Here is a 113,207-nt window from a genome sequence, read left to right on the forward strand (position 1 = left end):
TATCCTTGTTGTCGTGACGCCGCATTTCAATGTGCTGGCCACAATGGGATTTCTCGATCCGTTTCGCGCGGCGAACTATCTGGAGGGGCAGGTGCGTTTCCGTTGGCAGATCGCGTCCGAGGCGGGTGGTCCTTGTATGGCCAGCAATGGCATTGAGGTGACGACACGAGCCTTGCCAGAAGACCGGGCCGACTTGGTGGTCGTCTCCAGCAGTTGGACACCTGAACGCCACAGCACGCCTGCCTTGCAATCCGCTTTGCGGCGCTGGGCGCGACAGGGGGCCACTTTGGCGGGACTCGATACAGGGGCTTTCATTCTTGCCGAGGCAGGATTGCTCACCAATAAGCGCGCCACGGTTCACTACGAACATATTGATGCCTTTGGCGAGACTCATCCGGAGTGTGAGGTCAGCGAAGAGCTCTTTGTCTTTGACGGCAATCGTCTCACCTGTGCCGGTGGGAGCGCATCGACGGATTTTGCCCTTAACATTCTGCGCGGGTTGGAGGGTGATGCGCTTGCCAACGATGCGGCACGCTACATCCTGCATCAAAGCGTACGCCCTATGGGCAGCCCACAAAATGCGGCACCGGTCGAACCATTGGGAAACACGGCGCCCGGGTCGGTCCGGCGGGCGATTTCCATCATGGAAAAGAACCTGGAGACGCCGCTTTCGATTGCCGAGGTCTGCCAACAGGCGCGCATTTCGCACCGACAACTGGACCGGTTGTTTCGCGACTATGTGAAAAAGACGCCGCAGCTGTATTACCGTGATATTCGCCTTGATCGTGCGCGTGGATTGGTCACACAAACCGAGATGCCTTTGTCTGAAGTGGCCGTTGCCTCTGGCTTTGCCAATCAAGTCCATTTCAGCCGGGCCTACAAAGCGCGATTCGGGCTGCCGCCGCTCAAAGATCGGATTGAAGGTCGGGTTCCGTTTGAGTTTCGCGCCTGGCCGATGCATCGCAAGGCATGACAAACGGGTGTTATGGCGAATAAAGTTAAATTTCAGACGAGCAAGATGGCATAAGTTGATGTTGTTAAGGTTCAGAATACCCGAGCGCAAAAAGGGAGATTGCTATGACCGAACGGCCCAATCAGTCAGAATTCGAAGCCATTTCCCGGGGCTATTCCGCTGATGCGTCAAAATCGCTGTCACTGCGCGCTGAAGCCTATGTCGAGCCGCGCTGGTACGACATTGATCAAAGGGCCGTGTTTGCCAAGACCTGGCAATGGGTGTGTCACGTTGAGAAACTGCGCAACCCCGGATCCTATTTGACCACTCAGATTGCAGGCCATCCCATTGCAATTGTCCGCGACCGCGAGGGCGCATTGCGTGCCTTTTACAATGTTTGCAAGCACCGTGCGCATGAGCTTTTGTCAGGCGAAGGCGAGACGACGCGCATCATGTGCCCGTACCATGCCTGGGTCTATAAACTTGACGGTCAACTCGTGCGCGCACCCGAGACCGAAGGTCTTAAGGACTTCGATATGGGGCAGATCTGTCTCGATCAGGTACAGGTCGAAGAATTCTGCGGGTTTGTGTTCGTTAACCTTGATCCTAAGGCCGCATCTCTGAGTGAGCAGTCGGGCGACCTGGAAACGGAAATACGCCACTGGGCTCCGGATATCGAGCAACTGACCTTTGGCCGTCGCCTAACCTATGACATCAAGTCCAACTGGAAGAACGTCGTCGACAATTTTCTCGAATGCTACCACTGCCCGACAGCACACAAGGATTTCTGCGATCTGGTCGACATGGACACCTACAAGGTCACGACGCATGGAATTTATTCCTCGCATATGGCCGATGCGGGCAAAGGGTCAAACACGGCTTATGACGTCTCAAACGCTACGGTGCGCACCCATGCTGTCTGGTGGCTTTGGCCGACAACTTGCCTGATGCGCTATCCGGGGCGGTCGTCGATGATCGTTCTCAACATCATTCCTGTTGGACCTGACCGAACGTTGGAAACCTATGATTTCTTCCTTGAGACACCTGACCCGGATCCGATGGAGCTTGATGCGATGCGCTATCTTGACGAGGTGCTTCAGGTCGAGGACATCAATCTGGTCGAAAGCGTGCAGCGCGGGATGAACACACCCGCCTTCACCCAAGGACGCATTGTCAATGATCCGTCAGGCTCGGGCAAATCCGAGCATGCGGTGCACCACTTCCATGGGTTGGTTTTGGACGCTTACGAACGAGCCGTAGGATGAGCGCCGATGTGCCAAACATCGTTGTCATTATGGCCGATCAACTGGCCCCGCACTTTACCGGGGCGTACGGACATCCCATAGCCAAGACACCGCACCTAGATGCTTTGGCTGCGCGCGGGGTGCGGTTTGATGCGGCCTATTGCAACTCGCCTCTCTGCGCGCCCTCGCGCTTTGCTTTCATGTCTGGCCAACTTATCAGCCGGATTGCCGCCTATGACAACGCGTCCGAGTTTCGCGCCTCTGTTCCGACTTTTGCACATTACATGCGGATGCTGGGCTATCGAACCTGCCTGAGTGGCAAGATGCACTTTGTTGGCCCGGATCAGATGCATGGCTTTCAGGACCGGGTCACGACCGACATATACCCGGCTGATTTTGCCTGGACGCCGGATTGGGAAGCTGCCGATGAGCGGATCGATAAGTGGTATCACAATATGCAGACGGTCAAGGAAAGCGGACCGGCGGTGGCCACGTTCCAGACCGACTATGACGATGAGGTCGGTTTTGCCGCGCGTCGTTGGTTGATTGACCGAGGACGGGATCGCGCGGCAGGGGATGCAGCACCATTTCTATTGGTGGCGAGTTTCATTCACCCACATGATCCATATGTGGCGAAACCGGAATGGTGGAACCTTTATTCCGACGATCAAATTGACATGCCCGAGGTCGGTTTACCGCCGGAGGCGCAAGATCCCTTCTCCAAACGGATCATGGACGGCATCGAAGCCAGCTACGTGCCCCTAACCGACGAAGAAGTGCGCCGTGCGCGCCGTGCCTATCTTGCCAATGTCAGCTACTTCGACAGCAAAATCGGTGAGATCGTCAAAACGCTCGATGAGATGGGTGAAACCGAGAACACCATAGTCATTGTCACGGCGGATCACGGTGACATGCTCGGCGCGCGTGGGTTGTGGTACAAGATGAATTTCTTTGAACATTCCGCACGCGTCCCGCTGGTCATGGCCGGACCGGGCGTTGCGCAGGGCGTTGTGTCAAACGCCTGTTCACTGGTTGATATGTTGCCGACATTCGTAGACTTGGGCGGTGGCGATACCGGTATCTTTGGGGAACCGGTTGATGGCCGCAGCCTGGTTCCGCTTATGCGCGGCGAAACGGATACCGCAGATGAAGCCATCGGCGAGTATTGCGCGGAAATGACGCCTGCGCCGGTGTTCATGATCCGCCGAGGTCGATTCAAATTCATACACTGCGATGTTGATCCGCCGCAGCTCTATGATCTGGAAAATGACCCCTCAGAGCTGGTCAATCTGGCCAATGACGCCGCCTATACCGAACAGGCAGCAGCGTTTGCTTCAGAAGTCACCGCGCGTTGGGACAGCGAGAAGCTAAAAACCGACATTGTCTCCACGCAACGCACACGGCGCGCGTTGCATGCGGCGATGGAGGCTGGTGCATCGGAAACCTGGGACTACAACCCGCCACGTGATGCAAGCCAGGAATATGTGCGTAACCACATGGACTGGACGGTTGCCGCGTCCCGCTACAGGTTCCCGCCACTTGGAAAGGAAGAAGGATGATCTTGAAGGGTAAAGTGGCCGTTGTCACGGGTGGTCGTGGGGGCATAGGGCGCGCAATCTGTGACCGGTTCGAGCGTGAAGGCGCGACGGTCTATGCTGCAGACCTAAATGCGTCTGGATCGTTTGGAAAACCTGAGGACAGTGCTCGTTTTCTCAAGCTGGACGTGACCAGCGAAGATAATGTTCGCACTGTCATGGACCATGTTGGCACTGAACACCAACGTTTGGACATTCTGGTCAATGCCGCCGGAATTGAGATCGAGAAGACGATTGAAGAGACCAGTTTAGAGGAGTGGAACCAGTCCTTTGCAGTGAATGTGACGGGTACATTTCTGACTTCGAAGTATGCGCTGCCCCTCATGCGGAAAGCAGCGCAAGGGGCGACTAGCGCCAGCATTATCAACTTTGGTTCTTATGACGGGTTTATCGCCGACCCTGGTCTGGCGGCCTATTGCGCCACGAAAGGAGCCGTTCACGCACTCACCCGTGCGATGGCCTGTGACCATGGCCCAGAAGGTATCCGAGTAAACGCTATCTGCCCCGGCTATGTCGATACGCCGATGTTGCAGAGCTTTTTCACCGGGGAAGGTTCAGGCGGTGGCGGCCAGAGCATTGATCAATTGCAAAAGGCTGTGCGCGATGTGCATCCCATGCGCACTTATGGCACGCCCGAGGACATCGCCAATCTGGTAAACTGGTTGGCCAGCGACGAAGCGCGCTATGCCTCGGGGCAGCTTTGGGTGCTGGATGGCGGGTTGTCGGCCCAAGTGCAGCAGATGCGGTTGTGAGCGTCTTGCGAAAAGTGAAACACAGGTGAGTGTGATGCGACTGGCAAAGAAGAAGGCACTTATCACTGGTGGACGGCAAGGGATTGGCCGTGGCATCGTTGATGCTTTTTTGGCGGAAGGGGCGCAGGTCTGGACCTGCGGTCGCAGCGCACGGCCAGAAGACTTGCCAGACGCGGTGGGTTGGATGCAGGCAGACGTGTCCCAGGTTGAAGCTGTCGAGACCTTGGCCGAAGGCTTAGACACACTTGATGTGCTGGTGAACAACGCAGGTGTTCAAGTTGAAAAAACAGTTGTCGACAGCACAGACAAAGATTGGGACACGGTTGTAGGCGCGAATTGCTGTGGTGTGTTCAACATGTGTCGTGCGCTGATCCCCAAGATGAATACAGGCGGTGCCATCATTAATATCGGGTCCATTTCGGGCCACGTCGCCGATCCCGGCATGGCGCTCTACAATGCGTCCAAGGCTTTTGTGCATGGTTTGACGCGGTCCATTGCGGTGGATCATGGGCCACGAATTCGGTGCAATGCAATTTGCCCCGGTTGGATCAACACCGGCATGCTGGAGGCGGGGTTTGATCTGGCGCGTGATCCTGCCGCTGCGCGCAAAGATGCTCTGTTGCGCCATCCTGTCGGACGCTTTGGACATCCCGAAGACATCGCGGCCATGGCGGTTTGGCTTGCATCTGATGATGCCTCATTTGCGACAGGTCAGATGTTCACCGTGGATGGCGGCATGACAGCAGCCTCGCCTCTCAATCCGGGAATGTTCTAATGGCCAATTTTGAAAAAACCGCCTGCCTTGGGGCTGGTGTGATAGGTGCAAGCTGGACTGCGCTCTTTTTGGCGTCCGGGCGATCCGTAGCGGTTTACGATCCGGCACCGGACGCGGAAAAACTGGTGCGGGACTACATCACACGCGCCTGGCCTGTCATGGAGGCGCTTGGGTTAACTGAACGGGGTGATCCTGAGGCTGTCACGTTTCATTTGGATGCGAGCGAAGCTGCTAAGAGTGCTGATTTCATTCAGGAAAGTGTACCTGAACGCATAGCAATCAAGCATGGGCTTTTTGCCGAGATTGAACCACATCTCAAAGTGGACGCGGTTCTTGCCAGCTCGGCCTCTGGCCTGACGCTTGGGCAGATGCAGGCTGGTTCGAAGAACCCGTCGCGTATGATTTTGGGTCATCCGTTCAATCCGCCGCACTTGATTCCATTGGTGGAAATCATGGGAAATGAACACACCGCAGAAGGCGTGATAGAGGCGGCGGAAGCATTCTACGCGGATGTGGGAAAAACGACGATCCGAGTACAAAAAGAAGTGCCGGGCCATGTCGCCAATCGTCTTCAGGCGGCCGTCTGGCGAGAGGCGATCCATCTGGTGCAATCCGGTGTGGCCAGTGTTGCCGACGTGGACAAGGCAATGAGCGCGGGGCCAGGTTTGCGCTGGGCGGCGATGGGGCCAACGATGCTCTTTAACCTTGGCGCTGGGCCGGGTGGGCTCGCTGCTTTTTGCGATCACTTCAGTGATACGTTCAATGGCTGGTGGGATGATTTAGGCGCACCGGTGCTTGATGATCCGACGGCGGATATGTTGGTCGAGGGTGTTGCTGAGGCCGCAGATGGTCGTTCCGTGCAAGAGTTGTCAGCAGAGCGTGACCGTATGATCCTGGCCATGCAACAAGCCCTGCGTGCAAAACCCTGAGTTAAGCCAAGTGATCAACCACCTGTAAATGCTGGGCCAGCCTGTCGACCTCGGTCAGGAACCGGGTCACCAGTTTCGGATCGTGTGGCGCGGGGCTTACACCAGCAGGTATTTCGCGATTCATTACCGCTTCGACGGCCATGGAGACCGGAACGGAAACCAATCGCGCCATAGCCGTGCTGCGCTCATCCCCCCATGCGTCCATGACAAAGGTCTTGTGCCATACCGACGTGCCTTCGCGTTCGGCTTTGACGTCGACGCAAAGAACCACGCGATCCGGCTCACCTTCGCCATATGCATTTTCGCGCCAGAACTGATCCGACATTTCCTTGAGCCGGGCTTCACCCGCATCGCCCTTCAAGGTCTCAATTTCCGCAAAGACATCTGCCCATGCATCGGCCCAACCGTTGAGACGCAAGGTGCCGCGCACGAATTCCTTTACACGCCAGGATGGTTCAAAGCGGTAATCCTCCATGAACGGAAGGGAGTCGCGGTTGGGATACACTTCAAAAGTTTCAGGTGTCGGCAAAGGTGCTTCGTAAGACGTGATTGCGTCCCAGGGTCGTGCGACGTTGAGTTCAGTGTAGTTCCGAATGGATTTCGACGGAGACCGTAGCGCTTTGAGGACGCCCAAAGGCGACCAACTGAACTTGTAACGAAAGGCATTCGTGATCTTTGGAATGCCGCCGCAATAGGAGAGAAAAGACAGGTCATTGACTGCGCTGAAGGCAGGTGAGGCGATGTAGTCGGCAATAAGATGGTGCGCCATCAGGTGGTCGATGCCCGGGTCAAGACCAATTTCGTTGACCACGGCCACGCCGCGTATGACCGCTTTGGCATGCAGTTCACGCATCTCTGGTGCGATGTAAGACGAAGACACGAAATGCGCGCCCTTGTTGATGCACATCTCTGCGAGTGGCACATGCCAATCGCCAGGAAGCATCGAGACAACGATATCACCTTCGATCACATCTCCTGAGAGAGTGTCGAAATCAAACGCATGGACGCGGTCTGTTAGATCGCCAACTGCGGTCAATGCCTTGTCGGTTGTTCTGTTCCAGACCACAACATCATGACCGGCCTCGATAAGTCGCCGCAGTCCTGGAATGGCCGAAAGACCTGTGCCGCACCAATGTATTGTCATGTTTCAGACCCCTCCAACATGCGTTTGAAACTCTGCCTCCGCCCGCGCCCAGACGCCTTTCTCCAGATTGTCGAGGCTTTGCAGCGTTGGCAACAGTTGTAAGGCGTAGTCGATGGACGACTCCAACGGCAAAAGCGACGGCAGATTGTCGATGGCCATGACATCCAGTGGCGGGTTTTCATGCACGCGCACGACCGGTTCGGACCAGCTTGTCGCGGCATCATAGATCGGCACGGGATTGTAGTCGCTGTCAGGGTCGCAGGCCACATCACCGATCACGGAAAGCTTTCGGTCAACGGTCAGGGCGGTCTTGGGTACAAAAACCGGTGTGCCCGGGCGCGCGAAGATACAGTTGAGGAAAAGATCATGGTTCAGGATTTCGGGGAAAGGCCCGCCATGAGCTGTTTCCGCCATATCCCAGCGTGTCGTCGGGACATTCATCGCTTCACACAGATCCGCCGCCCCAGTTCCAACGCGCCCCAAGGCGCCAATCACGATAGAAGTGGGACGTGGCGCACCTGTTGCATCAAGCTGTGCTTTGAGCTCTTCAAGCAAAGCCGTCTTGTCGCGATAAGCTTCAACCGCGGCGCACTTTTGCCTATGTTGCTGCGCGGCCCAGGCCAAGAGGCTCACAGCGGCCCCTGCATACCCGGCCCAATAGCCAAATGCCGCGACACGTCGCCCGGCGTCGTCCACCAGGTATTCAAGATCGTAGAGTGTGCCGCCGCCAGCTTTGAAGCGCTTCAATAGTCTTTGGCCCGAGAATTGACCCTTGAACGCATGACCGAACATGATGTGTCTGTGCCGTAGGGGCGTTGCGTCGTCGGGAAGCTCCTTCAGCCCGAAAACAATTGCATCTGATGGCGCATCCGGCCAGCTGAACTCAGGAACAATAGTGCACCCTTGGTCACGGTAACCATCGATCGGGATCACGCGGCTGCGACTCTCTTCAACACTCACTTGCATGCCTTGAGCCAAAAGTGCCGCCGCCCCCTCGGGCGTTAACCCAACGCGATCCTCATTTTCGCGGCTTTCCGCTCTGACCCAGAGATGTGTCATGTTCGCTCCTGTCGCAGCACGTATGTTGGTTTTCTAGACGTATGTGCGGGCATGGGCACGTTCGGGGGTATCCAGATGAGGTGTGGCATTGAACCCGCCGACCATCAGTGTCTCATGCACAAAATGCAATCGATGCAGAGAGGCGTTTGTGACCTGCAGCATGATCTTTGCCATGCCTTTCTTGTCGAGATTCAGAGCGTGGCGCATGGCCACGCCAATTACGCCACCAGACGTTACCAAAAGCGTCCTCCCGGCGGCATTGCACATCTCATCAATGAGATGCGTGATCCGGGACGCAAAGCTGTCAAACCTCTCAGGCACGTCGGACAACTGATCGCTCATCCACAAGTCCATCAAGAGCGGCAGATGCGTGGCGAAATCGGCCGTCGACTGCGGAGTTGGCACACCATGTTCGGTCAGGGCCGCATCGGCCAGCGCGAAGTAACTCAACTCATTCAGTCTCGTATCTTGGCTGGGTCTGTCGTAGCCCATTGCGCGAGCTGTCTCGACTTGCCGGCTTAGGGTTCCGGTCAAAACTCTGTCGAACCGTGGATTGGTTTCACGCAGATGATCGCCGAGCCATTTTGCCTGTTCCCGGCCCAGATCAGACAAGCGATCATAGCTTTCTTCGTCGGTCGCAGTGCTGTTGGCCTGACCGTGCCGTACTAAGATGATTTCAGCCACCGCAGTGTGCCCTCGTTACTATCTTTGCGACACAGTAGCCTTAGTGGCCGCTAGGGTGAAGATGTGGTCGCTCTGGTATCAACTCCAATGTACATCCCCAAGAAATATATAGCCTGCCCCATAAATTGTTTTGATCAGTTTTGGGTTTTTTGGGTCTTCATTCAGCTTGGTTCGAAGGCGCGAAATCCGGACGTCCATGGCCCTGTCAAAGCTCTCTCCCGCTGCACCGCCCAAAGTCTCTTGCATGGATTGCCGGGAAATGAGGCGCTTGGGACGCTCCAGAAAGAGTCGCAGGACCTCACCTTCGGCATGCGAAAACGGTGTTTCGATGCCAGCTTCATTGCAAAGGACGTAACGATCGAAATGCGCGATCCAGCCATTGAACGTTGCTGTGTCTCCCTTGTTTTCTGTTGGAGCATCCCGCCGCAGGTGCGCTCTGATACGTGCAACCACCTCAGATGGGTCAAACGGTTTGATGATATAATCATCTGCTCCAAGCTCTAGCCCAGTGACCCTGTCGCGCACTTCGGCACGCCCGGAAATGATGATCACCCGTGCACCTTGTTCTAGGGCCAACTGGTGTACCACTGTTAGCCCGTCCTTGTCAGGCAACGAAAGGTCAACCAGACATACATCTGGTGAGGTTTTCGCCAGTGCTGCTTCAAATTCAGTGGCGCGAGCGAACGACATGGTCCGAAACCCTGCATCTTCCAAAGCACTGGCCAGTATGGTGCGAATGGCCGGTTCGTCATCGAGAATCGAGATCAGCGGAGCATCTGCAACTTGGGTCATGCACAGACCCCGGACTTGAGAAACTCTTCCAAGGCGCTTGCGTGAAACGGTTTGCGCATAACCGGTGCGATTTGCCGCGCCGCCCGGTGTAGCGGATCACCTTTCGGTAGTGATGTGATTAGAAACACAGGCCGTGTGTCGCCAGACAAAGCTTTGATCAGGTCAAGCCCGGTTTCTTCTCCTTCCAGAGAAATATCTGACAGGATTGCAGTGATCTCTGGCATGTTTTGGGCCAGAGTAATAGCCTCAGGCACGTTCGATGCCTCAATCACGTTGTGCCCCGCATCACGCAGCATATCGCGTATTGAGTCGCGCAAATCGGGGCTGTCTTCAACAAGTAGCACTAGTCCCGGCGCGTCGATCCTATCGGTGGCTCGGAAGGGCAGACGCAATGTAACAGAACCGCCTGCAGTATGATTGGCCAAGATAACGCGCCCGCCCGCCAGTTTTGTCATGTCGTAAACCATCGTCAGGCCAAGCCCCGAGCCTTCGCCGCCTTTGGTTGTGAAAAATGGATCGAACGCATGCGCCAACGCCTTTTCCGAAAACCCAGCGCCTGTATCTTGCATGATAAAGTCGATCCAAGTGTCTTGTATTGTCTCAATGCGAAGCGTGATATTGCCCGTATCGCCACAGGCGTCACGCGCGTTTATTGCCAGGTTGAGCAGAGAATCCTGCAACATGCCGGGATCGAGCAGACAGGTTCTTTGGCCCACAGCGTTTATCGTCTCAAATACCACGTCTTCGGGCAATGTGGATATCACCAAGGTGCTCAGGTCGCTGAGGAAACCAGGGATATCTATGGCCTGTGGTGTATAGTCCCTGGGCCCGGTCATATCTGCGATACGATTCAACAAGCTTCCCCCGCGCCGCGCCGCATTGATTGTGGCTGCGATCAACTCTGCACCATCCTCAGGTAGAGCCATGATTTGTAGGCGTGACTGCATTCCCAGAATGATGGTCAGCAAGTTGGAAAAGTCATGCGCCAGGCCGGACGTAAGCTGCGCGGCCATTTCACGCCGTCGCGTTTGTTGCAAGGCTGCGCGCGTTTGCGCCTCCTCGGTTATGTCCATCGACAAAATATACACCCCTCCCGTTGCCCGATCAGGCGTGAGTGCCACACGAATTCGGCGCGAGCTTTCCTCGTGAGTGAATTCAAAGACGCCAGGCGCGCCATCAAACGCATTCTTCAAATGCGGCTCTAGAATAGCAAAGGGTTGCTCTCCGAGTGCCGTTTTGGGGGTCAGGCCTACAGGGTTGGCTTGCGTTCCGGGCATGATCACACTCAGTCGACGGTTGGAGTAAGTGTAGCGCCAGTCTGGACCGATATGCGCGATATGTGCGGGAACCATTTCCGTGGTCAGCCGCATGCGCGCTTCTGCTTCGGTGATTTGGCGTTTGGCCTCCTCCAGAGCTGTGATAGTTGCCTCAAGTTTACGGTTTGCGGAAGTGAGGTCCTGTGAGTAGCTGACAAGTTGATCTGACAGTTCTTCTGATCGCGTGCTGAGCAGTTCTTCTTGTCGGCGGGTTTTTGTTATGTCTGTATAGACCGTGACCCATCCTCCTTCTGGCAGAGGGGAACCTTCCACCGAGATGATCCGCCCACTGGCGCGCGTACGTTCCATGTAATGTGGCTCAAACGCGCGTGCGATCTCCACTCTGTCCGCAACGAAGTGGTCGACATCACCGACATCGCCGTAGTCGCCGCGTTCGGCCAGATATCGGATCGTGTCGGCAAACTGTGCGCCAGGTGTGACCAGAGCCATGGGCAGATCGAACATTTCCTGAAAGCGGCGGTTGCATACCGCAAGATGCAGATCGCGATCATAAATCGTGAGTGCTTGCTGGATCAGATTGAGACCAGCGATGGTCATCTGTGTTTTGTCAGTTTGGCTCATGGTTCTGCTTTGGCAGCCCATTCCAGCGCTGCTTCTAGCCGGTCATCACCCCAAAAAAGCTCATCGCCCACGGTAAAGCTTGGTGCGCCGAAAATGCCGTGACGCATGGCCTCTTCGGTGGTTTCACGCAGGCGATGCTTGTTGGGAACCTCTTGCGCCCGTTCAATTATGTCCGTGGGAAGTTTTGCGGCTTCTAAACAAGCGGCGATCACCTCCGGCTCCTCGATGTTCTGTCCTTCATCGAATTGCATTAAGTAAACGTTTTGGCAAAACGTAACGCCTTGTGGTTCTTCAAGTGCAATCTGTGCCACGCGCGCCGCCAACAGACTGTTTTGTGGGAAGGGACTGGGATGTCGAAACCGCAAGCCGCAGCGTTCTGCACGCCGCTCCATATCGCGCAGCATGTGTTTTCCCTTGGCGGGATAAACAACGAAAGGCGATGTGTCCCAGCCTTGCGATTTGAAAATCGGCCCAAGCAGAAAAGGTCGCCAACTCACTTTGACATCCGTTGCTGCAGCCAGGTCAGGCAGTCTCATCACACTGAGATAGGAATAGGTCGAGGCAAATTCGAACCAGAAATTCAGCTTGGCTTTTGTCATGTTTCTGCACTCCTGCTCCTTAAATTCCGAATACTGGCGGCGCGATGTCAAGGGGCGCTTGGAGCTTGTTACAATTCGTAGGAATTTGGAAAACTTCAGGAAAAAGTTGACGTCGACTGTCAGGCGCGCACTCTAGGAAGTGTTAAGAATCGTCCAATGAATGACGATCCGTTCGCATAGCGGACAACGGGAGGAAAAGAATTGGCAAAGTCGTCAATGGCGGCGGAGGGGCTTCAGTCCATTCCGGCGCTTCTTCATCGGAATGCTACCCAGTTTGGGGCAAAACCGGCTTACCGCGAAAAAGAATACGGTATCTGGCAAACCTGGAGCTGGGCTGAGACCGAGAAAGAGATTGAAGCGCTTGCTCTGGGATTGCTGAACCTTGGCGTCAACGAGGGCGACTTCATTGCTATCGCGGGACGCAATCGGCCTTACTTTTATTGGTCTATGGTCGCAGCGCAATGCGTAGGTGCTGTGCCGGTTCCTGTATATCAGGACGCAGCCGCCGAAGAGATGGCCTATGTCCTGGATCATTGCGGGGCACGCTTTGCCATTGTTGAAGACCAGGAGCAGGTCGACAAGATCATCGAGATACAAGACCGCCTGCATCAATTCGAGCATATGATCTATGTCGACCCACGCGGTTTGCGAAAGTACGACCATCACAAACTTCATGAATTCAGCCATGTGCAGCAACAAGGTCGCGCTGCACGAGACGAGTTTTCGGGAGATTTGTCAGAAAGGCGCGCCAAACTTGATTACGACAGCACCTGCGTCATGCTGTACACGTCCGGGACGACGGGGAAACCCAAAGGTGTGGTGCTTTCAAACCGCAACATCATCGAGGCATCAAAATCCTCCTCTGAGTTCGACAAACTAACCGGCACCGAAGAGGTGCTGGCCTATCTGCCCATGGCGTGGGTTGGGGATTTCATTTTTTCCATCGGTCAGGCTTATTGGTGCGGGTTCTGCGTGAACTGCCCCGAAAGTACAGACACGATGCATGTTGACCTGCGAGAAATCGGACCGACCTACTATTTTGCTCCACCGCGCGTTTTCGAGACACAGCTCACAAATGTGATGATCCGCATGGAAGATGCCGGGCGGTTCAAACGATGGCTTTTTGAAAAGTTCATGGACCATGCCCGCAAGGTAGGCCCGGCCATTCTCGATGGTGGATCGGTCAGCGGTTGGGATCGCCTAAAATACAAACTTGGGAATCTGATGATCTATGGCCCGCTGAAAGACACGCTTGGGTTCGGGCGTGTGCGTGTCGGATATACGGCTGGTGAAGCGATTGGTCCTGAGATTTTTGAGTTTTACCGTGCGCTGGGCATTAATTTGAAACAGCTCTACGGCCAAACCGAGGCCAGCGTTTTCATCACTCTTCAACCTGATGGCGAAGTGCGCAACGACACGGTTGGCATTGCGGCACCGGGTGTCGAGCTGCGTATCGCGGACAACGGTGAGGTGTTCTATCGCAGCGCAGGCGTGTTTGAGGAATATTACAAAAACCCCGAAAGCACCGCGTCGACCAAGGATGCCGAGGGTTGGGTTGCGACAGGGGATGCCGGCTTTATCGACGAAAGCTCTGGGCACCTTCGAATTATCGACCGTGCTAAGGATGTGGGCAAAATGGCCGACGGTCAGATGTTCGCTCCCAAATATGTTGAAAACAAACTGAAATTCTATCCCAACATTCTGGAGGCTGTGGTTTTTGGCAATCAAAGGGATGAATGCACAGCGTTTATCAACATTGACTTGAACGCCGTGGGCAATTGGGCAGAGCGCAACAATATTGGGTACGCCTCCTATCAGGAACTGGCTGGTCATCCGCAGGTTCTTGAGACGATCAAGAGCCATGTCGAAGAGGTCAATCGGTCGCTCGCCGAAGACCCGATGCTGGCGCATTGTCAGGTGCATCGTTTCATCGTTTTGCACAAGGAACTGGATGCGGATGACGGTGAAATGACCCGCACGCGCAAGGTGCGCCGCGGCGTGATCTCGGAGAAATTCGAAGACCTTTTGGGTGCGCTTTATGACGGTTCGGACGACATTTTCACGACCACAGAGGTGACCTACGAGGATGGGCGGAAAGGCTCGATCAGCGCTACGCTGAGCATTGTTTCGGCAAGGGTCGAAGCCGTGAGTGCACCAGATAAAGTAGCAGCGGAATAGGATGGGTTGACGATGCTTGACGCAACCGAAGGCTACACCACAGAAGACGGTCGCAAGATTGGTGGGGTGGTGATGGAGATGAAGAATATCACGCTGCGCTTTGGCGGGGTGGTGGCGATCAAGGATATTTCTTTTGATATTCGCGAAGGCGAAATTCGCGCCATCATCGGGCCGAACGGTGCTGGGAAGTCCTCAATGCTCAATGTCATCTCGGGGTTTTACAATCCGCAGGAAGGCGAGGTCTGGTATCAGGGGCAAAAGCGCCCGCCGATGAAGCCCTTTGAAGTGGCGCAGCAGGGCATCGCCCGCACGTTTCAGAACATTGCGTTGTTTGAAGGTATGACTGTGCTGGACAACGTTATGACGGGCCGTATCCGTCAGATGAAGTCCGGACTGTTTGCGCAGGCATTCTGGAAGGGAAAGGCCGAGCAGGAAGAGACGGAAAATCGTGAATTTGTCGAGAAAATCATCGATTTTCTAGAAATTCAGCATATCCGCAAAACTCCTGTTGGGCGGCTTCCATATGGTCTCAAGAAACGCGTGGAACTGGCTCGTGCGCTCGCGGCTGAGCCATCCATTTTGCTTCTGGATGAACCCATGGCGGGCATGAATGTCGAAGAGAAGGAAGACATGTCTCGGTTCGTGCTGGATGTGAATGATGAGTTTGGAACAACCATTGTTCTGATCGAGCATGACATGGGCGTTGTTATGGACCTGTCTGACCGGGTTGTGGTCATGGATTACGGCAAAAAAATTGGCGACGGCACACCCGATGAGGTGCGTAGTAACCAGGCGGTGATTGATGCCTATCTGGGGGTCGCGCATGACTGATTTGGCACGTCGGTATCACGTCGGTATCACGTCGGTATTGCGTCGGTGCGCGCTGGCCTTTTCCTGTGCTTTTCCCGTGGCTGCCCAGGCCGATGCCTGGGATGAGTTCGTAGACCGCTGTTTGGACCCTTACGAACACCTCGCCTTTGAAATCGTGACAGGGCTTGAACCGCAACCTATTGACCAGATGCACGAGGCGCGTCGCGTCTACGGGCCTACGGATGGTGGATATCTTCTGGTGCTGGACGCGGCCCCCTCACTCGGCGAGCGTGCGTGCGCGGTTGAATTTGCCGGCAAGGAAGAGTCCCAAGCGGCTCATGACTGGATGGTGGAACAGCTTGCTTCGGGGAGATACGCGCCCGGCGAAGACGGTTGGCTTGTCAGTCAGGACTGGATTGAACCGCGCCTGATGGTGCGGACAGAAACGGGCGCGGCCCGAACGTACTATGCCGTGGTGGAGACTGACCTTGAAAGCTGAGATCAAAACAAGACCGGAGATAATGACCCATGCCTGATCAGCTCATCTTCGGAATGGAAGTTTTCCTTAACGGGTTAATGGCGGGGGTACTCTATGCTCTTGTCGCTCTTGGATTTGTCCTCATCTACAAAGCGTCGGGCATATTCAACTACGCTCAGGGGATCATGGCGCTGTTTGCGGCCATGACGTTGGTTGGAATTATGGAAGGCTTGGTGCCTTTTGCACATCTGATCAACACCATCTTTGGAACCAACATTCATCACTTCGGCTGGCACGTTCCGGCCCTTGCTGCGATTTTGCTCACTGTTCTGGTCATGGTCGGGTTTGCCTGGGTGGTCAACGTCGTGATCTTCAAGCACCTGGTGAACCAGGAACCCATCATTTTGTTCATGGCGACGATCGGTCTGGCTTATTTTATGGACGGGTTTGCGCTCATCATGTGGTTCTCTGACATTAAGGCGCTGGATGTCGGGCTTCCGCAAGGGATCAATGCCGCGATTGACGAAGCGACGTTCCAAATCTTCGACTACGGGTTTTTTATCGACAACCTCGATATCGTTGCGACGTTGGTCGCTGCGGTTCTCGTGTTCTCACTGATCGTATTTGCACAGCGCTCCAAGCAAGGTCGGGCCATGCGCGCGGTGGCTGATGACCATCAGGCGGCGCTTTCGGTTGGGATCAGCCTGAACTTCATCTGGGTGATGGTCTGGTCGCTGGCGGGGTTTGTCGCGCTGGTCGCCGGAATGATGTGGGGCACAAAGTCGGGCGTACAATTTTCGTTGTCACTGATTGCCTTGAAGGCTCTTCCGGTTTTGATGCTGGGAGGGTTCACATCGATACCGGGTGCAATCGTCGGCGGATTGATCATTGGTGTGGGTGAGCAACTTTTCGAATTTGCGATTGGCCAGCCATATCTGGGCGGTGCAACACAGAATTGGTTTGCCTATGTCTTGGCGCTTATCTTTCTGTGTTTCCGACCCCAGGGCCTTTTTGGCGAAAAGATCATCGAGAGGGTGTGATCATGCAAAAAGTCATTGCCATAGCAAATGTGATCGCCTGGTCAGGGTTTTGGGCCTTTGGGTATCTCGCTTTTACTGCCGGCGTGGACAATACCGGCCAGATGGTCACCGCCGCAGTTCTTGCTGCAATGGGCGGGGGAGTTGGGATGCTTGCCTATTTCTGGCTCATTCGCCATTCGGAAAACGTGGGCTATGCACGGGTGCCCAATCGCGCGGTCAAACGCGAACACGATGACCTGACTGAGGAGGGCATCTCATGATTTACCGTGAGTCCGGTGACTTTTCGACAACCTATAGTCAAGATAGTCAGACCTTTCCGATCAAATTTGACCGCTACCGGTACTACGTGCTTTTGGTCCTGGCCTTTGCGGTCGTGCCCTTTGTGATCAATGACTACTGGGTAAATGCCGTCTTCCTGCCTTTCCTGATTTATTCGATTGCGGCCATCGGGCTGAATATTCTGGTGGGGTATTGTGGCCAGGTCAGTCTTGGCACAGGCGGGTTTATGGCTGTGGGGGCCTATGCCTGTTACAAGCTGATGACGGCCTTTCCGGATGTGAATATCTTTTTCCACATCATTCTGTCGGGCGGGATCACGGCCTTTGTCTGCGTGTTGTTCGGGTTGCCGAGCTTACGGATCAAAGGATTTTACCTGGCGGTTGCCACCTTGGCTGCACAGTTCTTTCTGGTCTGGATGTTCAACCGGATTGGCTGGTTCTACAATTACTCGGCCTCAGGACAGATCAATGCACCGGAGCGAACAGTTTTTGGGGTGCCGGTGACGGGAGCCGAAACCGCGCCTTGGGCGGCGTATTTGTTCTGTTTGGTGTTCACCGTGGTTTGCGCACTCGTTGCTCGGAACATGACGCGGGGCATGCAAGGGCGGCAATGGATGGCCATTCGTGACATGGACATCGCCGCCGAAATCATTGGTGTGAACCCGCTCAGAGCCAAATTGTCGGCCTTTGCAGTGTCCGGGTTTTTTGTCGGTCTGTCCGGTGCCTTGTTTTTCGCGGTCTACCTTGGCGCCGTGGAAGTGGGCGAGGTGTTTGGCATCAGCAAATCGTTCCTTGTCCTCTTTATGGTGATCATCGGTGGGCTGGGGTCGATCTTTGGCAGTTTTGCCGGAGCGGCTTTCCTTGTGCTGTTGCCTGTCTTTTTGAAGAACGTTCTGGTCGGCGGCCTGGGGTGGCCCACCGATTTGGTCGAGCACATGCAATTCATGATCGTCGGGGCGATGATCATTATCTTCCTGATCCTCGAGCCGCATGGGCTGGCGCAGCTTTGGCGCGTGGCGAAAGAGAAACTGAGACTATGGCCTTTCCCGCATTAGGGCAGGGCCTGTGCGGGGCTTTACCCGCACTAAGAGTTGGGCGCGTGAGTGCTCATGAAAAAGACATCGGATAAACCAAGGGAGGATATAAACCGATGAAACAGAAACTACTGACCGCGATTGCGGCGACCATGATGGCGGCAAGCCCGGCGCTTGCCGATCTTGTCATCGTCGACACGAGCTATCGTACCGGGCCTTACGCTGCGAACGGCATTCCGTTCTCGGATGGGTATCAGGACTACTTCACGCTTCTCAATGAACGCGATGGTGGCATTGGTGGCGAGGCTGTGCGTGTTGTGGAATGCGAAACAGGCTACAACACAGAGAAAGGTGTTGAATGCTATGAGGCAACCAAGGGTGAAGGCGCGCTGGTGTACCAGCCTCTTTCAACCGGCATCACCTATCAGCTAATCCCCAAAGCGACGGCTGATGGCATCCCGCTTCACACCATGGGCTATGGACGGACGTCGGCTAAGAACGGCGAAGTCTTCAAGTATGTCTTCAACTATCCTGCGAATTACTGGGATGGCGCGTCGCTGGCGATCACGCATCTGGTTGAGCAAAACGGTGGAAGCTTGGACGGCAAGAAAGTTGCGTTGGTCTACCACAACTCCGCCTATGGCAAGGAGCCGATCCGGACGTTGGAAGGTCTGGCCGAAAAGCATGGCTATGAGTTGATGCTGTTGCCGGTCGATCACCCCGGGCAGGAGCAGAAGTCGCAATGGCTGCAAGTGCGTCAGCAAAAGCCTGACTATGTGCTGATGTGGGGCTGGGGCGTTATGAACCAGGTGGCCATTCAAGAAGCGGTCAACATCCGTTTCCCAATGGAGAATTTCATTGGTATCTGGTGGTCCGGCTCTGAGAATGACGTGAAAGCGGCTGGTGAAAAGGCCAACGGCTACAAGGCCCTGACCTTCCACAATCTGGGCTCCGACTATCCGATTTATGCGGATATCCAGAAGTATGTCGTAGATGCAGGTAACGCTGCCGGTGCAGGAGATCAGGTTGGCACGGTGCTTTACAACCGGGGTATGTATGCTGCGATGTTGGCTGCTGAGGCGATCAAAACAGCACAAGAAATGCACGGCACAGCCGACATCACAAGCCAGCAGATGCGCGATGGCATGGAGAATCTGGAAATCACCGAAGCCAAGATGGCGGGTCTGGGCCTGCCGAACTTTGGTCCGGAATTCAAGGTCAGTTGTCAGAACCACGGTGGCAACGGCTTTGGTGCCGTGTCGCAGTGGGACGCAGCTGCGGGTGAGTTCAAGCTGATCACTGAGTACTACCAGTCTGATCAGGATGTGATTCAGCCTCTTGTGGCCGAGGACTCTGCGGCGTTTGCTGCTGAGAACGGCATCGAAGCGGGCTGCTGATGTGATCTTTCTTCCGGCCGCGGCGTTGCGTGGCGGCCGGGAGAATTTGGGTATTTTTGACAAGAAAGAAGCAGAGGCGCAGAGCCCTTTGCAGGAGATGACGGCCCATGCTGGACGCGGTGAAGACGCAAGAAACGCTTTTGGAAGTCAACAATATCGAGGTGATCTACAACCACGTGATCCTCGTTTTGAAGGGTGTGAGCCTGAATGTGCCAAAGGGCGGGATTACGGCCCTTTTGGGCGGTAACGGTGCGGGCAAGACAACCACGCTCAAGGCTATTTCCAATTTGTTGAAATCCGAGCGTGGGGAGGTGACCAAGGGGACGATCACCTATCGCGGTGAGCGCGTGCAGGATCTTTTGCCATCTGATCTTGTGAAGATGGGTGTCATTCAGGTCATGGAAGGGCGACATTGCTTTGAGCATTTGACGGTGGAAGAAAACCTTCTGACCGGGGCCTATACACGCGGCTCAAGTCGGGGCGAGATCGATGCTGATCTGGAGAAGGTCTATACGTATTTCCCGCGTCTGAAAGAGCGACGTAAAAGCCAGGCGGGCTATACGTCCGGCGGGGAACAGCAGATGTGCGCCATTGGACGCGCGTTGATGTCGCGGCCCGAGACGATCCTTTTGGATGAACCCAGCATGGGGCTTGCGCCGCAGCTGGTGGAAGAGATTTTCAACATTGTGAAGTCGCTCAATGAGAAGGAGGGCGCGACGTTCCTTCTGGCCGAGCAGAACACAAACGTGGCGCTGCGCTTTGCGCAATATGGCTACATTCTTGAGAGTGGCCGTGTGGTTATGGACGGTCCCGCCAAGGAGCTACGGGAGAACCCGGATGTGAAGGAGTTCTACCTTGGTATGTCGGATGAGGGGCGCAAGTCGTTCCGCGATGTGCGCAGCTATCGACGCCGTAAGAGATGGCTGAGCTAATGTCAGAGGCGCGTGTTGCCTGTAGAACTCCGGCGGAAGGCCGGGATGGCGTGACGAATATTCCAACATGGAAGTTCGAAATATTGCGTAGTGCGATTTTGGATGTTCTGCGTGAGGGCGAAATAGCCTTCAAGGACCTTAAGAATTTGGCTGGTGCGAAGTTGAACAAAGATGAGCTTGAGCGTCTTGGATCGCTCGGCTGGCATGTGACGACGGTTAAGCTGGAGCTAGAAGTGCGCGGCGAAGTGGAACGCGTGCCGGATCGGATGCCACAAGTCATCCGGTTGGGCAGGGCTGCGTGATGCTAACTGCTTGTCAGTTTCGCCCGCATTTCTTCGATGAGGTCCAGCGCCTCTTCGCGGGTGTTGCGGATGTTGGGGCGAAAGCCTGCGGTTTCGGCGCGCATGCGGATGTCTTCTTCGGTTTCCGATCCGGCAGCGTACCGAACAGATCCCAGAGACCCGGCTTTGTTCAAGCGCTTGCCGCGCAAGGCGTATTGCACCCAGGCGGCCGGCAGGATCTGACAGCCGTTGAGGTTCACCAGGAAAAACCAACGCTTGTCGCTCTCAATGATGCGCTCTTCGATATAGTCGTAAAAGTCATCCACATCGCGGCTGTGGTGAAACGTGAAATGGGAAAAATCCACGTGCATGATGGTCGTCTCGTCGTCAAAGGAAATCCGGCGGACAAAATCGGACATTACGTAATTCGCGTCATGGACGATCTTGGCACGGCGTTTGCTGGGAAGGCTGGCCAATCGGTTAAGGGCCGCGTCGCGGTCACTGAAGAGATTGGGGTCAAACGCCTCTGTGTTGGCGGCGCGAATGATTTGTTGTCGCGTCTCATCGGACGCGTCAAAGCGTACAGAGCCCATGGAATGCGCCAGATTGAGTGCACGACCGCGACGGGAATAGGACGTCCAGGCGGCAGGGTCGATACGTGTCCCGTTGAGATTGACCATGAAGAACCACAATTCTTCACCCGTTTCAGCAATGCGGGCCTCCAGCCGGTCGTAAAAAGCGTTCACAACTGCGCTGCTGTCAAAATGGAAGTTGGAGAAGTCCGCCTCCATCACCTGAATATCGTCGTGAAAGACGATCCGGTTATTCATGTCCTTGGTGTCGATGCGGGTGGCTGTTTCAATGTCCGTCATAGTGCAGTCGCTTTCGAAAACTTTGATAGATCAGAAATGTATACAAATGTATGCAATACGTGCCTGAGCCAGCAAACTTTAGCAATCGGGCAAGCTGTCGCGGGTCCAGCGCGCGCGAGGTTTAAACATGTCTGAGTATTTCGACGAATTGGAAATCCGTAAACCCGAGGCGCGAGCGTCGGCCATTGCCCGCGCATTGCCGGAACAAATTCAACGGGCACAAGGCCTTGCGGGCTATGGCGAGACGTTGAGTGAGATGGATGCACGTGCGGTCACCTCGGTTGAGGCGTTGGCGCAGCTTCCTGTGTTGCGGAAATCGCAGTTGTCGCAGGCGCAGGCGGCGGTGCGGCCCTTTGGCGGCCTGACGCCGCAGAAGCCGACAGAGTTCGCGCATATCTTTCAGAGTCCGGGACCGATCTATGAGCCGGGCAGTGTTAGCCAGGATTGGTGGCGCATGGGGCGGTTCCTACATGCGTGCGGCATAGGCCGTGGTGATGTTGTACAAAACTGTTTTGGGTATCACCTCACCCCGGCAGGCATGATTTTTGAAAATGGCGCGCGGGCCGTCGGCGCGGCTATATTGCCTGCGGGCACCGGGCAGACTGAGCTTCAGGCGCAGGCGGCGCATGATGTGGGTGTCACGGCCTATACAGGTACACCAGACTACCTCAAGGCGATCCTGGATAAAGCGGATGAACTGGGGCTGAGCTTGCAAATCAGCAAAGCAGCCGTTGGTGGTGGCGCGCTTTTCCCTTCACTGAGGCAGGAATACGCAGATCGCGGTATTGCCTGTCTGCAATGCTATGCGACTGCCGATCTGGGCAACATTGCATATGAGAGTGCAGCGCAAGAGGGGCTCATTGTAGACGAAGGGGTGATTGTAGAAATTGTCACGCCTGGTACCGGCGATCCGGTTGCGCCGGGAGAGGTTGGAGAGGTTGTGGTCACAACGCTTAATCCGGATTATCCGCTTATTCGCTTTGCTACAGGAGATTTGAGTGCCGTGATGGACGGCGAGAGTCCTTGTGGTCGCACCAATGTGCGGATCAAGGGGTGGATGGGGCGTGCGGATCAAACCACCAAGATCAAGGGTATGTTTGTGCGCCCTGAGCAGGTCGCAGCGCTGGTCTCTCGGCATGATGCAATCGCCCGGGCGCGGGTGGTTGCCAGCCGTGAAGGTGAGGCGGATGTGATGACTGTCAAGATCGAGGCCGATGGAGCGCCGCCTGAGAGTTTTGCCGGTGCGGTTGTGGACACCCTCAAGCTCAAGGGGCGGATTGAGGTTGTGCCCCGCGGAAGTCTACCTAACGATGGCAAGGTGATTGAGGATTTGCGCCGCTACGAGTGATGCTGGTCAGCGGCTATACTTAATAAATGGTGTGAGGGTCCCGATCCGGTCGTATAGTTTTCGGGCTTGCGAATTGAAATCCTGAGTTAACCAATAGACTGAGGGGCAGCCACGCGCGTCGGCGGCGGCATAAACGGCTTCGATCAATTTGCGACCGACACCTTTGCTGCGCTGGTCCGGGTCTGCATAAAGATCTTGCAGGTAACAGACGTCTTCCAAACGCCAGTTATGGGGGTGATAGATGAAATGCACGAGGCCTACGGGTTTGCCGTTTTCCACGGCTAGGAAAGCATTTTGAGCCGGATGATCTTCGGACAACAAGCGCTCAAAAGTAGTGTTGTAGACCTCTTCTTCGACACTTGCTTCGTAGAACTCAAGATAAGCTGTCCAGAGACAGCGCCAGTCCGCTTTGTCGGTTTGCGTGAGAGGGCGGATGTTGATGCTCATTTTCTGGGTCCTTTGAAGGATCATCATTCAATGGAAAATGCCCTCAATACGCCCCTTTTTCCAGCATCAATCCGCCGAAGCAGTTGCATAAAGCGCGCGCACGGGCCATGTCTCAGTCAGAAGGCGTAGTCCTTTGAGGAGAGCAAAAAATGAAACAGCATTTTGCAGCAGCGCTGTCGGCCGCGTTTGTATTGGGTGGCGCAAGCTTTGTTTTTGCACAAGAGGCAGAAACAGATGGCACAGAAACCGCAGGAGCCGAAATTACCACGACAAGCAGTTCCGAAGGTTTGACGCTGTCGCAAATTGAGCCTGCCGAAGGGCTTACCAACGAGACCATAGATGATGAAAAGGTGGATTCCTTTATTCAGGCGGTTTCGATGATCGGTCAGGTCAGTGCGCACTACAGCCGCCTTGCTCAAGAGACCGAGGACGAGGAAAGACGCGAGTTTCTTCTCGAGAACGCGAACAAGGACATTGTCAAAGCAATCAATGCTGCGCCAAATATAACACCGGCAGAGTTTGTTGCCATTGATCAGGCGTCCCAGCAAGACAACCTTCTAAATGAGCGCATCCTGGCGCGCATCAAGGAACTACAGGCCGAAAACAAGCCAAAAGAAAGACTGCAATTCTCGGTCCCGCAGTCTGAACAGGCTCAGTGACCCTGTTATTCAGCGGCGACGGCCTTGGGGTCGGCGAGCGCTACGATATCCATCATGATTGTGTTGAGTTCAAAATCCTTGGGCGTGTAGACGCGTGCGACGCCCATTTCGAGCAGGCGCTGAGCGTCTTCGTCCGGGATGATGCCGCCGACGATCAAAGGGACATCGCCCAATCCTGATGCACGCATCCGGTCCAACAGGTCTTGGACCAACGGCATGTGCGAGCCTGACAGGATCGACAGACCCACAACATGCGCCTGATCTTCGATGGCCGCAGCCACGATTTCCTCGGGCGTCAGGCGAATGCCTTCATAGGAGATGTCCATGCCGCAATCGCGTGCGCGGAAGGCGATTTGCTCGGCACCGTTGGAGTGGCCGTCCAATCCCGGCTTGCCCATCAGGAATTTCAGGCGGCGTCCCAAACGGTCACTAACAGCGTTTACCGCATCTCGAATGTCATCCAGCCCTTCGGTCTTGTTCGACGGGCTACCAGACACGCCGGTGGGGCCGCGATACTGACCATGAGTCTGACGCATTTGCTCTGCCCATTCACCAGTGGTCACCCCTGCCTTGGCGGCTTTAATGGAAGCAGGCATGACATTGGCACCGGACTGCGATGCCTCCCGCAGCTCTGCCAGAGCTTCTTTTACGGCATTTGCATCACGATCTGAACGCCAAGCGCTCAAACGCGCAATCTGTTCGGCCTCAACGGCAGGATCGACTACCATGATGCCACCATCTTCGGTTTGAAGCGGGCTTGGTTCGGTGGTGGTCCACTGGTTCACACCCACGACAGTAGTTTCGCCGGCTTCGATCCGTCCAAGCCGGTCGGCGTTGCTATCCACCAAACGGGATTTCATATACTCAATCGCGCCGATCGCGCCCCCCATGCTGCCCAGCGTTTCAAGCTCGTGGCGTGCACCGTCTTTTAGTTCTTCCACCTTTCGATCCACAGCAGGGTTGCCGTCGAACAGGTCGTCAAATTCCAGAAGATCGGTTTCATAGGCGAGGATCTGTTGCATGCGCATCGACCATTGCTGATCCCACGGGCGTGGCAGGCCTAGGGCTTCGTTCCAGGCAGGAAGCTGTACGGCGCGCGCACGGGCCTTCTTGGAGAGTGTCACGGCTAGCATCTCAATCAGGATGCGATAAACGTTGTTTTCTGGCTGCTGCTCGGTCAGGCCAAGCGAGTTGACCTGAACCCCATAACGGAAGCGGCGGAATTTTGGGTTGTCAACGCCGTAGCGTGTTTCAAGAATTTCGTACCAAAGGTCGACGAAGGCGCGCATCTTGCACATCTCTGTGACAAAGCGGATTCCTGCGTTCACAAAAAACGAAATGCGTCCTGCCAGTGCCGGGAAATCTTCGGCCGGGACGCGTGGTTTCAACTCATCCAGCACAGCCTGCGCGGTGGCCAGCGCAAAAGCCAGCTCTTGTTCCGGTGTCGCGCCTGCCTCTTGCAGATGGTAGGAACACACGTTCATCGGGTTCCATTTCGGGATGTTTGTGTAGCAGTACTCGGCCACATCCCCGATCATTTTGAGCGAGGGTTTTGGCGGGCAGATATATGTGCCGCGCGACAGGTATTCTTTGATCAGGTCGTTTTGCACGGTGCCTTGTAGCTTCGAGACATCAGCACCTTGTTCTTCGGCCACGGCCACGTAGAGCGCCAGAAGCCAGGGTGCTGTGGCGTTGATGGTCATGGAGGTGTTCATCTGCTCAAGCGGGATGTCTTCAAAAAGCGTACGCATATCGCCCAGATGGCAGACGGGTACGCCCACCTTGCCCACTTCCCCACGCGCAAGAACATGGTCGCTGTCATAGCCAGTTTGTGTGGGCAGATCGAACGCCACTGACAGACCGGTCTGACCTTTCGCGAGGTTGCCGCGATAAAGCGCGTTCGAGGCCTTGGCCGTGGAATGACCCGCGTAGGTTCGGATCAACCAGGGACGATCTTTCTGCATCTGCGACATAGAGGGCCTCGTGAATCAAATTGCGTAATTTTGTTACAACAGCGGCAATTTATTCGGAATTATGTGACGCTGTCAATTCGCTGCGTTGCGGCATTACATATGGCTTTGTCCTGCATGTGGGGACAGTGAGTGATTCATGCCAGTCGGCTCTGGAAAGCCCATTTTCGCAGGTGGTTTTGCATTGAGGGTGTGACGCAAGGCTGTCAATGTCGACGCAATGACGACAGTAGTAGAGCTTCCTCTTTGGCTTTTGATCCTGATCCTGCTTTTTGCGGCGGTCACCTTTGCGTCCCATTTTCTCTTCCCATCCGTGCGATGGTTTTTCCGACGACGGATGCAAAAGGCGGTGGCCAAACTCAATACGCGACTGGAACGCCCGATTGAACCGTTCAAGCTGGCGCGGCGTTACGACATGATCCAGCGTTTGATTTATGACCCTGAAGTCAGCGTGGCGATTGCCGAATATGCGCGTAAGAACAACGTGCCGGAAAACGTCGCATTCGAGAAAGCGCGCAGGTATGCGCGAGAGATTGTGCCCAGCTTTTCTGCCACCGCCTATTTCAGTGTGGCCATTCGTGCGGCCAAGGCACTGAGCCTCGCGCTCTATCGCGTGCGGATGGGGCGGTTTCACGACAAGGAACTTGGCAATATTGATCGCGATGCCACTGTGATCTTTGTGATGAACCATCGGTCCAACATGGATTACGTGCTGGTCACTTGGCTGGCCGCCGAGCGTTCCGCTCTCAGCTATGCCGTGGGCGAGTGGGCGCGGGTCTGGCCGCTCAGCCGGCTGATCAAGGCGATGGGCGCCTATTTCATTCGTCGCAAGTCACGCGACTCGCTCTATCGTCGCGTGTTGTCTCGCTATGTTGGTTTGGCCACTGATGGTGGCGTGACACAGGCGGTGTTCCCCGAAGGTGGGCTTAGTCTGGACGGGGCGCTGGCGGAACCCAAGCTTGGTATTTTGAAGTATATCATTGAAGAGCGCTCTGATTTTGAGCGTGACGTGGTGTTTGTTCCTGTGGCGGTCAACTATGATCGGGTGTTTGAAGACAAGATCCTTGTCGAGGCTGGACAGGCGGGGCATCGGCGGTTCGGGGCCAAGATTAGTGTGGTGGCGGGCTTTATCCTTAAACAATTCTGGCTCTGGATCACGCGGCGATATCACCGTCACGGTTACGCCGCAGCTAGCTTCGGTGCACCCGTAAGCTTGTCGGAGTTTCAAAAGAAACACCCCGACGCGCCGGTAGAAGCGCTGGGCGAGGTGTTGATGCAGCGGATTGGTGAGGAAGTGCCCGTGCTGCCGGTGCCGCTGATTGCTTATGCTTTGACGACTGCCGATGGGCCGATGACCCGGGACGCGCTTTGTGCGCGTACAATAGAGTTAACCGAACAGCTCTCACAGGCGCATGTTCATGTGCCGCGTGACGACCTGGACTATGCGGTCGAGGTTGGCACACGAAATCTATTGAAGCGCAACCTGATCAAAGATGGGCCGGATGGCTACATGGTCGTTGAGGCAAAACGCGCGATTTTGTCTTACTATGCAAATTCGATCACACAGTTGTTTCGCTAGTGCAGCACCGTTCGTCCAGATTTTCTGCAATTGCAGGGTTATAAAGTTTCAAAAACCACATTCTAAGCATTGCATTGTTGCGCGACGGGCGATATTTCTCCTTTGATCACCGCGATTCTGCATTGCGGCAATTATTTTGCTAGGGAGGCCAATTATGGCTTTGGATACGGACACCGGCATCGCGCCTTACGAGGCGCCGGAAAAAGACCTTTACGAATTGGGCGAGCTGCCCCCGCTGGGCTACGTGCCCAAGCAGATGTACGCCTGGGCTATTCGCCGTGAGCGCCATGGGGAGCCGGACAAGTCCTTCAAAGTCGAAGTGGTTGATGTCCCCAAGCTTGAAAGCCACGAAGTGCTGGTTCTCGTGATGGCAGCTGGCGTGAACTACAACGGTGTGTGGGCTGGTCTTGGGGAACCCATCAGTCCGTTTGACGGCCACGGGGCCGACTATCACATTGCAGGCTCGGATGCCTCTGGCGTGGTCTGGGCCGTTGGTGACCGCGTTAAGAACTGGAAAGTGGGCGATGAGGTTGTGATTCATTGCAATCAGGACGATGGCAGTGACACGCATTGTAACGGCGGCGACCCGATGTTCAGCCCGACCCAGCGGATCTGGGGTTATGAGACGCCAGATGGCTCGTTCGCACAGTTTACCAACGTGCAAGCGCAACAGTTGATGCGTCGTCCCAAGCACCTGAGCTGGGAAGAAAGCGCGTGCTATACGCTCACGCTGGCGACGGCCTATCGCATGATCTTTGGTCATCATCCGCATGAGCTCAAACCAGGCCAGAACGTGTTGGTATGGGGTGCGTCTGGCGGTTTGGGGTCTTTTGCGATCCAGTTGGCGAACACTGTAGGTGCCAACGCAATCGGTGTGATTTCGGACGAGGACAAGCGCGAGTTTGTCATGAGCTTGGGCGCCAAGGGTGTGATTAACCGCAAGGACTTCAACTGTTGGGGTCAATTACCCAAGGTGAATTCGCCGGAATACAAAGAGTGGTTCACAGAGGCGCGCAAGTTCGGCAAAGCGATCTGGGACATTACCGGCAAGGGCAACAATGTCGACATGGTGTTTGAACACCCCGGCGAAGCGACGTTCCCGATTTCCACGCTGGTGTGCAAAAAGGGCGGCATGGTCGTCATTTGTGCAGGCACCACCGGATTTAATTGCACGTTCGATGTGCGCTACATGTGGATGCATCAGAAGCGATTGCAAGGTTCTCACTTTGCGCATCTGGCGCAAGCCTCTGCAGCGAACCAGCTGGTGATTGAGCGCCGGATTGATCCATGCATGTCCGAAGTGTTCCCGTGGGAAGAAATTCCCGACGCGCATATGAAGATGATGCGCAATGAGCACAAGCCCGGAAACATGGCGGTGTTGGTGCAAGCGCCGCGCACCGGGTTGCGGACTGTGGAAGAAGTGCTTGAGGCGGGTAAATCTTAAGCACCACTGCCTAAAGTTTTATCGAATCAGCCCGCGATGTTGTGTAACGTCGCGGGCTTTTGTTAACGAATTTCGCTGAAAATCAGCGAAACTAAGCGATTTCTTCACCAAACTCGCTATTTCTGGGGAAGGAAAATTCGTGAGTTCGCCTAAAAAAGTGAACATGCTAAGGTTGATTAACCTTTCATTAACCACCGTTAAGGGATGTTTAAGATGCAGAATGAATGGATTCTCGACGTATTAACTGATTTGAGGACCTTCGCGCATCAGAATGGCTTAACCACTCTGGCCGAACATCTTGATGATACGCGTCTGGTCGCGGCGTCGTCTTTGACGTCGACAGGGGAAGGGTTAACGGGGAATGAATGCAGAACCGCCCAGGCGGCTGGACACGATACTAGAGGAGCTGGAACGCGCCTCTGAACCATCGCATCTGCAGGTGATCAGCGAACACCTGCGCGATCTCTTTCGCATCGACCATCTGGTTTATCACTGGGTGAGTGCCGCGGGTGATCAATATGGCTGTGGCACATATGATCCTGCGTGGGTCGAAAGGTATCTTGAAAAGGAATATCTACGCGTCGATCCGGTGATAAAGGGGTGTTACCAGAGGTTTCATCCCGTTGACTGGAAGCGGCTGGATTGGTCAGGCAAACACACCCAGGCGTTTTTGAAAGAAGCGTTGGAGTATGGCCTTGGCAATCAGGGGTATTCTGTGCCGTTGCGCGGCCCAAACGGGCAGTTTGCGCTCTTCACGGTGAACCATCGCTGTGACGACGAAACATGGGATGATTTCACCGAAAAGCATCGCCGGGAGCTGATCCTCTGTGCGAATTACTTTAACCAAAAAGCGCTGGAATTCGAGCCGGATCGCGCGCCGGCGCCAGCGCGACAGTTAAGCCCGCGTGAGGTTGAGGCGCTGACGCTTCTGGCGTTGGGGTATGGTCGTGCTCAAGTGGCCGATACCATGTCGATCTCAGAACACACCTTGCGCGTCTACATCGAGTCGGCTCGTTTCAAACTGGGTGCTACCAACACGGTGCACGCGATTGCCCGGGCGATCAGCCAGGGTTTGATCGTGATTTGATCCACGTTTGTGTCTGCGCAACGCACGGTGGTTGCGTAAGCTGTTAAGTCCTTCTTTCCAAAGCTTGGTTCAACCAACATGGGAGGACCAACATGCTGCGCTACATATACGCCGATGAATTGCATCGGTTTCCGAGACTTCGAGAAGGAATGTTTCGGGACAGGGCCGATCAGTTCAAGTCTCGCCTCGGCTGGGAGGTCGAAGTGGATGCAAACGGGTATGAGCATGACCATTACGACACGCTCAATCCGCTTTATGTGATTTGGGAAGGGTCAGATGGACGGCATGGCGGATCAATGCGCTTTTTGCCTACCACTGGCCAGACAATGATCAACGATCACTTTCAGCATCTCCTGGGCGGTGGCACCATCGAAAGCCCGCTGATCTGGGAATGCACGCGGTTTTGTCTTGCGCGGGGTGCCGAAAGCCGTGTCGCCGCGGCGCTCATGCTGGGAGGCGGAGAGTTGATGCGCCACTTTGGAGTGCGCCATTTTGCGGGGGTTTTCGATGCACGGATGGTGCGGATTTACCGGGTGATCGGATCGTCACCAGAGATACTTGGCAGTGACGGCGAGGGGCGCGACCAAATCAGCGTTGGACTTTGGGAGTTTACCGAAGATGCGCGCGCTCAGGTGGCCAAGCGAGCCAACGTGACGTCAGAGCTATCTGAACTTTGGTTCAGGCGCAGTTTTGGTGATGCTGAAATCGCCTTTGCGCAATCTGCTTGAAGCGGCTTTCGCTGGCACCTGGACAGAGGCGGTTGTAGGGTCGGCGCATGTCGACCCTTGCCCCCGTATTCTCTGATGACCAGGCTGAAGCGCATGATCGCATTTCAGAGGTTCTGCGCGAGGTGGGCGTGGATCTGGACGATGCGATCCTGACCCCACCACGAGAGGGAAAATCCTCGGTTATGGCGGTTGTGGGCAAGGCGGGGTCTGGCAAGACCTTGTTGCTTGCCGAGCTCTATCGCGCGCTGGAAGAGGCGGGGGTTGATGTTGTTTCAGGAGATTGGGAAGGGCGTCGGCGCAAGGACCGTCGCACATTGGCGATACTGGCTCCAACCAACAAAGCCGCCAGCGTGTTGCGCATGCGTGGTGTTCCCGCCACGACCATTCATCGCATCCTCTATACGCCGGTTTACGACCCGGAGTATGAACGCATCGCCGCCTGGCTTTCCGGGCAAGGAGAGCGGCCCGAGATCGAAGGCTTGACCGACGAGGCGTTGGATCGCGCGCATACGTTTTTCCAAAGCCACAAGTCCATACCCGGTGCGCTGGCGGCGGCTGGGCTGCGCGGGTCGGACTTCATCACCGGATGGAAGCGGCGCGAAGATCCTCTTGATATTGGGTTTATTGATGAGGCCTCGATGCTGGATGACAAGCAGTTCGAGGACCTCAAGGACATCTTTCCAACCCTATTGCTTTTTGGGGACCCCGCGCAGCTTGCGCCAGTGAATCAATCCGGTGCGATGGTTTTTGACGGGTTGCCTGCTCCGGCTACGCTGAGCCTGAGCCGGGTGCACAGGCAGGATGCGGACAATCCGATCTTGGATTTGGCGCATGCCTTGTCTGATTCTGAAGTTGGGTTCGAAGAGTTTGAGCGTCTGGTTGAGACGACAGCCGGCAAAGATGATCGCGTCGTCTGGGCGAACAGGGTAGAGGTGGACCTCATGGCCCGCAGTCCGGTGTTGGTCTGGCGTAATGCGACGCGCATTCGTCTGATCAATGCATTTCGGTCGGTACATGGTGCGCCGGAGACCGAGCTTCTGGAAGGTGAGCCGCTAATTTGTGACGGGATTGAACTGCCGCTCAAACACCGTAAGAAGCGGCTCGATCTTGAAGCGCGCGGTCTGATCAAAGGGGCGCAGGTGATCTATCTTGGACCGGGGCGCAAACCGGGTTTTTCCCGTTTGCATGTGATGGGAGCCGAGGATCCGCGCGTGTCTGCCGCGTCAATTGTGAAGATTGAAAAACCCGACGAAGAGGAACCGTTCATCCCATTTGCAGCGCGTATGGGGGCCACTTTTTTGCACGGCGCGGCAGTGACCATTCACAAGGCGCAAGGCAGTCAGTGGCCCGATGTACAGGTTTTTGCGCCTGACCTGTATGCGGCTGCGCGTATGGGCAGGACTGAAGCCGGTCAGCCGCTTTGGAAGCGGTTGGCCTATGTGGCGATCACGCGGGCCGAGGAACGGCTGCATTGGGTGGTGCGCAACCGAATTGCCAAGCCTACAGGCAGTTTGCGTGTGGATGATTTGAAAGCAGCGCCCGTGCCGTTGGAATTGGAGGTCGAGACATGAAGAGCATTCTGATCACCGGGGCCAGCTCCGGCATTGGGCGCGCAACAGCAGAAGAATTTCTTAAGGCAGGATGGCGTGTGGGATGTGTGGCGCGGCGCGCGGAGAAGCTGGATGAGATCACGTCATCCCATAAGGCGGCTATCGCTCTGCCTGCGGATGTGACCGATATGGCTGCAATGCAGGATGTTTTCACGACTTTTGTCGCCTCGGTTGGTCGGATTGATGCCGTGTTCAACAACGCCGGGATGTTTGGTCCTTCCACCTCTCCGGATGAGGTGAGCCTTGATGCCTTTGATCAAGTCATCAATGTCAATGTGCGGGGCATGTTCATCACCGCCAAACTCGCCTTTGCACAGATGCGTGCGCAGGATCCCCAAGGCGGGCGGATTATCAATAACGGTTCGCTCTCGGCCCACAACCCGCGTCCCGGCTCTATTTGCTACACAACCTCGAAGCACGCTGTGACTGGTATGACGCGATCCATTTCTCTTGATGGGCGGCCCTTCAACATCGCCTGTGGGCAAATCGACATTGGCAATGCACGTACCGAGTTGGTCGAAGATCTGAATGCCCGTATTCTGGCCGAAAACCCCGATGCGACGCTGATGCCGATGATGGATGTGGGTGATGCCGCGCGGTCTGTTTTGCACATGGCCAGCCTGCCTTTGGAGGCCAATGTGCAATTCATGACGGTTCTGGCCACCACCATGCCCTATATCGGACGCGGCTGAATTCGCTTGATTTACCCCAAGTTTGCAGCAAGGCTGATGCTATGACCGTTCAGACACCCGTTCCTTTTTCGAGCTTCAAGGGACCAGAGCAGGTTGCCTTTCACAGAACAGAGCTTTCCGTGATCCTGTCCGTCTATGGGCGCATGGTGGCCGCTGGCGAATGGCGCGACTATGGGATTTCCTCGCTCAAGGACGTAGCGATCTTCTCAGTCTTCCGCCGCACGGCGGAACATCCTTTGTACCGGATTGAAAAACGGCCAAAGCTGCGTGGGCGGCAAGGTCAGTACGCCGTCATCGGTATGGATGGGCAGATCCTGAAACGCGGATCTGATTTGCGGACCGTGCTGCGTGTGCTTGAGCGCAAGCTTATCCGAGCCATCGACTAAAGCGAGAATGACATGACGACGCTGCCCGATTTTCGGCTTGAGACGCATTTTGCCAAATGGGAGTTCAAGGCGCGCTACCACATGACCGCCTCGGATGCAGAAAGCATGTCGCTGGATACGTTGTTGGAGATGGCCACGCCTGAAGACCGAGACGCGTTTGAGACAATGTGGCTTGGCTATACCGAAACCTTTGGTGCACCTGAACTGCGCGATGAGATTGCCGGGACATATGTTGGGCAAAACTCTGAAAACATTTTGTGCTTTGCTGGCGCCAGCGAAGGCATTTTTGCCGCCAACACAGTGCTTTTGGATCGTGACAGCCATGCAATTGTGGTCACGCCGAACTACCAGTCGCATGAAACCCTGCCAATTGCGATTTGCGAGGCCACGGGAGTACCACTTGACCCCGAAGATGGCTGGTCCTTGGACATTGACCGCATTGCGGCAGCTATTCGGCCTAATACGCGTTTGGTGACGATCAATTTCCCGCACAATCCAACAGGCACAATCCTGCCTTTGGATCGCTACGAGGCGCTGATCGCGCTGTGTCGCAAGCACGGCATCTACATTCTGCATGACGAGATTTTCAATGGGTTAGGACCCAGCGATGCGATGCATCTTCCGTTCATCGCGGATGTTTATGAGCGTGGTCTGTCGCTCGGGGTGATGTCGAAATCCTATGGGCTCCCTGGATTGCGCATTGGGTGGATTGCCAGTCAGGACAAAGATGTGCTGTCCCGGATGGAGCGGCTCAAGCATTACCTGTCGATCTGCAATTCCGGGCCGAGTGAGCAATTGGCGCGTATTGCCTTGAAAAACCGAGATCAGATTTTGGCGCGCAACTGCGCCATCGTGGACGAAAACCTGCCAAAATGGGAGGCGTTCTTTGCGCGGTTTCCGAACTTGTTTGAATGGCAGCGGCCCGACGGCTCTTGCATGGCCTTTCCACGCTACAGGGGCGCAGAGGGTGTAGAGGCGTTTGCGCGATCATTGGTGGAAGAGGCGGGTGTCCTGCTTTTGCCAAGCACGATCTACAGCTCGGAGCTTGGACCGACCCCGACCGACCGTTTTCGCCTTGGCTTTGGCCGCAGCGGCCTGGACGAAGGGCTGGCGGCGATGGAAGCGCATATCATGGCGAATACAAAAAACTGATACGACAGGGCGCTTGCCATGCCGGAAAAGAGCCACATGACGTGGGATGCGATCATCCTGGGCGCTGGGGGTGCCGGACTTTTGGCCGCCGCGACGGCTGGTCAGGCGGGGGCACGCGTTTTGCTGTTGGACCACGCCGACAAGGCTGGCAAGAAAATCCTGATTTCAGGCGGCGGGCGGTGCAACTTCACTAACACAGGGTGTGAGGCCAGTTGTTTTCTTTCCGAAAATCCCCATTTCGCGAAATCTGCGCTGAGCCGGTATACCCAATGGGATTTTCTGGCGCTGATCGAAAGCTATGGCATTGCCTGGCACGAGAAAACCTTGGGACAACTTTTTTGTGATGGCTCCGCGCGGCAAGTTGTTGCGATGTTGCTGGAGGAATGCGCGAAAGGGAAGGTTGATGTGCGCCTGTCCACGCAGATCAGTGAGATTGCCCATCACGATGGTCTTTTTCATGTTGCAGGCGAACGCGGACGTAACTTGGTGATTGCCACCGGTGGTCCTTCTATTCCCAAGATGGGGGCGACCGGCATCGCCTATGACATTGCCCGACAATTTGGCGTGCCAGTAGTCACGCCGCGACCGGCATTGGTGCCGCTTACTTTGGGTGAGACAGACCGGTATTTTAAAGACATCTCAGGTGTGGCAGTGCCCGCCATTGCGTCGGTAGAAGGCGCGCAGTTCGAAGAGGCGGCACTGTTCACACATCGTGGTTTATCTGGTCCATCGATTTTGCAAATATCCTCCTATTGGTCACCGGGCCAGCCTATCTGGCTCAACCTGTTGCCGGATGCGCATGCAGTGTTGAAAGAGGCCAAGGCGCAAATGCCAAAGGCGCACATGAAAGCAGCATTGGCAGAGCACGTGCCAAAGCGGCTGGCCGAAGCGTTACATAACCTCCTTGGGATCACCAAAGAGCTTGCTAATGTTCCGGATGCTGCCCTTGAGGCGGCAGCCAACAGGTTAACACATCTGCAGTTTCATCCGACCGGAACAGAAGGCTATGCCAAAGCCGAGGTGACAGCAGGCGGCATTGATACTGGTGCCTTGTCTTCAAAAACCATGGAAGTCAAAGCTGTGCCGGGACTTTTTGCCATTGGTGAGGCTATAGATGTCACCGGGTGGCTCGGAGGGTACAATTTCCAATGGGCGTGGTCGTCGGCAGTTGCTGCAGGCACTGAAATTGGGGATCGGGCCACCCGTGCTTGAGCCAAGTAAAAGAGCCGTGGGTTTTAAACCACGGCTCTCTCTGGGTTCTGAATGTTCGCGTTATTGGTCGTCGCCGAGCGCTGAAAGGCCCTTGAGGATGTCTATGGCGTAGGCCAGCTGATAGTCTTCTTCGCGCAGTTTGGCGACTTCTTCGGCCTTCGCACGCTCTTCTTCAATCTGACGAATTTCGTCTTCGCTCAGGCTGTCATTGCCCAGGCTACCGCGCAGGTCCGCCTCAGAGCGTGAACGGCGGTTTGTGTCCTCTTCCTCGTCTTCATTCGCACGGGAGCGAGGCTGTTCAACAACAATGTCCGGGCTGACGCCCAAAGCCTGAATGGATCGACCCGACGGAGTGTAGTAGCGCGCCGTGGTCAGGCGCATCGCGCCGTCACCACGCAGGGGCATCACTGTCTGAACCGAACCTTTACCAAAACTCTTGGTGCCGACGACCACCGCGCGGCGATGATCCTGCAGTGCACCGGCGACAATCTCGGATGCACTGGCGGAGCCGCCATTGATCAGCACCACGATTGGTTTGCCTTCTGCGAGATCGCCGGGTGTTGCGTTGAACCGTTCACCATCCTCTGGATTGCGGCCCCGCGTGCTGACGATTTCACCTTTTTCAAGAAAGGCGTCCGAGACTTGGATCGCCTGTGTCAGCAAACCGCCAGGGTTATTGCGCAGATCCAGTACAATGCCGGCGACGCTCTCTTCGCCCCCGGCTTCTTCGATCTGTTCGGCCAAGCCACTTTCAAGGTTCTTGTAGGTCTGATCATTAAATGTCGTCACCCGCAGAACCACGGTGTCCCGTTCGGTGCGTGCACGAACCGCCGTTAGCTTGATCGTGTCGCGGATGATCGAGACGTCGAAAGGCTCAGTTTCACCTTCACGCACGACGGTAATAACGATCTCGCTGCCCACGGGACCACGCATGAGCTCGACCGCCTCGTTCAGGTTCAGTCCCAGAACGCTTTCGCCGTCTACATGCGTGATGAAGTCACCGGACTCGATACCGGCGCTTTCTGCCGGGGTGCCGTCAATAGGCGAGACCACTTTGACAAAGCCCTCTTCCAAGGTCACCTCGATGCCAAGTCCGCCAAACTCGCCCCGTGTTTGCACACGCATATCGGCGGCGTCATCTGGGCTGAGGTAACTGGAGTGCGGATCAAGCGATGTGAGCATGCCGTTGATGGCTGCTTCGATAAGGTCGCTTTCCTCTACTTCCTCGACATATTGAGCACGGATGCGTTCGAAAATATCACCGAAAAGGTCAAGCTGTTCATAGACATTTGATGTTTTCGCAGCTTCCTGAGCCAGAAGCGGCGCGGCCACCTGGGTTGTCACAACGCCTCCGGTGAGGGTACCAACAGCCGCAGCCAATAGGAATTTCTTCATCGGGTTTCTATCCTTCATCAGTCAGGAACCACGTCTCTGGGTCGACGGGTGTGTTGTCTTCTCGTATCTCAATATAGAGGGTTTGACTTCGTTCGGCACCCGCGTCTTTGCCATTTTCGATCAACAGAGCGTCAGATTCTGTATCCTCACCCCCCATAAGACCCACGGGGCTGCCTCCGGGCAAAACCTCGCCTGCTGCTCCATAGACCACATCGAGACCCGCAAACACCAGCAGAATTCCCGCCTCAGGCTCAAGGATGACGACATTTCCGTAGTCCAGCAACGGGCCTCTATAGCGCAACGTAGCGGGCGCAGGCAGCGTGACAAGCGCACCGGGGCGGGTTGCGACGACAATTCCAGGGCGCGAAATACCTGCAGCATCTCGTTCATTGGCTCTGCGCAGCACACGTCCATCCACCGGAAGCGCAAGTTCCCCCTTGCGGTCGGAGATCGTTGGCAAAGACCCTGGCACTTCATTCACAGCGGTCCCGGCAAGCCCGCTTGCAAAACCTTCAAGGGTTTCAGATGACGCCAGAAGCAGAGCAGTTTTGACAGGATCTTCCGCGAAACGGCGCGGCAAATCAGTACGGTCAGCGACCGCTTTGCTGAGTTCAGATCTTGCCGTTTGTGCGCCTTGCAATCCTTCTCGCAAAGTCTCGACAGCGCTTTCCTGGAGCTGGCGGAGGACGGTGACTTCCTCCAAGCGCTCACGAAGCTCTTTCGCCCGCAGATCCAGGGCCGGGGCAACATCCGAGAGGATCATCCCAGACCGTGCTGTGCCCACAGGACCGGACGGGTGCAAAAGGACCACCGGACCCCGCGTCTGCCCAATGCTTTGCAGCACGCCCAGCAACTGGCCGATTTCAGCATCCCGCGATTGCAATTCACGGGACAAGGTTTCTTCGCGGATACTCGCCCGCCGCAAGCCTTCGCGCATCGCCTGCAACCCGTCTTCATAGGCGTGAATTGTTTCCGTCAGTGCCTTGACCCGATTGCGCGCGTTCTCAGCGTCGTTCAACATAGATGACGCACGGCCAAGACGTTGTGCCGCTTCTCGCGCAGCCTCGGCAGGATCTGTCTCGGCCCAGACCAAAGTCGCACTTAAGAGCGCAGCGCCGAGACCTGCAATCAGTCCGCGCATATCAAAAGGCTCTCACCAGTCATTTCGGGTGGTTTCGGCAACTGCATCAGTTCCAGCACACTAGGTGCAAGATCCGCCAGGCGCCCACCATCCCGCAGCTTTACACCATCTGGTCCGCCGACCAGGATCACCGGCACCAGGTTTGTGGTATGTGCCGTATGCGGCTCACCTGTGACCGGGTCGACCATGGTCTCACAATTCCCGTGGTCGGCCGTAATGATCATCGCGCCCCCTGTCTGCTCGAGCGTCCGAAGAACTTGCGCTATCCCTTGATCAACAGCTTCACAAGCTTTCATAGCTGCCTCAAGATCACCCGTATGGCCGACCATATCAGGGTTAGCGTAGTTCACCACAATCAGATCGTATTGCGCATTGATGGCTTCGATCAGGTGCCGTGTCACGTCCGCCGCCGACATCTCGGGTTGCAAATCATAAGTGGCAACTTTGGGTGACGGGGCGACATAACGATCCTCGCCCTTTTCTGGCGCTTCGCGACCACCGGCCAGAAAGAACGTCACATGGGGGTATTTCTCAGTTTCTGCTGTATGAAACTGAGTTCTGCCATGCTGCGCCACCCATGAACTTAGCGTGTTAACTGGCTGCTCATCGGGAAAGATGCAGTCCATATATGCGCTATGTTTGCGTGAATACTCTGTAAAACCGCTAATCGCTGCAAACTTCGGGCGCGGTCCTGTGGAAAAATGTGAAAACTCTGGATCGGCGAAGGCCGCCAGGATTTCGCGGGCTCGGTCAGCGCGGAAATTGAGGCACAGTATGCCATCGCCGTCGGTCATGCCCTCATAGTCCCCCAGCACGCGGGGTTTGATGAACTCATCCGTGCGTCCCTTGGCATAGGCATTGTCAATGGCATCTGAGGCTGTTTGCGCCGTGTATCCCTGCCCCAAGGCCAGCGCCTCATAAGCAAGTTGCACACGGTCCCATCGATTGTCCCGGTCCATGGCGTAGTAGCGTCCTGAAACGGTGGCAACCCGAGCGCCCATCGGCAAGGCGGCGCGCAAGGCTTCGAGATAGATCTTGGCAGAGATAGGCGCCACATCCCGCCCATCGGTAAAGGCATGCAATGCGACTGGGATGCCATGTTTGGTCAACGCGTTGGCCGTGGCAATCATATGACCGATATGCGAATGCACGCCCCCATCGGAAAGCACGCCCAAAACATGCGCCGTGCCGCCAGAGGTCTTGAGCTTGTCAATAAAACGCAGGATGCCCGGCAGTTCGCCAAAAGTGCCGGTCTCAATCGCGCGGTCGATGCGGCGCAGGTCCATTTCAATCACGCGACCGGCACCGATATTCAGGTGCCCCACTTCGGAATTGCCCATTTGCCCATCAGGTAGGCCCACATCATGCCCATGCGTGCGGAGCGTGGCATTGGGACACGTCGCGAACAAACGATCCATGGTTGGTGTGTTTGCCAAGACCGGCGCGTTGGCCTCACGTTCTTCGCGCAGGCCCCAGCCATCAAGAATACACAAGATAACGGGTTTGGGTGTGCTCATCGTTACTCCTGCCACTTGGCCTGCGTTCTAGCCGGTCTTTTGCAGTACGTGAACCGGTTTTCTTGACGCTAACTCCACAGCCTTCGGTAAGGCTGTTTTCAAGACAATGAAAGGAAGGTTTTCAGTTTCTTTCTTGTCACAAATACCCATGTCAGACGCGGTGGTACGGTGCACCAGAGAGGATTGAGGCCGCGCGGTAGAGTTGTTCGCTAAGCATCACGCGGGCCAGCATATGCGGCCAGACCATTTTGCCAAAAGACAGTGCGAAATCTGCTGTCTGACGCAAAGCAGGGTCGATCCCGTCAGCACCGCCAATGACAAAAGCTACATCTGCGTGTCCGTCGTCGCGCCAATTGGCGAGAGTGTCGGCAAATTGAGGAGATGTCATGAGTTTGCCGCGTTCATCCAGCACGGCCAGCTGAACTCGGTCCGGAAACGTCCGGCGCAGTAGATCCGCCTCGGCCTTCATGCCGCCGCCTTTTTTGTCTTCCACTTCGTGTAGAATGACCGGGCCTAGTCCGAGAGGTCGCCCGGTTCTTTCAAACCGGGTAATATATTCATCCAATAAATCGCGTTGGGGGCCTTGCCGCATGCGGCCCACCGCACAGATGTGAATGCGCATTCAGCTTTCGACAGCGGCTGTCTTGTCACCGGGCAGCCACATCTTCTCAAGCTGATAGAACTCCCGCACTTCGGGTCGGAAGATGTGAACAATGACATCGCCAGTGTCAATCAATACCCAGTCGCCGGCATCTTTGCCCTCAATTTTGGTCAGAACACCGAGCTCCGTTTTCAGACGATCGGCCAGCTTTTCAGCAATAGACGTGACCTGCCGCGTAGACCGACCCGTACACACAATCATGAAATCGCCGATGGCAGATTTTCCTCGCAGATCAATCTGCACGATGTCTTCGGCCTTGTCTTCACTGAGAGACGTCAAGATGCGCGCCAGCTGCGTTTCGCTGTCTGCGACTGTTTTGGGCGCCGTCACAGCCGCGCCCGACCCTGCGGTGTTTGCCGCATCAACTGTAAGAGACAGGACATTGTCCTCCTTCTTTGCACACCGATCCGCCCCGGTGCCGGGCATAAGGCAAACGTAGCAATGCAAAAGTGACATTTCAATGAAAGGATCAAGGCATCTGGCGAGATGTGATCATGCAGAGACAGGCGGTGTATCTTCGTCGCCCAACAAACGAACTTCGCGCTGCGGGAAGGGAATAGAGATATCGTGTTCCTGAAACGCGTCCCAAAGCGCCAGATAGACATTGCCGCGAATATTGGTGAGACCACCTGTCGGGTCACTGATCCAGAAGCGCAGTATGTAATCAACGCTGCTGTCGCCGAACCCCACGATATGACAGACAGGCGCTTTGAAGCTTAGGACACGGTCCACGCCTTTGGCTGCCTCGATTGCGATCCGGCGCACCTCGTGGGGATCACATCCATAGGACGTTCCAAAGTAGATATCGAGCCGGACGTAGTCATTGGAGTGAGACCAGTTCACCACCTGACCCGTGATCAAGTCCTCGTTGGGGATGAGGTATTCGCGGCCATCTCGGGTGACAACACTGACATAGCGGGCACCCAGGGAATTGATCCAGCCAAAGGTTTCTCCAAGGCTGATCACGTCGCCGGGTTTGATGGATTTGTCGAGCAGGATGATCACACCCGAGACAAGGTTTGAGACGACCTTCTGAAGCCCGAAACCCAGACCTACACCAATCGCACCTGAGAGCACGGCAAGCCCGGTCAGATCCACACCAACGGCCTTCAGGCCGATGAAGAAGGCCGCTCCGTAAAGCAGGACTTGCAGAAACTTGACCGCGAGCACCTGCATCGAGGGCGAGATGTCTTTGTTGTTCTTGATGCGTGATGCAGACGTGGTCGAAATGAACCGAGCGAGGAACATCAGTGTAGCAATGACCACAAGGGCCTGAAGCACCAACCAGACCGACAAACGCACACCGCCAAGCTCTAGCGCGGCACTGTCCAGAAGGGTGCGCACTTCGTCGGACAGATCAAGGATCACGACTGTGGCCCATGCCCAGCCGAGATAGCGGACGACGCCTCGTACGAACGCGTTGCTGATCAGGCGCGTCAGGATCGCGATGACAAGCCAAGCGCTGGCCAGACCGGCGATGATGCTGAGGATATAACTTCGACTTGGCCAGGTGACTTCTTGCATGATCCACACGACCGGCCAGATCAAAATGACGAAGAAAATCAACGTCAAGCGCCGATGAAGTAAAACGAGAAAGCGCATGCGCCATTTGGGCCAGCCTTCGCGCGTGCGCATCCAGTCGTGCAGTCGCGGACCGAACAGTTTTGTCAGGCAATAGGCCAGAACCAATAGCCCTAGGGCGATACCAATCTGATAAGCATTCCAGGGACGCAACAGGCCATAGACGAAGTCGACACCCTGAGACCATAGGTCAAGTGCAACTTCCTTGGCCTCTTCAGTGCCCGCCGTTTCAACAACAGCGCCAGTGACTTCTGCGGGCGAGGCAACCTCGGCTTGAGAAGATGTTTCTTCTTCCATGATGTCACTGTGACATGCTGTTCGGAAGCCGACAAGGTGGGGCTGGACAGATGTGGGCAAAGCGATAGGGTGCGCACGTCAATCTCAATAAGGCACACCGCACATGACCACGGCCCTGATCACGCATGGCAGCAGTTTGTCGCATGTCACACCGGATGGACATCCTGAGCGTGTTGCACGGCTGGAGCATCTTTTGCCTGCGATGGAAGCCAAGGACTTGTTGCGAGTGGATGCGCCGGAGGCGACCGATGAGGATTTAAGGCTATGCCACCCGCAAGACTACATTGACCGGATAAAAAGCGCAGGGCCTGCTCAAGGGTTTAACCAACTCGACGCCGATACCTGGATGTCACCCGGTTCTGTCAGTGCCGCGCTTCATGCAGCCGGTGGCGCGGTAAGGGCTGTAGATATGGTTCTGTCTGGTGATGCGACAAATGCCTTTGTCGCTATGCGCCCGCCGGGCCATCATGCCGAAACCGAAACGCCAATGGGTTTTTGTTTTTTCGGAAACGTTGCGATTGCCGCCAAACATGCCTTGGAACGCCATGGTCTGTCACGCGTGGCAGTTGTTGATTTTGATGTCCATCACGGCAATGGCACGCAGGATCTTTTGCGATCCGAAGCGCGCACGCTTTTTGTCTCCTCCCATCAAATGCCACTCTGGCCTGGGTCTGGAGCTGCGAGCGAGACCGGCGATCACAATAACATTCTGAACATTCCGCTTGCCCCGGGTACTGGTGGGTCAGGATTTCGGCAAGCCTATGAAGGGGCTGTATTTCCCGCACTGGATGACTTCAAGCCGGAGTTGTTGATCATCTCGGCGGGTTTCGATGCGCACGCAGATGATCCATTGGCCAATCTGAATTTTCTGGAAGAAGATTTTGCCTGGGTCACGCGCAGGCTCTGTCAGATTGCAAATACCCATGCCGAGAGCCGCGTCGTATCCTGTCTGGAAGGGGGTACGACCTTCGCGCGCTATCGGCCAGCGCAGCGGTTCATGTCGATGAGTTGATTGCGGCAGGTGCGTAGGCGCGGGGGTTATTCCGCCGCATATCGTGTGCGCTCAGCGCTTTCTTGTAACAGCCAGCGTATCACGACATCGCTTTCCGCACGACGCCGCTCGTCCCGCTTTTGCAACAAGTAGTATCCCGACTGCGTGCGCACATGCTCGGTTCTCAGGGGTCTCACCAAACTACCTGCGCGCAAATGATGATCCACCAGATGGCCCCAGCCAAGGGCAATGCCCAACCCATCAATCGCAGCCTGTATGGCCAAAGGATAGGTGTTTACATATGTCGAATGCCTCACACTGTCAGGGTCTGCGCCCTTGCTGGACAACCAGGTCTGCCAGTTAAGCCATTCGGTGTGGTTATTGCTCACCTCAATCAGCGCGTGACTGGTCAGTTCGTCAACTGATTTGATGTTAATATGGTTGTCGAGATAGCCAGGTGCGCAGACCGGATAAACCGTTTCGCCAAACAGAAGCTTTGCGTCATATCCAGGCCACTCCCCATCGCCGCGCAAAATCGCAAGATCGACGTCTTCAGAAAGGCATTCCGAATCGAGATCTGAGGCCAGAAGACTTATGGTCACGTTACGATTGGCTTGCCGGAACTTGCGCAGGCGGGGCATTAACCAGAGGGATGCAACAGAGTTCGTCGCCGCCATGCGCACGGTACTGCGACCCCGTTCACTCAGCATGCCTGCCGACACACGTTCCAGCGTTTTGAGTGCGGGCGTGATTCCATTCAGTAGTTTGCGACCCTGTTCGGTGAGCGTGACGGATCTGTGTCCTCGCACAAACAATGCACATTTATAGTGTTGTTCCAAAAGGCGAATCTTACGGCTGACAGCGGTTTCGCTGACGTTGAGCTGCTTGGCGGCTGCGGCAAAGCTCTCAAGTTCGGCCGCCACTTCGAAGGCCAATAAATAGTCTAGTCGTGGCAAGGCAGCCCGATTTTTGAGCATCCAGTTTGATTCCTAATCTCCCGCAGTAAAAGTCTATGCTTGTATCGAGATTTTGCCAAACATTTTGTTGGGCAAGGCGCGCGGAATTTATATTCAGAAATTGCTGCATCGTTTGCCATACTCAGCCTTGTTGAAAGAGATGCTCCGCCCGCAAAGAGGCGCGCAGACACCAAACCAACTGGGAGTTAACATGAAAACGAAGTTTATTATGTCCGCGGCCGCGATGGCCCTGGCTTCTGCAACCGCGAGTTTCGCGGCAGACGACAGCGCGGATCCAATCGTCATTCCAATCCACAATTGGTCGAGCCAGATTGTGATGAGCCACGCCGTGGGACAGATTTTTGAATCCATGGGCAATAACGTGGAATTCGTCACAACCGACAGCCAGGCTGTCTATGAATCGGTTCGCCTTGGTGACGTGACGCTGGAACTGGAAGTCTGGGAAGGCGCCTTTGGGCAGTCTTTCCGCACAGCCCTTGAAAAAGGTGGCCTGCATGACGCGGGTGATCACGATGCGGTGACGCGCGAAGACTGGTGGTATCCGATGTGGACGAAGGATGCATGCCCGGGCCTGCCAAGCTGGGAAGCCCTGAACGAGTGCGCCGCTCTCTTCGCCACGGCGGAAACCGGCGACAAGGGCCGCTATCTTGACGGGCCAGTGGACTGGCTCAAGCACGGCAAAGAACGCGTGGAAGCGCTTGGCATGGACTTTGTTGTGGTGAACGCGGGTTCTGCGGCGGCACTCTGGGCTGAAATCGCAGCGGCTGAGGCTGACAAGCGTCCCGTGGTTGTCTTCAACTGGACGCCAAACTTTGCCGAAGCCGTCTGGCCGGGTGAATTTGTCGAATTTCCTGCATGGGAAGACGGCTGTGACACGGATCCTTCCAAAGGTCCAAACCCGGATGCGCTTTTTGATTGCGGCAACCCAGCGGATGGGTACCTCAAGAAAGCTGCTTGGGACGGCATGAAAGACAAGTGGCCAAATGCCTACGAAGTGCTGACCAAGATTTCGTTCACCAACGCTCAGATCGCCGAAATGGCGCGTCTGGTTGACATCGAAGAGATGGAGCCAGAAGAGGCTGCTGAAGAATGGTTGGGCGCAAACGAAGACGTCTGGAAAGGCTGGCTGCCAGAAGGCGCAAGCTGATCTAGCTGACTGAGTATCACCCCTGTCTGGTCTTCGGATCTGGCAGGGGTCTTTTGTCTAGGGGCCAAGATACCCGCTGGCCCAATTGAAATTTAACACAAGAGACCAACCGCCCAATGACCGATGCCCCTGTCATTTCCTGTCGTAATGCGTGGAAACTGTTTGGCCCGAACCCCAAGCAATACCTCGCCCAAATGTCGCCTGGGCGCAGCTATGAGGATATCCGGGCGGACGGCTATATTGCTGGCGTCAAGGATGTGACGGTGGATGTGGGCCGGGGTGAGATGCTTGTCATTATGGGCCTTTCCGGATCGGGCAAATCCACTCTGGTGCGCTGCCTGTCGCGTCTGCATGACATCACGGGCGGCACGATTGAGGTCGAAGGGCAGGACATCATGGCCCTGCCTGAGAAAGAGTTGATTGAACTCCGGCGCTCGAAAATGGGCATGGTGTTTCAGTCATTCGGTTTGCTGCCGCACCGGACGGTTCTTGAAAACATAGCGTTTCCTTTGGAAATGCGCGGCCAAGACAGACACACGCGTCGCGAACGGGCTCTGGAGGTCATCAACCTTGTGGGTCTGGAGGGCCGTGAAGACTATTTCCCTCGGGAACTCTCAGGCGGCCAGCAACAGCGTGTCGGCATTGCCCGAAGTCTTGCGATTGAACCCGACATCTGGTTCCTGGACGAGCCGTTTTCGGCACTTGACCCGCTTATTCGTCGCGAGATGCAGGACGAATTCCTGCGTCTTCAGGAGATGCTGGGAAAGACCATTGTCTTTATCACCCATGACTTTGATGAGGCCCTGCGCCTGGCCGACCGGATTGCGATCATGAAGGACGGCGCAGTTGAGCAGTGTGATACGCCTGACAAGATCGTTCTCGACCCGCAAACGCCGTATGTTCGCAAGTTTACAGAGGAGATCGAAAAGGCGCGCGTGGTGCACGCGAATGTTTTGGCCGGGCCGGTAAATGGCGCGGAGATCATTGGAGAGCCCGTCCCCGGCCACCACACGATCCAGCAACTGGCCCGTCAGTTGGTGAATGATCAAAGAGATCAACTTCCAGTGGCGGACAAAGATGGCAAGATCACGGGGATCATGCCACGCCAAAAGGCACTGGATCTCCTCTTGGGGGATGCGTCTGATGGCTGACATCGCCACAAGCTCCGATCCTACGGCAACCGCGCAACGTGGCACTGGCCTGCGCGCGATGCTTGAGGATCAGACAGTGGCGCGTCGCGTGTTCTGGGGGCTTCTTGGTGTCGCGGCACTTCTCACGGTTTTGCGGCCATGGCTGCCTGACGGGATGGTGCGAATACCCGAGGTACTCTTGCTGCCGTGGCGGGATTGGATTGATGCGGCGTTTCAACTCATCGCGTTTGACCTTGGGTTTATCCACGTCACCCGGTTCCTGAGCGGCATTCTGGAATTTGTTCTCGATGCAGTGGCCAACATTCTCTATGGCCGCGCCCGCTGGCCGCGGTTTGAAGCAGTACCATGGACGGTTGTTGCATCTGGCGCTGCCATTCTGGGTTATGCGTTGGGTGGTTGGCGCCTGGCGCTGCTCGCGGGCGGAACATTTGTCTGGGCCGCCCTGATTGGTCAGTGGAAATGGACCATGGAAACCATGAGCGTGATCGTGGTCGCGGCGCCGCTTGGGTTTGTCATTGGCGGTCTGGTTGGTATCTGGTGCTGGAAGTCCAAACGCGTGGAAGACACCGTGAAACCCCTGCTACTTGTGATGCAGGTGATGCCGTTCTTCTCGTATCTTCTGCCCGCCGTCATCTTCTTCAAAGTTGGACCAACAGCAGCGACCGTGGCTACGGTTGCCTATTCTTTGCCACCGATGATCCTCATGACCACATTGGGTCTCAAGAAAGTGTCCCCTGAAGTTGTTGAAGCCGGGAAAATGGCCGGTTGTTCACGCTGGCAGATGCTTCGCTATGTTTACCTGCCTTCCGCGCGCACAGAGATCCTTGTAGGCCTCAATCAGGTCATCATGCTCTGCCTTGCAATGGTTGTTCTGACTGCGGCTATCGGGATGCCAGGCCTTGGAGCCAAGCTTCTGGAAGCGATGGGGTCGTTCAAGCTGGGCCGGTCTTTTGAGATCGGTGTGACCATCGTTCTTTTGGCGGTGGTTCTGGACCGTCTGTCGAAGGCCTGGGTGGTCAAACAGCCTGAGCATTATGAAAAAGGCACGCCTTGGTGGCAGCGAAACTTCCTGCCATTGTTGGGCGTTGCAGCCTTTGTTCTGTTCCTCGTTTTGTCGCGCATGGCTTCTGGCATGGATCCTGTGCCATTGGTGGTGTCCCCGATGTCAGAATTCAACCTGCCAACCTGGATTGCCGGTGTCGCAGACGAAGTTCATCGCAAGGAATCTCTGTCCCAAGGACGAGAATTCGACCAATCGATCAAGGCATTCCTGGCTCTGGATTGGCTCCAGGCAATCACCTACGCCATTCGCTTTGTCGTGAACAACTATTTCCTTGTCCCGACGGAGAAGGCGCTACTCTTTTTGCCGACGCTGTCTGTCATCCTTGCTGTCACCGCCATTGCCTATCGTCTCGGCGGCGTGACGCCGGGCATCTTGGCTTTTGTCTTCTTTTGCATTGTCGCTCAGCTGGGGTATTGGGACCGTGCCATGCTCACACTGCACTCCGTGTTCATGGCGACGTTCATCGCGCTCGCCTTTGGTGTGCCGATGGCGATTTTTGCGGTGCGCAAGGAGAAGCGTGCCAGGTTCATGATCCTGCTTTGTGACACGTTCCAGACGTTTCCGTCTTACGTCTACCTGCTTCCCGCGGTCATGCTCTTTGGCATCTCGCCTGTGACTGTGATCATCTCGATCCTGATTTACACAATGGTCCCCGTTGTCAGGTACACGGTTGAAGGCTTGCGCAACGTGCCGCCGGAACTTACCGAAGCGGCGGATATGTCCGGTGCGACGCGCTGGCAGAAGCTGACCAAGGTGCAGTTGCCGCTGGCGATGCCGACCATAGCGGTGGGTCTCAACCAAGCACTCGTCTTTGCCTTCTTCATGGTGATCATCGCCGAATTCATCGGCACGCGAGACTTGGGACAAGAGATGCGCCGGACGCTCGCGGGCACCAATCTGGGGTGGAACTTCGTCCTTGGCTTCTCGGTGGTGTTCATGGCGTTGACCTTTGACATCGCGATCAACGCCTGGGCCGAGAAACGGCGCAAAATTCTGGGGCTCGCCTGATGCAAGGTCCCGCCACATATCCGGAGGTGCGGCGATGAACGTGACCCCGATTTTTGAAACGCCATATGAGCGCGCAGGGATTATCACACCTGGTTTGCCAATACTGCCGCATGGCACTGAACGGCATCCGATCCCCGGCGGCGGATCGCGCGCTGTACCGATTTACAAGGGCGATGAGATCAGTGTGCTTGATTTCGAAGGCCTGCAGCCCGGAGAGTTGGTGTTTTTCACGCCGGATGGCAAGTCAGACCCTGGTCGCCTTGGGGCATCAAGCCATGGAAGACCGGATGGTGTGATTTCTGTTTTGGACAATGGCTCGCCCTCCGGTGCGAAAGTGGCTGGCGCGCTAGACAAAGCTGGCTTCAGATTGGGCGACGCGCAATGCGTCCGTATCTTCCCGGAGGGATCAAAGCCGGGTGATATGGCGACGTTTTTTGCCGAGTGCGATGGCCTTTTGATTGTGGCTGCGCCTGGCAGTCCGATGAACCCGGCGGAGCAAACACCAGCGACGGATCTCATCCTTTACATTCGCCGCGCCAATCCGAGCCATGCTAAGGGAGGGCATACTCCCCCTGATCCGTTGGCTAACCCGTTGGTAGATATCAACATTCAGCCCGGCAACGCAAAAAGCTATGAGGTCAAGAAAGGCCAGTTCATTCAGGTTCTTGACGTGCAGGGCCGTGAGTGCTCGGATTTTCAGGCGTTCTCGCTGCGGAGCCTTGACGCCGGACTCGAGCGCGAAATCGACCCAACCACCACCCGCACATTGATGGGGTCGCTCTATCCGCAACCGGGCATCTTCTCGAAATACTGGAACGTCGATCAGGAACCGTTGGTCGAGATCGTACAAGACACCTGTGGGCGCCATGATACGTTCGGCCTTGCCTGCACGGCGCGGTACTACGAGGAATTGGGATATCCCGGGCATATCAACTGCTCGGACAATATGAACAAAGACCTCCAGCAATACGGCATCCGTCCACGCGGCGGCTGGCCTGCAATCAACTTCTTCTTCAACACGATGCTGGATGAGACCAATGCACTTGGAATGGATGATCCATGGTCTCGCCCCGGGGATTACGTGCTGATGCGCGCCCTCACTGACCTGATCTGTATTTCCTCAGCCTGTCCCTGCGATGTGGACGAAGCTAACGGCTGGAACCCGACAGATATTCAGGTTCGCACCTATCCTGAGACCAATTCTTTCAGCCGCTCGATCGGCTATCGCAAATCACCGGAGGCCCACTTGGAACACACCAAAGAAACCGGGTTCCATAACTGCTTTGCCCGGCACACACGGGATTTCGTGGAATACAACGGCTATTGGCTGCCCAATTCTTTCCCATCGCACGGGTCTGTCGGCGAATACTGGGCCTGTCGCGAAAAAGCCGCGATCATGGATCTTTCGCCTTTGCGCAAGTACGAGGTCACCGGGCCGGATGCTGAAGAGTTGATGCAGTATTGCGTGACGCGCAACGTAAAGAAACTCGCCGTCGGTCAACTGACCTATACAGCAATCTGCTACGAGCATGGTGGCATGATTGATGATGGCACACTCTTCCGCATGGGTGAAAACGCCTATCGCTGGATTGGTGGCAATGACACATCTGGGCTTTGGATCCGTGAGCAAGCCGAAAAATTGGGGCTCAACGCCTGGGTTCGCAATTCGACAGATCAGCTTCACAATGTTGCCGTGCAAGGCCCACTCAGCCGGGACATCCTGAAAGAGGTGCTTTGGACTGCGCCGGCCAACCCAACGGTGGAGGAGCTGGGCATGTTCCGCTTCACACCCGCGCGGCTTGGGGATTTTGATGGAACTGCCGTCGTGCTGGGGCGCGCGGGCTATTCCGGGGAACTGGGCTACGAGGTCTTCTGCCATCCCAAGGATGCAGAAGAGGTGTTTGATGCCATCTGGAAGGCTGGAGAGCCGATGGGCCTGGCACCCTTGGGCCTTGCCGCGCTCGATATGATCCGCATTGAGGCGGGTCTTATCTTTGCTGGATCTGAGTTTGACGATCAAACCGATCCTTTCGAGGCGGGCATAGGCTTTACCGTCCCTCTCAAGTCCAAGAATGACGACTTCATCGGCCGTGCTGCGTTGGAAGAGCGCAAGGCACATCCGCACCGCAAACTGGTTGGGTTGGAACTGGATGGTGGACTTGTGGCAAGCCCCGGTGATTGTGTTCGCGTTGGCAAGGCGCAAGTGGGCGAAGTCACATCCGCTGTGAAATCCCCAATACTGGGGAAGAACATCGCATTGGCGAGAGTCTCTGTCACCCACGCTGAACTTGGAACTGAGATCGAAGTTGGGCAGCTTGATGGATTGCAAAAACGTCTCAAAGCGAAAGTTGTGGCTTATCCGCATTTCGATCCAACGAAAGAGCGGGTGAAGGGAAACTACGGATAAAATCCACTCTATGTGGTCCTGATGCCTGTCCAATGGACAGTTTGGACCGAACGTCACCTGCTCTTTGAATGCGGTAATCTCACATTTTTGTAGAAGCGGTTTCGCTTTGTTTTTAACACGCCTAACGTCCAGCCAAGTTTGACTTGGTAGGACATTTCGCACGATGCCGTCTCTCTTTACGCCTTTCACCTTACGTGATGTCACATTCAAAAACCGCATAGCTGTTTCTCCGATGAGCCAATACCGCGCCAAGGGTGGCCTCGCCAATGACTGGCATATGGTGCATCTTGGCCGGTTCGCTTTGGGTGGAGCGGCGCTTGTCTATGCTGAAGCCACGGCGGTGAGCCAGGAAGGGCGGCGCACGCATGGGGATTTGGGTCTTTGGACAGATGAACAGGCCGAGGCTCTCGCACCGGTCGCAAGGTTTATTGAAGCAGAGGGCGCGGTCGCGGGGTTCAACTGGCGCATGCTGGTCGAAAAGCATCTGAGCGACGACCATGGCATGGGGAAACCCCCGTAAATGCGGAAGATGAAGTCGAGCGAGGCGAAGCACCATGGCAAGCATTGGGCGCATCCTCTATACCATACGCTGACGGATGGAGAGCTCCGAAAGAAATGACGGAGAGTGATATTCAAGACGCAATAAACGCGTTTGGCCAGGCTGCAAGACGCGCGCGCGAAGCAGGGTTTCGAATGATTGAGGTTTATGCTGCGCATGGGTTTCTTATTCATCAGTTCCTGTCCCCCATAGCCAATCAGCGGAATGATAGATGGGGCGGTTCACCGGAAAACAGACGCCGTTTTGCAATTGAGGTCGCTCGGGCTATCCGTCTGGAATGGAACGATAAATATCCCCTAGCCTTTAGACTCTCTGCAACAGACTACTTGGACGGTGGTGTTGAGTTGGAAGATACTATTGAAACGGCAAAGGCTCTTAAGGCCGAAGGCGTTGACATGATTGATTGTTCGACTGGTGGTATTGGCGGAAAAACCAGACCTAAGCGTATGGTAATTGAGCAAGGCTTTCAGGTTCCGTATGCTGATACCGTGCGCTCTGAAGCAAAAGTGGCGAGCATGGCTGTTGGGTTTTTATGGGATGTTGATTTTTGCGACGCGATCATTCGTGAGGAGCGCGCAGATATGATCGCTCTGGCACGTGAGCTTCTTGATGATCCCAATTGGCCCTTGCACGCGGCGGCCAGGCTTGATGCCGATGAAGGTCATGCGATGTGGCCCGTCGAAGCGGGCTGGTGGTTGATGCGGCGGGACCGGCTACTGCAAAAATTAGGGCTCCGCTAGCGGCATCCATCGCTGGACAGAAAGACATACTGGTTGTTCTGATGCCCGAATTGACCTTCTGTTAACGCGTCAGCATGTTGTGGTGTTGCATGCCTTGCGCCACGTTGACCATCGTGGCTTACCGACCTTGCACCGACGCAATACCGACGTGATACCGACACGATACCGACGTATAAATACCGGAAAAATAAGGATGTTAACCTTTTCATCTCTTAGCTGAAGCGTTTGGGCTTTAACCTGAGAGATCAGTGAAAGACGTAACGCGTTACGCAAATCTGCCCTGACAAAACCAGCCCGATGACAACATACCGCCATGCGCATAGTAGAGCCAAAACCGCTCTCCCCGCTTGGTGATGACATGCCAATAGTCCCTGACGCCGCTGCGCCAATCCGGTTCATCGAGCCACCATTCCGGCGCAATCCGCTCTGGCCCTCGCGCCTCAGCCAATTCATGTAAGCGACCTCGCCAGCGAAATTGATCTTGCATATGTGGTGTATCCGCCGCTGTCACAGGCTCAGGTCTCCAAAGCTGCAAAGGACGTGGAGATGGAGGAGCAGGCCAGCTATCCGCTGGCTTGGACCACGCTGCAGCAAGGGTTTGTGAAGTTTTTTCTGGGATATGGCTACTGGCTGTATGATAGCGCGTTACCGCGTCCAGACCAATACGTGCGCCCACGCGCCCGATCAGGTCATCAATGCGTGTATCGGTATCCATACGCTTGCGTACACTATTGGAAGCCTCCAAATGCCCTGACGCGGTACGATGATGCAAGGTTTCTGTCTGTATGGCTTCTAGCCGCAGCATATCGATGCCAAATCCCGCATCCAGATTATCCAGCTTCATCGTTAAAAGGGGGCGGATTCGGTCTGGCTCATGTGACGCTCGCGCCAGCCCGGCTTCAACCCAATCCATCGTACCATCTGCGCGCCAAGCTTGAAGCCGCACAAGCCGGGCGCCCTGGCCCTTCATTTGAAGAAGCTGGCATAGGCGAGGCAGGAGTCGTCCTATTCCACTCTCTAAATCATTCTTTAAACCAATAGGTTCTGGCAATGTCATCCGCACGGCAAAGCGTGGTGGCGGCGCGCGGGGCGAGACAGGTTCGGGGGTGAGTCCAATAGCCTGATCAAGCTTCAGAATGAGCCGTGGGCCAAACCTTCGAACCAAAGGTGCGCGCGGTTGCGAAAGCAGATCTCCAATCCGGCGCAGACCCAGTTGATTGAGCTCCGTGACTTGCTCTGCATCTAGCCGCAGCGCAGCGACGGGAAGGTTGGACAGCGCCGTGCGAATCTGCCCCGGTTGGGCAATCTGCAGATTTTTACTATACGTAAGCGTATTTTTTTCTAACAACACTGCACCGCCTCTCTCCCAATGCCGACGTTTGGCGGCACGTGATCGGGTGGCGCGGGCTTCTTGATCAATCGCATCTCCGTTACGTGTCTTGTCAGGTGATGCGCCGCTATAGCGGGCCAGAGCCCAGGCCGCACCGACCGACCCGGCCAATCCACAGCGTGCAGTCAGCCCAAGGTCGGCGGCTGCTTCTGTCATTTGAGTCAACAACGCGTCTTCACCACCAAAAAGATGCGCGCACCCGGTGATGTCCAGAACTAGGGCATCTGGCCGCTCTTGCGCCACCCACGGACTGAACTGACCCGCCCAACGTGCCAGAGCGTCCAGAAACCAGGCTTCGGCCTGTGGGTTCTGCAGTCGGGTTATAAGCGTACCACATATGGCATGGGCATCGCGTAAAGGTTGATCCACATGCAATCCAGCAGTGCTTGCGGCGTCACTTAAAGAACTCAACACCTGCATCTGCCCGGTTTCACGCACCACGGCGAAGGGCGCATCATGCCCAATCGCCATGCGTCGCAGCAGGCGTTCTGCTCCCAGTCGGGGAAACCAGACAGACAGAATTCGCCGTTCAGGCATGATGGCAGCAGCCTCGGATCGACCTTGTATGTTCATCTTTTGTTCTAGCCTAAAAGGCTCAAACACCAGAGTCGAGTCTTCAGGTGTCGCGCACAACAAAGACCGAAACAGGCGCGTGCGTTGCCAACCTTCCACCGTGAGAGTCGATGAAGTATTCCACCCATCCGGGTTGATGCGTTGCCATAACAACAAGATCCGCCTCAAAATCAGAGATTGCCTCAAGAAGCTTGCGGTCCACCTCCACACTGGGATCCGGGACACCATAGACGTGACTGTTTATTTTTACACCGTGCTCCGCTGCCTGTTCTGCTGCAAACTCCCCCAGAAGCTGAGCATACTTGACTGAAGAATGAGACATCTTTGCCTGCAATCCGCCTGTTACACTGACCAGGGTAAGTTGTGCCGAATAAAGCTTTGCTTGGTCCGACGCGACAGAGATGGCTTTTAGAACGCTGTCCTTCTCGTCCAGGTCCACGGGCACCAAAATATGCTTGAACATGAAGAATCCCTCCTGCGCAAAGTCTAAGTGGTTCAAAAATGTAGCGCGTTGTTTCAGATCAATGCAGTTGACCTTGCCATCAATGCCCGGCTTAAACGACATACGATGCCTGATCCGCTAGATACCGTTTTTGCTGCTTTGGCTGATCCCACCCGCCGCGCGATCCTGATCATGTTGCTGGAGGATGATATGGCCGTCACGGATGTCGCAGAGCCATTTGAGATGTCACTGGCAGCCGTGTCAAAGCACTTGGCAATCTTGACCAGAGCTGGATTAATCAGCCAAGAGCGACGCGGTCGGGTCAAATGGTGCAAGCTGGAGCCCGATGCGATGCGAGATGCCAGTGTCTGGATGCAAAGTTTCGGGCAATTTGAAGCCGTTAACCTCGACGCGTTCGAGCGATTTTTAGAGGCCGAGCTAGGCGAGAAGGATGAACCGGCTTGAGTGCTTCATCCAAGACTGTTGCACCTCTAACACCGCTGCATTTGCCAGAAGGGCGAATTGAACGCGTACGCAATGCATTGGTCGTGCCTGTGCAAAAAGGCGGGCGTCTTCCGAATGGTGTATTTCGTGCCAATGGCACTTTTTGTGAACATTCCCGCACGCTTTTGTCTCAAAGCCGGTTCACGAACATCCCGGATCGTCCGGACCGTAAGGGCTTGATGCGGATCTCTGGCCGGCATCTTTACGGTGGGGTGATGCGCGATCACTTTGGGCATTTTCTTTTGGAAAGCCTTGGGCGGTTATGGGCCTTTGACCATATTGATGATCCTGTTGATGGTGTGCTGTTCTCGCCACGCAGAAGTGGCGAGCGCCTGGCGCGGTTTAACCCGAGGTATGAGCCACTTTTTGATGCGCTTGCCGGAGAAGCGGCACCTCTCATGTTCACAGAGCCGGTCGTGGTAGAAGAGCTTTTGTTGCCAAGCCCGGGGTTCGGGCATCAGGCGTGGATCGTTGGCACAGCGCAGTTTCGTTCAGCTATTCATTCGCGGCTCACAGCCGCTTTTCCTGTGAAAGGCGTTAAAGATATTTACGTGTCGCGCTCTCGTCTGGACGGGAGTGAAAAAGCGGTGGACAAGGAGGCTCGGATTGAGCGTCTTATGGTTAAATCAGGCTATGAGATATTTCATCCTCAAGAGCACAGTATTGCGACGCAGATCGCAAAGTATCGAGCGGCGCGCCGGATTGTAGGGCCAGATGGGTCAGCGTTCCACCTTGCGGCTTGTGTGGCGCGACCTGACGCAAAGATAACTGTCATCCAGCGCCGACGCCGTGAGAAAATCGTTCAGTCTTTCATAGCGCAATTCAAGGCATTCGGCGTAAAGGATATTCGATTGCTCAACCCGCTTGTCCCGAACGATCACCAAAGTGCAGGCGCAGTTGAAGGACCAGCGCCAATAAATTTTCGTTTACTCGTCAAGCAGTTGCAAGAGAATGGATGTCTCTAACCCGCAAGCGGTTCATCCTTGAGCAACAGCAAAAGCGCAACGATCGTCAATGCGATACCGCCCAGACTCCAAATCGATGGCAGCCCGTGCCCCAAGGCTGCCTGCCAGGCGATCACCCAAGTAGGTGTGAGATAGGTATAGGCCATGACTTTCGCGCTGGGCAGGCGCAGGGACGCGAACTGAAGAAGCACGAATGTTACGGCGGTGGCGACGACGGCCGTGTAGAAGATTGTGATCCAGACTATCGCTGGAAGCGCACTCCATTCAGTTGAGGCCATGTCGCGCCAGCCGGTGATCAACAGCAAAAGCGCCGCGCCGACAACCGCGCCGAACGAGAAGACAATCGGGTGCTCGCCACGATTGAGCTTGCGCACCATAGGCGTATAGAGCGCGTGGGCAATACAGCCGAAGAAAAAGATGATTTCGCCACGCCCGACCTCAAGCCGTATAAGCGCATTGAGATCGGCGCGGAAGATGACCCAAAGCGCTCCTGCTGCGCCAATGCTCAGTGCCATGGCCATTCGGTGTGTCATGCGCTGGCGCAGCAGAAGATAGCCGAAAAACCCGGACATGATTGGGGTCAGCGTGAAAACAGCTGATGCACTTACGGGTGGCGCGGTTTTCAGCCCTTCGAACATCATAACGAAGTAGAGCCCCATCGATCCGCCGAGAAGCAGATATCGCCAGGGTGCCTGAAAAGTGCGACGAGGTATGCCGACTGTGAACCAGGCGACAGTGCCGACCAAAACACCAGCTAGAACGAAACGCACGGCGTTTAGGGCCGTCGGTGCAATATGCGGGGCTGCCATCGAGCCAAGCGCGAAGGACCCGGCAATCAACGCCGAAAAGGCAAGCATGGCGGCATGGCCGCGCTGAGCTTCTTTCATAGTGCGTCCCAGGATTTCGCGCGGTCTTTGAGAAAGTTAAGGAAAGCCTGAACCTTGGTTGTGCGATGTAGGTCCATATGTGTGACCAGCCATAGAGGTGCGGTCCACTCTTCGCGAGGTGGAAGCACCTCGACCAAGTCGCCAATTTCTTGCGAAAGAACGCGAGGAATAAATCCGATCCCGGCGCCTGCGGCAATGGCCCGGCGTTGGGCGTGTACATCCTGACTGCGAAAGACGATGCGATTTTCTGGGGCAGTATCGCGGAGCCATTGGTTGAACGGCGCACGGTTCTTTGGGTCATCGGCGCTGACGAAACTGTGCTGATCAAACTCGGCTTCAGATTTTGGAAGGCCGTGTCGGTCAATGTAACTTTGGCTCGCATAGAGCGTGTACTTCTGTTGGAAAAAGGTTGCACGACATTGTCGGGTTGATCGGGCGCGCGGCCCGCGCGGATGGCAACATGTGCCTCGCCGTATTCCAACCGGAAGAGCCGTTCGCCCGTGAGAAACCGCACGATTATGCCGGGGTATTCTCTTTGAAAATCACTTAGCACGGGGACCAACAGGTGGCTGAGCCCGCCAAGAGATGTCACAACCAACTCTCCGGAAACGTCGTGGCCCCGTCCTTTGATCCTGCCAGATAACTGGCTGAACTGATCGTCTGTCGCCTGTGCAACGCGCAAAAGATCCTCACCGGCCTCAGTGGTTGTGTAGCCCCGCGCATGACGTTGAAAGAGCTTCACGCCAAGCCTTTCCTCTAGAGCGTCAATGTGGCGGATCACGGTTGCGTGGTGCACACCCAAAACATCGGCCGCTCCACTCACTGTGCCGACACGCGCAACATGGTAGGCGGTGCGCACTTCATCCCAACTGTCCATGTTTTCGGTGCTCCCAGAATTGTGCAATTTTCAACAAAAAATGTCTCATTGCGATAGTTGCGTTTTCTGAAGCACAAGTCAAACTCTATGCCAGAACTTGCAAATACATATTGAGAGATTTCAGAGGATCTGACCAATGACACATACTATTCTACATATCGACGCATCCTCGCGGACCGAAGGCTCTGTAACGCGGGATTTATCGGCGCGCCTTGTGGCGCAAAACCCCAAAGCCAAAGTGATCATCCGCGATCTCGCCGCCGCGCCCCTGCCGCAGATTACCGAGGATTGGGTGAATGCCAACTTTACGCCTGTTGATGCCCGCACAGAGGCACAAAGGAAAACGTTGGAGCTTTCGAATAGCCTTGTGGAAGAACTTCAAGCGGCCGATACATTGATCATCGGCTTGCCGATCTATAATTTCGGCGTGCCTGCAGCTATGAAAGCCTGGATTGATCTGATCGCTCGGGCCGGGCTGACCTTCCGCTATACGGAAAATGGACCAAAGGGGTTGCTGGACGGGAAACGCGCGATTGTTGCGGTGGCTTCAGGTGGCACCAAGACTGGGTCTGAGATTGATTTCGCAACACCCTACATCCGGCATGTTCTCGGGTTTATCGGGATCACAGATGTGGCGATTGTTTCGGCAGATCAGATGTCTGTAGATGCCGATGCAAGCCTTGCGCGCGTTGAGGCGGAGATTGAGGCGCTAGCTGACGCAGCTTGAGCGAGTTTGGAGAGGGTGGGCGCATCGCTCACCCACACCAAAACCGTACGATTTCGTTTCGACTGTTGAGATCGACGTTTAACCGTTTCGGATTGTACTCGGTTGTTACAATTCCACCCGGCGGGATGATCCGCACCGGGTTTGGCCATGCGGCTTCGTTGAAGGCGCTGACGGGTGCGCCTACAAGGCTCGCATTTTCAGCCACGCCGCATTCGTCTGGTCCAGCCTCTTCAAGTCTTGGAGGGGCGTCTGCTTCCACTTCCGCTGGGCCGCAGCTTGTCAGAACCAAACTCAATCCTGACGCCAAAATCAATGACATGCGCATGTGACTGTCCTTCTTTAGTTGGCTACAGTCTTGTGCCAAATGCGCTTTGCCACAACCCCAATGTGTCCAGTCTATTGAAATGATGCGCGGTTTCGCCCAAAGTCGGCAAAAGACTCTGGGAGGACAGTAAGATGCGTACCACCGCAGCCGTGGCCCTTGAGGCCGGAAAACCAATGGAAATCATGGAAGTGAACCTCGATGGCCCAAAGGCCGGAGAAGTGCTTGTTGAAATCAAGGCGACGGGGCTGTGTCACACGGATGACTTCACGCTGTCAGGCGCGGACCCGGAGGGCGCATTTCCTGCTATCCTTGGCCATGAGGGCGCGGGTGTCGTGGTCGAAGTGGGTCCGGGTGTAACCTCGCTGGCAGTAGGGGATCATGTGATCCCACTTTACACACCTGAATGCCGTGAGTGTGAGTATTGCCTGAACCCCAAGACGAACCTCTGTCAGGCAATCCGCTCGACCCAAGGCCAGGGCGTGATGCCTGATGGTACGTCGCGGTTCTCCATGCTCGATGGCACGCCGATCCTGCACTATATGGGCTGCTCAACCTTCTCCAATCATACGGTCCTGCCAGAAATTGCACTGGCCAAGGTGCGTAAGGACGCGCCGTTTGACAAGATTTGCTACATCGGTTGCGGCGTGACCACAGGCATTGGCGCTGTGATGAACACCGCCAAGGTCGAGATTGGCTCGCGCGGCGTGGTGTTTGGTCTCGGCGGTATTGGTCTTAATGTGATTCAGGGTCTCCGCCTGGCCGGTGCGGATCAGATCGTGGGCGTTGACCTCAACCCGGCGAAGGTTGAAATGGCGACACGGTTTGGCATGACCGATTTCGTGAATCCCAAGGATGTGAAAGGCAGCCTTGTGGACCATTTGGTGGAGCTGACCGGCGGCGGGGCAGATTATTCCTTCGATGCCACAGGCAACGTGCAGGTGATGCGCGACGCGCTGGAATGCGCGCACAAGGGCTGGGGCGAAAGCGTGATCATCGGTGTGGCACCAGCCGGTGCCGAGATTTCGACACGGCCCTTTCAACTGGTCACTGGCCGGGTCTGGCGCGGCACGGCCTTTGGCGGCGCACGCGGGCGCACGGACGTGCCCAAGATTGTCGACTGGTACATGGATGGTAAGATCGAGATCGATCCGATGATCACCCACACCATGCCATTGGAAGACATCAATAAGGGGTTTGACCTGATGCATTCCGGGGAAAGCATCCGGTCGGTGGTGATGTATTGACCGAAGAACAGTGCGCTGAGAACCGTTACATCGAGGTGGTTGGGTCGGCCAAGTACGAACTAACAGCAATAGCTTTTCCCTTGGAACTGACTTTTACCTCAGCTTCCAAGGGAAGGGTTGATAGATACAAACTATCTAAAGCTGTAGATGGGTTTGTAGTAGCTCTTGAGGAGCAGGGTTTTGACCTGAATAAGTTAAGCCATGGAGGTTCGCGCGATACCAAGAGATATTGGGGTAGCCGACAGTTAAAAAGCGAACTTGTTCTGAGGATGATGTGCGAAACAGCCCAAGAGGCTGCAGACCTAAATTCGGCCTGTGCACAGATCCCTCACGAGGGCGCGGAATTGGCATTGGATGCGAAGGTGCCTGTTTTCGAGGAAGGATCAGACAAACGTTCCTCTGCCTTTGCGAAGGCAACAAAGAACGCGCAAAAAAGCGCGGGTTTAATTGCACAAACCGCAGGAGCTCAGTTGGGGCGCATAGTTTTTGCCAGAGAAATGAACGACGCGGCTAGAGGAAGTGGCTATGGTTCGGACACCGACTGGGGTGAACATAACATCAGATCTGCGCTCGTGGCTGGAGCAGGAGGTGGTTCCCCGCACGCCCAACCTGGCGGTGATGTGCATACAGCCAGAGTAGTGAATCTGCTGGTGCGTTTTGAACTCAAGTAGCGAGATGAGTTCTGAGCGAAGGAAAAACCTCAAAATCGAGTTTTCCTTGCTGCCTTTCAGCATCTTTGGATAACAAACCCTTGTCTCGACAGTTCTTCGATGGCGCGGTAACACGATCACATAAGATTAGTCTATCGAGGTTCGAATGACGCAGTTTACGCGCCGTGCTTTCTCTCTTTCTTTGGTCTCAACAGCTGCTCTCGCAGGCTGTGCGACACCGCCCGTTCATGCCCCTGATGAGGTGAGCCGTCTGGCCAACGGGATTGCGGCTTTGAACCCAACGATCGACCCCGGTGAGGCGCTGCGCGCTGCGGATATTGGGATCAACTATCCAAAGCAGCTGCGTCGGGAATACGGCGTCACGGACTCTGCCATTGTGCACAACATCAAAGTAAACGCAGGCACGCGACCGCGTGGGCTTTGCTGGCACTGGGCCGAAGATATGCAAAAGCGTTTAGAGCAGGAGCAGTTTGAAACACTTGTCACGCATCGCGCCATTGCCAATGCGCATACAAGGCTTTTGATTGATCATTCCACCGTTATCGTCTCGGCGCGGGGGGATCAGTTTGACGAGGGTATGGTACTTGACCCCTGGCGTTTCGGCGGCACGCTCTATTGGGCGCCAACCACAGAGGATGTAAAATACACTTGGGTGCACCGCCAAGAAGTCTTTGCCTGGAAACGCGCGCGCGGCATCTTGAAGGGGAGCGATCCGTCTTCTGAACCGATCCCTGCGAGCTAAACCCCATTTGCACAGACATGTGTGCACCAACGCACTTGCATCGACGCTTAGGGCAGTTACCTCTTGGACAACGCACGCATCAAAGAGGGAGCGCCGATATGAGCGACACATATACACCCCCCGAGGTTTGGACCTGGGAACAGGAAAACGGGGGCACCTTTGCTTCGACCAATCGTCCCATCGCTGGGGCAACGCATGACAAAGAGCTGCCGGTAGGCAAGCACCCGTTTCAGCTTTACTCGATGGGCACACCCAATGGGGTGAAGATCACTGTGATGTTCGAAGAGCTTCTGGCGGCTGGGCACGATGCGGAATATGACGCGTGGCTTATTCGGATCGGCGATGGGGATCAGTTTGGCTCGGGGTTTGTTGAGGTGAACCCGAATTCGAAAATTCCTGCCCTCGTGGACCGTAGCGGAGCCGAGCCTTTGCATGTGTTTGAGTCTGGTTCGATCCTCATCCATCTGGCAGAGAAATTTGGGGCGTTTCTTCCTTCATCAGGCCCGGAACGCACGGAGGTCATGAACTGGCTGATGTGGCAAATGGGGAGCGCGCCGTATTTGGGCGGCGGCTTTGGTCACTTCTACGCCTATGCGCCTGAGAAGTGGCAATATCCGATTGACCGCTTTGCGATGGAGACCAAGCGTCAGCTTGATGTGCTGGACAAGCGCCTCGCGGACCGGCCCTACATCGCCGGCAATGACTATAGCATCGCCGATATGGCGATTTGGCCTTGGTACGGAAACTTGGCGCTTGGGCGGCAGTACAATGCCGGGACGTTCCTTTCTGTGCATGAGTACAAGAACGTTGTGGCCTGGGCCGAGAAAATCCTCGACCGCCCAACGGTTCAACGCGGCCGCATGGTGAACCGGACTATGGGGGATCCATCTGAGCAGCTCTGGGAACGGCATGACGCGTCGGATTTTGAGACGCAGACACAGGATAAGATCGGCGAAAACGCCTAATTAAGTTTTACTTTGGGTTGTGGTCAGGCAGGGTGATCCAAAGGAGATTGCCCATGCCTGACGATCCAAAGCTTTTGGCGGTGTTGATTGATGCGGATAACGTTCCTGCAAAACACGCTGATGCGATTCTACGAGAAGTGACCAAGTACGGCAAACCGGGTTTGCGACGCGTGTATGGGGATTGGTCTGATGCCCGTCTCTCTGGATGGAGCAAAGCGGCGCAGGAACTGGGTTTAGTCCAGCATCAGCAGTCAGCGAATACCAAAGGTAAAAACGCGTCTGATATAGGCTTAGTGATTGATGCGATGGATATTCTGCATGCTGGTCAATTTGACGAGTTTGTCTTGGTGTCTTCCGACAGTGATTTTACTCGGCTGGCCAGTCGTATCAGGGAAAGTGGATTAACAGTAAACGTAATCGGTGAACGTAAGACGCCGAGCGCGTTAAAGAATGCCTGTAACCGATTTGTAGCAATCGAAACTATATCTCAGAAACCTGACGATAAGAACACTGATGCTTTGAATAAAGAAGCCAAAGAACTGATTTTAGGGGCGATCGAAAAGATAGATCTAGATGTAGAGTGGTATCCTTTGAATAGAATAGGCCAGTTAATTAGAGCAGATAAACCAGATTTTGATCCCCGCAACTATGGTCATACGAAGCTCATTGACATGGTCAAAACCATTAAAGGTTTTGCAACAAAAACCGAGGGTGAAACGAATGTATACATACAATGCGAGAAATAGGTTTTAGGCTCTCAAAACACCCCCATACTCAACCCCGCACCAAACGCCTGACCCAGATCACGGCACGGTGCGAGCTGTTCGTCCGTTAACTTCTTCTCCGCCAATATGGCGTCGGGCGTCTGCGCATGGGTACACACGATGATCGGCTCTTGGATGATTTTCAACCGCCACCCTGTGGCGATCCGGGCGATTTGGCGCACGGCGTTTTCGCCGTCTGAACCGGCACACACCATTTGAGCGTAGGGGCGGCCTTCGATCTTGCCCAAAACAGGGTAGTAGCAACGATCAAAGAAATCCTTCATGACGCCTGATATGGAGGCCAGGTTCTCCGGCGCGCAGAAGATATAGCCCGAGGCTTGCAAAAGGTCTTCGGGTGTGGCCTCTGCTGCTTCGACAAGCCGTGTCGTGGTCTCTGTCTCTGCGGCTTTGGCGGCAGCCTGAGCCATTTGGCGGCTGCCACCGGTGCGGGAATGATAGACGATCAGCAGCTCTGACATCGGTCTGCCGCGTCCCTAGGGTTAGTTAATCAGCCCGGCAAAGCGCAGACCATCATCCACCATAGCGCGCGTCTCGTCACTAAGCCCTGTGAGAGGCGAGCGGACTTCCTCGCTGCACAGTCCAAGCTGAGACATGGCATATTTTGCGCCGACAAGGCCGGGCTCTGTGAAAATGGCCTTGTGAAGAGGCATCAGACGATCCTGAATTTCCAGTGCCTTGGCATAGTCGCCGGACAGTGTGGCATTCTGGACGTCAGCCACCATTTTTGGCGCCACATTCGCGGTAACCGAAATGACGCCGACACCGCCCTGGGCATTGAACCCATGTGCGGTCGCGTCTTCGCCGGAAATCTGGCAAAACTCCGTGCCGCACGTCATGCGCTGCTGGCTGACGCGGGCCAAATCGCCGGTGGCATCCTTGACGCCGACAATCCGGGGCAGTTTGGCCAACTCGCCCATGGTTTCAGGTGTCATATCGACGACCGAGCGACCGGGTATGTTGTAGATAATGATTGGAAGCTCACAACAATCGTGCAGCGCGGTGAAGTGGGCGATCAGGCCGCGTTGGGTCGGTTTGTTGTAGTATGGGGTCACAACCAGTGCAGCATCCGCACCGACTTTTTCGGCGTGTTGCATGAATCGGATGGATTCTACCGTGTTGTTACTGCCTGCGCCGGCAATCACAGGCACACGGCCCGCTGCGGCGCGCACGACTTCTTCCACCACTTTTTCGTGTTCTTCATGGCTTAGCGTGGGGCTTTCACCGGTCGTTCCAACCGGCACAAGTCCATGACTTCCTTCACCAATATGCCACTCAACCAGTTTCTTGAGCGTATCAACATCCAGTTCACCGTTCTTGAACGGCGTGACCAGGGCAGGAAAAGATCCTTTGAACATGATACGCTCCTTTCTATGTCTAGCCGTAAGCGGTTTAACACTTGGGCTGGTGTATTGACATGTCCCGTTCGGGCCATGCCGGTGCCATCTTTCTGCCAAGCAAGTGATTAGACTGTGTCTGATTGCCTGCTTAGGCTGGCGTTGTCTATCGTCTGTGGTTAGGAAAATGCAAGAGATGTTGCGTACCCTGAGCCTTGTTTTTGCTGTTCTTGTGCTGTCACCTCCGGTGTTGGCTGGAGAACCTGCGCCTGTTGGTCCGCGCCCTTTGTCCAGTGCCTTTGACGCAATGCAGGCGGGGCGGTGGAGTGTGGCCACACGTCTTGCGGAGCGCAGCGGACCGGGTGCTGCGGCACTGATCGAATGGCACAGGTTGCGCGAAGGCTATGGATCACAGCAAGACATACTGAACTTTCTTAAGGACCATCCGGATTGGCCGGGCCTTGAATTGCTGCGTCGCAAGAGTGAATTGACGATTGCGCAGGGTGATCCGAAGTCTGTCATCGCCTTTTTTGAGAACAGCGCACCGCAATCGGGGCGTGCGGCCCTGGGTTTCGCCGAAGCGTTGCGCGCCGAAGGGCGAGAGGGTGATGCGGAAGTAGCTGTTGTTCTGGCTTGGCGCACGCTTGATCTGACCACAGATGAACACAACGCTTTCATGAAAGATTGGGCGGAACTGCTAAAACCGCATCACAAAGCACGGCTCGATATGGCACTTTGGCGTGGACTGCGCGATGTGGCCTTGATGCTGCCCTTGGTGGATGACGAAACGCGTGCTTTGGCTGAGATTCGGCAGAGTATTGAGGCAGGGAAAACTGGCGCGCTGAAGCGTCTTGAAAAGCTGCCCAAGAGTGCCAAGAGCAATCCGCATGTCGCCTATGCTCTCTTCAATCGGCACATCAAACGAGGTGAGCGCGACGAAGCCATAAAGATGATTTTGCGCCAAAGCCGCGAGGCCGATGGTCTTGGGCAAGCCGAGCGTTGGGCAGGGTGGCGACGGGAGTTGGCGCGTGACCGAATGCGCGATGGCGCTGCGCAAACGGCTTATGACTTGGCTGCTACGCATGGTTTGGTGGAAGGGTCTCATTTCGCTGATCTGGAATGGCTGGCGGGGTTCATCGCACTAACTGATCTGAATGATCCAGAGACAGCGGTCGCACATTTCCAACGCTTTATGGATAAGGTTGAGACGCCGATCTCGCTGGGTCGTGCTGGGTATTGGCTTGGGCGCGCGCAAGAGGCCATGGGCAACGCGGAGGGTGCCGCGCTGGCTTATGAATTAGGGGCGCTGCACCAAACAAGCTTTTATGGTTTGCTTGCCGCGGAACGCGGTGGGTTTCCGTCGGACCCTGAGTTGGTTGGAGATGAGGAATTTCCCGACTGGCGCACGGCCGAATTTACCAAGCGTGATGTTTTCCAAGCTGGGTTGCTGGCCTACGCGAATGGGCGCCAGAACCTTGCGGAACGGTTCTTTCGACATCTTGCTCTTGACCTGAACCGGACCGAGCTGGGGCAGTTGGGCGATGCGATGGCCGCGCTTGGCTCAGAACATCTACAGGTGATGGTGTCGAAAACGGCCGCAAGGCGCGGCGTGGCATTGCCGGGACCTTACTATCCGTTGCATCCTCTCAAGTCGTTAGAGTTGCCAGTGCCGGCCGAATTGTCATTGGCCATTGCGCGTCGAGAAAGTGAATTTGACCAAACTGTCACCAGTGGTGCAGGAGCTATGGGGCTGATGCAGCTTATGCCAGCCACGGCGGCTGAGATGGCACGGGCCATTGGCGCCACAGGCCACAACCGCGCTCGGGTTTTCGAGGATTGGAAGTACAACGCGAAGCTGGGCGCCGAATATTTGGCGCGTATGGCTCAGAGATTTGACGGAAACATCGTGATGATGGCCGCAGCCTACAATGCAGGGCCGTCGCGCCCATCGCGGTGGATGTCACGGTTTGGCGATCCACGCAGAGGCGGGGTAGATGTGATCGACTGGATCGAACACATCCCCTTCAACGAGACGCGCAACTACGTCATGCGTGTGGCAGAAAGCCTGCCGGTCTACCGCGCAAGATTGGGACGTGACCCGCACCCTGTACCGTTTAGCCAGGAATTGACCGGGTCCACGTTTTCCGCGGCTCTGGATTAGACCCTCAGTTTGTTGAGTGATCTGAATGGTCGCTATGGTCAGAATGATCATGCGACTTGGCCTCGCCATGGCGTTTTTCGACCTTAAAGACGACTTCCAATTCGCCAGCTTTTTCAAACACCAGCGTGGCAGGAATTTCTTCGCCTTCTTCAAGCGGATCACCATCAAGCCCCATGAACATCACGTGAAGCCCACCAGGTTCCAAAAGTACGGTGTCCCCTGCAGGGATGTCGATGGCTTCAAGATGGATCATCTTGGCGATGCCATTTTTTTCTTCGGTCGTGTGAAGCATCACGCGCGGGAAGTCCGCTTTGACTTCGAGCAGCCGGTCGGCGTCTTCATTGTCGTTGGTAATGGCCATGTAACCAGCGCCCGCTTTCGCGGATTTTGATGTTTCAAATGCCATTGGGTGAATCACTGAGACGCCATTGACTGAATGCTCATGGGCAAGGGTCGGTGAGGTAAAAAATGCTGCCATTGATGCGGCGAGGAGGGTTTTTTTAAGTGTCATATCAGTCTCCTGATGGGTCTGAGTTTCAGATGCTTTTTGGAAAGTCTTTTCCGCTGTTCTTTGTTTCAAGGCCGGAAACCTGTACCAGGATCCGATGAAGCGAATTCACATGTTTTTTTGAAATCAGATTGAAAGTGGCGGCGCGCGCGCCTCTGAGGGAAGGTAAGCTTGGTGCGCTTGCAGGACCAGCGCGGTTGGAAGAATCACAAGATACTGGGCATCAGCCACCCAAAATGGGGGGTGTTGGCCGCCAGCTCATGCGCTGTGCTTACGCCAAAATACGGGCAAGGGTCTGTGTAGAGGCCTTCGTTGTCTTCCAGTGGCAGGCCAGTATCTGTGTCAACATATACGATCTGTCCATTCACGCAGAGCGCGATTTGGCCTTCCTCGGGCGCGGCCAAAACCAATGGCTGCGCAACAACGCGCAGGGCCAGAAACCAAACAACCACGAAGGTCAGAATGATCTGTCCGATTGATTTTGTCTGGTATCTCACCGCGACTCCTTTATTCGAACGCTTTCAGCCTGAGAGCTTTTGTCGGATTTGTCAGCAGGCCTTAATGCCGCATGGCCTACGAGCTGACCCTTTGCCGCCAAAGGGTAAAGAGACCGGCGGCAACGATCAGCGCAGCGCCAATGGCTACGTTGGTCCGGATTGTCTCAGCAAATATGCTGACTCCGATAATGCTAGCGAAGACAAGCTGCAGGTAAGCAAAAGGCTGTACCGCGCTGGCCTCGGCCACTTCATAGCATTTGATGAGTGTGTAGTGTCCCGCGGCTCCGGTGATGCAAAGTGCGCCCATCCAAATCCAATCATTGGAGCTCATGGGTTCCCAGAACCAGATGCCGATGCAGGACATTGCGATGGCGCCCATAGTGCCAGTCCAGAAAAAACTAGTTGCGGCGCTGTCCTTGCGGGCAACGAAGCGCGTCAACAATCCGTAAAGCGCAAACATCAGGGCAGAGACGACTGCGATGGTGGCTTCGGGGCGGAAGACGCCAAACCCGGGCTCCAGGATGATCAGCACACCGACAAATCCCACACCAATGGCGGCCCACCGCCGCCAACCGACCTTTTCGCCAAGCACAGGCCCGGATAGGGCGGCGATCAGGAGAGGATAGCATGCGAAGACCGCGTGACTCTCGACCAATCCCAAATAGGTGAAAGCTGCAACCATGACGCATATCTCAGCCGCCAGAAGAATACCCCGAAAGGCTTGCACCACTGGTTGTTCCGTCCGCGCCGCGGCACGCAAACCGCCCGCTTTGCGGCTGGCGACAGTCATCACGAAGGCGGCGAAGAACCAATAACGGATCATCACCACCATAAGTACATTGTACTCGCGTGCGAGATGTTGAGATATTCCGTCCTGTACGGCAAAAATGAAGGTTGTGGTGACCATCATCAGAATGCCAAGGCGGGTGTTTTGTTCTGCCATGTTCAGATCCTGACGGCACGCGTCATGTGGCGTTTACGACCAAAGCCGGGGGAGCGCGTGACGTCGAAACCCGCCGCTTCCAAGGCTCGGCGCACATGTCCGGCGGCAGTGTATGTGGCCGCGGTGCCACCTGCGGCAGTGTGGTTCCCAACAGAAGAGATCAAAGCATCCCCCCACAATTCAGGATTTTTGGCTGGCGAAAATCCATCGAGATACCAGGCATCCGCGATGCCATCCCAGTTTTCTAGTGTTTGGCGAGCGTCCCCTGTGATCATTTGGAAGTGCAGACCGGGCAGGGTAAATGCTGTCTTCTCCCAATGTGGCACAAGTTCTTGGGCTATATCGCGCAGTTCCGGAAAGGCAGACTGCGCCCGGACCATTTCGTCTCGCGATAAGGGATAGGCCTCAAATGTTGTGTAAAACAACGTGCCCTTTGTGCCCGATGCGCGCCAGGCATCTATTGTGGCCAAAAGATTAAGGCCCGTGCCAAAGCCCAGTTCTGCCACGTGAAACCCATCGCAGAAACGCTCTGGCAGCGCGTTGCCCGCCAAAAACACATGCTGTGTCTCCGCCAGCCCGTTGTCGAGGCTGTAATAGGGATCATCGAATCTTGCGGAAATCGGTAGGTCCCCATCCCGCCACTCAAGATCTGATTGCTGGTCCTGCATTGCGGGTTGAGCTACCTGTCGTTTCGAACAGAACGACCATGCCGCCGCCTTTGGGAAATGACAATGCCAGACGTGACCATCTTTGGTGCCGGAATCTTCGGCCTTTCGGTTGCCTGGGCTTGTCGACAGAAAGGAGCTTCCGTTCAGGTCATTGATCCAAATGGGCCCGGCTCAGGGGCGTCAGGCGGACTCGTCGGCGCGTTGGCCCCGCATGTGCCTGAAAACTGGAATGAGAAGAAGGCATTCCAACTCGACAGCCTTCTGATGGCTGAGGAGTTTTGGAGCGAAATTGAAACTCTGTCTGGTCACTCGTCGGGGTATGCGCGAAGCGGTCGTGTGCAACCGATCAATGATGAGCGAACACTGGATTTGGCGCGCGCACGGGAAGTCTCAGCAAATGAGCTATGGGGCGAACATGCGACCTGGCAGGTCGTGGGCAAGGATGATGTGCCACTCGCGCCTCGTTCTAAGACTGGGTTCTACATCTACGATAGCTTGTCCGCCTCGTTGCATCCGCGTCACGCGTGCTACGCCTCAACAGAGGCACTCAAGAAGCAAGGCGTTAGCGTCGTTGCAGACAGCAAAGCGAAGGGTCAGGTCATCCATGCCACTGGAGCGCGCGGCTTGACAGAACTATCGAATGGAATCGGTTTCACCGTGGGAAACGGGGTCAAAGGTCAGGCTGCTCTTTTGGATTTTGCAGCAAGTGGAGCGCCACAGGTTTTTGCAGACAGCTTGCATGTGATTTTTCACAAAGACGGAACGACTGCAGTCGGCTCAACTTCGGAAAGAGAGTTCACGGACGCCCACTCTACAGATGAGCAGTTGGATGAGATCGTTTCGCGTGCGCGATATGCCGTGCCTTCACTTTCTGATGCGCCTGTCATCGCACGCTGGGCAGGCCTAAGGCCTCGTGCGAAGTCGCGGGCGCCGATGCTGGGGGTGCATCCGCTTCATCCAGATCAATATATCGCAAATGGCGGTTTCAAGATCGGTTTCGGCATGGCCCCGAAGGTGGGGCAGGTGATGGCTGATCTTGTGCTTGATGGGAAAGATACAATCCCGCAAGAATTTAAGCCCGAAGCGTCACTTCCCAAAGGACGGAACGCGCAAGACTAGTGTTTAGAGGGCTTGCGCTTGCATGCACTGCCGCCCGTCCGGTCCGCGCACCCAGCAGGTACCACCTTCTCGCCAGCACAGCATTGCGTCTTCGTGGTGCATCAAAGGACTTGTGGCGCGAAAGGCAAACGATGTGAGCCGTCCTAGTTTGCGTTCGGCCAAAAGCATCAGCATTTGCGCCAAAAGAGGACCGTGCACGACCAGACCAGTATAACCTTCGATCTCCTTGGCGTAAGTTTCGTCGTAGTGTATCCGGTGCCCGTTGAAGGTCAGCGCGGAATAACGAAACAGCATTGTGCTGTTTGCCGAAAAGGTTTCCGAGTGGGTTTCGTCAATCTGTGCTACTGGCGGCACAGGTTTCGACCCAGACCCTTCGTCTTCGCGATACACCAGGTCCTGATGTTCGATGACGGCACATTCGCCCTCTTGCCAAATCTCATGACGCACTTTGACAAAGGCCAGCGGTCCGCTGCGTCCTTGCTTGTGCTCTGCTTTTGCAATCGAGCTGCGCCTTTCGGCGAGGTTTCCGAGGATGAGTGGTCGTTTGCACTCCAATTGACCACCGGCCCACATCCGACGCGGCAATCCCATATCCGGAACCAGCCCTCCCAATTTTGGATGACCATCGCGACCGAGATCTTCGGGTGGCTTTGGATCCCAGAAGTAAATTTGGTGGAAGAAGGGCGGAAGACTATCACCACTATTCAGATTGGGAGAACTGCCAAGTGTTGCTTGCAATGCCCGCGCGCGTGCGGTGTCCATAACGTCCTGAACGGATTGCGTCTCTATTCTCATGCTGTCAGGTTAGGGCGCACTCAGAGCCGGAGCAATCTTGAAATGCCACTGCAAATTCAATCTCTTGATCATATTGTGTTGACGGTCAAAGGCATCAACACAACCGTCGAGTTTTACCAAGCTTTGGGCATGTCGGTGCAGCGATTTCAACCAGCGGATGGGACGGAGCGGACGGCGCTCTCATTTGGGTCGCAAAAGATCAACTTGCATCAGGCAGGGGCGGAATTTGAGCCGAAAGCTGCTGCGCCGCTACCGGGGTCCGCGGATTTGTGTTTTCTGACGCAGACGCCTTTGGATGAATGTGCTGCGCATCTCCAGGCATGCTCAATTGAGATCATTGAAGGGCCGGTTCCGCGTACTGGTGCAACTGGACCACTTAAGTCGATCTACACCCGCGATCCCGACGGAAATCTGATTGAGATTGCGAACCAAACCGAGTTTTGAAGGGTGCTAAGCGATGGTCTCCCGCAGCGCTTCCATGCGTTCGTGTACCAGCTTCTGATAGGTTTCGGATGTAAGTCGACCATTCTCATCAAACTGATTTGACGCATCGGCCACCATGATGGCTGGGCCAAAGACAAAGTGCACCTGAAACTGGGACAGACAGCTCAACGTCATGAAGAGCGCGGTTTCTCCGCCTGTGCGCCCTGCGGCAGCCGACATCACGACTGTGGGTTTGTGGCGAAGAGCAGGCATATCGATGCGGCTGAGCCAATCCAGAGCGTTCTTCAAAGCACCGCTGATACCCTTGTTGTATTCAGGACTGCCGATCAGCAGCGCATCCGCTTTTCGAATTTGTTCTGCAAACCTATGCACAGATTTCGGGGCGCCATCGGCGTCTTCGTCATCCCCATTGTAGATAGGAAAAGTGATGTCCGCTTCGGTGACGTCCGCTGGACCAAACGATTGTGCGGCCTCGCGCAAAAGCGCGCGATTGTAGGATGCCTTGCGGAGTGATCCCGAAATCAAAAGCAGGTTTGGTTCAGACATACGGCCCTCGTTCTTTGGTGCGGATTTTACGGTAAATTGAGGCATGGACTTAAAACGACAAGAAAATTCGGTTTGTATTTTGGATTCTGCACAAAAAAACGCCCTGCCAAAGCAGGGCGCATTTCAATTTGTGCATGCTTAAAAAGTTACCAGTCCGTTGGGCCTTTTTCAGCAAAGACATTTACGAGAAAATCAATAAACGCCCGCACCTTGGGCTGTGTGAAACGCCCCGGGGGATAAACCGCGTAGATACCTTGGGTTTCAACCGGCAGGTCCGGGATCACGTCAACAACATGACCGTCTTTCAGGGCGCTGGAATACAGGAAACTTGGTAGGTAAGCGATGCCCAGACCCGAGATTGCCGCATTCAGCAGCGACTGTCCGTCGTTTACCGACAGACCACCAGCGGTGCGCACTTGGCGCTTTTCACCCGATGGCGCGGTCAACTTCCAGACAGAACCGTTGGATTGGTTGGAATAATGCAGCAGCTTATGTTCGTTAAGATCGTCGATTTTGGCTGGCCGACCGTGTTTGTCAAGGTAAGCCGGGCTTGCGATCATGCGCTTGGTGGTTTCGGTCAGCTTGCGCGCGCGCAATGTACTGTCTTCGAGTTCCCCAATTCGGATGGCCATATCAAAGCCCTCAGAAATCAGCTCAACATAGCGGTTGTTGAGAACCATGTTGACCGTGATGTCCGGGTAGTCGTCTAAAAATTGACCCAAAACAGGGCTCAAGTGATTGACGCCAAAATCGGTTGCAACGGAGATGCGCAAGAGCCCGGATGGGTCTGATTGCATTGAACTGACAAGTGCGTCTGCTTCACCTGCATCGTTCAGAACACGCAAAGCACGGTCATAATATGCCAAACCAATTTCGGTCGGGCTGACTCGGCGCGTGGTCCGATTCAGAAGGCGGGCACCGAGACGCGCCTCGAGCGAAGAGACGTGTTTCGACACGGCAGACTTGGAGATGCCCATCTTTCGCGCGGCGTCCGTGAATCCCCCTTGATCCACAACCGTTGCGAAGGCCTCCATTTCGGTAAGGCGATCCATACTCGATACCTCTGTGAAGTCTTTTGATCTGAACCGTGTATCGCTTCTAATTCGGGCACAACTGCGGCACCCACTCGACAATATCTGGGTTTGTCTGAGGCTATTCAGGATCAAACCCAGTAAAGGTTTTCAGGCGTTTTCAGCCTTGAATGCGTCTCGAAAGGCAGCCGCCGCATCCTCAAGGCCGGTCTCATCCCCCGGCCCAACCAGCAGAATTCCGAATCCATCTTGAGTCCAGCTATATGTGTCCAGCCCATGCAATTCGGCGAATTCTATCCTATCGGTTGTTTGGTTGCCCGTTTCCACAATGCAAAGGGCAACCGGCCCCATGTCTGTCGTTAAAAACGTAAGTTGAGCCAGCGGGCGACCTTTGAACCCGAGTTCCTGTGCGCGCACAAAATCAAGGCCTTCGATCTCAGGCAAAGTCGCAACATTAAAGCCAAGCTTGCTGGACAGACGCACGAGGCTCGCGTTTTGTTCTGTTTGCGAAACGTTGCTCAAAGACAGGGTCTCGGTGACATAAAGCGACTGGTAATTGGCCACCACATCCTTCCAATCCGAACCAGCAGAAGATGGAAAAGAAGATGTCAGCCCCCAAGTCAAAAGTGCGCCCGCCGCCATTGAAGCCACTGCAACACGCAGGTTCCGTGATGGCTCGCGTGAAGGAATGTCCATTTCCGGCGGTGCTGGTGCCAAAGACAACATACTATCCATGGCCGCTTTGTAATTGACGCTGGCCTGAACCATGCGATCGTGACGTTGACGCAGGTTCGCATCTGACTTCAATGCGGCTTTGATGCGCCCGGACAGCTCTTTTCCCGCTTCCTTGTCAATAAAGCGAGTCAGATCGTCATCTGAGAAATCTGACTTCTGCGTCATGCGTCGGTTCCTGTGGCGGCTTCCATTTGTGTCGCAAGCGTTTTTCGCGCGGCTGATATTCTGCTCATCACTGTTCCAGGCGGAATGTCCAGCATATCCGCCGTTTCAGCATAAGTATAACCTTCCACGAACACCAAAAGCGCTGTGACTCTTTGGGCTTCGGGCAGGGCATTCATCTTCTGAAACACTTCACGCGCCATAATATTCGTTTCGGTGGACGGAATTTCTGCGGGGTGCTGGTCATCTGCATTGGCAGAGAAGGATTCTGTTTGCCGGATCGCATCGCGCCGCAATTCGTTCAGCCAAAGCCGCCGGGCCATGACAAAAAGCCAGCGGTCCAGATGCGTGCCGGGTGTGAATTGATCCGCCTTTTCCAAAGCACGCAGACAGGTCATCTGCGCCAGATCATCTCCTAGCGCTCTCTGCCCGGTCAATGCCACACAAAACCGCCAGAGCCGGTCAAAGCATGCTGGAATGCCGTCACGAACCGCCTGGTGCGGATCTTTTTTGCCCCAGAGGCGAATAGAACCATCTCCTTAGGTGTTACCGAAGTATTGCGAGTGAAGCGCAAAGAACTGAAGCAGACAAGGGAGGACTCCTATGAAACTCATCACGAAAGCAGCAGCAATTGTTGCACTCACGGCCTCAATGGTGCTGGCGGAACGCACAGCAGCGCCCGAAGGTGCGGAAGTGTATTTCATCGATCTTGACGACGGTGCGACAGTCTCTTCGCCTGTCAAAATCAAATTTGGGCTGTCCGGCATGGGCGTGGCACCAGCCGGTACTGAAAAGGAAAACACCGGGCATCACCACATCTTGCTGAACCGACCGCCTCTTGGTGAGGGTCCAGACGGAGCCGAAGAGTTGGAATACGGATTGCCCGCGGACGAAAACCACATCCACTTTGGCGGTGGACAAACCGAGGTGTCTCTCGACCTGCCTGCTGGAACGCACACGTTGCAGCTTGTTCTGGGCGATCTGAACCACGTTCCACATGATCCGCCGATCACAACAGACGTGATTTCAATCACCGTGGAATAAATTTCAAAGCTTAGCGGCCAGGCGCGTGCCTTGGTCAATTGCGCGCTTGGCATCCAATTCGGCGGCCACGTCTGCGCCGCCGATGACATGGCAGGCCACGCCTTTTTCCTCTAGCGCATCGGCCAGACTGCGGTCGCTGAGCTGACCGGCGCAAAGAACGACCGTATCCGCCTCAATCGTGCGTGGGTTTTCTCGTGTTTCTCCGGTGGAGACCATTAGACCTGCGTTGTCGATGCTCTCATAGTTCACACCACCGATCATTTCGACACCCTTCATCTTGAGCGCAGCTCGGTGAATCCACCCTGTGGTTTTGCCCAAGCGCTTACCCGGACGCTCGGCCTTGCGCTGAAGCAGAGTGACTTGACGCGCGGGCGCGTCTGGTTGCGGGCCTTCTGGCGCGAGGCCACCGGGTGTTTTGGCTGGATCTCCGACGCCCCATTCCTCTTTCCATTCCTCAAGGTTTTCGGTGGGGCTTTCGCCTTCATGGACGAGGAATTCGGCCACATCGAAACCGATGCCGCCGGCGCCAACAACCACCACGCGCTTGCCCACCGGTTTTTTGTGGCGCAGCACGTCGATGTAAGAGAGCACGTTGTTCCCATCCTGACCGGAAATCTCCGGGTCACGCGGAACGACACCAGTGGCAATCACCACCTCGTCAAAACCAGTAAGGTCTTCGGCTGTGACTTCCTGGCCCAGTTTCAATGTTACACCAGCCTCTTTGACCATCACTTCGAACCAGTCAACGAGGCCAAAGAACTCTTCCTTTCCCGGCACCTGTTTGGCCATGTTGAGTTGACCCCCAATCTGCGTGTCGCGATCAAAGAGTGTTACCTTATGCCCGCGCTGGGCGGCTGTAATTGCGGTGGATAGCCCGGCAGGGCCTGCACCGACAACTGCAACAGTCTTTGTGGCTTGTGCTGGCTCAATCACCAATTCCGTTTCGAAGCAGGCGCGAGGGTTGACCAGGCAGCTTGAAATTTTGCCGGAGAACGTATGATCGAGACAGGCTTGGTTGCAGGCAATACAGGGCGCGATGGTCTCGGCCCGACCTTCGATGGCTTTTTTGACAAATTCGGCGTCCGCAAGGAATGGCCGTGCCATCGAGACCATGTCAGCGCACCCCTCGGCGAGAACTTCTTCGCCCACTTCTGGTGTGTTGATGCGGTTCGAGGTGATCACAGGAATACTCACGTGTCCCATGAGCTTTTTGGTGACCCAGGTGAAAGCCGCACGAGGCACCGAGGTTGCAATCGTGGGAATCCGCGCCTCATGCCAGCCTATGCCGGTGTTGATGATAGTGGCCCCGGCCTTCTCGATTTCCTTGGCAAGCTGAATGACCTCGTCAAAAGTTGACCCATTTGGGACAAGGTCAATCATCGACAGGCGGTAGATGATGATGAAATCCTGTCCCACGGCTTCGCGCGTCCGCCGCACGATTTCAATCGGCAAACGCATGCGGTTTTCATAGGATCCGCCCCACCGGTCTTCACGCTTGTTGGTGTGCTGTACCAGGAATTGGTTGATGAAATATCCCTCGGACCCCATGATCTCGACGCCGTCAAAACCCGCCTCGCGGGCCCGCTCCGCTGCTGTTACGATATCGGCGATTTGCTTTTCGATACCTTCTTCGTCCAGCTCTTTCGGTGGAAAGGGAGATATCGGTGACTTGATCGGCGAGGGTGCGACGCATTCCGGGCCATAGGCATAGCGTCCTGCGTGCAGAATCTGCATCGCAATTTTGCCATCCGCCTCATGCACCCTGTCGGTGACGATCTTATGGTTGGCAATGTCCTCATCCGAGAAAAGCCCCGCCGCACCGGGAAATACACCACCTTCGCGATTTGGAGCCATGCCACCGGTGACCATAAGGCCTACACCGCCCCGCGCACGCGCCGCATAGAACTCCGCGACGCGGTTCCAGTCCTTGGTCTCTTCCAAACCCGTATGCATCGAGCCCATCAGAACGCGGTTTTTCAGCGTGGTATGACCCAGGTCAAGCGGGGCAAGAAGATTGGGGTACTGAGTCACGAGATCGCCTCCTGAAGTTTACGTGCACCATGATTGGGTAAAGCAAACTTGTCACGTCAGACGCTGCGTAAAGACATCAAGTTAGTTTGCTGAAGCCGCCCAATCCCAATACATGTCGCGCACCCTGCGCGTGACAGGGCCGATTTGGTAGTTGGTGTCATCAAAGGCCGTGACCGGCGTGACCTTCATCATGTTGCCGGACAGGAAGATTTCGTCAGCGTCGTGGAAGTCTTCAAACGACATGATGTTTTCATGCACCGTCACACCGTCGGCCCGCAGGTTTTCGATGTGGCGTGCACGGGTGATCCCGGCAAGGAATGTGCCGTTGGGAACGGGCGTGAAGACCTCGCCATCCTTAACAGCAAAGACATTCGCTGTGGCCGTTTCCGCTACATTACCAAGCGCGTCGGCGACGAGCGCATTGGTAAAGCCCTTAGCCTTCGCCTCTGCCAGCATGCGGGCGTTATTGGGGTAGAGGCACGCCGCCTTGGCATTGACCACGGCATCCTCCAGCACTGGTCGGCGGAAACGAGTTTTTGTCAGCGTCGCCGACATCTCTGGCGTGGCCATGGGAATTTCTTCCAGGCAGATGGCAAAGCCCGTCGCGCCGCCTTCTTTGGGGACAATGGCCGACATGCCACCTTCAATAGCCCAGTACATGGGACGAATATAAACGGCAGCGTCGGGGGCGTAGAATTTCAGGCCTTCCTTTACGATCTCAACCATCTCATCCGGGCTGACCGTTGGGCTGACCATCATCGCTTCGGCCGAGGCGTTTACCCGTGCGCAGTGCTTGTCGAGATCAGGTGTCAGACCATTGGCCAGACGCGCGCCGTCAAACACATTGCTGCCCAACCACATGCCATGGTCCGCAGCACGCATCAACGGCACGTCGCCCTTATGCCATGTGCCGTCATAATAGGTGTGGATGTTGGTGCCGGTTGCCATGATCGCCTCCCTTTGCGCGCCACCCTAGGGCGTGCTTCGGGAGGCGTCCAGAGCGATCAAACAGCCTCTGCCAAAAGGGCTTCGATATCCAGCCGCGCATTGACCATAGCAAGCCTGCCATCGGTGTCGCGGGGCCATTCGGGCTCGGGTTTATCACGATAAAGCTCGACGCCGTTTCCATCAGGATCGGAGATGTAGACTGCTTCACTTACACCGTGATCCGCAGATCCTTCGATGGTAATACCCGCTTCGACCACTTGCTTTAGCGCTGTCGCGAGAGACGCGCGGTCTGGGTATAGAAAGGCGGTATGATAAAGCCCGGTGTGGCCCTTGGGCGGGGGTGTGCCACCTGCGGATTCCCAGGTGTTGAGGCCGATATGATGATGATATCCGCCCGCCGAGAGGAAGGCCGCGCCAGAGCTCATGCGTTGCTGAAGCTCAAAACCAAGAATGCCGGAGTAAAATCCAATCGCGCGGTCGAGGTCGGCGACTTTGAGGTGCACATGACCGATGCTGGTTTGAGGGTGCGTGACATGGGACATGAGAGGCTCCTTGTTTTGCGTGCACTCAATTTGGCGTAGCGGGTGCCTCTGTGCAATTCGGCAAAGTTTCTCAGGATGTGTGTGTAGATGCACAGCTGAGGATCAGCTATTTGCCCATTTTATCGAGCACCCCATAGACGCGATCTGATCTTCTGGCCCGCGCCCGGTCTCAGCGACCTGTTTCATGGCCTCATAGAGGTCCCGGCGCAGGTTGGTTGGACCGGGCTGTGCGCGCGAGGCATCCAAACGTCCGCGATACTGCAGACCCAGCTTTGCGTTGAAGCCAAAAAAGTCAGGCGTGCAGGCCGCGTCATAGGATCGGGCAACGGACTGGTCCGAATCATGCAAGTAGGGAAAGGGAAGCGCGTAGTCCTGCGCCAGACGCTGCATGTTGTCAAAACTGTCTGCTGGATAGCTCACGGCATCATTTGAGCAAATCGCAGCCACGCCGATGCCAAGCTTTTGCAAGTCGCGCGCATCGCGGATGATGCGGTCCAGAATGGCCAGGACGAATGGACAGTGGTTGCAGATGAACATGACCAAGGTGCCGTTCTCGCCAGCAATGCTGTCAAGAGAATGCATCTGGCCGTCTGTGCCCGGCAGCGCGAAGTTTGGCGCGGGCCAGTCAAAATCACATACCGGGGGCATCATAGCGACCATCAGGTTTTCGCTCCGACCATACCGACGATCTCGTATGTTTTTTGCAGAATGGGTGTCGCAATGGCGCGGGCGCGCTCGGCCCCATCGTCGAGAATTTTGTCGATCTCGGTGGTATCCTGCATCAGGCGCGCCATCTCGGTGGAAATAGGCGCAAGTTTGTCCACGGCCAGATCGGCTAGCATGGGCTTGAATGTGCCAAATTGCTGCCCACCGACGTCGCGCATCACGTCGTCGACGCTTTGCTCAGAAAGCGCGGCGTAGATGTTCACCAGATTGCGCGCCTCAGGGCGCTCTTCGAGACCTTTTGCCTCAGAAGGCAGCGGTTCGGGGTCTGTCTTGGCCTTGCGGATTTTCTTGGCAATCGCGTCGGCATCATCCGTGAGGTTGATGCGGCTCATGTCCGACGGATCGGATTTTGACATCTTCTTGGACCCGTCACGCAGGCTCATGACACGGGTGGCTGCCCCTTCGATCACAGGTTCAGTGATTGGGAAGAATTCAACGCCGAAGTCATTGTTGAATTTGATCGCGATGTCACGCGTGAGCTCAAGATGTTGCTTTTGATCCTCGCCCACAGGCACATGGGTTGCGTGATAGGCAAGGATATCGGCGGCCATCAACGCCGGATAGGCAAAGAGACCAAGCGAGGCGTTTTGCGCATTCTTGCCCGCTTTGTCCTTGAACTGCGTCATGCGCTGCATCCAGCCCATGCGCGCCACACAATTGAAGATCCAGGCCAGTTGTGTGTGCTCGGGCACCTGGCTTTGATTGAAGAGAACGGACTGCTTAGGATCGAGACCCGACGCGATGAATCCCGCGCAAAGCTCTCGCGTGGCATGGCGTAGCTTGTCCGGGTCTTGCCAGACGGTGATGGCGTGCAGATCGACCATGCAATAGATCGTCTCAAACTCTGATCCCTGCATTTCAACAAAGCGCTTCATCGCGCCCAGGTAATTGCCAAGCGTCAGGCCGCCCGAAGGCTGGATGCCTGAGAAAACACGGGGTGTGTGGACCACCTCGGTCATGGGTCTCTCCGTCTGGATTTCTGTGCCTGCCTCGCTTACTTGTGCGCTTAGGTGCCGTCAAGGAGAGCTGCTATGTCCGAGTTTCGCGAACCCAGCCCGGTGAATTCGGTTCCTCCGTTGATCCTGGCCATTGCGCTTTTGATCATGGGTATCGAAGTTGTTTTCCAGATGGGCAATCGTGGGATGCTTGGTGGGCCAGAGGCGATTGGTTGGCGATTGGAAGCCATCCGAGACTATGCGTTTTCCAACCGTGGTCTTGCCTGGATGTTGGAGACTGGTGAATTGCGCTTTGATTTCATGAAGCGCTTTGTCACCTATCCGTTCTTGCATGGCACATTGATGCAGGCGCTTTTTGCGGCGGTGATGACGCTCGCGCTGGGCAAATTCGTAGGGGAACGCATGGCGCAGTGGGCGGTGTTCGTGCTGTTTTTTGCCTCCGCGGTGGGTGGCGCGCTCATCTATGGTTTGTTCTTGCCCGAAGGCCCTGGGCTGATTGGTGCATTTCCCGGTGTCTACGGGCTGATCGGAGGGTTTACGTACCTGATCTGGCTCCGACTGGGTCAATTGGGTGAAAACCAAACACGTGCCTTTTCAATGATTGGCTTCCTCATGGGAATTCAACTCATTTTTGGCGTGATGTACGGCTCAGACAGTCGTTGGCTGGCCGATGTGGCAGGGTTCGGGATAGGGTTCTTTTTGTCCATTGTTCTTGTGCCAGGTGGGTTTCGCAATCTGCAAGACAAGCTGCGCCAGCGATAGATCACCTGCGACGCAGGGTTTCGCGCAACTCGGACATGCTGAATGCGCCCAAGAGGCGGCCTGCCAAAAAGTAGCTGAAAACGCCAACGCCGATCAAAAACAAGAGTGCTAACCAGCGCCATCCGCCCAGCGCAAAGAAAGGTGTTAAAGACACCCCAACTGTCCACAATACTGCACCCATAGCGGCCGAGGCGACAATGATGCGCCAAATTCTTTTTCGAAAACGTGTATCAAAGCGTGCGACTTCTCCAAACTGCCGCGCGCCCAAGTGTAAGAGAAGAACCATAATCCAGGCCGCAACAGTTGTTGCAATCGCGGCGGCCACCCAACCAATGTAGAAAGACAGCCCGACAGCAAGCACCGCATTCACCACCATGGCAACAACCGCGTAGTGGAATGGTCTGCGAGTGTCTTCTCTGGCGAAGAAAAGTGGTTGTTGAATTTTCTGCATGACAAAGGCCGGAAGCCCAAGGCCATATATCGCCACGGCTGTGGCCGTAGCCGCGGTGTCGTCGGTCCCGAAGGCACCGCGCTCAAACAAAACCGAGACAAGCGGCAAAGGAACAATCATCAAAGCCACAGAAGCTGGGATGGTTAGCGCCAATGAAAGCTCTCCGGCGCGAGAATAGGCTCCACGCGCTCCGTCTTGATCATCGGCCTGCAGTCGCCGCGCAAGGTCGGGGAGCAGGACGATACCGACAGCGATGCCAACCACGCCCAATGGGAGCTGATAGAGACGGTCCGCAGCGTATAGCCAACTCACTGCTTTCTCGGTGTTTGATGCTACAAGCTGACCCACCAACAGGTTGATTTGAACAACACCGCCCGCCAAAGCCGCGGGCACCGCAACACGCACAAGCTGCGCCATCTCAGGTGTCCACCTTGGGCGTTGAGGTCTGATCCGAAGGCCAGCCCGGTCAGTAGCGTGCCAGACCAATGCAAGCTGCGCTACACCTGCAAACGGAATTGCCCAGATCAAAGCGTCTGCAACTTTGCCTCCCATGAACCAGGCGAAAGACATGGCCGCAATGAGCATTACGTTGAGAAGAACCGGAGCTGCTGCAGCAGCGGCGAAACGGCCTGAGGCGTTCAATACTCCCGATAGCAAGGCGGCCAGCGATATAAAGAAGATATAGGGAAATGTGATGCGCGCAAAATCCACGGTGATGTCAAAACGCGCATCACCGTAGAACCCTTCGGCTGTTGCGTAGACAAGAGCAGGCATAAACACCATCGCCAACCCGGTGAGTGCCAAAAGAACCAGGCTTAGGCCAGACAGTGCAAGACTTGCAAAACCGGTGGCGTCCTCGCCCCCTTCCAGACGTTTTGCAAACATTGGCACAAAGGCCGCGTTAAAAGCCCCCTCGGCAAAGAAACGGCGGAACATGTTAGGTAGACGAAACGCGGCGACATAAGCGTCCATCAGAACGCCGGGCCCTAACAAATTGGCAATGATGACGTCTCGTACGAAACCCAAGAGCCGACTGAGCATTGTCCAACCACCCACGGTCAATATGCCGGAGAGAAGGCGGATGGGTTTCATGCGGATGCCTGCGTTCAGCTTACTTACCCGAGGAGTAGCCGATAGACCGTGTATGGGAAAGAGGGCGCGGACGAGACATATCAAACTTGTGCTCTGACCCGCCCTCTCTGATCAAAGTCATGGCAAAACGGCCTTTGTTCAAGCTGATCCTAATTTCAGCTATCTTGTTGCCGAATGCCCTCGGCACGGCACACGTCATCGGCCTCACGCACAGACATGTTGTCTGGCCGGTCAATAGCGCGATCCCATAACACACGCTCTTTAGTGTAGAGCTGGCATGTGACGATGCCTTTTGCGGTTTTCACCTGCACTGGTGTGGTTTCAAAGTTCCGAGGATCGACAGAGCATCCTGCCAAAACTATGGCTGAAATGCTGCCAAGCGCCGCTGTCTTAAACAAAGCCATATCTGCTGTTTCCTTTTGCACTTAAAACGAACGGGTCCCGATTGTGTAATGCCGCGAGACGAATTCTGGTTACGGTTTGCTATCTTTCGGGGCAATATGCTGTGTCTAGACTGTTGAAATCTAGCGGGAATTTGAGCAAAAATTCACCGTCAACGCGGCGTTTCGCCAATTATTGAACTCTGGTGATGGAGCCTACAGACATTATTGTTAAAATTTCACAAACGACGCGTAGCGTTGCGACACGATAGATTCGAGGGAAACATGCGCTTAGCAATCCTTGCTTTGTTGATTTGCATGACTGGAAGCGGAGCATTTTCAGAAGATGGAAAAAGTCTTCGATTGATTGCTTTGGGCGACATGCCGTATGGACCGCCTGCAGAGGTCTATCCGCCCTATGAGACGTTGATAGAAGAGATAAACGCTCGGTCGCCTGAATTGGTTTTCCATGTCGGTGATACAAAGTCAGGAAGGGATGATTGCACCGACCAGCTTCTCATAGAACAGCTGGATTATCTTCAGAGTATTGAAGCGCCAGTTCTATACACACCGGGGGACAATGAGTGGACGGATTGCCACCGTGGCGCGGAGCCATGGGCGGATCCTCTGGATCGCTTGAATTTTATTCGAGACCTGTACTTTTCTGCGCCTGAGCAAAGCTTTGGGCGCGCACCTGTGTTGCTCGAACATCAAGGTGAAGCCGGATATCCAGAGAATGCGCGGTATCAGTCGCGTGGGATTGGATTCATTACCGCCCATGTGGTGGGATCCAACAACAATTTTGAAAGTCGCAGCCTGGAAAACGTCGAAGAGTATTTTGCGCGTAGCCGTGCAAGTGCCGAATGGCTGACTCAGAGTTTTGAGGCCTTTTCTAATCTTGAGGTCATGGTTGTGGCCATTCACGCCGACATATTCGAATTTGATTTCAATGAATTTGGCCGGGAACGTTGGTTGCGGCATTCGGGCTTTCACGAGTTTGGCAATGCGTTCAAGGCTGTTGCTCAGAGCTTCGGAAAACCGGTTCTGCTTGTTTTTGGTGATAGCCACCGGCACGTGATTTTCCGGCCATTTCCAAACGATGCACCCAATGTTCATGCGATGGAGGTGTACGGCGCCCGCGACATGCATGCTGTTGAGGTTGTCATCAGCCCGGGCGCATCGCAGCCATTTGTATTTGAAACTGTTTGGAATCCTGCGTTTCCGCAATAGCGCTCAGGTCACGGCGCGTTCAGCGCCCTGCTCAATGGCTTCGCGCAACTTGCGTTCCAGCGACTTCTGCTTTGAAGGCGAGTGGAATTTTAATCCAAACATGTCTTTGACATAGAATGTATCCACGACTTGCTCACCATAGGTCGCGATAACGGCCGAGTTTATATAGACATTGCTGTTGGCCAGCGTGCGCGTCAGATCATAAAGCAGGCCTGGCCGGTCACGGGTGTCCACCTCGATGATCGTGTAAATCTCGGACCCTTCGTTGTCGAAGGTGATGTGTGTCGGGACCCGGAATGCGCGTTCGCGTTTCTTGATCTTGTCACGCGACTTGATTGCTTCGCGGGCCACAACTTCACCCTTGAGGGTTTTGTGGATCATCTGGCTGAGCCGGGTTAGGCGCGCAGCTTCGTAAGGTCGACCTTCAGCGTCCTGTATCCAGAATGCCGCCGTCGCGTATCCGTCTTGTGAGGTATAAGTGCGGGCATCGACAACATTTGCTCCGACCAGTGCTAAGGCGCCTGCAAGACGTGAGAAAATTCCCGGGTGATCGGCCAAAGCAAAACACGCACGTGTGGCGTCGCGGTCCTCGTCAAGATGCAGGTCAATCGCGACATCGTCATCCCGCAGATCCCGCAGAAGTTTGGCAAACACGACATGCGCAGTAACATGCAGGCCTTGCCAATAGGGCGGATAATGTCGCCCTGTTTCCACTTTAAGATCTTTGGCGTCCCAATCAGACAGCGCTTCGCGCAGGTTACGCTTGGCGTCAGAACCACGTTGTTCGCGGTTCAGAGCTTCAAGCCCGCCTTCCATGGCGCGCCGGGTTTGACGATAGAGTGCACGGATCAGCGACGCTTTCCAGTTGTTCCATGTATCGGGACCTACGCCACGAATGTCGCAAACTGTCAGAACGCAGAGCAGATCGAGACGTTCTTTGGTTTGCACCGCTTTTGCAAAATCACGCACGGTGCGCGGATCTGCAATATCGCGCTTTTGCGCCATATCTGACATCAAGAGGTGGTAACGTACCAGCCATTCGACCGTTTCGCACTCTGCGGGTTTGAGCCCGAGACGCGGGGCGATATGCCGAGCCATTTGTGCGCCTAGGATGGAATGGTCTTCATCCCGGCCTTTGCCGAGGTCATGAACCAAGAGTGCTACATACAGCACGCGGCGATTGATCCCCTCGTCGAGGATCGAAGACGCCACAGGAAGCTCTTCAATCAATTCGCGCCGTTCAATTTGAGCCAGTTGGCTAATCGTCTGTATAATGTGCTCGTCGACCGTGTAGCTGTGATACATATTGAACTGCATCATGGCGCGGATTGGCTCAAATTCCGGGATAAAGGCGGATAAAACGCCCAGTTCATTCATGCGACGCAAGGCGCGTTCGGGGTTTCCGTGCTTAAGAAGCAGATCAAGAAACAGCTTTTGCGCCTCAGGTGTGGTTCTGAAGTCCGCGTCAATTAAATTCAGATTGGCAGTGACCAAACGCATGGCATCGGGGTGGATCAAAAGCCCGGTGCGCAGCCCCTCTTCAAATAAACGCAGCAGGTTGAGACGGTTTTTCAGAAATTTCTTTTCATTCAAAATCCCAAGCCGACCGTTCACTTCGATATAGCCAGGCTTCATTTTCCGCCTTCGCGCGAAAAGGCGTTGCAACAGGGGCTCTGATTTGACGTGATCGGCTTCAAGTTTGGTGAGCAGAATACGGGTCAGATCACCCACCACCGTGGCTTGACGGAAATAGTCTTGCATAAAGACTTCGACTGCACGACGTCCGGCTCTATCTGTATAACCCATGCGCTCGGCCACTTCGACCTGCATGTCAAAGGTCAATTGTTCGGTGGCACGTCGCGTTGCGAGATGCAGGTGACAGCGCGTTGCCCAAAGGAAATTCTCAGCTTGCGCAAAGAGGTCAAATTCATCTTGCGTGAAAAGCCCGCGGTCCACGAGCTGTGCCACGTCGTCCACTTGATAGGTATACTTGGCAATCCAAAAGAGCGATTGAAGATCGCGCAGTCCGCCTTTGCCTTCTTTGACGTTGGGTTCAACCATATAGCGCTGACCCTGCTTTTCGTGCCGGGCATCACGCTCTTCCAGCTTGGCTTCCACAAACTCACGTTCAGTGCCTTTGAACAGGTCGTCACGCAGCCTAGCGTCTAGGTCTTCGCCAAGTCCCACATCTCCAAAAAGAAAGCGACGTTCCAGCAGAGCGGTGCGAATGGTGAAATCCTGTGTGCCGAGACGAAGACAATCGCGCACTGTACGGCTGGAATGGCCAACCTTTAGCTTAAGATCCCAAAGTACATATAGCGTGCTTTCAATCACACTTTCGGCCCATGCCGTAATTTTGTAGGGCGTAAGAAACAGCAAATCGACATCGGATTGAGGGGCCATCTCACCGCGTCCGTACCCTCCGACTGCAAACACGGCAAGTCGTTCTGACTGAGTCGGATTGGCCAACGGGTGCAAATACTCGGTTGCGATCCAAAGTGCATTTTTTACCAGACAGTCGGTTAGCCAGCTGTAGGAACGGGTCGCGGCATGTGCCGCAAAGGGTGTTTGCGACAAAGCATTTGAAATGACATCGCGGCCCTTGGTTTGCGCGTCCATCAGAGTCGCAACAGTCAGCTTGCGCAACTGTGCGTCATCGCCCTGTGTGTTGGTAATATGTGCTTGGATCTGCTGCCTGACGGCGCTCAGGTCAAAAATCTGTTCTGCAGGACAGATCAGCGTATCAGGCAGGGGTGGGTTGTCTTTCATTCAGTGATTTTACGCGATGCTGCGTTCAAAACCCAGAGCCAGCAAAACTACCGGGCGCGGGCGAGATGACGACAACCTGTCGGTTTTGTATGGTTGCTATGGCCAATCCACGTTGGGTTGTACCGTTTGGCAGAAAGCGGAATATACCGTTGACGCCACCAAAACCCGCAGATTGCGTCAAACGACCACGGGAAAACGCATCACTTTGACCAGACTGGGCCAGTGCGCCAATCGCCGCAATAGCATCATAGGACAGCCCTGCAAGCGGGTGCGGTGTCGTGCCATTCGCTGCCTGAAACCGGCTGCGGAATTGAACCACGCGCTGTGGATCTTGCATGGCAAACCACCCACCCTGAACACCGGGAAGATCGCGGGTTTGCGGCGGTGTATCCCAGCGCGACAATCCAATGTACTGGATGGTTTCTGCTGACAGGCCTGCCTCGGGTAGCATTTGCGTGAGCAGCGGCAGAGCGCCTGCGCTGTTCGCATCAAGGAAAATCGCATTAGCAGAGTTTTGTTCCGCTGCTGTACGAATGGCAGGCACTGCGGCAATCACGCTTTGTTCGGAAAAAGCATAGCCCACCGATCCGGCTTGCGATGCACCATTTGCTGATATCGCCTGTTGAATGGCTTGGCGGCCAAGCTCTCCGGCGAGGTTATTGGAATGGACCGTTAGAATACGGTTGCGTCCCTGGCTCACCGCATATCTTGTCAGGCGATTGGCTGTGTCCTGAAATGTCTGACCCAAAATGAAAAGATTGCCGCCAGCTATCGTGGGGTTGTTGGAAAAGGCTAGGACGTTCACACCCTTGGGGGCGACCGCAACAGCCGCAGCATTGGCGGATTCTGCGTGCAGTGGGCCGACGATGATTTTTGCGCCGTCTTCAACAGCTTTCTGTGCGGCCTGTTGTGCCTGCCCTGCATTTCCCGCCGTGCCGTAAACGCGCAGGTCAATTTGCACACCTGATAGATCAGCCACCGCAAGCCGTGCGGCACTTTCAAGATCGCGGGCAAGTTTTTGTTCGTTTGCGTTTGACGCGCCGTGCGGCACCAATAGTGCTACAGGAACGGGTGCACCCGGTGTGATCGATGTGCTAGCGCCAGTCGAAAGCCCGGTTTGACATGCGACCAGAACAAATAATGCGGTGATCATCGCGATGCAGGCGCGCAGCTTGCGAAGAACTGAAAAAACGGCAAACATCAAATAGAACTCCTGTCTTCCGGCGCAGCTCGAGTGGCGCTGGTTTTTGGAGATAATAAACGTCCAGAGAGGCTGGTCCAGAAATGAATCCTCAAATGGGCCCGCTTTTGCCGGGGCTTTACCTCGTGGCCACACCTATTGGCACAGCGCGCGACATCACATTGCGCAGCCTGGATATTCTAAGCAGTGCCGATGTGCTGGCGGCCGAGGACACGCGGAGCCTGAAACGACTTTTGGATATCCATGGTGTTATTTTGGGCGACAGACCTCTCGTGTCTTACCATGATCACAACGGGCATCGTGTACGCCCTCGGTTGATTGCCGAGATAAAGAAGGGCAAGTCGGTGGTTTACGCATCCGAAGCTGGCACACCGTTGGTTGCTGATCCTGGCTATGACTTGGTTCAATCGATGATTGAAGAAAGTTTGCCGATTGTGTCGGTACCCGGGCCTTCTGCGGTGATTACAGCCCTCACTCTGGCAGGGCTGCCAACCGATCAATTCTTTTTTGCAGGGTTTTTGCCATCAACCTCTTCCAAGCGGAAAACCGCGCTTCGAACCTTGACCGAAATCCCCGGCACTCTTGTCTTTTACGAATCGCCGAAGCGTATTTCCGCGATGTTGCGAGATGCCAGTGACGTGCTTGGTGCAGATCGGAAAGCCGCGATTTGTCGGGAGTTGACCAAGAAGTTTGAAGAGGTCACGCGCGGTTCGTTGGAAGAGCTCGACACTTTGTGCGAAACGCGTGATCTTAAAGGTGAAATCGTAGTTTTGATTGATCGTGGGTCAGAACGGACCGCGAATGCTGCGGATGTCGAAGCTGCACTTGAGTCAGCCCTGGAAACACTGAGCGTTAAAGATGCGGCCACTCAGGTTTCAAAGGAAACCGGATGGAAGCGCCGAGAGGTTTACCAGCTGGCCTTGAAAAAGAGCGAGCAGCGTTGAGACATCTTTAACCTACGACAGGCCTAGTGTTTTTTTGCATCAGGAGAAGCACGTGTCGCTCAAAGTTCCGTCGAAACAAGAAAACACACACCTTATGACACGCAAAAGCCGCCGCGGTCAGTTGGCCTATCTCAAAGGGGATGCGGCAGAGGCGTCTGTTGCGGCTGCGTACAAAGCTCTCGGCGCAACCATTTTGGAAACACGGTGGCGTGGGAAGGGCGGCGAGATTGACCTGATTTTTCTGCATCAAGGTGTTTATGTTTTTTGTGAAGTAAAAGCGTCTGTCACGCATGAGGCCGCGCGTCACAGGCTTCTTGAAGCGCAGATGAGGCGCATCCACTTGGCAGCCTCTGAGTATCTCGCACATACGCCGAATGGGCAGCTCAGCGATGTGCGTTTTGATTTGGCTTTGGTCAATGCACGCGGCGAGGTTGAAATTCTGCAAAACGCTTTCGGTCATTTCTGATTTGCACCCAAGCCACGCATACCCCATGTATGTGGCCAGAAAAGACCGGAGAGAACCGCATGAAAGTTGCGTTCCAGATGGACCCAATCGGTCCGATTGATATCAATGCAGACAGCACATTTCGCATCGCTCTTGAAGCGCAGGCGCGTGGGCACGAGCTATTTTACTACACACCTGACCGGCTTGCCTACAATCAGGGACGCGTCACTGCGCGTGGCTGGCCGCTGAAGGTACAGGCTGTCGAGGGCGATCACTATCATCTGGGCGAAGAGCAGGTGGTGGATTTGGCAGAGTTTGATGTGGTTTGGCTCCGTCAGGATCCGCCATTTGACATGTTTTATATCACCACAACGCATCTGCTGGACCGACTGACGCCCAGTACACTTGTTGTGAATGATCCGTTTTGGGTGCGCAACTACCCGGAAAAGCTTTTGATCCTTGATTTTCCTGACCTCATGCCTCCCACGGCCATAGCACGCGATCTCGATACGATCCGTGAGTTCAAGGCGCAGCATGGCGATGTCATCCTCAAACCGCTTTATGGCAATGGCGGTGCGGGCGTCTTTTTCCTGCCTGAGGGTGATAAGAACCTCAGTAGCCTGCATGAACTATTCACAGGCTTCAGCCGTGAGCCACTCATCGTGCAAAAGTACCTGCCCGAGATAAAGCAGGGCGATAAACGCGTTATTCTGGTCGATGGTGAACCTGTGGGGGCGATCAACCGATTGCCGGCGAAAGGTGAGACGCGGTCCAATATGCATGTCGGTGGACGGCCTGAGAAGGTTGCCATGACAGAGCGCGACCTGGAAATCTGCGCCACGATTGGACCACTTTTGAAGGAAAAGGGTCAGGTGTTCGTCGGCATCGATGTAATCGGGGCGTATCTTACCGAGATCAACGTGACGTCACCTACAGGCATTCAGGAATTGGAACGCTTTGACGGCACCAACACTGCCGAAAAAATCTGGCAGGCCATTGAGACCAAGCGCCAGTGAGCCTGGCGCGCCCGATCCTGAACGCGTGGCTACGTTGGACCGAGAAGTCATTTCTGGCCCGGGCAGAAGATCCGCTTGAGGTTAGGCGGTCATTTGAGACCAAAGCTCGTTTTTATTTTCACGCGCCTTTCGGCACACGGTATTCGCATGACAAAATCGGTGGTCGGGACGTCCAATGGGCCCGCGCCCGCGGCGTTTCGAAAGACGGCGCGCCCTTACTGCTCTATTTCCACGGCGGGGCCTATGTATTCGGCTCTCCGAACACGCATCGCGCTATGCTGGCGCGACTGTCAGCAGACACCGGATTGCCTGCGTGCCTGCCAACCTATCGGCTTGCACCAGAGCATCCATTTCCTGCTGCGTTAGAAGATGCTGTTTCCGTCTATCGCGCCGCTATGGAGCGACCCGGTGGTGTCATCCTGGGAGGAGACAGTGCAGGCGGCGGGCTTGTTCTGGCGCTTCAAGCCGAGATCTGCAAGTTGGGGCTGCCAAATCCGCTCGGTACGTTTGCCTTTTCGCCTTTGACGGACATGACCTATTCCGGTGAGAGTTTTGTGTCGCAGGCGGATGCAGATGTGATTTTGCCTGCAGAACGGGCACAGGAAAGCGCAGACTTTTATCTCAATGGCGCTGACCCAAAAACGCCTGGGGCGTCCCCGCTTTTTGCAGAGTTTGCAGGTGCTGCGCCGGTCTGGATGTGCGTTGGAGATACGGAAATTCTTTTGGATGATACGCGGCGCATGACCAAACACTTGCGTGCTCAACGTGTTGAGGTCACCGAGCTCATTGAGCACGACTTGCCGCATGTCTGGCCACTCTTTCACAACCTATTGCCAGAGGCACGCAACACACTGCGAGACTTGGCGCAATGGGTCAGATCTCTTTCGAACCGTTAAGACGATAGCTGATGGCCTCAGCGATATGAATCCGCCGGACATTTGCCTCGGCGTTCAAATCGGCGATAGTGCGCGCCACACGAAGCACACGGTGATACCCGCGCGCAGATAGCCCAAATCGCTCTGCCACCTGATTGAGCAAGTCTCGGCCCTCCGTGTCGGGTGATGCGATCTCTTCTAAAACTTCGCCCTCCGCATCTGCATTGAGCCGCATGTCGAGAGTTTCAGCGAAACGTGTCTCTTGTACCTTGCGCGCTACAGAGACACGGGCCGCCACCTCCGCTGAACTGTCACCAGTAGCGGGTAGATCAAGGTCTGTGAACGCCACAGGGGGTACATCCACACGCAGGTCAAATCGGTCCAGAAGAGGCCCGGAAATGCGCCCCATGTAGTCCTCACCACAAACTGGAGCGCGCGAACACGCCCTTGCCGGGTCGGGTAAATACCCGCATTTGCAGGGGTTTGCCGCCGCTATGAGCATAAAGCGGCAGGGGTATTTCACATGCGCATTGGCGCGCGCCACCATGACCTCACCGCTCTCAATCGGTTGGCGCAAGGTTTCCAGTACTGCGCGCGGAAACTCGGGAAACTCATCAAGAAAGAGAACCCCATTATGGGCAAGGCTGATCTCTCCGGGACCGGCTCGACGCCCTCCACCTACGATGGCTGCCATGGATGCGGTGTGGTGGGGTTCGCGAAAGGGGCGAGTCCGATTTATCCCGCCTTCATCAAGCAATCCTGCAAGAGAATGGATCATGGACGTTTCCAAGGCTTCGGTCGCGCTCAAAGGCGGCAAAAGACCGGGTAGCCGTGCGGCCAGCATGGATTTTCCAGACCCAGGCGTACCGACCATCATCAGGTGGTGCCGCCCTGCAGCCGCGATCTCTAGCGCACGTTTGGCGCGTTCCTGGCCTTTGACATCACGCAGGTCGCGTCCGGATGTGTCGGAGGTGACTTCTCCGGGTTGGGCCGGAGCCAAAGGCGATTGACCGGTATAGTGACGCACCACATCGGCAAGGCTGGCAGCTCCGATCACTTGCGCCGCGCCGACCCAAGCGGCCTCTGACCCCGAACCCTTGGGGCAAAGCAGAGTACGGTCTTCATCGGCGGCGGCCATGGCTGCGGGTAGGGCACCAACCACCGGGATAAGCGAGCCATCAAGCGACAATTCCCCAAGTGAACAGGTGCCTTCAACCGCGTCATGTGGAATGATTTCGAGGGCGGCAAGCAGAGCCAGGGCAATGGGGAGGTCAAAATGGCTGCCCTCTTTGGGCATGTCCGCAGGCGATAGGTTGATCGTAATCCTCTTGGAGGGAAGAGCGATTGCCATCGAACTGAGGGCTGTGCGGACCCTGTCGCGCGCCTCGGTTACCGCTTTATCCGGCAAGCCGACGAGAGAAAACGCGGGCAAACCCGGTGTGACGGCACATTGCACCTCAACCGATTTGGCCTCAACGCCTTCAAAGGCGACAGTATAGGCGCGCGCAACCATTCGTGACCTGATGTCCCATTGCCCCGTTGTCTTGCGTAACGCGCAATGTATTGACGAATGGTTAATGGGCGTGTGCCAAGGCGTTCATTCTGCGTCCCGCATCGCTACGAATTTGGGCCAGGCCTCTTGATCCGCCATGGTCTTGTCACGGCAAAACGCGTTGCAAAATCCAAAGATACGCCCGCCCGTTTCCATGAAATGCGTGACAGGCAAATTTGAATAGGGACAGTGGGTGTTCTCTGATGAACCCTCTTCTGTAGGTGCGGCTACTTTCGCTGTGGGGCCAGGCCATACAGAGTTAGGCAAACCCATGTCATAGGGCATCGGATCATAGGTCTTGGTCAGGCCCATCGCGCGCCACTGACGGAAACTGGTGTCGGACAACGTGGTGTCCATGTAATCCTGTGCCACCGCGTTCACAGTCAGGCCATAGCCGGCGATGCGTGCCGCAATGGGGGCATAAAACACATCGGCGAGCGAGTATCTCCCAAAAAGCCAAGGTCCGGATTGGCCATGCTTTTCCCGTGCAAGTTCCCAAAGCAATTCGAGCCGCTCCAATTCAGCAATAACCGCTCGAGATGGCTCAAACCCCTGCACCTGATGCAAAAGCTGCATTGGACACTCCCCGCGCAGAGCGCTGAAGCCCGAATGCATTTCTGCTGTGATTGAGCGCGCTAAGGCGCGTGCAGCGGGGTCATCGGGCCAAAAACCAGCTTCGGGGTGCCGCTCGGCCAGCGTTTCAGCCATGGCAAGCGTGTCAAAGATCACCACACCATCGCTGTCGCGCATCACTGGAACAAGGCGGGCGGGGTGCAGATCGGCCAGATCTTCGGCCATTGTGCCGTCATATAGGCCTACCATGTGCGTGCGGTGCGGGATGCCGAATTTTTCAAGCATCAACCATCCGCGCAAGGACCAGCTTGAAAAACTGTGGTCCCCTGTAAAGAGATCGTATTGCATGGATTTACTTTAGAACGCGATATGCTTTGGCCAAAACCATGTTTTGTGCGGCGGTTCATCACAGCAGGTGATTGATGCAATCGATCTGCCATCCCGTTGGCTTTTGATGCAACGTGGTGACAGAGAGGTTGTCAATGCGATGACCAATAGCTTCTTCAGGCACCAGACTATCGGCGCGTTGTACCTGCGTGAGGATGACCCCGATGTGAGCCACGGCGATGATATGAGCATTGGGGTGTTCCGTATTCAAGCGATCCACAACTGCTGATATCCGCAAAGCCGCGCTGTTCCAGCTTTCGCCACCAGGCGGGGCCACGTCTCCGGGCGTTTCCCAATAAGCCCGGGACAGCTCCGGGTGGCTTTGTGCAACCTCGTCAAAATGCTTGCCATCCCATTCGCCGAAATGAAACTCGCGCAGATCTGTGTGGCTTGGAAGACGCTTGCGTCCGGCCTCAATCGCATCCGCCGTGGCGGAAGCGCGGATAAGATCCGAGGAAATGACCAAGGCGCTTTCCGGCAAATATGCACTCAGACGTGCGATTTGAGCGGTATCCGATAAATCTGCTGGCACATCGCGCCATCCGACAAAGGTCTTTTGATGCGTTGGGCCGTGCCGCACCCAATGCCAGGTTGTCATGGCAATGTGCCTTTCAAAACCTGCGGAAGCCCCGCGACTACATTTACCACCAAGTCTGCCTTAGCGGCGATTTTCTGGTTCAAACGCCCTTGCGCCTCTCGAAACTGACGCGCCAGTGCGTTTTCGGGAACGACAGACAGGCCCACTTCGTTGGTGACGATCACAAGCGGCGCGGGGCAGAGCGCCAAACCCGCCATAAGTTCCGCCTCTGCTTCATCCAAAGGGTTTTCCGCCAGCATCTGATTGCTCAACCACATGGTCAGACAGTCCAGTAAAACCGCGTTGTCCCCGCTGATCGTGGCGAGGGTTCGGCCAATGTCGAGCGGCTCTTCAATGGTGCGCCATCCTTCGCCGCGTTGCTCCTTATGCTTACGCAATTTGGCCCGCATCTCGGCGTCATGGGCCTGTGCTGTGGCCAGGTAGACCAGATTTCGACCTGTGCCCTTCACCAACCCTTCTGCAACAGCAGACTTGCCTGACGCGGCCCCACCAATGACCAAGCTCAACCCCGGTAACATAATTTTCCGACTCTTTTTTGTGATCCACTTGCCGAACTCCTGCGTAGCACTAAGCGAACGATCAAAAAAGATCGATAAGCTCAAAGCACCAGGGAGTACGAAATGGCATTAGATAGTGGATACAACACGGACATGTCTCGCGCTGCCATGCGAGCCGAGCTTCTTGATGCCGATACAGAACGCGATCTGGCCTATGCCTGGCGCGATCAGCGCGATGAGCAAGCGCTTCACCGTTTGATCACGGCCTATATGCGTTTGGCCATTTCAATGGCGGCCAAGTACCGCCGCTATGGTGCGCCGATGAGCGACCTGATCCAAGAGGCTGGCCTTGGATTGATGAAGGCGGCGGATAAGTTTGATCCAGATCGCGGCGTGCGGTTTTCAACCTATGCCGTTTGGTGGATCAAAGCATCCATTCAGGACTATGTCATGCGCAACTGGTCCATGGTGCGCACCGGGTCTACCAGCAGTCAAAAATCACTATTTTTCAATATGCGCCGTGTGCAAGCTCGTCTCGAGCGCGAAGCAATGTCGCGTGGCGAAAAGCTTGACGGTCATCAATTGCGCGAAATGATCTCACACGAAGTGGGTGTGCCACTGCGTGATGTTGAGATGATGGAAGGCCGTTTGTCGGGCACTGATTTTTCTTTGAACGCAACGCAAGCGTCTGATGAAGAGGGCCGGGAGTGGATCGATACCATTGAAGATGATGGCCCGCGAGGTGACGAGGTTGTGGAAGACGAGCATGACAAGGGCGCCTTGCGCAATTGGCTGACCGAAGCGATGTCCCGCTTGAATGATCGCGAACGCTTTATTGTGCGCGAACGCAAATTGCGAGATGACGCGCGAACATTGGAAAGCCTTGGAGAAGAGCTGAAACTCAGCAAAGAGCGTGTACGGCAGATAGAGGCCGCTGCGTTTCAAAAAATGCGCCGCTATCTTGAAAAGCAGGGATCTGAGGTCCAAAACCTGTTGGCATGAAGCATGTCTCTCTTATGAGTGTTTTGGTTCTGGTCTTTCAGGCGTCTTCAGCTTGGGCATCTGGTGCCATAGAGCACTTTAGCCAGCCAGATATAACTGCACTGAAATCAGCCGATATTGTCCTTTTGGGCGAGCGCCATGACAATCCTGCCCACCATGAAGCTCAGGCGCAGATCGTGGAATTGCTTACTCCAAGCGCAATCGTGTTTGAAATGCTGACCAAGCGACAAGCGTCGGTTGTTACGGATGAAAATCGCGCATCTGAAAATGATCTTGAAAAGGCTTTTGACTGGAACAATTCCGGATGGCCAGATTTCGCAATGTACTACCCGATTTTTGCAGCTGCTCCACAGGCCAAGATTTATGGCGCACAGCTTGATCGATCTGCGTCCAAGGCGGCATTGAAAGATGGTGTGGAGGCGGTTTTTGGCGAGGAGGCAGAAGCGTTTGGCCTAACGAAGCCTCTTCCCGAAGACCAACAAGGCGCGCGGGAACGGCTTCAGGCGGTTGCGCATTGCAACAAGCTTCCCGAAGATGTGCTGCCCCGGATGGTCATGGTTCAGCGATTGCGAGATGCCTATTTAGCGCAAGCATCACTACAAGCATTGACTGAGACGGGCGGTCCGGTTGTCGTGATCACGGGCAATGGTCATGTACGTTCCGACTGGGGCATACCCGTTAACTTGCTTGCCGCTGCTCCGGAAGTTTCCGTGATTGCTGTGGGGCAGGGCGAGGAGGAAAGTCCGCCTGTTGGTGTCTTTGACCTGACGCTCACCGCGCCTGTTCCTGAAAGAGAAGATCCCTGCGCTGCCTTCAATTGACGCATTCCACGCGCCCCTTGTGTTGGTCATAGGCCGCGCATAGTCTCGGCGCGACGTAATGCAGGACGGTGCACATGCTCGCATCCAGACGAATTTTGCTACTCATCGGTGGTGGGATTGCGGCCTATAAGTCGCTTGATCTCATTCGGCGGCTGCGTGAACGAGGGGCGTCGGTGACGCCCGTTTTAACACGCGCTGGTTCAGAGTTTGTCACGCCACTTTCGGTGTCTGCGCTTGCGGGTCGTAAAGTGTTTCAGGACCTCTTCGATCTGACAGATGAAGCCGAGATGGGCCATATTGAACTTAGCCGCAGCGCCGATCTCATTGTGGTTGCTCCTGCGACAGCGGATCTGATGGCGAAAATGGCGCAAGGCCACGCTGATGATCTGGCGTCGACACTTCTGCTTGCGACCGACACGCCCGTTTTGGTCGCGCCGTCGATGAATGTGCGCATGTGGGATCACCCTGCAACGCAGCGCAACATGAAGACACTCAAAGAGGACGGTGTTGCCTTTGTCGGCCCGAATGAGGGCGATATGGCCTGCGGGGAATATGGCCCCGGGCGCATGGCCGAACCGCTTGAGATTGTTGCGGCGATTGAGGCGCAGATTGCTAGCGGACCGCTGGCGGGAAAGCGTATCCTTGTCACATCAGGCCCAACGCATGAACCGATCGACCCCGTACGGTATATTGCCAACCGATCCTCTGGCGCACAGGGCACGGCGATTGCCAGTGCTTTGTCGGCATTGGGAGCGGACGTGATCTTTGTCACGGGTCCTGCGGATGTGCAGCCGCCAGAAGGTGTCACAGTCGTCCCGGTGCAAACTGCGCAAGAGATGCTTGATGCGGTTGAAGATGCCCTGCCGGTTGACGCGGGTATATTTGCTGCCGCTGTTGCTGATTGGCGGGTTAAATCAGCGTCCGAACGTAAGCTGAAGAAAACCAAGGATGGGCTTCCCGATCTGTCTTTTGCTGAAAACCCGGATATTCTGGCGACTGTGTGCAAGTTGAAAGATGGAAGGCCTGATTTGGTCGTTGGGTTCGCTGCAGAAACCGACGACGTGTTGACCCATGCAACGGCCAAGCGCCAACGTAAGGGGTGTGACTGGATTGTTGCCAATGATGTCAGCCCCGGCACGGGGATCATGGGCGGATCGGAAAACCATGTGACTTTGATCACCGCTGACGGCGCTGAAGATTGGCCGCGGTTGTCGAAGGATCAGGTTGCCAGACGTCTGGCGCAGAAGGTTGCTGAGGCGCTTGCGTGAGCCACAGCATGCCTCCGGCGGGGATATTTTGGGCAAGAAGAAAGGTCTGTCGATGGTGAGCATTTCTGTTCTCTGGGAGGACGGAGCGGATACGTCGCTTGGCTTGCCGCGCTATGAAACGGCAGGCGCGGCGGGTGCGGATTTGCGTGCGAATTTTCCCAACCGCCAATCGGTGAAGCTGAAACCCGGTGAACGTACACTTGTGCCAACGGGTTTGCGCATTTCTATCCCCGCGGGTTATGAGGTTCAGCTGCGTCCTCGATCCGGTTTGGCTCTTAAGCATGGGATCACTCTGCCAAACAGTCCCGGCACAATAGACAGCGATTATCGCGGGCCCTTGGGTGTTATTGTGATGAACGCGGGTGCGGAGTCTTTTGTGGTGGAACACGGCATGCGGATTGCGCAAATGGTTGTGGCTCCGGTTGTGCAGGCGCAGTTTGTCGAAAGCTTGTCGCTTGAAGAAACAGCGCGTGGGGCTGGCGGATTTGGCTCAACAGGGGCGAGCTAATGTTGCTGGTGCTTTTTCTGGCCGCTGTGCTTTGGGGCATAGGGATGATGATGGGCACGCCGCATCGCTTGCGGTGGTCCATGATCGGATTTTTGTGGGTGGGCGTCGTCGTACTGCATCTTGCTTTACCAGATGGGCACCCCCTGCGCGTCGCGACGGGCGAACAAGCGGCACCTTGGTTGTTGCTGGGCGGAATGGGAGCGCTTGTTCTTCTCTACCGGGCTGGCCTGCAGCGGTTGAAAACCAAAGCCCAGGCAGAAGAGCCGGCACCGCAAGCTAGCGGCACATTTGCGCCAACTGAACTGGAAAGATACGCCCGGCACATTGTGTTACGCGAAATCGGTGGGCCGGGGCAGAAGGCGTTAAAGAAAGCCAGTGTTCTGGTGATAGGAGCAGGGGGATTGGGATCTCCCGCAATCCTTTATCTTGCTGCGGCCGGGGTCGGGCGCATCGGTATCATTGACGATGATGTGGTCGATCATACCAATTTGCAGCGCCAGATCATCCACACCGATGACCGTAGCGGTATGCCCAAAGTTTTTTCGGCGGCTGAGGCGGTTAAGGCGCTCAATCCCTATACCGAGATCCGGCCCTACAATCGACGCCTGTCAGAAGAAGAGGCCGAAGCGCTTTTTGGTGATTACGATCTGATCCTTGACGGTACAGATAATTTTCAAACCCGGTATCTTGCTAACCAGGCAGCGTACAGTGTTGGTAAACCTTTGATTTCAGGTGCTTTGTCTCAATGGGAAGGTCAATTGAGTGTATTTGATCCTGCTCAGGGCACACCGTGTTATCAATGCATTTTCCCTGAAGCGCCCGCCCCCGGGTTGGCGCCAAGCTGCGCCGAGGCAGGTGTGCTGGGTCCACTACCAGGCGTGGTCGGGTCCATGATGGCAGCAGAGGCCATCAAAGTGCTTGCTGAAGCTGGAGCGCCGCTGAGGGGTGAAATGCTTATTTATGACGCTCTATATGGAGAGAGTAGGAAGATTTCATTGAGCCGCCGGATGGATTGTCCGATTTGCGGCCAAGTAGGAGAACAAGATGACCAATCCGCTGCTGAGTGAGTGGACGACACCGTTTGAACTGGCCCCGTTTGACAAGATTTCCGATCATGACTTCGAGCCGGCGTTTGAGACCGCGTTGAACGAGGCCCGCGCGGATATTCAGACGATTGCAGATGATCCCACAGACCCCAGTTTTGCCAACACAATCGAGGCGCTGGAAGTGGCTGGCAAAAAGCTCGATCAGGTGCTGTCTGTGTTCTATTCGGTCGCAGGGGCAGACAGCAACGACAAACGCCAGGAATTGCAGCGGTCATTTTCGCCAAAACTGGCCACGTATTCGTCTGAGATCTATGGCAATAAGGCGCTCTTTGCACGGATTGAAGCGCTTTGGGAGGCACGGGAGTCACTTGGTCTAAGCGATGAAAAAGCACGAGTTCTGATGCTCACTCATCGCGGCTTCCGTCGGGCAGGAGCGGGGTTAACCGGTGCGTCAGACGCCCGCATGCGCGAGATTCGCACGCGTTTGGCTGAACTTGGCACGGCGTTTACGCAAAACCTGCTCGCCGACGAAGCTGGCTGGCATATGGAGCTTGCTGAAGGTGATCTGGAGGGGTTGCCGGGCTTCGTTGTGCAAGCCGCGCGGGCGGCGGGAGACGAGAAGGGAACGGATGGGCCTGTGATTACGTTGTCGCGGTCGCTTATCGTGCCATTTCTGCAATTTTCTCCCAGGCGAGATCTGCGCGCAAAAGCATTTGCTGCTTGGATCGCGCGTGGTGCCAATGGCGGAGAAACAGACAACCGCGCAATTGCTACAGAAATACTGACCCTGCGGGAAGAGCGTGCTAAGCTTCTGGGATATGATGATTTTGCGGCCTTCAAGCTCGAAACCGAGATGGCCAAGACATCTGAGGTCGTGCGCAATCTTCTGATGGATGTTTGGGAGCCCGCCAAAGCACGAGCGGAAGCCGATGCAGAAGTGCTTACCCAGATGATGCAGGCTGATGGTATCAACGGTCCGCTTGAGCCTTGGGATTGGCGGTACTACGCGGAGAAGCGCCGCAAGGCAGTGCATGATCTTGATGAGGCCGCACTCAAGCCGTATTTACAACTTGACCGCATGATTGAGGCGAGTTTTGCGTGCGCCAACAGGCTTTTCAGTCTTGAGTTCAAACCCATTGATGTGCCGCTCTACCATCGCGATTGCCGTGCATGGGAGGTAACCCGAGACGGGGCACATGTGGCGGTGTTTATTGGCGACTACTTTGCGCGCGCGTCGAAACGATCCGGTGCGTGGTGTTCGGCTATGCGGGGGCAGGCCAAATTTCCGAAAGTCCAGGGTCCTGTGGTCATCAATGTGTGCAATTTTGCCAAGGGCGATCCGGCTCTTTTGAGCTATGATGACGCACGAACACTCTTCCACGAGTTTGGACATGCCCTGCACCAGATGCTCTCGAATGTGACCTATGAAAGCATCTCAGGTACATCCGTCGCCCGCGACTTCGTGGAACTGCCCAGCCAGCTTTATGAACATTGGTTGGAAGTGCCTGAGGTATTGGCCGAGTTTGCAACTCATGCTGAGACAGGTGAGCCGATGCCTAAGGATATGCTCGATAAGGTGCTGGGGGCAGCCACCTTTGACATGGGCTTTCAAACTGTTGAGTATGTCGCCTCTGCACTGGTCGATCTGGCCTTTCACAATGGTCCTGCGCCAACTGACGCTATGGCCAAACAGGCTGAGGTGCTGGAAGACCTTGGCATGCCACATGCAATTACAATGCGTCACGCCGCACCACATTTTGCACATGTGTTCAGCGGCGATGGGTATTCCAGCGGGTACTACAGTTACATGTGGTCCGAAGTGATGGATGCCGATGCTTTTGCCGCTTTTGAGGAGGCGGGTGGACCGTTTGATCTGGAGAAAGCCAAAGCGCTTGAGGCCAACATTCTGTCTATGGGTGGCTCGCGTGAAGCGGAAGAGCTCTACCTTGCCTTCCGTGGCCGAATGCCCGGTGTTGAGGCGCTTCTCAAGGGACGGGGGCTGGCAGCGTGACGCCAGAAGAGATTGAAAAGCTGCCGTATCGGCCCTGTGTTGGGGTTATGCTGGTCAATACGGAAGGCCATGTTTTTGTTGGCCAAAGGATCGATAGTGAGGTTGTCGCCTGGCAGATGCCACAAGGCGGTGTTGACGAGGGCGAGACCCCTCGCGATGCAGCTCTCAGGGAGTTATGGGAAGAAACTGGTGTGACTGCAGATCTTGTCGCAGTTGAGGCGGAAACGCAGGATTGGGTGACGTATGATTTGCCACACGAGCTTGTGCCAAAGCTTTGGAAGGCGCGGTTCCGAGGGCAGAAACAGAAGTGGTTTCTCTTGCGGTTCCATGGCATGGACTCAGACGTCAATATTGTCTCCGAGCATCAAGAGTTTTCCGAATGGCGTTGGTTGCCACCCGAGGAGCTTCCCGCGGCCATCGTGCCGTTCAAACGGGCAGTTTATGAAAGCGTTCTGGACGCGTTTTCTGAGGCCTTGTGATGCGTGTTCTGATGTTTGGGTTGGCAATGTTTATCGCCGGGCCTGCTTTGGCGCTGTCTTGCGTCCGCCCCGACGTAGCAAACACATACAAAAACGCAGCAGAGGCGGAAGAGATTTATGTGGTTGTGCATGGGACGCTTACGTTCGATCAGAATCGCATGCCGGAGTACGATCTTTCAGACCAGAACCGCCCTGATACTTTGATCCCGGCACGGCTTGAGGGCGTATCTTTGTCGCGCGAGGGTTTCGTGGCGCCATTCAAGCGTAATATTTCCCTGCTTCGTCAATGTATTGGTCCATGGTGTGGTGGGGTGGCTTCCGGTGTTGATTACCTGGTCTTTTTGCAAAAAGCGGGCGTGGATTACGTGATGGTGGCCGGCCCTTGTGGCAGTTTTGCTTTCCCAGAGCCAAGTCAGGTGCAGCTTGATCAGGCAAGATCCTGTATGCGCGACGAAGGATGTGATCCACTGCGGTAATCGTTCATTTACAATCAAGACTCGAAAAAGAACAAAACGTGAATATAATGGTGACTCGCTATGTTTGCCGAGCTGTCGATCACGTCGAACTTCACTTTTCTCACCGGGGCCTCCCACCCTGAGGAATACGCCTTGCGTGCGGCCGAGTTAGGCTTATCGGCATTTGCCATTGCCGATGAAAATTCCGTGGCAGGGATCGTGCGTGCGCATGTAGCAGTGCGCGACTTGGCCAACGTGGTGCGAGGTCGCAAGGAGCTTGAGGCGCGCGATGGTTTGGTTGGCCCGCCGGCGCCCAATCCGCAGCCACCTGATTGGGCGCATGTGCCCCGGTTTCTACCCGCAGCCCGGCTGTGTCTTGCCGAAGGGATCACGGTGACGGCCCTGCCGCAGGATCGCGTCGGCTGGGGAAGACTCTGCCGCCTTATCAGCAAGGGTCGGCTTAGGACTGAAAAAGGCAGTTGCCATCTGACAGTGTCGGATGTGGTGGAAGGAGCAAAGGGGCTTTGGCTGCTTCTCCACCCTGCGCGCTCTACAGAGGAAAGACGCCATTGGCGCGAAAACGCAAATCTGCTTGTACGGCGCTTGGGAGCGCAGATGCATTTGCTGATGATGCCGTTCTATGATGGACAAGATGTGGCCCGCTTTAACCGCTTGGCAAAACTGGCCAAAGAGATGGGCCTGACACCTGTGGCCTCTGGTTTTCCCCTTATGCACCACGCTCGTCGCCGCAGGCTTGCCGATGTGTTGACTGCTATCCGGCAAGGGCGGCAGGTCGATACGCTGGGCCGTGATGCGCTGGCCAATGGCGAACAACGCCTGCGATCTGAGGCTGAGATGCTGCGACTTTTTGCTGGCCATGAAGAGGCGGTTCGCCGGGCCGAGACACTGGCGCAAAAGCTAACCTTCTCACTTGATGAACTGCGCTATGAATACCCAAGTGAGGTGATGGATGGCGAGCCACCCACCAATCGGTTGCGACGGTTGGCGCAGGAAGGGCTTACTTGGCGTTATCCTGGCGGCGTACCGGAACGCGTGAAGAAGATGATGAGGCATGAACTGGCCCTCATCGCCAAGCTGAAATATGAACCTTACTTCTTGACTGTGCGTGATGTTGTGGCCTTTGCCCGCTCTCGCAATATTCTGTGTCAGGGTCGCGGTTCAGCGGCTAATTCGGTTGTCTGCTACGCGCTGGGAATTACCAGTGTGTCCCCTGAAATTGGGACAATGGTGTTTGAACGTTTCGTATCCGAGGCGCGCGACGAGCCTCCTGATATCGATGTGGATTTCGAACACGAACGCCGCGAAGAGGTGATCCAGCATATCTATGAACGTTACGGCCGCCACCGTGCCGGGCTCTGTGCCACGGTCATCCATTATCGTGGCAAGCGGGCCATTCGCGAGGTCGGTCGAGCGATGGGGTTGAGTCAGGATACAGTCGGGGCGCTCAATTCACAGCTTTGGGGGTTCTTCGCTACGTCTGGCGCTCTTGAACGCCAGCGCATGCGTGAAATTGGACTTGATCCCGATGATCAACGGCTCAGACAGACCATGGAGTTGGTGCGCGAAATCGAAGGATTTCCGCGCCATCTGAGCCAGCATGTCGGTGGGTTTGTGATGACCGAGGGGCGGCTGGATGAACTGGTGCCTCTCGAGAATGCCACGATGGAGAACCGCACGGTCATATGCTGGGACAAGGATGATATTGATGCTCTTGGAATCCTGAAGGTCGATGTGCTGGCGCTCGGTATGCTGAGCTGTATCCGCAAGGCATTTGATCTTATCGATCAGCATCATGGCACGCGCTACACACTCGCCACGCTGCCTCCCGAAGACCCACGTGTCTATGACATGCTCTGCGCAGCAGACAGCATTGGTGTCTTCCAAGTGGAAAGCCGCGCGCAGATGAACTTTCTACCCCGGATGCGGCCACGTACCTTTTACGATCTGGTCATCGAGGTGGCGATCATCCGTCCTGGTCCTATCCAAGGCGACATGGTGCACCCCTATATCCGTCGTCGCAATGGCGAAGAAGAGGTCAGTTTTCCCTCCGATGAGCTTGGCAAGGTGTTGAGCAAAACGCTAGGTGTCCCTCTCTTTCAGGAACAGGCGATGCAGATTGCCATTGTCGGGGCAGGGTTCAGCCCTGAGGAGGCTGACCGTCTGCGCCGATCTTTGGCCACATTCAAAAAGCATGGCAATGTTAGCGCCTTTCGCACGCGATTCCTGAAGGGTATGGCGAAGAACGGCTATGATCAGGAATTTGCTGAACGCTGCTTTTCTCAGATCGAAGGGTTTGGCTCTTACGGTTTTCCTGAAAGCCATGCCGCTAGTTTTGCACTTCTGGTCTATGCCAGCGCCTGGATCAAATGCCACCACCCCGGTATTTTTGCCTGTGCATTGCTCAATGCTCAGCCCATGGGGTTCTACGCCCCTGCACAGATCGTGCGCGATGCCCGTGAACATGGTGTTGAGGTGCGCTCGGTCTGTGTAAACCGCAGTTTTTGGGACAATGTCATGGAGCCCAACGACAAGGGTGATTTGGCACTTCGACTGGGGTTTCGTCAGATCAAAGGCATCTCGGAAGAGGATGCATATTGGATCAATGCTGCACGCGGCAATGGATATCACGCAGTTGAAGATGTTTGGCGTCGTGCAGGTGTGCCGCCCACAGTTATTGTGCGGTTAGCTGAGGCGGATGCTTTTGCAGCGCTTGGTGTAAACCGGCGTACTGCACTTTGGGCTGCCCGGGCGCTTATTGGGCAAAAACCCCTGCCGCTTTTTGCCGGTGATATGGATGGTGAGGCCATTTCAGAACCGGAGGTTCATTTGCGCCCCATGACACTGGGCGAAGAGGTGGTTGAGGATTATGTCTCTACCCGGCTTTCTCTCAAGGCGCATCCGCTGGCTTTGTTACGTGATGCTCTGACGCCGCCTGATGGCCAGATCACAGTCCATATGGCTGATGTCGGAGCCTCCGGCGGGGATATTGAGAGCAAGAAGAAAAGATAAGTTTTGCTTTGTCTTCTTGCCAAAATATCCTGGAGGCCTCGGGGTGGACTCCCCAAATTGCTCTAAAACAAGATCAGGCTATTCCAATTTATCAGATTGTTTGGTCGTATTCGCCAACTGACGGCTCTGTGCGAATGACTTTGTCAATCTCCTCGAAGATCGCGTGCATTTCCGCATCAGACGATGCGCTCTCGCACACCACCACCAAGTTTGGCGTATTAGAAGACGCTCGGACAAGACCCCAGCTTCCGTTCTCCAAAATGACGCGCGCGCCATTGACGGTCACCACTTCCTTGATGGGTTGTCCGGCAAAAGACTCACCCGCATCATGCTTGGCGACAAGTTTTTCCACCAGCCGATCCAGCACTTCGTATTTCTCCGTGTCGGCGCAGTACGGTGACATGGTGGGGGTTGAGTAAGTGGTCGGCAACGCGCGGCGCAGGTCAGACATCGACATATCCGGATTGCGGTCCATCAGTTTGCAGATTTCCACAGCCACCCGCATACCGCAGTCATATCCACGCCCTACAGGTTCGGCCAGAAAGTAGTGGCCGGATTTCTCAAACCCGGCCAATGCGCCAATTTCTTTAACGCGCCGTTTCATGTGGCTGTGGCCCGTTTTCCAGTAGTCGGCTTTCACCCCATTTTTCTTGAGCTCAGGGTCTGCCGCAAAAAGACCGGTGGACTTCACATCCGCGACAAAAGTTGCATTAGGGTGCAATTTGCTGAGATCGCGCGCCATGATCACGCCGACTTTGTCCGCAAAGATTTCCTCACCCTCGTCATCCACAACACCGCAGCGGTCCCCATCGCCGTCGAAACCAAGTGCGAAGTCCGCGCCGGTCGCCTTTACGGTTTCAGCCATATCATTCAGCATCTCCATGGCTTCCGGGTTCGGGTTGTAATTCGGGAAATTATAATCCAGCTCGTTGTGAGACGGGATTACCTCTACCCCAAGCCGTTCAAACAGCTCGGGTGCAAAAGCTGCGGCTGTGCCGTTGCCGGTGGCGCAGACCACGCGCAGTTTGCGCGTCATTTTAAAGTCGCCCACGAGGTCATTGAGATAAGCCTCACGCACGCCGTCTACAAACTCGTATCCGCCGCCGGGGCGCGCCTCGCCTTCACCGCCCAGAACGATGTCACGTAGCTCGCCCATTTCATCCGGTCCATGAGTGAGGGGCCTTTCAAACCCCATTTTCACACCGGTCCAGCCATTGGGGTTATGTGACGCTGTGACCATTGACACAGCCGGCACATCAAGATGGAACTGTGAGAAATACGCCATGGGTGAGAGTGCCGGGCCAATATCCTTGACCTGAATGCCAGCCTGCATAAGTCCAACGATCAGCGCATTCTTGATGGATAGCGAATAGTCGCGATAGTCGTTGCCCACAGCGATCACCGGCTCGATGCCGCGACGGTGGATTTGTGTGCCAAGGCCCAGGCCCAAAGCAGTCATGCCCGGCAGGTTGATCTCGTCAGGATACTTCCAGCGTGCATCATATTCGCGAAAACCTGTAGGTTTGATCATGGGATCGCGCAGGAAGGCCCATGTATTTGGCGTAACTTCGGGTAAAGGTTTGCTCATTTGAAAATCTTTCTGTGGTTCAAAGACGCACCGGGTCCGATTTGGCCAGTTTGTCAAAACGCATCAAACTTTCCACCAATGCAGGCATTTCGTTCAAAGGGACCATGTTTGGACCATCTGAAGGAGCGCTATCGGGGTCTTCATGGGTTTCAATAAAGACAGCCGCAATACCCAGAGACACTGCGGCACGGGCCATGACAGGGGCAAATTCGCGTTGTCCCCCAGAGCTTCCGCCCTGACCACCGGGTTGTTGCACCGAATGAGTGGCGTCCATCACCACTGGGTAGCCTGTACGTGCCATCTGCGGGAGCGATCGCATGTCAGCCACAAGCGTGTTGTAGCCGAAGGATGATCCACGCTCTGTCAAAAGAATGCGTTTGTTGCCCGTACTCTCAATTTTTGAGACTACGTTTGGCATATCCCACGGTGCCAGGAACTGACCTTTCTTGACGTTTATGACGGTGCCTGTCTCGCCTGCCGCCAAGAGCAAATCGGTTTGTCGGCATAAAAAGGCTGGGATTTGCAGGACGTCTACCACCTTGGACACAGGCACGCATTGCTCTGGTGAGTGAATGTCGGTCAACACCGGCACCCCCACATCGTCCTTGACGGTTTGCAAAATGCCCAAACCGTCGTCGAGCCCTACACCTCGTTTCCCCGACAGCGAGGTGCGGTTGGCCTTATCAAAAGACGCTTTGAAGATGTACTGCGCCCCCGCTGCATCACAGGCGGCCTTCATGGCACGCGCAATCATCAAGGCGTGCTCAGTACTTTGGAGCTGGCACGGTCCTGCGATGAGTGTGAGCGGTTGGTCGTTGCCAACGCGCAGACTTGAGATTTCGACAACTTTCATCGGATCAAGATGAGACCTGTTCTCTGAGTACTGATGCGGTCAGCGACATGAGCAGGTAGATACCGGTAAAGATCAGAAACGCAAGCAAAGTATTCTCGAACGACCTCGGATAGGAGGGATCTTGCGAGGCCACCGGTTTGACCGCAACTGTCAGGTATCGCACCTGTTTGTTGGCTTCGATCTCTGACTGCCGCTTGGTTTCAAGCGAGGATTGCAGCACCAGATCAGCGGTGGCCAGGTCGGCCTGAGCCATTTGGATTTCTGAGGCCTGTGAAGCAAGGGATGAATTGTCCTCTGTCGCCTTGTTCAATCGCGCGTTTTGTTTGTTGAGCTCGGCCTGAAGCACGTCAACTTCTGTGCGCAACGCCTCAACCCGCGCTTGGTTTGGCCGCGAGTTGTTGAGCTGTGTGTTTAGCGCCAGTTGTTTTTCCTGAAGCTGAATTTCCACGTTGTTGATCAGGCTACGGATATTTGCAATTTCACCTTCCGGGTCCAGAATTGTACCTTCCTGCAATGTCACAAGCCGTCTTTGTGCGGCGCGGCGTTCATCCTTAGCCTCGTCAAGGCTTTCTTGTGCCGTCTTGACGGCATCAAACCTTTTTTCCTGACTAAGCTGATCCACACGTTCTTCGGCGTATTCAATCAATTGTTCAGAGAAAAGCCGACTGATTTCGGGATCGGCTGTAGAAAGCTCCATCCGAATGACGCCTTCTGTGGGATCATAACCAAGCTTAACGTATTTCTTGTAGACCTTGTAGGCCGCTTCGTTTGTTGCGTCCGAGTCAAGCCGCTGCAGCGCGTCAATCGACTCCTGGCTGAAATGGGCGCGGAAACCCAGGTCTTCGTCGAGCCGCAGCATCGCATCCTTTGATTGCAGATAAGACTGCGTTGCGATGGAGTCTTGGCCAGTGGCAAATTGGCTCGGCAAAAGCCCTCCAAGACCACCTGCGCTTGCTCCTGCACCATCTGCCGTAAGGATCAGAAACTCGGATTTGGTGGTGTACATAGGCGTTGCGATGGCAAAGAAATAATATCCTGCAATGAGCGTAGGTAAAAACACAAAAGCCGTCAGGCGAGAAAGCAATAGTAGAAGTTTGCGCCGCCGCCTTGCCGCGATATCTTGTTGGATGCTTCTGATGTCTTGTGCGCGGCGCTCAGCAGGGCTGATGTCGGTTGCCGGTAAGTTGGTGCACTCACTTGGCAGTGTTTGGGGAAGCTGAACGTCTTGCTTTGTATCGGTACCACCCGTAGCAGCACCGCTAGCTCCGTTCGAAACGAGTTCGACAATATGTGCGCGTTGAAACGGATCAATTCCCTTGGCCCGCAAGAGCCGAACGGCATCAAAGTCAGATGTCGGAGCAAGCCCATGTTTGTGAGCCATGCGGCGCGCCATGCGCAACTGCCGTCCAGTCAAGCCTTCCTTGCGGATATGCTCAATGTCCAGTGACGCTTGGGATGTTGTCTCGACGGGAACAGCAGGCTGGGTGCTTTTCTCAATCTCCGGGCTGTGTTCTTGCGCAGCGGTGACGTCCGCTTCACCGGGTTCCGCCGATGCGCCCCCTTGGACGTCGAATTCGCATTCCGGCGAATGCGAAACTTTCTAGCTTTGGGTTTCGTAGTCATAAAGCTGTTTAGCCTCTTCCAAAGTATCGAACATGTGCAGTTTGCCATCCATAAGAACTGCGGCTTCTCTGGCGAATTTCTCTAGCGTGGCTGGCTGGTGCGATACGATCACAACTGTCGTGGTTTGCAAACGTTCCCGCAAAATTCCGCCGGCACGGCGATTGAACTCTACGTCTGTCGAACTCGGCATGCCTTCGTCGATCAGATACATGTCGAAGTCCAACGCCAGCATCAAAGCCAATGAAAAGCGTGACCGCATGCCAGACGAGTAGGTGCCGAGCGGCTGATCGAAATACTCACCCAGGTTACAGACATACCTGCAATAGGCTTCGACATAATCCGGGTCCAGACCATAGAGCCGCGCAATGTACCGTGAGTTTTCCTTTGCGGAAACGCGGCTGACGACGCCTCCCATGAAACCCAAGGGAAAGCTAATTCTGCAATCGCGACGCACATCGCCTTCGTCGGGCTTTTCCAAACCAGCCATGATGTTGATGAGAGTGGTTTTCCCTGTGCCATTCGGAGCCAAAATGCCGAGGCTGCGGCCCAATTCGACGCGAAAGGACACGCGATCAAGGATAACCTTGCGCTGTGTTCCTGTCCAAAAGGACTTACTCACATTCTCGAACTCGAGCATGCAAACGCTCCGAACTGCTCCGCTCGCCCTCTTTAACGGGGCTGCCTTAACACGGCATTAGCCGCTTTGCGGGACAGTATGTCTGAATTTTCGCCTAAATTACAATGAATCAGGGCTTTTTTGTGCCGGTGCGGCAAAAAAGCGGCTCACGACAGATCACATCGCCGAAACCGCCTTTTTCAAAGAGAACATGTTTGGCTTCGAAGGGGCTTACGCTATGGGCTGCCAGGCAAGGCCCGCCAAAACAGCGCCGGAGATCGCAAAACCTATGTAGGCGGCAAAGACACGCGGTTTGACCAAGGCCCAGACCGCAATGGCGGCAGGAATGCAGCTCACGCCGCCAGCTATGACAAAGCTCATTGCTGCTCCGTTACTCATTCCTTGGTCCAACAGTCCGCTGACCAGCGGCACTGCGGCATAGCCATTGAGGTAGGCCGGAGCGCCGACCAACGCACCAAGTACAATGGTTCCAATGCCATCTCCCCCAAGGGCTGTGGCAATCCACTCCGCTGGAACGTAGCGCAGCATCAAGGCCTCAAACACATAGGCAAGGGTCAACCATTTCAGAAGAAAAATGCCGTTCTCCAATAAGTTACGCCGAAACACTTCGTTGCGCGGGCTATCCACCCAAAACGCCCAAAGCGGTTTGCCTTCAAATGGTTTTTCGACACCACAACACCCGCCAATCTGGGGCTTTTCCCGCAATGGATTGGCAAAGATTACTGAACGCGCGAAGAGCATGGTTGCAGAACCGCCGAATAGGCCAAGACCTACTGCAGACACTGTTTTGGCGATGGCAAACTCCCATCCCAAGGTGCCCGAGGTGATCAGGAACATTGCGGGATCCATCAACGGTGATGCCAGCCAAAAGGCCATGACAGCACCGAGGGGCGCACCTAGGGCCAGCATAGCTGCGATAAACGGGATGACTTCACAGCTGCAAAACGGGGAAAGACCGCCCAGAAGCGCGGCGAAGACCACCATTTTCGCCTGATTGCCTTCAAATGCCTTTGCCAAGAGAGTCTCGGCGCCGGTTGCTTTCATATAGGCCACAGCCAGAACCGCGAAGACGATGAACGGTGCAGTGTGCAACAAGGCACCCGCGGTGAAGGTTACAGTTGGCCAAAGCTGTGGAGGGTCAAGGACCGCGACAAGCACTAGCACCAAGATCAAGGCCAGCCATGCCTTGTCGATATTGTGCCAGGTGCGACGCAGGGCAGGGGGTGAGATGTCAACCATGCTCATGACCTTCATGTGGGTGATCGGTATCGGCGCAACATTCACGCAAGAGAAACTCGCTCAATATGCGCAGCTCGTCATAGGCCACGGCGGCGCAAATGATGCTGCGCCCTTGTTTTTCCTGTGTGACAAGCCCGGCCTGAGACAGGATTTTCATATGATGGGTCAGGGTTGAGCCGGTGACACCAGTGCGTTCTCCCAATTCTCCGATACGCAATCCATCTGGCCCAGCACGCACCAACGTGTGCAGCACGACCAACCTTTGTTCACTCCCCAAAGCGGCAAAGGTAGAGGCGGCCTGTTCAAGCGGGATATCGGGAATCAATGCTGTTTTCATATTTCTAAAAATATAGAAATAAATATCTGTGACAAGTAATATTTCGAAAATTGTTGAAATAACGTGGTTCTGATTGCCGCAGGGCCTTTTATATCAAGCGTCTGTGGGGTATGAGCGCGCCGTTGTAACTCGAAAAAGAAGGATTCCCGAAATGGGGTACAAAGTCGTCGTCGCGGGGGCCACAGGCAATGTGGGCCGCGAAATGCTGAACATCCTGGCCGAACGCCAGTTTCCTGTCGATGAGATCGCCGTGCTTGCAAGCCGCCGGTCGCTCGGCACAGAAGTCAGCTTTGGCGAACGAACTTTGAAGACGGAAGATCTGGATACGTTCGACTTCACGGGCTGGGACATTGCGCTCTTTGCCATTGGTTCGGATGCCACCAAGAAATATGCCCCAAAATCTGCGGCGGCTGGATGTGTCGTGATCGATAACAGCTCACTCTATCGCTATGACCCAGACATCCCGCTGGTGGTGCCTGAGTGTAATCCCGAAGCAGTGGAGCAATACGCGAAGAAAAACATCATCGCCAACCCCAACTGCTCAACCGCGCAAATGGTTGTCGCACTAAAGCCGCTGCA

The 113,207-nt window shown here is 55.4% G+C and carries 106 protein-coding genes and 5 pseudogenes (2 of these 111 running past the window's edge); 60 read left to right on the forward strand and 51 right to left on the reverse strand.

The window, feature by feature from the left end:
- The 6 genes from RZS32_RS09135 to RZS32_RS09160 all read left to right on the forward strand — a co-directional run.
- A protein-coding gene (locus tag RZS32_RS09135) for a GlxA family transcriptional regulator (RefSeq protein ID WP_317056675.1) crosses the window boundary here: on the forward strand, positions 1-973 show its 3' portion. The gene continues 23 nt to the left of window position 1, outside the view; only the last 973 of its 996 coding nucleotides appear in the window; its start codon lies beyond the left edge, outside the window; its stop codon occupies positions 971-973.
- Between the two features lie 104 nt (positions 974-1,077).
- Positions 1,078-2,217 (forward strand): aromatic ring-hydroxylating oxygenase subunit alpha, encoded by a 1,140-nt coding sequence (locus RZS32_RS09140; RefSeq protein ID WP_317056676.1) that lies wholly within the window; start codon positions 1,078-1,080, stop codon positions 2,215-2,217.
- Complete coding sequence (gene betC / locus RZS32_RS09145; protein ID WP_317056677.1) at positions 2,214-3,755, forward strand: choline-sulfatase; 1,542 nt, start codon at positions 2,214-2,216, stop codon at positions 3,753-3,755. The genes RZS32_RS09140 and betC overlap by 4 nt, the downstream gene beginning before the upstream one ends.
- Positions 3,752-4,543, forward strand: coding sequence for an SDR family NAD(P)-dependent oxidoreductase (locus RZS32_RS09150; RefSeq protein ID WP_317056678.1), 792 nt, complete (start codon positions 3,752-3,754; stop codon positions 4,541-4,543). The genes betC and RZS32_RS09150 overlap by 4 nt, the downstream gene beginning before the upstream one ends.
- 34 nt (positions 4,544-4,577) lie before the next feature.
- Positions 4,578-5,318: an SDR family NAD(P)-dependent oxidoreductase gene (locus RZS32_RS09155; protein ID WP_317056679.1), complete on the forward strand. Its 741-nt coding sequence runs from the start codon at positions 4,578-4,580 to the stop codon at positions 5,316-5,318.
- Positions 5,318-6,247 (forward strand): 3-hydroxyacyl-CoA dehydrogenase NAD-binding domain-containing protein, encoded by a 930-nt coding sequence (locus RZS32_RS09160; RefSeq protein WP_317056680.1) that lies wholly within the window; start codon positions 5,318-5,320, stop codon positions 6,245-6,247. Before RZS32_RS09155 ends, RZS32_RS09160 begins: the two co-directional genes overlap by 1 nt.
- Position 6,248: 1 nt before the next feature.
- On the opposite strand, the gene RZS32_RS09165 is transcribed toward RZS32_RS09160, so the two are convergent.
- The 6 genes from RZS32_RS09165 to RZS32_RS09190 all read right to left on the reverse strand — a co-directional run bounded on the left by RZS32_RS09165 (position 6,249) and on the right by RZS32_RS09190 (position 12,423).
- Positions 6,249-7,391, reverse strand: coding sequence for a saccharopine dehydrogenase family protein (locus tag RZS32_RS09165; protein WP_317056681.1), 1,143 nt, complete (start codon positions 7,389-7,391; stop codon positions 6,249-6,251).
- A gap of 3 nt (positions 7,392-7,394) precedes the next feature.
- Positions 7,395-8,450, reverse strand: coding sequence for a saccharopine dehydrogenase (locus tag RZS32_RS09170; protein WP_317056682.1), 1,056 nt, complete (start codon positions 8,448-8,450; stop codon positions 7,395-7,397).
- Positions 8,451-8,483: 33 nt separating this feature from the next.
- The gene (locus RZS32_RS09175; protein WP_317056683.1) at positions 8,484-9,134 is read right to left on the reverse strand and encodes a histidine phosphatase family protein; all 651 of its coding nucleotides are present in this window, start codon (positions 9,132-9,134) and stop codon (positions 8,484-8,486) included.
- Positions 9,135-9,212: 78 nt separating this feature from the next.
- Positions 9,213-9,926: a response regulator transcription factor gene (locus RZS32_RS09180; protein WP_317056684.1), complete on the reverse strand. Its 714-nt coding sequence runs from the start codon at positions 9,924-9,926 to the stop codon at positions 9,213-9,215.
- A complete protein-coding gene (locus RZS32_RS09185) occupies positions 9,923-11,824 on the reverse strand; it encodes a PAS-domain containing protein (protein ID WP_339106602.1) in 1,902 nt (633 codons plus the stop codon). Before RZS32_RS09185 ends, RZS32_RS09180 begins: the two co-directional genes overlap by 4 nt.
- Positions 11,821-12,423, reverse strand: coding sequence for a 2-hydroxychromene-2-carboxylate isomerase (locus RZS32_RS09190; protein ID WP_317056685.1), 603 nt, complete (start codon positions 12,421-12,423; stop codon positions 11,821-11,823). Before RZS32_RS09190 ends, RZS32_RS09185 begins: the two co-directional genes overlap by 4 nt.
- A 216-nt stretch (positions 12,424-12,639) precedes the next feature.
- On the opposite strand from RZS32_RS09190, the gene RZS32_RS09195 reads away from it, so the two are divergent.
- From RZS32_RS09195 to RZS32_RS09235, 9 genes are all read left to right on the forward strand, one after another.
- Positions 12,640-14,601, forward strand: a complete 1,962-nt coding sequence (locus tag RZS32_RS09195; RefSeq protein ID WP_317057883.1) for an AMP-binding protein — start codon at positions 12,640-12,642, stop codon at positions 14,599-14,601.
- Positions 14,602-14,613: 12 nt separating this feature from the next.
- Entirely contained in the window at positions 14,614-15,432 is an 819-nt protein-coding gene (locus RZS32_RS09200) for an ABC transporter ATP-binding protein (protein WP_317056686.1), read from the forward strand.
- Positions 15,425-15,910 carry a hypothetical protein gene (locus RZS32_RS09205; RefSeq protein WP_317056687.1) on the forward strand — a complete coding sequence of 162 codons (486 nt, stop codon included), beginning with the start codon at positions 15,425-15,427 and terminating at the stop codon, positions 15,908-15,910. Before RZS32_RS09200 ends, RZS32_RS09205 begins: the two co-directional genes overlap by 8 nt.
- Positions 15,911-15,939: 29 nt before the next feature.
- Positions 15,940-16,929 carry a branched-chain amino acid ABC transporter permease gene (locus RZS32_RS09210; protein WP_317056688.1) on the forward strand — a complete coding sequence of 330 codons (990 nt, stop codon included), beginning with the start codon at positions 15,940-15,942 and terminating at the stop codon, positions 16,927-16,929.
- A gap of 2 nt (positions 16,930-16,931) precedes the next feature.
- A complete protein-coding gene (locus RZS32_RS09215) occupies positions 16,932-17,189 on the forward strand; it encodes a hypothetical protein (RefSeq protein ID WP_317056689.1) in 258 nt (85 codons plus the stop codon).
- A complete protein-coding gene (locus RZS32_RS09220) occupies positions 17,186-18,262 on the forward strand; it encodes a branched-chain amino acid ABC transporter permease (RefSeq protein ID WP_317056690.1) in 1,077 nt (358 codons plus the stop codon). Before RZS32_RS09215 ends, RZS32_RS09220 begins: the two co-directional genes overlap by 4 nt.
- A gap of 95 nt (positions 18,263-18,357) precedes the next feature.
- On the forward strand, positions 18,358-19,638 hold the full coding sequence (locus RZS32_RS09225; RefSeq protein ID WP_317056691.1) for an ABC transporter substrate-binding protein: 1,281 nt from the start codon (positions 18,358-18,360) through the stop codon (positions 19,636-19,638).
- Between the two features lie 107 nt (positions 19,639-19,745).
- Positions 19,746-20,570: an ABC transporter ATP-binding protein gene (locus tag RZS32_RS09230; RefSeq protein WP_317056692.1), complete on the forward strand. Its 825-nt coding sequence runs from the start codon at positions 19,746-19,748 to the stop codon at positions 20,568-20,570.
- The gene (locus RZS32_RS09235; RefSeq protein WP_317056693.1) at positions 20,558-20,872 is read left to right on the forward strand and encodes a DUF6958 family protein; all 315 of its coding nucleotides are present in this window, start codon (positions 20,558-20,560) and stop codon (positions 20,870-20,872) included. Before RZS32_RS09230 ends, RZS32_RS09235 begins: the two co-directional genes overlap by 13 nt.
- Positions 20,873-20,874: 2 nt before the next feature.
- On the opposite strand, the gene RZS32_RS09240 is transcribed toward RZS32_RS09235, so the two are convergent.
- Complete coding sequence (locus RZS32_RS09240; RefSeq protein WP_317056694.1) at positions 20,875-21,723, reverse strand: hypothetical protein; 849 nt, start codon at positions 21,721-21,723, stop codon at positions 20,875-20,877.
- A 127-nt stretch (positions 21,724-21,850) separates the two neighbouring features.
- Between RZS32_RS09240 and RZS32_RS09245 the strand changes: the two genes are divergently transcribed.
- Positions 21,851-23,071: a phenylacetate--CoA ligase family protein gene (locus RZS32_RS09245; RefSeq protein ID WP_317056695.1), complete on the forward strand. Its 1,221-nt coding sequence runs from the start codon at positions 21,851-21,853 to the stop codon at positions 23,069-23,071.
- Between the two features lie 6 nt (positions 23,072-23,077).
- Here RZS32_RS09245 and RZS32_RS09250 read toward each other — a convergent pair whose 3' ends face one another.
- Entirely contained in the window at positions 23,078-23,518 is a 441-nt protein-coding gene (locus RZS32_RS09250; protein ID WP_317056696.1) for a GNAT family N-acetyltransferase, read from the reverse strand.
- 149 nt (positions 23,519-23,667) lie between these two features.
- Here RZS32_RS09250 and RZS32_RS09255 point away from each other — a divergent pair, with 149 nt between their 5' ends.
- Complete coding sequence (locus RZS32_RS09255; RefSeq protein ID WP_317056697.1) at positions 23,668-24,177, forward strand: DUF4168 domain-containing protein; 510 nt, start codon at positions 23,668-23,670, stop codon at positions 24,175-24,177.
- Positions 24,178-24,182: 5 nt separating this feature from the next.
- Here RZS32_RS09255 and RZS32_RS09260 read toward each other — a convergent pair.
- Positions 24,183-26,153: pseudogene (locus tag RZS32_RS09260) on the reverse strand (methylmalonyl-CoA mutase family protein); the annotation flags it as partial.
- A gap of 214 nt (positions 26,154-26,367) precedes the next feature.
- On the opposite strand from RZS32_RS09260, the gene RZS32_RS09265 reads away from it, so the two are divergent.
- The 9 genes from RZS32_RS09265 to RZS32_RS09305 all read left to right on the forward strand — a co-directional run bounded on the left by RZS32_RS09265 (position 26,368) and on the right by RZS32_RS09305 (position 36,037).
- On the forward strand, positions 26,368-27,726 hold the full coding sequence (locus RZS32_RS09265; protein ID WP_317056698.1) for a 1-acyl-sn-glycerol-3-phosphate acyltransferase: 1,359 nt from the start codon (positions 26,368-26,370) through the stop codon (positions 27,724-27,726).
- A gap of 154 nt (positions 27,727-27,880) precedes the next feature.
- Positions 27,881-29,170 (forward strand): crotonyl-CoA carboxylase/reductase, encoded by a 1,290-nt coding sequence (gene ccrA, locus RZS32_RS09270; RefSeq protein ID WP_317056699.1) that lies wholly within the window; start codon positions 27,881-27,883, stop codon positions 29,168-29,170.
- A gap of 361 nt (positions 29,171-29,531) precedes the next feature.
- Positions 29,532-30,257 (forward strand): helix-turn-helix transcriptional regulator, encoded by a 726-nt coding sequence (locus RZS32_RS09275; protein ID WP_317056700.1) that lies wholly within the window; start codon positions 29,532-29,534, stop codon positions 30,255-30,257.
- 92 nt (positions 30,258-30,349) lie between these two features.
- Positions 30,350-30,985, forward strand: a complete 636-nt coding sequence (locus RZS32_RS09280) for an acyl-homoserine-lactone synthase (RefSeq protein ID WP_317056701.1) — start codon at positions 30,350-30,352, stop codon at positions 30,983-30,985.
- Positions 30,986-31,032: 47 nt separating this feature from the next.
- On the forward strand, positions 31,033-32,556 hold the full coding sequence (locus tag RZS32_RS09285) for an ATP-dependent DNA helicase (protein ID WP_317056702.1): 1,524 nt from the start codon (positions 31,033-31,035) through the stop codon (positions 32,554-32,556).
- Positions 32,553-33,287 carry an SDR family oxidoreductase gene (locus RZS32_RS09290; protein ID WP_317056703.1) on the forward strand — a complete coding sequence of 245 codons (735 nt, stop codon included), beginning with the start codon at positions 32,553-32,555 and terminating at the stop codon, positions 33,285-33,287. The genes RZS32_RS09285 and RZS32_RS09290 overlap by 4 nt, the downstream gene beginning before the upstream one ends.
- A 41-nt stretch (positions 33,288-33,328) precedes the next feature.
- The gene (locus RZS32_RS09295; RefSeq protein WP_317056704.1) at positions 33,329-33,673 is read left to right on the forward strand and encodes a DUF2794 domain-containing protein; all 345 of its coding nucleotides are present in this window, start codon (positions 33,329-33,331) and stop codon (positions 33,671-33,673) included.
- Between the two features lie 12 nt (positions 33,674-33,685).
- Positions 33,686-34,825 carry a pyridoxal phosphate-dependent aminotransferase gene (locus tag RZS32_RS09300; RefSeq protein WP_317056705.1) on the forward strand — a complete coding sequence of 380 codons (1,140 nt, stop codon included), beginning with the start codon at positions 33,686-33,688 and terminating at the stop codon, positions 34,823-34,825.
- A gap of 36 nt (positions 34,826-34,861) precedes the next feature.
- Complete coding sequence (locus RZS32_RS09305; RefSeq protein WP_317056706.1) at positions 34,862-36,037, forward strand: NAD(P)/FAD-dependent oxidoreductase; 1,176 nt, start codon at positions 34,862-34,864, stop codon at positions 36,035-36,037.
- Positions 36,038-36,097: 60 nt separating this feature from the next.
- On the opposite strand, the gene RZS32_RS09310 is transcribed toward RZS32_RS09305, so the two are convergent.
- The 6 genes from RZS32_RS09310 to RZS32_RS09335 form a co-directional block, all read right to left on the reverse strand.
- Positions 36,098-37,432 carry a S41 family peptidase gene (locus tag RZS32_RS09310; protein ID WP_317056707.1) on the reverse strand — a complete coding sequence of 445 codons (1,335 nt, stop codon included), beginning with the start codon at positions 37,430-37,432 and terminating at the stop codon, positions 36,098-36,100.
- A 7-nt stretch (positions 37,433-37,439) separates the two neighbouring features.
- Positions 37,440-38,573 carry a murein hydrolase activator EnvC family protein gene (locus RZS32_RS09315; RefSeq protein ID WP_317056708.1) on the reverse strand — a complete coding sequence of 378 codons (1,134 nt, stop codon included), beginning with the start codon at positions 38,571-38,573 and terminating at the stop codon, positions 37,440-37,442.
- Entirely contained in the window at positions 38,561-40,090 is a 1,530-nt protein-coding gene (gene gpmI, locus RZS32_RS09320) for a 2,3-bisphosphoglycerate-independent phosphoglycerate mutase (RefSeq protein WP_317056709.1), read from the reverse strand. Before gpmI ends, RZS32_RS09315 begins: the two co-directional genes overlap by 13 nt.
- Positions 40,091-40,241: 151 nt before the next feature.
- Complete coding sequence (gene rlmH / locus RZS32_RS09325; RefSeq protein WP_317056710.1) at positions 40,242-40,712, reverse strand: 23S rRNA (pseudouridine(1915)-N(3))-methyltransferase RlmH; 471 nt, start codon at positions 40,710-40,712, stop codon at positions 40,242-40,244.
- Positions 40,713-41,177, reverse strand: a complete 465-nt coding sequence (gene rsfS / locus RZS32_RS09330) for a ribosome silencing factor (RefSeq protein WP_317056711.1) — start codon at positions 41,175-41,177, stop codon at positions 40,713-40,715.
- A gap of 66 nt (positions 41,178-41,243) precedes the next feature.
- Complete coding sequence (locus RZS32_RS09335) at positions 41,244-42,629, reverse strand: mechanosensitive ion channel family protein (RefSeq protein ID WP_317056712.1); 1,386 nt, start codon at positions 42,627-42,629, stop codon at positions 41,244-41,246.
- Positions 42,630-42,732: 103 nt separating this feature from the next.
- Between RZS32_RS09335 and RZS32_RS09340 the strand changes: the two are divergent.
- A pseudogene (locus tag RZS32_RS09340) lies at positions 42,733-43,658 on the forward strand (histone deacetylase family protein).
- Positions 43,659-43,667: 9 nt separating this feature from the next.
- On the opposite strand, the gene RZS32_RS09345 reads toward RZS32_RS09340, so the two are convergent.
- Positions 43,668-44,597, reverse strand: a complete 930-nt coding sequence (locus RZS32_RS09345) for a LysR substrate-binding domain-containing protein (RefSeq protein ID WP_317056713.1) — start codon at positions 44,595-44,597, stop codon at positions 43,668-43,670.
- Between the two features lie 208 nt (positions 44,598-44,805).
- Between RZS32_RS09345 and RZS32_RS09350 the strand changes: the two genes are divergently transcribed.
- The 5 genes and pseudogenes from RZS32_RS09350 (at position 44,806) to RZS32_RS09370 (ending at position 52,672) form a co-directional block, all read left to right on the forward strand.
- Positions 44,806-45,744, forward strand: a complete 939-nt coding sequence (locus tag RZS32_RS09350) for an ABC transporter substrate-binding protein (RefSeq protein ID WP_422395966.1) — start codon at positions 44,806-44,808, stop codon at positions 45,742-45,744.
- Positions 45,745-45,860: 116 nt separating this feature from the next.
- A complete protein-coding gene (locus RZS32_RS09355; protein ID WP_317056715.1) occupies positions 45,861-46,895 on the forward strand; it encodes a quaternary amine ABC transporter ATP-binding protein in 1,035 nt (344 codons plus the stop codon).
- Positions 46,888-48,966: an ABC transporter permease gene (locus tag RZS32_RS09360; protein WP_317056716.1), complete on the forward strand. Its 2,079-nt coding sequence runs from the start codon at positions 46,888-46,890 to the stop codon at positions 48,964-48,966. The genes RZS32_RS09355 and RZS32_RS09360 overlap by 8 nt, the downstream gene beginning before the upstream one ends.
- 34 nt (positions 48,967-49,000) lie before the next feature.
- Positions 49,001-51,373: a DUF1989 domain-containing protein gene (locus tag RZS32_RS09365; protein WP_317056717.1), complete on the forward strand. Its 2,373-nt coding sequence runs from the start codon at positions 49,001-49,003 to the stop codon at positions 51,371-51,373.
- A gap of 163 nt (positions 51,374-51,536) precedes the next feature.
- Positions 51,537-52,672 (forward strand): annotated as a pseudogene (locus RZS32_RS09370) (NADH:flavin oxidoreductase/NADH oxidase).
- A gap of 265 nt (positions 52,673-52,937) precedes the next feature.
- Here RZS32_RS09370 and RZS32_RS09375 read toward each other — a convergent pair.
- Complete coding sequence (locus tag RZS32_RS09375) at positions 52,938-54,599, reverse strand: Y-family DNA polymerase (RefSeq protein WP_317056719.1); 1,662 nt, start codon at positions 54,597-54,599, stop codon at positions 52,938-52,940.
- A gap of 79 nt (positions 54,600-54,678) precedes the next feature.
- Positions 54,679-55,200, reverse strand: a complete 522-nt coding sequence (locus tag RZS32_RS09380) for a universal stress protein (RefSeq protein ID WP_317056720.1) — start codon at positions 55,198-55,200, stop codon at positions 54,679-54,681.
- A 3-nt stretch (positions 55,201-55,203) separates the two neighbouring features.
- On the opposite strand from RZS32_RS09380, the gene RZS32_RS09385 reads away from it, so the two are divergent.
- On the forward strand, positions 55,204-55,542 hold the full coding sequence (locus RZS32_RS09385) for an ArsR/SmtB family transcription factor (protein WP_317056721.1): 339 nt from the start codon (positions 55,204-55,206) through the stop codon (positions 55,540-55,542).
- On the forward strand, positions 55,539-56,546 hold the full coding sequence (locus tag RZS32_RS09390) for a glycosyltransferase family 61 protein (RefSeq protein WP_317056722.1): 1,008 nt from the start codon (positions 55,539-55,541) through the stop codon (positions 56,544-56,546). The genes RZS32_RS09385 and RZS32_RS09390 overlap by 4 nt, the downstream gene beginning before the upstream one ends.
- Here RZS32_RS09390 and RZS32_RS09395 read toward each other — a convergent pair.
- Positions 56,543-57,433 (reverse strand): DMT family transporter, encoded by an 891-nt coding sequence (locus RZS32_RS09395; protein ID WP_317056723.1) that lies wholly within the window; start codon positions 57,431-57,433, stop codon positions 56,543-56,545. The two genes, RZS32_RS09390 and RZS32_RS09395, sit on opposite strands and share 4 nt — an antisense overlap.
- Positions 57,430-58,310, reverse strand: a pseudogene (locus RZS32_RS09400) (LysR family transcriptional regulator). The gene RZS32_RS09395 and the pseudogene RZS32_RS09400 overlap by 4 nt, the downstream one beginning before the upstream one ends.
- A gap of 136 nt (positions 58,311-58,446) precedes the next feature.
- Between RZS32_RS09400 and RZS32_RS09405 the strand changes: the two are divergent.
- A complete protein-coding gene (locus tag RZS32_RS09405) occupies positions 58,447-59,037 on the forward strand; it encodes an FMN-dependent NADH-azoreductase (RefSeq protein WP_317056725.1) in 591 nt (196 codons plus the stop codon).
- A gap of 28 nt (positions 59,038-59,065) precedes the next feature.
- Here RZS32_RS09405 and RZS32_RS09410 read toward each other — a convergent pair whose 3' ends face one another.
- The gene (locus RZS32_RS09410) at positions 59,066-59,362 is read right to left on the reverse strand and encodes an I78 family peptidase inhibitor (protein ID WP_317056726.1); all 297 of its coding nucleotides are present in this window, start codon (positions 59,360-59,362) and stop codon (positions 59,066-59,068) included.
- A gap of 131 nt (positions 59,363-59,493) precedes the next feature.
- Here RZS32_RS09410 and RZS32_RS09415 point away from each other — a divergent pair, with 131 nt between their 5' ends.
- The 5 genes from RZS32_RS09415 to RZS32_RS09435 all read left to right on the forward strand — a co-directional run bounded on the left by RZS32_RS09415 (position 59,494) and on the right by RZS32_RS09435 (position 63,730).
- Positions 59,494-60,606 carry an S-(hydroxymethyl)glutathione dehydrogenase/class III alcohol dehydrogenase gene (locus RZS32_RS09415; protein WP_317056727.1) on the forward strand — a complete coding sequence of 371 codons (1,113 nt, stop codon included), beginning with the start codon at positions 59,494-59,496 and terminating at the stop codon, positions 60,604-60,606.
- Positions 60,603-61,277 carry an SIMPL domain-containing protein gene (locus RZS32_RS09420; RefSeq protein WP_317056728.1) on the forward strand — a complete coding sequence of 225 codons (675 nt, stop codon included), beginning with the start codon at positions 60,603-60,605 and terminating at the stop codon, positions 61,275-61,277. Before RZS32_RS09415 ends, RZS32_RS09420 begins: the two co-directional genes overlap by 4 nt.
- 145 nt (positions 61,278-61,422) lie before the next feature.
- Positions 61,423-62,019 (forward strand): hypothetical protein, encoded by a 597-nt coding sequence (locus RZS32_RS09425; protein WP_317056729.1) that lies wholly within the window; start codon positions 61,423-61,425, stop codon positions 62,017-62,019.
- A gap of 98 nt (positions 62,020-62,117) precedes the next feature.
- Positions 62,118-62,984 (forward strand): glutathione-dependent disulfide-bond oxidoreductase, encoded by an 867-nt coding sequence (gene yghU / locus RZS32_RS09430; RefSeq protein ID WP_317056730.1) that lies wholly within the window; start codon positions 62,118-62,120, stop codon positions 62,982-62,984.
- Positions 62,985-63,037: 53 nt separating this feature from the next.
- Positions 63,038-63,730: an NYN domain-containing protein gene (locus RZS32_RS09435; RefSeq protein ID WP_317056731.1), complete on the forward strand. Its 693-nt coding sequence runs from the start codon at positions 63,038-63,040 to the stop codon at positions 63,728-63,730.
- Positions 63,731-63,741: 11 nt separating this feature from the next.
- Here the strand turns inward: RZS32_RS09435 and RZS32_RS09440 are convergent, their stop codons facing one another.
- Together RZS32_RS09440 and dapA are read right to left on the reverse strand one after the other, a co-directional pair.
- Positions 63,742-64,227, reverse strand: a complete 486-nt coding sequence (locus RZS32_RS09440) for a flavodoxin family protein (RefSeq protein ID WP_317056732.1) — start codon at positions 64,225-64,227, stop codon at positions 63,742-63,744.
- A 21-nt stretch (positions 64,228-64,248) separates the two neighbouring features.
- Positions 64,249-65,124 (reverse strand): 4-hydroxy-tetrahydrodipicolinate synthase, encoded by an 876-nt coding sequence (gene dapA / locus RZS32_RS09445; RefSeq protein ID WP_317056733.1) that lies wholly within the window; start codon positions 65,122-65,124, stop codon positions 64,249-64,251.
- A 175-nt stretch (positions 65,125-65,299) separates the two neighbouring features.
- Here dapA and RZS32_RS09450 point away from each other — a divergent pair, with 175 nt between their 5' ends.
- On the forward strand, positions 65,300-67,264 hold the full coding sequence (locus RZS32_RS09450; RefSeq protein WP_317056734.1) for a lytic transglycosylase domain-containing protein: 1,965 nt from the start codon (positions 65,300-65,302) through the stop codon (positions 67,262-67,264).
- Positions 67,265-67,268: 4 nt separating this feature from the next.
- Here the strand turns inward: RZS32_RS09450 and RZS32_RS09455 are convergent, their stop codons facing one another.
- The 4 genes from RZS32_RS09455 to mnmD form a co-directional block, all read right to left on the reverse strand.
- Entirely contained in the window at positions 67,269-67,844 is a 576-nt protein-coding gene (locus RZS32_RS09455) for a copper chaperone PCu(A)C (RefSeq protein ID WP_339106603.1), read from the reverse strand.
- Between the two features lie 134 nt (positions 67,845-67,978).
- Positions 67,979-68,269, reverse strand: a complete 291-nt coding sequence (locus RZS32_RS09460) for a hypothetical protein (RefSeq protein WP_317056736.1) — start codon at positions 68,267-68,269, stop codon at positions 67,979-67,981.
- A 76-nt stretch (positions 68,270-68,345) separates the two neighbouring features.
- Entirely contained in the window at positions 68,346-69,212 is an 867-nt protein-coding gene (locus RZS32_RS09465; protein WP_317056737.1) for a DMT family transporter, read from the reverse strand.
- 2 nt (positions 69,213-69,214) lie between these two features.
- The gene (mnmD, locus tag RZS32_RS09470) at positions 69,215-69,880 is read right to left on the reverse strand and encodes a tRNA (5-methylaminomethyl-2-thiouridine)(34)-methyltransferase MnmD (protein WP_317056738.1); all 666 of its coding nucleotides are present in this window, start codon (positions 69,878-69,880) and stop codon (positions 69,215-69,217) included.
- Positions 69,881-69,943: 63 nt separating this feature from the next.
- Between mnmD and RZS32_RS09475 the strand changes: the two genes are divergently transcribed.
- Positions 69,944-70,999: an NAD(P)/FAD-dependent oxidoreductase gene (locus RZS32_RS09475; RefSeq protein WP_317056739.1), complete on the forward strand. Its 1,056-nt coding sequence runs from the start codon at positions 69,944-69,946 to the stop codon at positions 70,997-70,999.
- A 3-nt stretch (positions 71,000-71,002) separates the two neighbouring features.
- On the opposite strand, the gene RZS32_RS09480 is transcribed toward RZS32_RS09475, so the two are convergent.
- Positions 71,003-71,794 (reverse strand): FAS1-like dehydratase domain-containing protein, encoded by a 792-nt coding sequence (locus tag RZS32_RS09480; RefSeq protein WP_317056740.1) that lies wholly within the window; start codon positions 71,792-71,794, stop codon positions 71,003-71,005.
- A 42-nt stretch (positions 71,795-71,836) separates the two neighbouring features.
- Between RZS32_RS09480 and RZS32_RS09485 the strand changes: the two genes are divergently transcribed.
- Positions 71,837-72,238: a VOC family protein gene (locus tag RZS32_RS09485; protein WP_317056741.1), complete on the forward strand. Its 402-nt coding sequence runs from the start codon at positions 71,837-71,839 to the stop codon at positions 72,236-72,238.
- Positions 72,239-72,244: 6 nt separating this feature from the next.
- Here RZS32_RS09485 and RZS32_RS09490 read toward each other — a convergent pair whose 3' ends face one another.
- The 4 genes from RZS32_RS09490 to RZS32_RS09505 all read right to left on the reverse strand — a co-directional run bounded on the left by RZS32_RS09490 (position 72,245) and on the right by RZS32_RS09505 (position 75,239).
- Entirely contained in the window at positions 72,245-72,784 is a 540-nt protein-coding gene (locus tag RZS32_RS09490) for an NADPH-dependent FMN reductase (protein WP_317056742.1), read from the reverse strand.
- A gap of 146 nt (positions 72,785-72,930) precedes the next feature.
- Complete coding sequence (locus RZS32_RS09495; protein WP_317056743.1) at positions 72,931-73,836, reverse strand: LysR family transcriptional regulator; 906 nt, start codon at positions 73,834-73,836, stop codon at positions 72,931-72,933.
- Positions 73,837-73,965: 129 nt separating this feature from the next.
- Complete coding sequence (locus tag RZS32_RS09500; protein ID WP_317056744.1) at positions 73,966-74,715, reverse strand: hypothetical protein; 750 nt, start codon at positions 74,713-74,715, stop codon at positions 73,966-73,968.
- Complete coding sequence (locus tag RZS32_RS09505) at positions 74,712-75,239, reverse strand: RNA polymerase sigma factor (protein ID WP_317057884.1); 528 nt, start codon at positions 75,237-75,239, stop codon at positions 74,712-74,714. The genes RZS32_RS09500 and RZS32_RS09505 overlap by 4 nt, the downstream gene beginning before the upstream one ends.
- A 76-nt stretch (positions 75,240-75,315) precedes the next feature.
- Between RZS32_RS09505 and RZS32_RS09510 the strand changes: the two genes are divergently transcribed.
- Positions 75,316-75,756 carry a DUF4399 domain-containing protein gene (locus tag RZS32_RS09510; protein WP_422395550.1) on the forward strand — a complete coding sequence of 147 codons (441 nt, stop codon included), beginning with the start codon at positions 75,316-75,318 and terminating at the stop codon, positions 75,754-75,756.
- A gap of 3 nt (positions 75,757-75,759) precedes the next feature.
- On the opposite strand, the gene RZS32_RS09515 is transcribed toward RZS32_RS09510, so the two are convergent.
- From RZS32_RS09515 to trpS, 5 genes are all read right to left on the reverse strand, one after another.
- The gene (locus RZS32_RS09515; RefSeq protein ID WP_317056745.1) at positions 75,760-77,787 is read right to left on the reverse strand and encodes an FAD-dependent oxidoreductase; all 2,028 of its coding nucleotides are present in this window, start codon (positions 77,785-77,787) and stop codon (positions 75,760-75,762) included.
- Positions 77,788-77,868: 81 nt separating this feature from the next.
- Positions 77,869-78,735, reverse strand: coding sequence for a branched-chain amino acid aminotransferase (locus RZS32_RS09520; RefSeq protein ID WP_317056746.1), 867 nt, complete (start codon positions 78,733-78,735; stop codon positions 77,869-77,871).
- A gap of 56 nt (positions 78,736-78,791) precedes the next feature.
- A complete protein-coding gene (locus RZS32_RS09525) occupies positions 78,792-79,277 on the reverse strand; it encodes a VOC family protein (RefSeq protein WP_317056747.1) in 486 nt (161 codons plus the stop codon).
- 102 nt (positions 79,278-79,379) lie between these two features.
- Positions 79,380-79,925, reverse strand: a complete 546-nt coding sequence (locus tag RZS32_RS09530) for a thioredoxin family protein (protein ID WP_317056748.1) — start codon at positions 79,923-79,925, stop codon at positions 79,380-79,382.
- Positions 79,926-79,936: 11 nt separating this feature from the next.
- Complete coding sequence (trpS, locus tag RZS32_RS09535; protein ID WP_317056749.1) at positions 79,937-80,962, reverse strand: tryptophan--tRNA ligase; 1,026 nt, start codon at positions 80,960-80,962, stop codon at positions 79,937-79,939.
- Positions 80,963-81,034: 72 nt separating this feature from the next.
- Here trpS and RZS32_RS09540 point away from each other — a divergent pair, with 72 nt between their 5' ends.
- Positions 81,035-81,721: a rhomboid family intramembrane serine protease gene (locus RZS32_RS09540; RefSeq protein WP_317056750.1), complete on the forward strand. Its 687-nt coding sequence runs from the start codon at positions 81,035-81,037 to the stop codon at positions 81,719-81,721.
- 1 nt (position 81,722) lies between these two features.
- On the opposite strand, the gene murJ is transcribed toward RZS32_RS09540, so the two are convergent.
- Both murJ and RZS32_RS09550 read right to left on the reverse strand, forming a co-directional pair.
- Complete coding sequence (gene murJ, locus RZS32_RS09545; RefSeq protein WP_317056751.1) at positions 81,723-83,264, reverse strand: murein biosynthesis integral membrane protein MurJ; 1,542 nt, start codon at positions 83,262-83,264, stop codon at positions 81,723-81,725.
- 155 nt (positions 83,265-83,419) lie between these two features.
- Positions 83,420-83,668 carry a hypothetical protein gene (locus RZS32_RS09550; protein ID WP_317056752.1) on the reverse strand — a complete coding sequence of 83 codons (249 nt, stop codon included), beginning with the start codon at positions 83,666-83,668 and terminating at the stop codon, positions 83,420-83,422.
- 204 nt (positions 83,669-83,872) lie between these two features.
- Here RZS32_RS09550 and RZS32_RS09555 point away from each other — a divergent pair, with 204 nt between their 5' ends.
- A complete protein-coding gene (locus RZS32_RS09555; protein ID WP_317056753.1) occupies positions 83,873-84,874 on the forward strand; it encodes a hypothetical protein in 1,002 nt (333 codons plus the stop codon).
- Positions 84,875-84,877: 3 nt separating this feature from the next.
- Here RZS32_RS09555 and RZS32_RS09560 read toward each other — a convergent pair whose 3' ends face one another.
- Together RZS32_RS09560 and RZS32_RS09565 are read right to left on the reverse strand one after the other, a co-directional pair.
- Entirely contained in the window at positions 84,878-87,643 is a 2,766-nt protein-coding gene (locus RZS32_RS09560; protein WP_317056754.1) for a [protein-PII] uridylyltransferase, read from the reverse strand.
- A 25-nt stretch (positions 87,644-87,668) separates the two neighbouring features.
- Entirely contained in the window at positions 87,669-88,844 is a 1,176-nt protein-coding gene (locus RZS32_RS09565) for a penicillin-binding protein activator (RefSeq protein ID WP_317056755.1), read from the reverse strand.
- 83 nt (positions 88,845-88,927) lie between these two features.
- Between RZS32_RS09565 and rsmI the strand changes: the two genes are divergently transcribed.
- From rsmI to RZS32_RS09585, 4 genes are read left to right on the forward strand one after another with little or no spacing between them, the layout of a single operon-like run.
- Positions 88,928-89,788 (forward strand): 16S rRNA (cytidine(1402)-2'-O)-methyltransferase, encoded by an 861-nt coding sequence (gene rsmI, locus RZS32_RS09570; protein WP_317056756.1) that lies wholly within the window; start codon positions 88,928-88,930, stop codon positions 89,786-89,788.
- Positions 89,789-89,840: 52 nt separating this feature from the next.
- On the forward strand, positions 89,841-90,254 hold the full coding sequence (locus RZS32_RS09575; RefSeq protein WP_317056757.1) for a YraN family protein: 414 nt from the start codon (positions 89,841-89,843) through the stop codon (positions 90,252-90,254).
- 59 nt (positions 90,255-90,313) lie between these two features.
- Positions 90,314-91,249, forward strand: coding sequence for a glutathione synthase (gene gshB / locus RZS32_RS09580; RefSeq protein ID WP_317056758.1), 936 nt, complete (start codon positions 90,314-90,316; stop codon positions 91,247-91,249).
- The gene (locus tag RZS32_RS09585) at positions 91,246-92,145 is read left to right on the forward strand and encodes an alpha/beta hydrolase (RefSeq protein WP_317056759.1); all 900 of its coding nucleotides are present in this window, start codon (positions 91,246-91,248) and stop codon (positions 92,143-92,145) included. Before gshB ends, RZS32_RS09585 begins: the two co-directional genes overlap by 4 nt.
- Here RZS32_RS09585 and RZS32_RS09590 read toward each other — a convergent pair.
- The 4 genes from RZS32_RS09590 to cobU form a co-directional block, all read right to left on the reverse strand.
- Positions 92,123-93,637: a YifB family Mg chelatase-like AAA ATPase gene (locus tag RZS32_RS09590; RefSeq protein ID WP_317056760.1), complete on the reverse strand. Its 1,515-nt coding sequence runs from the start codon at positions 93,635-93,637 to the stop codon at positions 92,123-92,125. The genes RZS32_RS09585 and RZS32_RS09590 overlap by 23 nt on opposite strands.
- 84 nt (positions 93,638-93,721) lie before the next feature.
- Positions 93,722-94,597: a glutathione S-transferase gene (locus RZS32_RS09595; RefSeq protein ID WP_317056761.1), complete on the reverse strand. Its 876-nt coding sequence runs from the start codon at positions 94,595-94,597 to the stop codon at positions 93,722-93,724.
- A 58-nt stretch (positions 94,598-94,655) separates the two neighbouring features.
- Positions 94,656-95,234 carry a histidine phosphatase family protein gene (locus RZS32_RS09600; protein WP_317056762.1) on the reverse strand — a complete coding sequence of 193 codons (579 nt, stop codon included), beginning with the start codon at positions 95,232-95,234 and terminating at the stop codon, positions 94,656-94,658.
- Positions 95,231-95,752, reverse strand: a complete 522-nt coding sequence (gene cobU, locus RZS32_RS09605) for a bifunctional adenosylcobinamide kinase/adenosylcobinamide-phosphate guanylyltransferase (protein WP_317056763.1) — start codon at positions 95,750-95,752, stop codon at positions 95,231-95,233. The genes RZS32_RS09600 and cobU overlap by 4 nt, the downstream gene beginning before the upstream one ends.
- A 102-nt stretch (positions 95,753-95,854) precedes the next feature.
- On the opposite strand from cobU, the gene RZS32_RS09610 reads away from it, so the two are divergent.
- The 9 genes from RZS32_RS09610 to RZS32_RS09650 all read left to right on the forward strand — a co-directional run bounded on the left by RZS32_RS09610 (position 95,855) and on the right by RZS32_RS09650 (position 106,351).
- Positions 95,855-96,733, forward strand: coding sequence for an RNA polymerase factor sigma-32 (locus RZS32_RS09610; protein WP_317056764.1), 879 nt, complete (start codon positions 95,855-95,857; stop codon positions 96,731-96,733).
- Between the two features lie 14 nt (positions 96,734-96,747).
- Positions 96,748-97,554 (forward strand): ChaN family lipoprotein, encoded by an 807-nt coding sequence (locus RZS32_RS09615; protein WP_339106604.1) that lies wholly within the window; start codon positions 96,748-96,750, stop codon positions 97,552-97,554.
- Between the two features lie 74 nt (positions 97,555-97,628).
- Positions 97,629-98,822: a bifunctional phosphopantothenoylcysteine decarboxylase/phosphopantothenate--cysteine ligase CoaBC gene (gene coaBC / locus RZS32_RS09620; protein ID WP_317056766.1), complete on the forward strand. Its 1,194-nt coding sequence runs from the start codon at positions 97,629-97,631 to the stop codon at positions 98,820-98,822.
- A gap of 52 nt (positions 98,823-98,874) precedes the next feature.
- On the forward strand, positions 98,875-99,330 hold the full coding sequence (gene dut / locus RZS32_RS09625; RefSeq protein ID WP_317057886.1) for a dUTP diphosphatase: 456 nt from the start codon (positions 98,875-98,877) through the stop codon (positions 99,328-99,330).
- Positions 99,330-100,397 (forward strand): HesA/MoeB/ThiF family protein, encoded by a 1,068-nt coding sequence (locus RZS32_RS09630; protein ID WP_317056767.1) that lies wholly within the window; start codon positions 99,330-99,332, stop codon positions 100,395-100,397. The genes dut and RZS32_RS09630 overlap by 1 nt, the downstream gene beginning before the upstream one ends.
- Entirely contained in the window at positions 100,375-102,387 is a 2,013-nt protein-coding gene (locus RZS32_RS09635; RefSeq protein WP_317056768.1) for a M3 family metallopeptidase, read from the forward strand. Before RZS32_RS09630 ends, RZS32_RS09635 begins: the two co-directional genes overlap by 23 nt.
- The gene (locus RZS32_RS09640; protein WP_317056769.1) at positions 102,384-102,866 is read left to right on the forward strand and encodes an RNA pyrophosphohydrolase; all 483 of its coding nucleotides are present in this window, start codon (positions 102,384-102,386) and stop codon (positions 102,864-102,866) included. Before RZS32_RS09635 ends, RZS32_RS09640 begins: the two co-directional genes overlap by 4 nt.
- The gene (locus RZS32_RS09645; RefSeq protein ID WP_317056770.1) at positions 102,866-103,342 is read left to right on the forward strand and encodes a hypothetical protein; all 477 of its coding nucleotides are present in this window, start codon (positions 102,866-102,868) and stop codon (positions 103,340-103,342) included. The genes RZS32_RS09640 and RZS32_RS09645 overlap by 1 nt, the downstream gene beginning before the upstream one ends.
- Positions 103,343-103,402: 60 nt before the next feature.
- Positions 103,403-106,351: an error-prone DNA polymerase gene (locus RZS32_RS09650; RefSeq protein WP_317056771.1), complete on the forward strand. Its 2,949-nt coding sequence runs from the start codon at positions 103,403-103,405 to the stop codon at positions 106,349-106,351.
- A 91-nt stretch (positions 106,352-106,442) separates the two neighbouring features.
- Here RZS32_RS09650 and RZS32_RS09655 read toward each other — a convergent pair whose 3' ends face one another.
- The 6 genes and pseudogenes from RZS32_RS09655 to RZS32_RS09680 form a co-directional block, all read right to left on the reverse strand.
- The gene (locus RZS32_RS09655; RefSeq protein WP_317056772.1) at positions 106,443-107,939 is read right to left on the reverse strand and encodes a phosphomannomutase/phosphoglucomutase; all 1,497 of its coding nucleotides are present in this window, start codon (positions 107,937-107,939) and stop codon (positions 106,443-106,445) included.
- A gap of 19 nt (positions 107,940-107,958) precedes the next feature.
- Positions 107,959-108,792, reverse strand: coding sequence for a 3-deoxy-8-phosphooctulonate synthase (kdsA, locus tag RZS32_RS09660; protein WP_317056773.1), 834 nt, complete (start codon positions 108,790-108,792; stop codon positions 107,959-107,961).
- Between the two features lie 4 nt (positions 108,793-108,796).
- Positions 108,797-110,415 (reverse strand): annotated as a pseudogene (locus RZS32_RS09665) (capsule biosynthesis protein).
- Positions 110,393-111,052: an ABC transporter ATP-binding protein gene (locus RZS32_RS09670; protein ID WP_317056775.1), complete on the reverse strand. Its 660-nt coding sequence runs from the start codon at positions 111,050-111,052 to the stop codon at positions 110,393-110,395. Before RZS32_RS09670 ends, RZS32_RS09665 begins: the two are co-directional and overlap by 23 nt.
- Positions 111,053-111,262: 210 nt before the next feature.
- A complete protein-coding gene (locus RZS32_RS09675; protein WP_317056776.1) occupies positions 111,263-112,291 on the reverse strand; it encodes a permease in 1,029 nt (342 codons plus the stop codon).
- Entirely contained in the window at positions 112,284-112,628 is a 345-nt protein-coding gene (locus RZS32_RS09680; protein WP_317056777.1) for an ArsR/SmtB family transcription factor, read from the reverse strand. The genes RZS32_RS09675 and RZS32_RS09680 overlap by 8 nt, the downstream gene beginning before the upstream one ends.
- 151 nt (positions 112,629-112,779) lie before the next feature.
- Here RZS32_RS09680 and RZS32_RS09685 point away from each other — a divergent pair, with 151 nt between their 5' ends.
- Positions 112,780-113,207: the start of an aspartate-semialdehyde dehydrogenase gene (locus RZS32_RS09685; RefSeq protein WP_317056778.1), read on the forward strand. The gene runs 595 nt beyond the window's last position; the window shows 428 of its 1,023 coding nt (coding positions 1-428); its start codon is at positions 112,780-112,782; the stop codon falls past the right edge of the window.

This window comes from Roseovarius sp. W115 (assembly GCF_032842945.2).
Taxonomy (GTDB): Bacteria; Pseudomonadota; Alphaproteobacteria; order Rhodobacterales; family Rhodobacteraceae; genus Roseovarius; species Roseovarius rhodophyticola.

What these genes read in the sequence shown, in the direction of transcription:
- RZS32_RS09170 (WP_317056682.1), bottom strand. Translation starts at nt 8,450, where the DNA reads ATGACACATCTCTGGGTCAGAGCGGAAAGCCGCGAAAATGAGGATCGC.
- dut (WP_317057886.1), top strand. Translation starts at nt 98,875, where the DNA reads ATGGTGAGCATTTCTGTTCTCTGGGAGGACGGAGCGGATACGTCGCTT.
- RZS32_RS09225 (WP_317056691.1), top strand. Translation starts at nt 18,358, where the DNA reads ATGAAACAGAAACTACTGACCGCGATTGCGGCGACCATGATGGCGGCA.
- RZS32_RS09185 (WP_339106602.1), bottom strand. Translation starts at nt 11,824, where the DNA reads ATGAGCCAAACTGACAAAACACAGATGACCATCGCTGGTCTCAATCTG.
- kdsA (WP_317056773.1), bottom strand. Translation starts at nt 108,792, where the DNA reads ATGAAAGTTGTCGAAATCTCAAGTCTGCGCGTTGGCAACGACCAACCG.
- RZS32_RS09140 (WP_317056676.1), top strand. Translation starts at nt 1,078, where the DNA reads ATGACCGAACGGCCCAATCAGTCAGAATTCGAAGCCATTTCCCGGGGC.
- RZS32_RS09425 (WP_317056729.1), top strand. Translation starts at nt 61,423, where the DNA reads ATGACGCAGTTTACGCGCCGTGCTTTCTCTCTTTCTTTGGTCTCAACA.
- RZS32_RS09155 (WP_317056679.1), top strand. Translation starts at nt 4,578, where the DNA reads ATGCGACTGGCAAAGAAGAAGGCACTTATCACTGGTGGACGGCAAGGG.
- RZS32_RS09345 (WP_317056713.1), bottom strand. Translation starts at nt 44,597, where the DNA reads ATGCTCAAAAATCGGGCTGCCTTGCCACGACTAGACTATTTATTGGCC.
- RZS32_RS09385 (WP_317056721.1), top strand. Translation starts at nt 55,204, where the DNA reads ATGCCTGATCCGCTAGATACCGTTTTTGCTGCTTTGGCTGATCCCACC.
- RZS32_RS09305 (WP_317056706.1), top strand. Translation starts at nt 34,862, where the DNA reads ATGACGTGGGATGCGATCATCCTGGGCGCTGGGGGTGCCGGACTTTTG.
- RZS32_RS09290 (WP_317056703.1), top strand. Translation starts at nt 32,553, where the DNA reads ATGAAGAGCATTCTGATCACCGGGGCCAGCTCCGGCATTGGGCGCGCA.
- RZS32_RS09255 (WP_317056697.1), top strand. Translation starts at nt 23,668, where the DNA reads ATGAAACAGCATTTTGCAGCAGCGCTGTCGGCCGCGTTTGTATTGGGT.
- RZS32_RS09525 (WP_317056747.1), bottom strand. Translation starts at nt 79,277, where the DNA reads ATGTCCCATGTCACGCACCCTCAAACCAGCATCGGTCATGTGCACCTC.
- RZS32_RS09315 (WP_317056708.1), bottom strand. Translation starts at nt 38,573, where the DNA reads ATGCGCGGACTGATTGCAGGTCTCGGCGCTGCGCTCTTAAGTGCGACT.
- RZS32_RS09600 (WP_317056762.1), bottom strand. Translation starts at nt 95,234, where the DNA reads ATGACAACCTGGCATTGGGTGCGGCACGGCCCAACGCATCAAAAGACC.
- RZS32_RS09560 (WP_317056754.1), bottom strand. Translation starts at nt 87,643, where the DNA reads ATGAAAGACAACCCACCCCTGCCTGATACGCTGATCTGTCCTGCAGAA.
- RZS32_RS09245 (WP_317056695.1), top strand. Translation starts at nt 21,851, where the DNA reads ATGTCTGAGTATTTCGACGAATTGGAAATCCGTAAACCCGAGGCGCGA.
- RZS32_RS09630 (WP_317056767.1), top strand. Translation starts at nt 99,330, where the DNA reads ATGTTGCTGGTGCTTTTTCTGGCCGCTGTGCTTTGGGGCATAGGGATG.
- RZS32_RS09480 (WP_317056740.1), bottom strand. Translation starts at nt 71,794, where the DNA reads ATGAGAATAGAGACGCAATCCGTTCAGGACGTTATGGACACCGCACGC.
- rsmI (WP_317056756.1), top strand. Translation starts at nt 88,928, where the DNA reads ATGAATCCTCAAATGGGCCCGCTTTTGCCGGGGCTTTACCTCGTGGCC.
- RZS32_RS09300 (WP_317056705.1), top strand. Translation starts at nt 33,686, where the DNA reads ATGACGACGCTGCCCGATTTTCGGCTTGAGACGCATTTTGCCAAATGG.
- RZS32_RS09435 (WP_317056731.1), top strand. Translation starts at nt 63,038, where the DNA reads ATGCCTGACGATCCAAAGCTTTTGGCGGTGTTGATTGATGCGGATAAC.
- RZS32_RS09210 (WP_317056688.1), top strand. Translation starts at nt 15,940, where the DNA reads ATGCCTGATCAGCTCATCTTCGGAATGGAAGTTTTCCTTAACGGGTTA.
- RZS32_RS09670 (WP_317056775.1), bottom strand. Translation starts at nt 111,052, where the DNA reads ATGCTCGAGTTCGAGAATGTGAGTAAGTCCTTTTGGACAGGAACACAG.
- RZS32_RS09415 (WP_317056727.1), top strand. Translation starts at nt 59,494, where the DNA reads ATGCGTACCACCGCAGCCGTGGCCCTTGAGGCCGGAAAACCAATGGAA.
- RZS32_RS09295 (WP_317056704.1), top strand. Translation starts at nt 33,329, where the DNA reads ATGACCGTTCAGACACCCGTTCCTTTTTCGAGCTTCAAGGGACCAGAG.
- RZS32_RS09195 (WP_317057883.1), top strand. Translation starts at nt 12,640, where the DNA reads ATGGCGGCGGAGGGGCTTCAGTCCATTCCGGCGCTTCTTCATCGGAAT.
- betC (WP_317056677.1), top strand. Translation starts at nt 2,214, where the DNA reads ATGAGCGCCGATGTGCCAAACATCGTTGTCATTATGGCCGATCAACTG.
- RZS32_RS09680 (WP_317056777.1), bottom strand. Translation starts at nt 112,628, where the DNA reads ATGAAAACAGCATTGATTCCCGATATCCCGCTTGAACAGGCCGCCTCT.
- RZS32_RS09230 (WP_317056692.1), top strand. Translation starts at nt 19,746, where the DNA reads ATGCTGGACGCGGTGAAGACGCAAGAAACGCTTTTGGAAGTCAACAAT.
- RZS32_RS09310 (WP_317056707.1), bottom strand. Translation starts at nt 37,432, where the DNA reads ATGAAGAAATTCCTATTGGCTGCGGCTGTTGGTACCCTCACCGGAGGC.
- murJ (WP_317056751.1), bottom strand. Translation starts at nt 83,264, where the DNA reads ATGAAACCCATCCGCCTTCTCTCCGGCATATTGACCGTGGGTGGTTGG.
- RZS32_RS09220 (WP_317056690.1), top strand. Translation starts at nt 17,186, where the DNA reads ATGATTTACCGTGAGTCCGGTGACTTTTCGACAACCTATAGTCAAGAT.
- RZS32_RS09275 (WP_317056700.1), top strand. Translation starts at nt 29,532, where the DNA reads ATGAATGCAGAACCGCCCAGGCGGCTGGACACGATACTAGAGGAGCTG.
- RZS32_RS09350 (WP_422395966.1), top strand. Translation starts at nt 44,806, where the DNA reads ATGTCCGCGGCCGCGATGGCCCTGGCTTCTGCAACCGCGAGTTTCGCG.
- RZS32_RS09500 (WP_317056744.1), bottom strand. Translation starts at nt 74,715, where the DNA reads ATGACGCAGAAGTCAGATTTCTCAGATGACGATCTGACTCGCTTTATT.
- RZS32_RS09465 (WP_317056737.1), bottom strand. Translation starts at nt 69,212, where the DNA reads ATGGCAGAACAAAACACCCGCCTTGGCATTCTGATGATGGTCACCACA.
- RZS32_RS09405 (WP_317056725.1), top strand. Translation starts at nt 58,447, where the DNA reads ATGACACATACTATTCTACATATCGACGCATCCTCGCGGACCGAAGGC.
- RZS32_RS09490 (WP_317056742.1), bottom strand. Translation starts at nt 72,784, where the DNA reads ATGTCTGAACCAAACCTGCTTTTGATTTCGGGATCACTCCGCAAGGCA.
- RZS32_RS09650 (WP_317056771.1), top strand. Translation starts at nt 103,403, where the DNA reads ATGTTTGCCGAGCTGTCGATCACGTCGAACTTCACTTTTCTCACCGGG.
- RZS32_RS09250 (WP_317056696.1), bottom strand. Translation starts at nt 23,518, where the DNA reads ATGAGCATCAACATCCGCCCTCTCACGCAAACCGACAAAGCGGACTGG.
- RZS32_RS09360 (WP_317056716.1), top strand. Translation starts at nt 46,888, where the DNA reads ATGGCTGACATCGCCACAAGCTCCGATCCTACGGCAACCGCGCAACGT.
- RZS32_RS09410 (WP_317056726.1), bottom strand. Translation starts at nt 59,362, where the DNA reads ATGCGCATGTCATTGATTTTGGCGTCAGGATTGAGTTTGGTTCTGACA.
- rlmH (WP_317056710.1), bottom strand. Translation starts at nt 40,712, where the DNA reads ATGCGCATTCACATCTGTGCGGTGGGCCGCATGCGGCAAGGCCCCCAA.
- RZS32_RS09675 (WP_317056776.1), bottom strand. Translation starts at nt 112,291, where the DNA reads ATGGTTGACATCTCACCCCCTGCCCTGCGTCGCACCTGGCACAATATC.
- cobU (WP_317056763.1), bottom strand. Translation starts at nt 95,752, where the DNA reads ATGTTACCGGGGTTGAGCTTGGTCATTGGTGGGGCCGCGTCAGGCAAG.
- RZS32_RS09565 (WP_317056755.1), bottom strand. Translation starts at nt 88,844, where the DNA reads ATGTTTGCCGTTTTTTCAGTTCTTCGCAAGCTGCGCGCCTGCATCGCG.
- ccrA (WP_317056699.1), top strand. Translation starts at nt 27,881, where the DNA reads ATGGCTTTGGATACGGACACCGGCATCGCGCCTTACGAGGCGCCGGAA.
- RZS32_RS09475 (WP_317056739.1), top strand. Translation starts at nt 69,944, where the DNA reads ATGCCAGACGTGACCATCTTTGGTGCCGGAATCTTCGGCCTTTCGGTT.
- RZS32_RS09165 (WP_317056681.1), bottom strand. Translation starts at nt 7,391, where the DNA reads ATGACAATACATTGGTGCGGCACAGGTCTTTCGGCCATTCCAGGACTG.
- RZS32_RS09265 (WP_317056698.1), top strand. Translation starts at nt 26,368, where the DNA reads ATGACGACAGTAGTAGAGCTTCCTCTTTGGCTTTTGATCCTGATCCTG.
- RZS32_RS09380 (WP_317056720.1), bottom strand. Translation starts at nt 55,200, where the DNA reads ATGTCGTTTAAGCCGGGCATTGATGGCAAGGTCAACTGCATTGATCTG.
- RZS32_RS09495 (WP_317056743.1), bottom strand. Translation starts at nt 73,836, where the DNA reads ATGGATCGCCTTACCGAAATGGAGGCCTTCGCAACGGTTGTGGATCAA.
- RZS32_RS09285 (WP_317056702.1), top strand. Translation starts at nt 31,033, where the DNA reads ATGTCGACCCTTGCCCCCGTATTCTCTGATGACCAGGCTGAAGCGCAT.
- RZS32_RS09365 (WP_317056717.1), top strand. Translation starts at nt 49,001, where the DNA reads ATGAACGTGACCCCGATTTTTGAAACGCCATATGAGCGCGCAGGGATT.
- RZS32_RS09485 (WP_317056741.1), top strand. Translation starts at nt 71,837, where the DNA reads ATGCCACTGCAAATTCAATCTCTTGATCATATTGTGTTGACGGTCAAA.
- RZS32_RS09635 (WP_317056768.1), top strand. Translation starts at nt 100,375, where the DNA reads ATGACCAATCCGCTGCTGAGTGAGTGGACGACACCGTTTGAACTGGCC.
- RZS32_RS09590 (WP_317056760.1), bottom strand. Translation starts at nt 93,637, where the DNA reads ATGGTTGCGCGCGCCTATACTGTCGCCTTTGAAGGCGTTGAGGCCAAA.
- RZS32_RS09540 (WP_317056750.1), top strand. Translation starts at nt 81,035, where the DNA reads ATGTCCGAGTTTCGCGAACCCAGCCCGGTGAATTCGGTTCCTCCGTTG.
- RZS32_RS09205 (WP_317056687.1), top strand. Translation starts at nt 15,425, where the DNA reads ATGACTGATTTGGCACGTCGGTATCACGTCGGTATCACGTCGGTATTG.
- trpS (WP_317056749.1), bottom strand. Translation starts at nt 80,962, where the DNA reads ATGACCGAGGTGGTCCACACACCCCGTGTTTTCTCAGGCATCCAGCCT.
- RZS32_RS09335 (WP_317056712.1), bottom strand. Translation starts at nt 42,629, where the DNA reads ATGGAAGAAGAAACATCTTCTCAAGCCGAGGTTGCCTCGCCCGCAGAA.
- RZS32_RS09450 (WP_317056734.1), top strand. Translation starts at nt 65,300, where the DNA reads ATGTTGCGTACCCTGAGCCTTGTTTTTGCTGTTCTTGTGCTGTCACCT.
- RZS32_RS09520 (WP_317056746.1), bottom strand. Translation starts at nt 78,735, where the DNA reads ATGGCAACCGGCACCAACATCCACACCTATTATGACGGCACATGGCAT.
- RZS32_RS09235 (WP_317056693.1), top strand. Translation starts at nt 20,558, where the DNA reads ATGGCTGAGCTAATGTCAGAGGCGCGTGTTGCCTGTAGAACTCCGGCG.
- dapA (WP_317056733.1), bottom strand. Translation starts at nt 65,124, where the DNA reads ATGTTCAAAGGATCTTTTCCTGCCCTGGTCACGCCGTTCAAGAACGGT.
- RZS32_RS09280 (WP_317056701.1), top strand. Translation starts at nt 30,350, where the DNA reads ATGCTGCGCTACATATACGCCGATGAATTGCATCGGTTTCCGAGACTT.
- RZS32_RS09240 (WP_317056694.1), bottom strand. Translation starts at nt 21,723, where the DNA reads ATGACGGACATTGAAACAGCCACCCGCATCGACACCAAGGACATGAAT.
- RZS32_RS09530 (WP_317056748.1), bottom strand. Translation starts at nt 79,925, where the DNA reads ATGCCCCCGGTATGTGATTTTGACTGGCCCGCGCCAAACTTCGCGCTG.
- coaBC (WP_317056766.1), top strand. Translation starts at nt 97,629, where the DNA reads ATGCTCGCATCCAGACGAATTTTGCTACTCATCGGTGGTGGGATTGCG.
- RZS32_RS09550 (WP_317056752.1), bottom strand. Translation starts at nt 83,668, where the DNA reads ATGGCTTTGTTTAAGACAGCGGCGCTTGGCAGCATTTCAGCCATAGTT.
- RZS32_RS09440 (WP_317056732.1), bottom strand. Translation starts at nt 64,227, where the DNA reads ATGTCAGAGCTGCTGATCGTCTATCATTCCCGCACCGGTGGCAGCCGC.
- RZS32_RS09615 (WP_339106604.1), top strand. Translation starts at nt 96,748, where the DNA reads ATGAGTGTTTTGGTTCTGGTCTTTCAGGCGTCTTCAGCTTGGGCATCT.
- RZS32_RS09180 (WP_317056684.1), bottom strand. Translation starts at nt 9,926, where the DNA reads ATGACCCAAGTTGCAGATGCTCCGCTGATCTCGATTCTCGATGACGAA.
- RZS32_RS09200 (WP_317056686.1), top strand. Translation starts at nt 14,614, where the DNA reads ATGCTTGACGCAACCGAAGGCTACACCACAGAAGACGGTCGCAAGATT.
- RZS32_RS09150 (WP_317056678.1), top strand. Translation starts at nt 3,752, where the DNA reads ATGATCTTGAAGGGTAAAGTGGCCGTTGTCACGGGTGGTCGTGGGGGC.
- RZS32_RS09355 (WP_317056715.1), top strand. Translation starts at nt 45,861, where the DNA reads ATGACCGATGCCCCTGTCATTTCCTGTCGTAATGCGTGGAAACTGTTT.
- RZS32_RS09215 (WP_317056689.1), top strand. Translation starts at nt 16,932, where the DNA reads ATGCAAAAAGTCATTGCCATAGCAAATGTGATCGCCTGGTCAGGGTTT.
- mnmD (WP_317056738.1), bottom strand. Translation starts at nt 69,880, where the DNA reads ATGCAGGACCAGCAATCAGATCTTGAGTGGCGGGATGGGGACCTACCG.
- RZS32_RS09190 (WP_317056685.1), bottom strand. Translation starts at nt 12,423, where the DNA reads ATGACAAAAGCCAAGCTGAATTTCTGGTTCGAATTTGCCTCGACCTAT.
- gshB (WP_317056758.1), top strand. Translation starts at nt 90,314, where the DNA reads ATGAAAGTTGCGTTCCAGATGGACCCAATCGGTCCGATTGATATCAAT.
- RZS32_RS09645 (WP_317056770.1), top strand. Translation starts at nt 102,866, where the DNA reads ATGCGTGTTCTGATGTTTGGGTTGGCAATGTTTATCGCCGGGCCTGCT.
- rsfS (WP_317056711.1), bottom strand. Translation starts at nt 41,177, where the DNA reads ATGCCCGGCACCGGGGCGGATCGGTGTGCAAAGAAGGAGGACAATGTC.
- RZS32_RS09510 (WP_422395550.1), top strand. Translation starts at nt 75,316, where the DNA reads ATGAAACTCATCACGAAAGCAGCAGCAATTGTTGCACTCACGGCCTCA.
- RZS32_RS09395 (WP_317056723.1), bottom strand. Translation starts at nt 57,433, where the DNA reads ATGAAAGAAGCTCAGCGCGGCCATGCCGCCATGCTTGCCTTTTCGGCG.
- RZS32_RS09375 (WP_317056719.1), bottom strand. Translation starts at nt 54,599, where the DNA reads ATGCCTGAACGGCGAATTCTGTCTGTCTGGTTTCCCCGACTGGGAGCA.
- yghU (WP_317056730.1), top strand. Translation starts at nt 62,118, where the DNA reads ATGAGCGACACATATACACCCCCCGAGGTTTGGACCTGGGAACAGGAA.
- RZS32_RS09160 (WP_317056680.1), top strand. Translation starts at nt 5,318, where the DNA reads ATGGCCAATTTTGAAAAAACCGCCTGCCTTGGGGCTGGTGTGATAGGT.
- RZS32_RS09655 (WP_317056772.1), bottom strand. Translation starts at nt 107,939, where the DNA reads ATGAGCAAACCTTTACCCGAAGTTACGCCAAATACATGGGCCTTCCTG.
- RZS32_RS09595 (WP_317056761.1), bottom strand. Translation starts at nt 94,597, where the DNA reads ATGCAATACGATCTCTTTACAGGGGACCACAGTTTTTCAAGCTGGTCC.
- gpmI (WP_317056709.1), bottom strand. Translation starts at nt 40,090, where the DNA reads ATGAGCACACCCAAACCCGTTATCTTGTGTATTCTTGATGGCTGGGGC.
- RZS32_RS09610 (WP_317056764.1), top strand. Translation starts at nt 95,855, where the DNA reads ATGGCATTAGATAGTGGATACAACACGGACATGTCTCGCGCTGCCATG.